The sequence below is a fragment of the Microbacterium sp. NPDC056736 genome (assembly GCF_042790415.1).
Classification (GTDB): domain Bacteria; phylum Actinomycetota; class Actinomycetes; order Actinomycetales; family Microbacteriaceae; genus Microbacterium.
Map to the genome: position 1 here is coordinate 77413 of NZ_JBHTZE010000006.1, position 110701 is coordinate 188113.

The following is a 110701-nucleotide window of genomic DNA, read 5'->3' on the forward strand; positions in this document are numbered from 1 at the left end:
TCACCCCCCCGCCGCTGGGGGGGGGGCCCGGCCTTTGCTGTGTTGGGGGGTTTGTGTTTTTTCTTGGGGGGGGGGGGGGGGGCGCCGCCGCCCCCCCCCCCCACCGCACGGGCGTCAGCCGTCGATCTTGGCCTGGATGTCCTCGGCCATCTTCGTCCAGGTGGCAGCAGGGTCGGCACCGCCGATGATCGCCGCCTCCGCGACGCCCCAGAACTCCCACACCGATCCCATCTCGGGGATGCTCGGCATCGGGAACCCGGTCGCGCCGACATCGCCGAATCCCTTGATGATCGGGTCCTCAGCCGCCTTCTCGTACGCGGAAGTCAGCGCCGGAGGCCGGTTGCCCGCCTCGTAGAGGGCGTACTGGACCTCTTCGGTGCCGATGTAGTTCACGAGGAACTGGTTGGCCAGGAGCGCGTTCTCCGACTTGGCGTTCACGTAGAAGCCCTGCACGCCGACGAAGGGCGATGCGGTCTCGCCGCCCGCGGTCGGAATGGGGTCGATGGCGATGTTGATGCCCTTGGCCTCGGCGTCCGTCGTGTTCCACGGGCCGGTGAGGATGAAGGGCGACTCGCCCGCGTTGAACGCTTCCTTCGCGAGATCCTGCGTGAGGTTCAGGTTGATCGCGCCCGCCGCGCCCTGCTGACCGAGCCACGCCGCGAACGCCTGGCCGGCCTCGTCACCGACGGTGAGCTGAGAACCGTCGTACGAGCCATCGGCGTTCTGCGCGAACACGGAGTTGCCGAACGAGGTCTGGAAGCCGTACAGGTGGTACGGATCCGCGTTGGCCGGGTCGAGTCCGACGACGAACGGGTACTTGGTGCCCGCGGCGGTGCCGGCGGCGATCATGTCGTCGAAGGTGGCAGGCGCCTCGGACACGAGATCCACGTTGCGCATGAGCGCAACGTTCTCGGTCGCGTACGGCAGACCGTAGACCTTGCCGTCGTACGTGAAGGCGGAGATGGCCACCTCCTGGAATGCGGACGCGGAGTCGCCGAGCTCGATCGGCGCGACGAGGCCGTCCTGCACGAACGAGCCGAGCCAGTCGTGGGCGCCGATGGTGACGTCCGGACCCTTGCCGGTCGGCACCTGCGCGGTGAAGTCGTCGCGGATCTTCTCGTTCTGCTTCACGACGAGGTCGACCGTGACGCCGTTCTCCTCCTCGAAGTCCGAGATGGTGCCCTCGAGCGCGTCTGCGCGGTTCTGGTCGACCCAGACGGTCAGCGTGGCATCGCTTTCGCTTTCGCCCCCGCCCCCATCGGTGCTGTCCGCGCCGCCGCCGGCGCAGCCGGCGAGCAGCAGCGCGCTCCCTGCAATGAACGCGCCGGTGGCAAGCGCGCGCTTCATGTTCACCCTCATCGGTGTGTGCCTCTCTGGAGTGCTGGTGAGTTGAACCGGCCCTCGGCCGGTGCGGTGGCACCGATGAAGGCCGTTCTTCGGCTTGCACGAATCTGCAAGCGCTTACATTCTGCATCATGCGGTGAATCAGGACAAGGTGGGCGAAGCCAATCGATATCTCCTCGTGATCTTGCGAGAACTGGAACCGCTTCCAGCCGACGACTCGCTCAGCAACGCGCGCATGCCCGGAAAGCGGCATCCCACTCTCCGCCAGCCGTCCGCCCGCCGATAGACTTCCGGCCATGGCAGATTCCTCGTTCGACATCGTCAGCAAGGTCGACCACCAGGAGGCCGACAACGCGCTCAACCAGGCCCGCAAGGAGGTCGAGCAGCGCTACGACTTCAAGGGCACGGGCGCCTCGATCGAGTGGAGCGGCGAGGCGGTGCTCATCAAGGCCAACTCCGAGGAGCGGGCGAAGGCGGTCCTCGACGTGTTCCAGTCCAAGCTCATCAAGCGGGGCATCTCTCTGAAGAGCCTGGAGTCCGGCGACCCGGTCGCCAGCGGCAAGGAGTACCGGATCACGTCGACGATCAAGGACGGCATCTCGTCCGAGAACGCGAAGAAGATCTCGAAGATCATCCGCGACGAGGGCCCGAAGTCGGTGAAGTCGCAGATCCAGGGCGACGAGCTGCGCGTGCAGTCCAAGTCCCGCGACGACCTGCAGGAGGTGCAGCGCCTGCTGAAGGCCGCCGACCTCGACGTCGACCTCCAGTTCGTCAACTACCGGTAGTGCCCTAACCCGGCCGCGACCTCGTGTCAACACGTCAGGCGGCCACGAGCCTCCTGAAAGAATGGGGGCACCCGCGGCGAGACCGAGTGCTCGCCCGGACTGGGGCGGATACACAGTGATCGAGATCGCGGAGATGACGCGTGCGCTGCGGCGCGCGCTGAGCCGCGGCGAACTGGCGGCGTGGTTCCAGCCTCAGATCGACCTGAGAACGAACCGGCTGGTCGCCGCCGAGGCGCTCTGCCGTTGGCACCACCCGACGTGGGGCACGGTGGGCCCCAATGAGTTCATCCCGGTCGCCGAAGAGGACGGCACCATCCACGACATCGGCCGGTACATGACCACGCAGGCCATGGGAGCGATGACCGAGTGGGGCATCGATCTCTCGGTCAACGTCTCCCCAGCCCAGTTGGAAGGCGCCGGTTTCACCACCTGGATGGAACGGATGATCCACCGCATCCGGCGCCCTGCGCGGCACCTGACGCTCGAGATCACCGAGGGTCGTCGCATCGGCGACGCCCCCGCCCTCGTGGCACGGCTGGACCGGTTGCGCGGGCTCGGCATAGGCATCGCGATCGATGACTTCGGTGCCGGGCAGGCGTCGCTCACCCAGGCCAAGCGGCTGCACGCCACGGAGCTGAAGATCGACCGGGCTCTCATCATCGACGACTCCCCGGAGGCCTCCGAAGTGGTCTCGGATGCCGTGACACGTGCTCATGAGGCCGGCATCCGCGTCGTCGCCGAAGGCGTCGAGACCGCCGAGCAGCTCGCCAAGGTGACCCGGCTGGGGTGCGACCGCGCGCAGGGTTACCTGCTGAGCCGCCCTATCCGCCGCACTGAGATGGCCCGCTTGGTGGCCAGCGCCTAGAGACAGGCATCCCGAGCCGCGGAGAGCCCTGCCGACGAGGCCGCGGGTCGGTCAGTGCGCGACATGCTGCGCGAGGCGGTCCAGGAGCGCCTCGAGCGAGACCTCGAACTCCTCGTCGCTGCGATCCTCGCTGAGCAGGGCGCGCAGGCGGAAAACTTCCGGCGCATCCTCGAGGGTGCGGGTGCCGTCCTGCTCGGGGATGGAAGCGCCCTCTTCGTCCAGAGGTTCGCCGACGGGGCCGGTCGCTGCTCCTCGGACAGCCGCCTCCAGCAGCAGCTGCCCGAGGAGGAAGCTGCTGAAGGACCGGTAGGCGTCGACGGCCTGCTGGTCGGTGAAGCCGTGCCCGATCAGCGCCGCAAGGAACGCATTGACCACCTCGATGCTCCGCAACGGCGGCCGCAGCCACGGCGCTGCAGGATGCCGCGACGCGATCAACGGGAAGACCTTCGGGTGCTTGATCGCGATCTGCCGCACCTGGTGGGCGGTGGTCTGCAGATAGCCCTGCCAATGCTCAGCGAGCTGGGCGTCCAGACTCGACAGCAGGTCACCCATGAGCAGGGCGACGACCCCCTCGAGGAGATCCTCCTTGCCGTGCACGTGACGGTACAGCGACATCGCCTCGACACCGAGCTCCTGCGCCAGCGACCGCATCGACAGGCTCTGCGCGCCGGAGACATCGATCTGCCGCAACGCCGTCTCGATGATCAGCTCGCGACTGAGCTTCGGCGCCGCGGTCTTCGCCGGCTGCGTGCTCCTGCTCTTGGCCACTGACCTATCCTTCCCTACCTGCGGTCGCCGGTTGAGGGGTTTACGTGAGATGCTTCTCGCTACGCTTACACCGTAAGCACAGACTCGCCCCGTCTGTGACCCGCCTGCCCCGAGAGGCCCCCCAGCATGCCCGCTGTCCCCGCCCGCGCTGCGTGCGCCGTTCACGCCTCCGAGAGTGGGCGGTTCCTGTCATGACCTCCACCGTAGACAACGACTGGTTCCACCGGGCCCCCTGCGGACTTCTTGCCACGACGTTCGAAGGCTCCATCGTCGAGGCGAACGACATCCTGCTCACCTGGACGGGCCGCACCCGCCAGGAGCTCTCCGGCGCAGGACTGACTGCGCTCCTCGATCCGGCCAGCACGCTCACCTACGAGACCAGCTACCGTCAGGTCCTCCTTCGCAACGGCTCGGTGCAACAGGTGACGCTCACACTCCGCACGCCTGCGGATGCCGCCGTGCCGGTGCTCGTCAACGCGGTTCGTGATGACGAAGCCGGACTCATTCGGTTCGCGCTCTTCGACGCCACCGAACGCGTCCGCTACGAGCAGGACCTCCTCGCCGCCAGGAGAACCGCGGAGCAGTCCGAACAACGCGTCCGGATCCTGCAGGAGGTGTCCACGATGTTCGACGTGAGCGCCACCGACCGAGACGTCGCCCAGTCCTTCGCGGCCGTCGCGCGGGACGCGTTCACAGCGACGGAGACCGCGGTCCTGCTCGCCCAGGACGACGGGCACCTCGTCCTCAGCGGCGGCACGAACCCGCTCGAGGGCAAAGTCGCGCCCGTGCACGCGCTGAGGGAGACCACCGAGGTGACGGTGGTGCACAACGACGACGCCGGGTATCCGGAACTCAGTGCTGCGATGCGGAGCAACGGTCTCGCCGCACTCAGCGTGATGCCGCTCGTCGCCGACGGGCAGCGCCTGGGGATCCTGGTCTGCTTCTACAACCGGCGCACCGACTTCGATGCGCACTTCTTCGAGCTCCAGCAGGCGCTGGGGCGACAGGCCTCGCAGACGCTGCTCCGGGTTCGTCTGCAGCGCACCCTCGCGCGGCTGGCCCTGCACGACCAGCTCACCGGTGCGGCCAACCGGCAGCTTCTCCAACTCACCCTCGACGAGGCGATCGGGGCGGCCGACGTCTCCGGCGAGCCCCTCGCCGTGCTCTTCCTGGACGTCGACGACTTCAAGGGCATCAACGACGCCTTCGGCCACGCCGCGGGCGACATGGTGCTCGTCGAACTCGCCACGCGCCTGCGAGGCGGCGTCCGCGCCGGAGACATGGTCGGGCGCATCGGGGGCGACGAGTTCGTCGCCATCTGCGCCGGCGCGGACGCCGACGCCGCCGAAGCCATCGCGCAGCGCATCCTCACCGTCTGCCGACTGCCCATCCCCGTGCCGGACGGGATCATCTCGGCGTCGGTCAGCGTCGGCGTATCCCTCTACCGTCCGGGAATCGACCCGCCCACCGCCGCCCAGCAGCTGCTCGTGCGCGCCGACGCCGCGATGTACGACTCCAAGCGGGCGGGCAAGGACCGCGTCACGATGAACGCGGGCTGACTCACTCGCAGATACTCGTGTGGCGGTGGACACCATGTCGGCGCCACGCACGACTCCGGCCCGGGCTGCGAAGATCCCCGGGCCGGAGCGGCCGTGCGTACGAACGGCGTGAGCGGTTACAGGCCCAGGCCGGTCAGAAGACGGTTCAGCAGCGCACCGATGCCCTGCAGCGGGCCGTCGCGGTCCAGGAGCCCGGCGACCGCGCACAGCAGGTTGCCGAGCAGGTTGCCGGCGCCCGGAACGGCGGTGATGTCGAGCTGCACCTCGTTCAGGTCGACGACGAGGCCGAGGAGGTCGAGGTGCAGCGGTCCGAGATCCAGGTCGAGGATCGTGCACGCGTCGTTCGCCTGCAGGTTGTCGATCGTCGTGGTGAACGGGGTGGCGGCGATCGGAACACCGTCAAGGGTTCCCGAGATCGTTCCGGTCAGCTGTAGCACGCCATCCACGGTGCGGACGGTCAGGTCACTGATCTCACCGACGAAGCCGTCACCTGTCACCGGCAACGACGTCGGAACAGCGGGAGCCTGGTGAACGACCGCGGCGGACGCGGTCGTCGGGGGTGCGGCGCTGGCCGCCATGGCAGGCAGCACTCCCAGTGTGGTTGAAAGGGCGAGGGCGACTCCGGCGCTGGCGATCTTCGTCTTGCGCAACATGGCTTGCACTTCCTTTCGTTGGGCTCGTGGCCGGGGCGCCGCGAGCTCAGGAATGTTCAAGCTAGGTCGCATCGTCTCGCCGAGCTTCTCGGTTCCCTTCGTCGCGTCCCGCGGGTATCATCCGGGTCCTTCAGCGCGCCGCGACCCGACCCCGGCGACCCGATTTCCGGGGAATTCGTCGCGTCGGCACAGGCAGGCGGCCGACTGAACCGGGTGCCCTTGACGATTGTGTTCGCCGCCCGCGAAACCGGCGTAATAGAAAGGCGCTTCGCCGTCGCTTCGCCGGAAAGGCTCCCCTCGGACGCCGGGTCACGCGTGCGCGGCGGTGGGCGCGAGGGCGTCCGCGATCTCGGCCGCCCACGTGTCGATGACGTCCCACTCGCGGAAGTCTCCCTGCGGCAGGATGTCGCGGATCGCCGGCATCCAGGCGATGATGCGATCGGCGCCGCGGACCTTGTCGTGATCGTAGGCGCCGCGGAAGACCTGGGTCCCCCGCGGGTGCAGACGGTCTTCATAGTCGGCGAACTGCTTGGGCTCGGCACCCTTCAGCACGTCTTCGCCGTCCTTGTCGACCTCCTCGGTGCCGAGCGGCCCGCTGCTGAAGAGCCACACCGGGTGCGCGGCGAGCTCAGCCGCGTTGCGTTTCACGAACCGCCGCGCGTCCTTCCTCCAGTTGAACTCGTACGTCGCCGACCCGACCACGTACGCGTCGTAGCCGGTGGCATCGTGCACGTCTCGGCATCGGCTGACGTCGACAGCGAGACCCCGCTTGCGCAAGCAGTCACCGATCCGCTGCGCGATGCCCTCGGTTGCGCCGTACTTGCTCGAGTACGCCACCAGTACCCTCATTGCGCTCATCTCCTTCATCCCGGCGCTGCGATGCACCGTTCGACGTGCTCCCGGCCCTGATCAGATCAGCCGGTCAGAGCGACGTGCTCTGCGGTGCCCTGGGTGGCTGGGCAGGCGCCGGCTGGCCGGGCGAGCGCAGTCCGCGCTGCCCCACGCCGAGGAGCACGGCTCCGGCGACGATGCCGGTCAGTCCTGCCACCAAGAGGATGCCGCCGAGCACGAGCAGCGCCGTGGCCGCCGGGGCGATGAGGTCGCTGCGTGCGCCGACGCTCATCTCCACGTCGATCCCGCGGGCGCCGTCGGGGTTCATGACGACGATCCCCCACTCGCCCGGCGTGAGCGTCCAGCGCACCTCCTGCGGCCCCGAGCCGCTCGCCGACGACACCCAGATGTCGAGGTCGCCCGGTTCCTCCGACGGCGCCGAGCCGTCGTGCTCGCGGTAGCGCACGTCCGAGCGGAAGTCGAGCCGGCGCACCTCGCTGTGCGCGACGTCCGCGAGGTATCGATCGATGTCGTCCTGGGCGGCGATCCCGACGAAGACCGGCCCGTCCGCCGATTCGACGGTCATCCGCAGCACGGCGACATCGAACGGGAGGTCCGGCACGTCGCTGTCGACCGTGACCGCGTCTCGTGCGGGCGAGGTGAGCGCGTAGGAATCCGTCGACATCTCGATCGGGCCGGCGGAGATGAATCCGTCACGGCCCTGCAGCCCCTGGACCCCGGCGGCCGTCACTCCGACGAGAAGGACGGCACCGCCGCCTGCCGCGACGAGGAGGCCGATGATGAGCAGCACGATCCCGACGATCGTGGCGGTCGCACCGGGCCGCCGCGGCGGGGTGGCGACGCTGGGTATGGTCGATCCGGTCATGTTCCCAGAGTGCGCGGCGGCGGTGGGATGCCACGGGGCGAAGGTCCCATGGCGGCGCGGCGGATCCCGGCGCGACCGCCCTACACTCGGGGCCATGCGCTTTCTCCGGGCACTGCTGTCAGCCGTCGTCGCGACGCTGCCGGTGCTGGCCATCCTGCTGATCCCCGATCTCGTCCGGGGCGACGCGGGGGGCGTCCCGCTCGTCGGCATCGGCAGCACGCTCCTCAACGCGGCGTTCATCGCCGCGATCATCCTGGTCCCGAAGGTCAATGGATGGCTCGACCCGGAGGCGCCCGACTGGACCACGGCGACCGCCATGGCGGCCGTCGGTGCCGTGTGGCGCAACCGCATCTGGCTCGCGCTGCTGGCCGTGCTGGCGCTGCTCGCGGTCTACGCCGCCGGGCAGACCGTCGCGTACTTCGTCGGCCAGGCGAACCCCGCCGTCACGGACGGCGCGCTGGACTACAGCACGTTCCTCGCGCAGGAGATGACCGTCTACCTGCTCGGGTTCGTGCTGTCGCTGACGACCTACCTGCTCATCATGCGGGCGCTGACTCGCCGGGCCGACTGAGACGCCGACGCAGCGGGACACGTAAAAGGCCCCGGGTGCTGGGGACACCCGGGGCCTGTCGTCGTCTGCTCTCGCTCACCAACCCCCCGGTTAGCGGCGCCCGACGACGGGATGGGAAGGATTCTTGGGGAGGGCCTTCCCTGAGATGCTGGGGACATCTCTCTTATATGTTAACCCGTCCGGCAAGTGGTCCGATGTCCCCTCTTCGGGGGACATCAGCCGTCGGCCGCGACATACCCCCGCAGCCACCGGTCGAGCGCCTGGTAAGCCGCGGCCCGGGGACCGGGTCTGGAGAGGAACACGTCGTGGATGGCTCCCTCGATCCGCGCGATCGTCACGATACCCCCGATGCGGGTCGCGGCGCGAGCGATGTCGTCGACGACCAGCACCGAATCCGTCGACGTCATCGACTCCCGCCACGACAGCGGCACGGTGGAGTGCGTCGAGAGCAGCACCATCGCCGGGCATCCCACGTCCACTCCCGCCGCGATGCGACGATGCCCGTCCATGACGGCCGAGAGCCAGCCCGGTGCGGTCGGGAACCCCCGGTCCGGCCGCCACCGCGCCCGCACCTCGTCAGCCGGCAGCGAGCCGATCTCCTGCTGCGCGCGGGTGTAGAACCCCAGGTCGACGGCGGGCTGCGCGCCGCGCGGGTCGAGGCGGGCGCGGATGTCGACCAGCGGCGCCAGCGCCTGGCGACCGAGCGCGCCCAGCTGCAGCTCGAGCCACGGGCTGTTGAGCACGACGGCGTCGGCCCGTCCCGGGTGCCGCGCCGCCCACAGAGTCAGCGTGAGGCCGCCCGTCGAGTGGCCGAGCAGCACGAGGCGGCGCCGAGGCGCGGCATCCGCTCCCGTGCCGTGCCCCATCGCCTCCAGCGCCGCGGCGATGTCGAGGTCGTAGTCCTCGAGGGAGTCGATGTAGCCCGGCGCCTCCCCGTCTCGCAGGCTGCGTCCGTAGCGCCGCAGGTCGAGCGCGTAGAAGCGCCCTCCCCGCGTGGTCCAGAAGTGCGCGAGCTCCCGCTGGAAGAAGTAGTCCGACCACCCGTGCACGTAGAGCACGTCGACGCCGCGCAGCGGCGCGAACAGCGTGGTGAGACTGTTCGGAAGGCAGCGCACGAGCGTCGCGAGCAGCTCGCCGTCGACGCCAGAGGCATCCAGCGGCAGCGTCAGCTGCTCGAACGGCTTCCCGAGGACGTCGGGGCTCCACGCGGCGGACGGCCCGGCCATGGCCTCAGCCTAGGGGGCGGCGGTCACTCCCCGCGGGAGATCGTCACCATCTCGTCGCGCGGCACGACCTTGACGCGGGCACGCTCGTGCGGCGCGCCGAGCGCCATCTCGTGCTCGTCCAGGCGGTGCCAGCCCTCGAGGTCGGTCCACTTCACGCCGCGTGAGGCCAGCAGCTCGGGGATCGCCTCCTCGGACGGGTCGGCCGGCTGCCACCAGGTGCCCTGATCGTTGATCAGATGGCGGATGGTCTCCATGGCGTCGGACTTCGTGTGACCGATGAGACCCACCGGCCCGCGCTTGATCCAGCCGGTGGCGTACACGCCGTTCACGCGCTGGTTCGAGTCCTTGCTGAGCACCTGGCCCTCGCGGTTGGGGATCACGCCGTGCTTCTTGTCGAACGGCACGCCCGGCAGGGGCGAGCCGAAGTACCCGACAGCGCGATAGATGGCCTGGATCGGCACCTCGCGCAGCTCGCCCGTGCCGACGACGCCGCCCTCACCGTCGGGCCGCGTGCGCTCGTAGACGAGGGCGGCGACGCGGCCCTCGGCATCCGTCTTCACCTCGATCGGCTTGGCGTAGAAGTGCAGATGCAGGCGACGGGATGCCGTGCCGCCGGCGTTGTTCACCGAATCGCGCTTGCGCCACGACTGCAGCACGCGGTCGATGACCATGACCTGCTTGTTGCTGGCGATGGCTGCGCGCGACGCCTCGTCGTAGTCGAAGTCCTCGTCGTAGACCACCATGTCGACGTCGCGCAGTTCGCCGAGCTCTCGCAGCTCCAGCGGGGTGAACTTCACGTTCGCCGGGCCGCGCCGGCCGAAGACGTGGACGTCGGTGACCGGCGAGGCCTTGAGGCCTTCGTACACGTTGTCGGGGATCTCGGTCGGCAGGAGGTCGTCCGCGTGCTTGGCGAGCATGCGCGAGATGTCGAGCGCCACGTTGCCGTTGCCGATGACGGCGACGGATGCCGCATCCAGCGGCCACTCCCGCGGCACGTCGGGGTGCCCGTCGAACCAGCTCACGAAGTCCGCGGCGCCGTACGAGCCGAGGGCGTCCATGCCGGGGATGTCGAGGTCGGTGTCGCGGATCGCGCCGGTGGCGAAGATGACCGCGTTGTAATGGCGCTTGAGGTCTTCGAGGGTGATGTCCTCGCCGAAGCGGACGTTGCCGAAGATGCGGATGTCGCCGCTGTCGAGCACCTCGCGCAGGGCCGTGATGATGCCCTTGATGCGCGGGTGGTCGGGCGCGACACCGTAGCGGACCAGGCCGTAGGGCGCCGGGAGCTGCTCGAACAGGTCGATCGACACGTCGAACTTGCGCTCGGCCTTCAGCAGGATGTCAGCGGCGTAGATGCCCGCCGGGCCTGCGCCGACGATCGCCAGCCGGAGCTTGGTCATGGTGGTCCTTTCGGGGAGGAGCGGCTTCGCGTGCGGCCTTCGCCTGAGCGTGTCGAAGGGCTCGGGGCCCGACCCCTCGACGTGCTCAGGGACCGGGGATGCTAACTGGAGCGATCCGCGACGGCCTGGGCGAATCGGGTCAGGGCTTCGCGCACCGCGCCGTCGGGCAGCGGCGCGAGGGCGTCGATGGCCTGCTGCGACCACGCGTGCGCGAGGTCCAGTGTCGCGTCGGTCGCCTCGTGCTCGCGCAGCTGCGCGAGCGGCTCGTCCAGGAGCGACGGGTCGGCGCCGTCGGCGATGCGGGCGACGCCCCCGTCGATGCGCTCGCGCAGTGCGACCGAGCCGGCATCCGTCCGCTGTCCGAGCACCAGATAGGGCATGGTCGGCACGCCGGCACGCAGGTCGGTGCCGGGGACCTTGCCGGTCTCATCGGGGTCGGCGGAGAGGTCGATGACGTCGTCCAGCAGCTGGAAGGCGACGCCGGCCTTCTCGCCGAACGTCATCATCGGCTGCTCGAACTCCTCGGGGCCGTTGGAGAAGATGATGCCCGACTGGGCTGCGGCGGCGATGAGCGAGCCGGTCTTGTCGGACAGCACCTGAAGATAGAACTCGACGCGATCGTCGGTCTCGGCCGGCCCGACGGTCTCGTGCATCTGCCCGAGGACGAGCCGCTCGAACGTGTCGGCCTGCAGCCGGATGGCGCGGTCGCCGTGACGAGCCATGATCTGGCTCGCGCGGGAGAAGAGCAGGTCGCCGGTGAGGATGGCCACGCTGTTGCCCCACACCGCGTGCGCGCTCGGCACGCCACGGCGCTTGTCCGCGGCATCCATCACGTCGTCGTGGTACAGCGAGCCCAGGTGGGTCATCTCCAACGCGGTGGCCGACTCGATCACTTCGTCGGTGGCCCCGTCGCCGAGCTGGGCGGTCAGCAGGGCGAGCATCGGGCGCACCCGCTTGCCGCCGGCGTCGTAGAGGTAGCGGCTCGTCGCATCGGCGAGCGCGTCGGTGACGCGGAGCTCCCGCTCGAGGGCGCTGTCGACGCGCTTCAGGCCCGCCTCCACCGTCTTGAGCAGGGTGCGCGAGCGCGCGCCCGCGAAGACGCGGTCGGTCAGGCCCAGCTTGCCCGCGATGCGCGAGCCCGGCGCGGTCGGTGTCACACGCCCAGCCTACCGGGGGTGCGTTCGGGCTCGGCTCGCGCGGGCCTCCGCCCGCTCACCGGCTCCGCGGCTTGGTGGCGCGATGCAGCGCCACGATGCCCATCGACAGGTTGCGGTACGCGACGCCGGTCCAGCCGGCCTCGCGGATCCACGCCGAGAGGGTCCTCTGATCGGGCCAGTCGCGGATCGACTCGTTGAGGTAGTCGTACGCGTCGGCGTTCGAGCTGACGGTCTTGGCGACCACCGGCAGCACCCGGTCGTTGTAGAAGCGGTAGAGGCCGTTGAACGCCTTCGACGGCGGGTGCGAGAACTCGCAGATCACGAGGCGCCCCCCGGGCCTGGTCACCCGCAGCAGCTCGCGCAGCGCCTTCTTCGGCTCGTTCACGTTGCGCAGCCCGAACGACATCGTCACGGCGTCGAACTCGTCGTCGCCGAAGGGCAGGTCGGTCGCGTCCGCCTGGACGAACGAGAGGTTCCGGATGCCACCGTGCCGACGCCGGCCCTCGGCGATCATGCCCGGGGAGAAGTCCGCCGCGACGACGTCGGCGCCGCGGCCGGCCAGCGCGACGCTGGATGCCCCGGTGCCGGCGGCAAGATCGAGGATCCGCTCCCCCTGCCGCGGTGCGACCGCCCGCGTGGTCGCGGCGCGCCACAGACGGTCGTTGCCCATGCTGAGCACGGTGTTGGTGCGGTCGTACCCCGCGGCGACCTGGTCGAACATGCCGCTCACGCGCGACGGGTCCTTGTGGAGGTCGGCGCGGTTCGGCTCGTGATCGGACGGGTCGGATGCCACGGGTCCGAGTCTATGCCGCGTGCTCGGGTGGCAGCGGGACGGCGCCTCGACGGCCGGCGCGGGCGCCGACGCGCCGTCGCCGTCAGGATGCGCGGCCGAAGGCGGCGAGGCGTCCGAGCCAGTGCGCCGCGGTCGCATCGTCGAACGGCGCCTCGTCCGCGCGGACGCGCCGCTCGAGGTCGAGTGCCACCGCCTCCAGCCGCTCGACGACGTCAGCGGGGTAGCCGTACGTGGTGCGGTGCTCGTCCCATTCGTCACGGTCCTCGATGTAGACGTCGCCGGGCTGCCGCAGCACCCCCTCGCGGTCGATGTACGGCGCGTCGGGCATGCGACGCACGACGTCGAGGTCCATGTCGATGCCCGTCGGCTCACCGGCGCTCCACCGCACGTCCCACGCGAGGTCGATGTACACGCGCGTGCGGTGCGGTGCCGCGTTGTGCGTGAAGGCGTACTCGCCGCTGGGCGGGACGAGCGTCACGTTGTCGTTCTCGGCGACCATGTCGCGCCCCGGACGCGAGCTGCGGTCGCCCGCGTGCTGCCCGAACCACTCCCCCCAGCGGTCGCTGCCGAGGTACACGCACTCGTGCAGCCAGTGGGGCGAGCCGTCCCACTTGCGCCAGCGGAACCACAACCGCGTCCCGGGATCCGGGCGCTCTGCGGGGCCTGCGGCGGGGGGCCGTGCGGCGGGGGGCGGTGCGGCGTCCTCGGTCACCTCGCGAGTCTAGGCTGGAGGGGTGACATCTTCGCACCGCCCGCTGGCGCTGGTGGTCGAGACGCGCGAGATCGACCCGGTCGACGACCTCCTCGCCTACACGTCGCCCTCTGCGCCCCTCGCCTGGCTTCGTCGGGGCGACGGCATCGTCGGGATCGGCGACCTGGGCGGCTACGAGAGCGGGCCGGCCGACGCGCGGGACGCGTCGCGATCCGAGAGCCCCGCCGACACCTGGCGGGCCATCGCGGCCGCCGCGCACGTGGACGACCCGCTGCGCCTGCCCGGCACGGGGCTCGTCGCCTTCGGAACCCTCGTCTTCGACGAGCGCTCGAGCGGAACCAGCCGGCTGATCGTCCCGGAGGCGATCGTCGGCCGTCATCGCGGCCGGTCCTGGATCACCCGGATCCGCCGCGACGACGCGTCGCCGCACGACCCCCTGCCCGTGGAGCCCACCGCCTACGGCCCGTACTGGTCGGCGACCCTCGGCCCCGGCACGCTCGATCCCGAGGGCTACCAGGCCACCGTGCGCCGGGCGGTCGAGGCGATCCGCACGGGCGGCCTCGAGAAGGTGGTGCTCGCCCGCGACCTCGTCGGCACCATTCCCGGCGGCACCGATCTGCGGCGCCTCGTCCGCGCCCTCGCCGACGACTATCCCGACACGTGGACGTTCGCCGTCGACGGCCTGATCGGCGCGAGCCCCGAGACGCTCGTGACCGCGTCACGCGGAGTGGTCACGGCCCGGGTGCTCGCCGGGACGATTCCGCGCGGCACGGACGCGCACCGCGACACCGAGGCATCCGCTTCGCTCTCGCACAGCGCGAAGGACCTCGAAGAGCATCGCTACGCGGTGCAGAGCGTGCTGGACACGCTCGGCCCCCACGTCCGCGACCTGCGCGCGGATCCCGAGCCGTTCACGCTGAAGCTGCCCAACCTGTGGCACCTGGCCACGGACGTCGCGGGCGACCTCGCCGACCACGCCTCGTCGCTCGACCTCGTGGCGGCGCTCCACCCCACCGCCGCGGTGGCGGGGACGCCGACGGATGCCGCGGTGGAGCTCATCCGCCGGCTCGAGCCGTTCGACCGCAGGCGCTATGCCGGCCCCGTCGGGTGGATCGACGGGGAGGGCAACGGCGAGTGGGCGATCGCGCTGCGCTGCGCGCAGATCGGCCCGCGCTCGGACGCCCCCGCGCAGGGCGGCACGATCCCCGTCGTCGCCCACGCCGGCGCCGGGATCGTCGCCCAGAGCGACCCGGACGCCGAGCTGCTCGAGACGCGGGTCAAGTTCCGTCCGATCGTCGACGCGCTGGCATGACGGGGCCGCCCCTCCCGAAGGGGCCGGAGCGAGAAGCCGCGCTTCACCGCGCGATGAGCCGTCGCAGCGGATCGAGCCCCATCGGACCCAGCGCCAGCGCGTCGCGATGGAAGTCCCGGAGCGAGAAGGCGGCGCCGAGCTGCTCCTGTCGAGCCGCGCGAGCCTCAGCCCACAGTCGCGCCCCCACCTTGAACGCGAGGGCCTGACCCGGCCAGCCGAGGTAGCGGTCCACCTCGAATCCGGCCAGCGCCGGTTCCACGAGCGCGAGGTCGATCAGCATGCGTCGCGCCAGCGCGGGCGTCCACTCCCGATCGGCCACCAGCGCATTCGGAGGAACCGGGCGCCCGGTATGGAGCCCGATGTCGGCGACGATCCGGACCGCTCTCCAGATCTGCCCGAGGAGAAGGCCCAGTCGCTCGGCGTCATCCCGGATGAGCCCCAGCTCGTCGGCCAGCTGCTCGGCGTAGTGGGCCCAGCCCTCGGCGTAGCCGTGCACGTGGCAGAGATGGCGCTGCCACGGATGCAGGTCCGGATACGACGCCGTCAGCACGAACTGCAGATGGTGCCCCGGGACGCCCTCGTGGTGGACGCTCGTGACCTCCTGCCAGCTCGACACGACGGGCACGCCGCTCGGGATCGTCCACACCACGCGCCCGGGAGTCGAGCCGTCCGGGGCGCCCGGGGTGTAGTACACGACGCCGGAGGCGGCCTCCGAGACCAGGCACTCCACCTCCCGCACCGCGGCCGGCAGATCGAACGCCGGTGCGATCGCATCGATGGTCTCGTCGACGCGGGCGGCGAGCCAGGCCCGGATCGCCGCCGTGCCCTCCAGCCGGCGGCGAGGGTCGCCGTCGAGCAGGGCGGCCGCGGCCCGCACCGGATCGTCGCCGGTGCCCCCGAGCCGGAGGGCCAGCGAACGGGCCTCGGCGACGAGGCGCTCCAGCTCCGACCAGCCGTAGGCATAGGTCTCGGCGACGTCGATGCGCGCCCCGAGCATCCCGGCGGCGAGATCGGGATAGAGCCGCTCGCCGACGCCGTCCTCCACCGGCGCCGCGGGGCGCAGCTCGTCCCGGAGCAGGGTCACGAGCTCGCCGAGCGCGGCCCCGGTCTCGTCGGCAGCGCTGCGCACGCGCGCGGCGGCTGCGGCATCCGTGCCCTCGGCAATCGGAACGGCGCCGAACCAGTCTCGGTCGATCCATATCTGCACCTGGTCCGCGAGGGTGTCGAGCTGGCGGACCGGCGCGACCCCCGGGCCGGCGAAGCGCGCTGCCTCGTCGCGTGACCACCGCAGCGCGGCGATGTACCGGCGCACGGCGAGCGGGGCAGCCTCGAGCCGGCGCAGCAGGGCCTCGCCCGCGGCATCCGGTGTCACCGTCAGGCCTTCCACTGCGTAGCGCACGAGGTGCACCGGGGTGGCCAGGCCCGCGACGAGCCGCGGGGTGAAGCCCGAGTCGAAGAGCAGTCGCTCGCGTTCGAGCCGCTCGCGCAGCGCCGCGCGCAGCACCTCGTCGCCGGCGGGCGCCGCGTCGAGGGCCGCCAGCGTCTCGCGCTGGAGCTCGTGCCTGCGCTGCAGCCACTCGGGACCGAGGTCGGGCAGCGCCGGACCCTCGAGCCCGACCGCGAGGGCGGCGTCGGGCTCGTGGCCGGCGAGCTCCCGGACGTAGGCGTCGGCGATGGCGCGCACGGGGTCGGTGTCTGTCACCGCACCAGGCTATGCGCCGTCCGCCGCGACTCCGCGCCGCGCGCCCGCGCCGCCCTGGGGCGCGATGCCGTCGTGCCGCTCAGCTCGCGGCGAGCCGCTTCTTCTCCTCCTCGACGTCGAACGTGGCCGTCGGCCACTGCGGGTCGATGTCCTCGAGGGCCTCCAGCAGCAGGTGCTGCACGGCCAGCCGCGCGTACCACTTGCGGTCCGCCGGCACCACGTACCAGGGCGCGTGGTCGGTCGACGTCCGCTCGAAGACCGTCTGGTAGGCGGCCATGTACTTGGGCCACAGCGCCCGCTCGTCGACGTCGCCCGGGTTGTACTTCCAGTGCTTGTCGGGCCGCTCGAGGCGCTCCATGAGCCGGTCCCGCTGCTCGTCGTGCGAGATGTGCAGCATCACCTTGACGATGCGGGTGCCGCTGTCGGCGATCCGCTTCTCGAACTCGTTGATCGCGCCGTACCGGCGCTCGATCTCGTCCAGCGGCGCCAGCGATCGCACGCGGCCGATCAGGACGTCCTCGTAGTGCGAGCGGTCGAACACCCCGATCATTCCCGATTCCGGCAGCCGCTTCTCGATCCGCCAGAGGAAGTCGTGCTCGAGCTCTTCGGGCGTGGGCTTCTTGAACGCGGCGAGGTCGACGCCCTGGGGGTCGACGGAGCCGACCACGTGGCGGATGACGCCGCCCTTCCCGGCGGAGTCCATCGCCTGCAGCACCAGCAGGACGGCCGCGTCCGTCGCGTCGACGCGGCTGCGGGCGTACAGGCGCTCCTGGTACTCGTCGAGCTCGGCCGCTCCGGCGGCGAGATCCTCGGCGGCTTGATCCTTGTCTTCGCCGTACCCGGGCGTGGCGCGGGTGTCGACGTCGGCGAGGACGAAGCCCTCCCCCACCTTGAGGAGATCGGCGACGTCGCCGCTCCAGTGCTTCTGACTCGACGCGATCATGGAGCCATCATGGCGTGCCGGAGCCTGCGACGGCCAGGATCGGCCGACGGGCGACGCCGAGGCTCAGCGGTCGAGGGGGACCTCGATGAGCTGGCGCCCGCCGACGGGCGAGGTGAGCGCCTGATCGAGTGCGGAGCGGGTCGTGACCCGCCGGTAGTCCCAGCCGTACGCCGCGGCGAGCTCCTCGAGGCGCACCGCGTGCGGCGTGAAGAGGACGCGATCCATCACCTCGCGGCCGGCGACCGACGCGACCTCCAGTCCGTCGAAGATCGTGCCGCCGCCGTCGTTGCCCACGATGACCTGGATCCGCGGCTCCTGCTCCTGCGGCGGCAGCAGCAGCGCCCCGACGTCGTGCAGGAGGGCGAGGTCGCCGAGCAGCACCCGGGTGACGCCGGGTCCGCCGCCGGCCTGGCTCGCCACCGCGATCCCCGTCGCCGTCGCGACCGTCCCGTCGATCCCGGCGAGCCCGCGGTTCGCATGCACCGGGACCTTCTTGCCCGGCAGCACCTGATCGGCCACTCGCACGAGACGCGACGAGCCGAAGACCAGGCGGTCGTGGGGCCAGGTGGCGCGCCACACCGCGTCGACGAGCCCGGCACGGTCGATCGGAGCCCGGATGACCGACAGCTCGGCGGCGATGGCCCCGAGGCGCTCGCCGGGCACCGCCGACGACAGGCCGTCGGCATCGGGCGCGGGCGGAGTGAGATCGACGGATGCCTCGCGCGAGGCGTGCATCCACGCGCCGAGCCACGCGCGATCGGAGTCGCCGGTCGCCACGGCGATGCGATCCGCGGCGAGGGTCGAGCCGTTGAGGTTGAGCGGCTCGCCGGGCCCGCGGACCGCGACGACCTCGATGTCGGGGTCGGAGAGCAGCGCGGCCGCCTCGCGGCTGAGTGTGGGGTGGCCGAGGACGACCGCCCGCTCCACGCGCCCGCCGAGCTCGGGGTCGCGCAGCAGCGCCCGGTAGCCATGCACGAGGTGCCGTCCGTAGCGCGCGCCGCTCACGATCTCGGCGATGAGCGGCCAGCCCCCGACGTGGGCGAGCTCTTCGGCGTCGGGGCCGGCGTCTGCGCCCGCGATCACCACCGTGCGGGGTCCGCGCTCCAGCACGTGGGGCGCGTCCTCGGGCTCGGTGGGGACGTCGGACTCGCCGATCCCGCCGCCGCCCTGGTAGAGCGCGCCGGATGCCTCGTCCTCCGGGTCGGCCGCCACCGGCGGGCCGTCCGGGTGCCCCACGACCGTCGCCTGGAGCTCTGCCGCCGGGACGCCCAGCCAGGCCGGGAGGACGCCCGCGAGCGGCTCGCGGTAGGGAAGGTTCAGGTGGACCGGACCGGGCGACCGGGTCCCGGCGCCGAGTGCGGCCGCGACGGCCTCCTCGGCGACGGCGCGCAGCATCGCGCTCTGCTCGGTGTCGCCGTCGGGATCGGTCGCCTCGGGAACGGGGACGTCGGCTTCGAACCGGACCGTCGGAGCGAACATCCCCGGCTGACGGGTGGTCTGGTTCGCGCCGACACCGCGCAGCTCCGGCGGGCGGTCGGCGGTGAGGAGCAGCAGCGGCACCCCGGCGTGGTGGGCCTCGAGCGCCGCCGGCAGCAGGTTCGACACGGCCGTGCCCGACGTGCACACGACGGCCGCCGGCATCCGGGTCTCCCGTGCGATGCCGAGGGCGGTGAATCCTGCGACGCGCTCGTCGATCCGCACGTGAAGCGCGATCGAGCCGCGTCGCTCCAGCTCGGCGGCGACGAGGGCGAGTGCCTGCGAGCGCGACCCGGGGCTGAGCACGACGTGACGGACGCCGAGCTCCACGAGCCGGCACAGCAGCGCGGCGGCGGCGTCCGTCGCGGGCGCACCGCCGGAGGGTGCGCCGGCGGCGCTGTGGACTGTGCTCACGTCAGCCGATGATCCCGCGCTGACCGCGGGCGTCGTCGTCGCCGTCCGCGGGGCGGATCGGCGGCTTCGCGGGCGGGATGCCGGGGGCGGCCGTGCCTCCCGCCGCCGCGGTGCCCGGCGCGGGCGCCTCGTCGGATGCCGAGGGGGCGGCCGGCGGGTTGAAACGCGGGTCGTCGTCCTCGGCGTCGAGCTGGGCGAGCTCCTCCTCGAGACGGCGGATGCGCTCGTCCTGGTCGCTGATGGTGCCGATGCGGCCGAGGAACTCGGGGTCGTCGTCGGGTGCCCGGCGGGCGGCGGCGGACGAGCCGCGCGCGCGGCCGACGATGAGCCAGAGGATGCCGCCGAGGACCGGCAGCAGCACGACGATGAGGAGCCAGACGGGCTTGCTGACGCCGCGGTGCCGGGTCGGGGGCTGCACTGCGCAATCGACGATGGTGAAGACCCAGAACGCGGTCGCCACCAGGGCCAGAATCAGCAGCACCCGAGGCATATCCCCATCCTAGGCGGGCATGGCCCGGCGCGGGCGGTTCGCGATCCGTCCGTGACTTAACCGTCGCCCGAGCCCCGGTCGCGGCGAAACGTAGGATGGACGGGTGAAAGCGCGCTCGGCCATCGTCTACTCGGCGCTGCGGCTGCTGGCGTTCCTCGTGCCGTTCGGCATCCTCATGCTGTTCCCGGTCATGCAGACGTACTACTGGCTCGCAGCGATCTTCGCCGCCCTCATCGGGCTGAGCCTGTCGCTGCTGTTCCTGCGCAAGCCGCTCGAGGACGCGACGTCGGGGCTCGCCGCACGCCGCACCGAGGCGCGCACCGCTGTGAGCGACGAGGACGCCGAGGATGCCGCGGCCGATGCCGCAGCGTCGCCCTCCGCGCCCGCGGCTCCCGCCCCGCACGAGGCGGAGCGGCCGGACTCCCGGTCCTGACTCGCTTCCCGCCGGGCGACGGAGGGGTCAGCCGATGAAGGCCCACATCAGGAACGCGCCGTAGGCCACCGAGGTGAGCGACGTCAGTCCCAGCGCGACGACGAGCTCCCGCGGGACCCGGTAGGTCCACACGATGAGGATCGCGGGCAGCGCCGCGAGCAGCGCGAGCAGCGTCAGCCACGCGATCGGGTAGCCGATCCACGCGAGGAATGCCGCGATCGCGAAGGGCACGAGGACGAACATCGAGAAGAGCCACCGCGTCGCGGTGCGCCCGATGAGCACCGTGAGGGTGCGCTTGCCGGCGGCGCGGTCCTGGTCGATGTCGCGCAGGTTGTTCGCCAGCAGCACGGCGCAGGCGATGAGGCCCGCGCCGACCGCTCCGAACCACGCCTCCTGGGGCAGCGCGAGCGCCTGCACCCAGGTGGTGCCGAGCGTGGCGACCAGGCCGAAGAACACGAACACGAAGACCTCGCCGAGGCCGTAGTACCCGTAGGGCCGCTTGCCGCCGGTGTAGAGCCACGCGGCGACGATGCACACCGCGCCGACGGCGATGAGCCACCACTGCTGCGTGCGGATCGTGATGGCGAGACCGGCGATCGCGGCGATCGCGAAGAACGCCAGCGCCACCAGCAGCACGGTGCGCGGCTTCGCCTTGCGGCTCGCCGTGAGGCGCACGGGTCCGACGCGGTGATCGTCGGTGCCGCGGATGCCGTCGCTGTAGTCGTTGGCGTAGTTGACGCCGATCTGCAGCGACACCGACACGATGAGGCAGAACAGGGCGATGACCCAGTGGAAGACATCCGTGACGAGGATCGCCGCGCCCGTGCCGATGAGGATCGGCGTCACGGCGAGCGGCAGGGTGCGCAGGCGCGCCGCGCCGATCCAGTCGGCCGCGGTCGCCGGCTCCACGCGGTCGGGGGCGCGCGACACGTGCGCCTTCTGCGGGTTGCCGCGCGGGTGCTGCTTCTTCCGACCGGCGGTGCTGCGCTTCTTGCTGGGGGTTCCTGCCACGAATGCACATCATAGGCGCCCCCGGCCCGGGCCCCTGTGCGCCACCCCCTCGCATGGGCGCGGCGCAGCACGCAGGATGGGGCCATGCTGAGCATCGGATCGACCGTCCTGACCGTGGAGGACATCGGACGCGCGGGCGACTTCTGGCGGGCCGCGCTCGGATACGTGAACCGCCGGGAGCCGAGCGACGACTGGGTGGTGCTCGACCCGCCCGGCAAGGAGCACTGGGCGGCACCGGGGGCGAGTCTCGCGCTGTCGGTGACGGGCTACCCACAGCACTATCCCCCGCGCATCCACCTCGACCTGTACGCCGAGGATCAGGCGGCGGAGGTCGAGCGGCTGGTCGGCCTCGGGGCGCGCGAGGTCGACTGGGACGACTACCCGGAGGACGCGGACTGGATCGTCCTCGAAGACACCGAGGGCAACCGGTTCTGCGTCGTGCAGACCGGCCCCTACCCGCCGTCGGCCGGGCCCGGCGCCACCCGGTCGTGACGGGCGGCCGGTCGGCCGTCAGTGCAGCGCGAGGACGGCGCGCCGGATGGCCTCGCGGTCGGGCTTGCCCGACGGCAGCAGGGCCAGCTCGTCGACCAGCACGAGGCGCGACGGCCGAGCGTGCGGGCCGATCTCGGCCTGCACCGCGGCGCGGGCCTCCTCGAGCTGAACGGCTTCGCTGCGACGGAGCGCCTCGCCGCGCGAGGCCACGACGACGGATGCCTCGCCCCAGCGGTCGTCCGGAACCCCGACCACGACCGCACCGGCAAGGCCCGGGATTCCGCGGACGATCCGCTCCACGCGGTCGAGCGACACGTTGACGCCGCCGGACACGATGACGTTGTCGATGCGGCCGCGCACGCGCAGCACGCCGTCCTCGAGCAGCCCGGCGTCGCCGGTGCGGTACCACCGGGTGCCGTCGCGTTCGCGGAGGAAGGCCGCGGCCGTCAGCTCCTGCGCACCGAGGTAGCCGTCGGCGAGCGTGGGGCCTGACACCTGGACCTCGCCGCGCTCGATCCGCAGGCCGACGCCGCGCAGCGGCACGCCGTCGTAGACGCAGCCGCCGCTGGTCTCGGTGGACCCGTAGGTGCGCACGATGCGTGCCCCGATCGCGTCGGCGCGTTCGAGGGTCGCGGCCGGCAGCGCCTGGCCTCCGATGAGGATGGTCTCGAACGAGCGCAGCGCGGCGAGCACCGCGGGGTCGTGCTCGGCGGCGTCGAGCAGCTTGGACAACTGCGCCGGCACGAGGGACGTGTAAGTGGGGACTCGTTCGCCCCGATCGGTCGACACCATCATGAGCGCCGTTGCCGCGAACGCCTGCGGTGTGAACGCGCCCGACAGGATCGCCGGCTCTCGATCGGCGACCAGCGACCGCACCAGCACCTGCAGCCCCGCGACGTATCCCGCAGGCAGCGCCAGCAGCCACGCGCCGTCGCCGATGCGGTCGGCCGTCGCGAGCGCGCTCGCCGTGAGGGCATCGCGGCTGAGCACCACGCTCTTGGGCACGCCGGTGGAGCCGGACGTGGTCACCACAACGGCGGTCCCCGGTCTGACCTCGCCCGGAAGACCGCTCACGAGTCCCAGCCCCAGCGCGGGACCCGCGCCGTGGAGGGCACCGCGCAGGCCCCGCAGGATCTCGCGCGGATCGTCACCGAGGACGGGTACCAGCTTCATGGCGTGCAGCAACTCCTCACGCGCGAGCCCGACGGGGCCGACGCCGCGCGGGTCCGGCCCCGCTCGGGGCGATGCTGAGGAGTTCCGGTCATCGCCGCGCTCAGAAGTGCCAGGGGTAAGGCGACCAGTCCGGGTCGCGCTTCTGCAGGAACGCGTCGCGCCCCTCCACCGCCTCGTCGGTGCCGTACGCCAGGCGGGTCGCCTCGCCGGCGAACACCTGCTGGCCCACCATGCCGTCGTCGACGGCGTTGAACGCGAACTTGAGCATGCGGATGGCCGTCGGCGACTTCGTGAGGATCGTCCGCGCCATCGCGACGGCCTCGCGCTCGAGATCGTCGTGCGACACGACGCGGTTGACGGCGCCCATCTCGTACGCGCGCTGCGCCGAGTACTCCTCGGCGAGGAAGAACACCTCCCGGGCGAACTTCTGCCCGATCTGCCGCGCGAAGTACGCCGAGCCGTAGCCGGCGTCGAACGACCCGACGTCGGCGTCGGTCTGCTTGAACCGGCCGTGCTCGGCCGACGCGATCGACAGGTCGCACACGACGTGCAGGGAATGACCGCCGCCCGCAGCCCACCCGGGGATCACGGCGACGACCACCTTCGGCATGAAGCGGATGAGCCGCTGCACCTCGAGGATGTGCAGGCGTCCGGCCCGTGCGGAGTCGATGCTCGCCGAGCCGCCCCCGGTCCCCGAGCCTGTCGAGGGTCCGGCCGCTTCGCCGGCCTCGGCGGGCGTCTCGTACTTGTAGCCGTCGCGGCCGCGGATGCGCTGGTCGCCGCCCGAGCAGAACGCCCAGCCGCCGTCCTTGGGACTGGGGCCGTTGCCCGTGAGCAGCACGACGCCGATGCGCGGGTCGTGGCGGGCGAGGTCCAGCGCGCGGTACAGCTCGTCGACGGTGTGCGGGCGGAACGCGTTGCGCACCTCGGGCCGGTCGAACGCGATCCGGGCGATCCGGCCGTCCTTCGAGACGTGGGAGGTGATGTCGGTGTAGCCGCCCTCGGGGGCGCCGGGCGCCGGCATCCACTCGTCTTCGTCGAACAGTTGCGAAACGCTCACCCGGCCAGCCTACGGCGGGCCGCAACCGGGCGTCATCTGCCGTCGGGCATCCGCGCCGCGGCCTAGCCTGGATCGGTGACCTCGACTCTTCGTGCTGCGGCAGCTGCCGCAGCATCCGCCGCCCTCCTGTTCGCCCTCGCCGCCTGCGCATCGCCCGCCCCCGAGCAGGCCCCGACGCCCACGGAGACCAAGACGGTGGCCGTGCTCGACGAGGCCTGCGCCGAGGACGCGGGCGTGACGGTCGTCGTCGACGCCTCGTCGCTGGAGGACGGCGACAGCAAGACCTGGTGCGTCGGCACCGACGAGACGCTCGCCGCGGCCGATGCGCTCACGCTCGTGGGGGTCGAGACCGAGGGCACCGAGGAGTACGGCGACCAGGTCGTGTGCCGTGTCAACGGCGTTCCCGCCGAGAGCACCGCGCTCACCGCGGAGGACGGCTCCGAGTACTTCGAGACCTGCGCGTCGATGCCCGCGGCGTTCGCGTACTGGGCGCTGTGGGTCAAGCCCTCGGGCGACGAGTGGGGCTACGCGCAGGAGGGCCTCTCGACGCTGCAGCTCGAGCCCGGCGAATCGGTCGCACTCCTCTTCACGGTGAACGGCGAGCCGGCCGCTCCGGCGACGTGACATGACCTTCCGGCCCGGTCCCCTGCGGGCGGCGGCGGCCCTCGCCGCCGTGTTCGTGGCGGCCCGGGTGGTGTACCGCGTGCTGTTCCACGGCGCCGACGGCGACGGCGTCGTGCTGCTGGCCCTGCCCGAGATCCGGCTGCCCGCGCCGTTCGCGCACGTCGTGCTGCTCGGCCCGGTGACGGCGGACGGGCTGTGGGATGCCGCCGCCGGCGCGCTTCCGATCGCGCTGGCGATCCTCGCCTTCGGCGTCCTGAACGCCGTCGTCGACCTCACCCGCGTGTTCGCGCGCCTCTCGCGTCGCGGCCCGCTGCGGGGCATCGCCCGCGCCCTCGCGATCGCGGGGGCCACGCTGCCGTCGCTCGCGGACGGCGCCCGAGCGGTGGGGTTCGCCCAGCGTCTCCGCGGCGAGCGCGGGGGTGCACGGATGCTGCTTCCCCTCCTCGAGCGCACGCTCGAGCGGGCCGGAAGCGTCGCGGCCGCGCTCGAACTGCGCGGCTTCGCGGGGCGCGGACTCGACGGCGACTGCCTCGCCCCCGTCGAGGCGCACGACGTCGAGATCGGATTCGGCGAGCCGGCCACGGCCCCTGGCTACGCGGCCGGCGCGTCGCGCGCAGGCTCGGGCCGCGTGGGCGCAGCCTGGGGCCGCGGCATCCGTCTTCCGACCGAACTCGTCCTCGAAGCCGGCACCCTCACGCTCCTGGCGGGACCGACAGGCTCGGGCAAGACCACGCTGCTGCGAGCGATCGCCGGCCTGCACTCGCACACCGACGGCGGCTGGATCTCCGGGTCGCTGGGCGTCGTCGGGCACGAACGTGTCCCGGTGCCGCCGCGCGACCTCGCGCAGCGCGTGGGCGTGGTTCTGCAGCATCCGCGCGAGGCGTTCGCGACCGAGCTCGTTCGCGACGAGATCGGCCTCTCGCTCGAGCTGCGCGGCGTGGCGCCCGTGATCGCCGCCGCGCGCGTGGCCGAGGTCGCCGAACGGGTCGGGGTCGCGAGCCTGCTCGACCGCCCCACCCGCGGACTCTCGGCGGGTGAGGCGACGCTCGTCGCGATCGCGGCCGCGATCGTGGAGCACCCGATCCTGCTCCTCGTCGACGAACCCCTCGCCGATCTCGACGCCGACGCCCGCCGGCGGATCGCCCGGCTGCTCGACGCGCTCGCGCACGACGCCGGCATGAGCGTGGTCGTCGCCGAGCACCGCGTCGAGTCCCTGTCGGGGATCGCCGATCTGGTACTGCGCGTGCGGAAGGGCGAGGTCGAGCCGGTCGGGCGAGGCGAGGTAGAGCGGGGCGACGGGGCTGTCGAGCGAGTCGACGGCGCCGAGGGCGAACGGGGCGGGATCGAGCGGCTCGACGGGCATGTCGACCGGGTCGACCACGACGTCCATCCGGTGGGGCCGGCATCGGCCGGGTCGGCCTCTGCGCCGCCGACGTCGGGTTCGGGGCGCTCCATAGGCGTTCGGGGCGCACCGGATGCGCCCCGAACGTACGGAGTGCGCCCCGAACCCGAGGAAGCGCCGGCGACCCTGGGTTGCGCCGGGCAGGAGCCGGTGTTGCGCGCGCGAGGCATCACCGTGCGCCACCGCGACGCGATCGCCGTGACGGGGGCGGATCTCGACCTCTACCCCGGCGAGATCGTCGCGCTCGTCGGACCCAACGGCGCCGGCAAGTCGAGCCTGCTCGCCGCGCTCGCACTCCCCGAGCGCGGGGACCATGTCTCGACGCGCGGCCGCGTGGCGCTCGTTCCGGATGCCTCCGACGACCTCTTCGTCAGCGATTCCGTCCTCGCCGAATGCGTGCGCGCCGACCGCCGCGCCGTGAAGAGGGCGCCCCACGCTTCGCGGGATCCGCGCCGGCACACGCGCCGCCTGTCCGCCGGCCGGAACGAGGAGAGCCGCCGGAACGAGGACGCCATCGGTCCCATCGATCCTCTGTCCGGCAGATCTCCTGTTCTCGTCGGCCACGGCGGCTCGTCGACTGCCGACAGGTTCGCCGGCTTCCTCGGCCTCGAGCCCCGCGACGCCGAGTTCGCGGCGCGACTCGCTCGGCATCCGCGCGACCTCTCCGCCGGAGAGCGGCGCTGCCTGGCGCTGGCCATCCAGCTCGCCGCCCGGCCCCTCGTGCTCATGGTCGACGAGCCGACCCGGGGACTCGACCCCGCCGCGCGCGAGATGGTGTGGGCCGCCCTCGCATCGGTCGCCGCCGCGGGCGCCGCCGTGCTCGTCGCATCGCACGAGCCGGGCTTCACCGCGCGCGCCGACCGCACCCTCGCGATGCGCGCGGGCGTCCTCGCCGGCGAGCACATCGACGCGGCGACCGCACCGACGTCGGAGCCTGCCTCGCACGCCATGGACGCGTCACCGGACGCCGCCTTCGAGAAGGCGTCCGGGCTCGCAACAGAGGCCGACGCGATGCCGGATCAGGAAGCCGCGACGACACCGGACGCCTACCGCGCCACTCCCGCGCGGACCGGCGACACGAGCGCGCCCCCTACGACCCCGGCCACCGCCGGAACGCCGCCGACGGCACCGCGCGGGGCTGCGGCATCCGTCCCCCTTCGGCCCCTCCCCCGGCAGCACAGCGGGCTCCGTCGGCTGCCGCTGATCGCGCTCGCGGCGGCGAACCTCGTCGCCCTCGGCGCGTTCTGCTGGCCGCTCGTCGCCACCGCGGTGCCCGAGCAGGCGCACGCCGCCGTGCCGGTCGCGGCGCTCGCGCTCGTGCCGCTGGCCGCGCTGGTCGTCGTGGCGACGCTCGACGGCACGGTGCGATCGGCGCATCTGCTCGCTCTCCTCGGCACGCTCGCCGCGATCGGCGCGGCCGTGCGCATCGCGGGCACCGGCGTCGGCGGAGTTGAGGCGGTGTTCATCCTGCTGATCCTCGCGGGCCGCGCCTACGGCGCACGGTTCGGGATGCTCCTCGGCATGGCGACGATCGCCCTGTCGACGCTGATCACGGGGACCTTCGGCCCGTGGACGCCCTTCCAGCTGTTCGCGTGCGCGTGGGTCGGTGCGGTCGCGGGGCTCCTCCCCCGACGGTCGACCTCGACACGGCGCGGGCCCCGGCGCTCGATCCAGCATCCGGGCTCCGCGGAGATCGCGATGCTCTGCGTCTACGGCGTGGTGGCCTCCTACGTGTTCGGCCTGCTGATGAACCTGTGGTTCTGGCCCTTCGCCGTCGGGTACGGCACCGGCATCTCCTACGACGGCGAGGCGCCACTGGACGTGAACCTCGCCAGCTTCCTCGTGTACTCGCTCGTCACCTCGACCCTCAGCTGGGACACGCTCCGCGCGATCACGACGGCCGTCGGGCTGGTCGTCGTGGGGCGACCGATCCTCGCCGCCTTGCGCCGCACCAAGCCGCTCGCGTCGCGGACACCCGCCACTCGCGTACCGCGAGAGCGCGCCCCTGCCCTATCGTGAAGCGGCGTGGGTGCACATCACGCCACCCCCGGGCATCACGGTCCAGCTCACGACGGAATGACGCGACGGATGCTGCGGGCCGCGGCATCCGCTCTCCTTCGCGTCTCGGGTCAGACCGAGAAGTACTTCGCCTCGGGGTGGTGGAAGACGAAGGCGTCGGTGGACTGCTCGGGGTGCAGCTGCAGCTCCTCGCTGAGCTCGACGCCCATGCGCTCGGGGCGCAGGAGCTCGACGACCTTGCGGCGGTCCTCCATGTCGGGGCACGCGGGGTAGCCGAGGGAGAAGCGCGCACCGCGGTACTCGAGCTTGAACAGCCCGGCCGTCTCGGCCGGATCCTCGTGCGAGAAGCCGAGCTCGGAGCGGATGCGGGCGTGCCAGAACTCGGCGAGCGCTTCGGTCAGCTGCATCACGAGGCCGTTGAGCTCGTAGTAGTCGCGATACTTGTCCTCGGCGAAGAGCTTGGCGGTCACGGAGTCGATGTTGGCGCCGGCCGTCACCAGCTGTACCGGCATCACGTCGAACGCGCCCGATTCGCGCGATCGCACGAAGTCGGCCAGGCACAGGTGGCGGTCGCGGCGCTGGCGGGGGAAGTGGAAGCGCAGCCGGTCGGAGCCGAGCTCGCCGCCCGAACCTCCGTCGGGCGCGAGCAGGCCGGGCACGCCGAGCACGCCGGACGGGTCGTCGCCGTGATGCAGCACCACGACGTCGTTGCCGTCCGACACGACGGGGAAGTATCCGTAGGCGACCGACGCGTCGAGCATGCCCTCTGCGAGGATGCGGTCGAGCCAGTACCGCAGGCGCGGGCGGCCCTCGGTGTCGACGAGCTGCTCGTACGAGGCGCCGTCCTCGCCGCGGCCGGGCTTGAGGCCCCACTGGCCCATGAACGTCGCGCGCTCGTCGAGGAACGCGGCGTAGTCCTGCAGGGCGATGCCGCGGACGATGCGCGTGCCCCAGAACGGCGGCGCGGGGACGGGATTGTCGGATGCCACGTCCGAGCGCGTCGGCATGGCCTCGGGCTCCGTGAGGGTGAGCTTGGACCCGGCGGCGTGTCGTCGCTTCTTCAGCGCCGGCAGCCCGACCGTGGCCGGGTCGGCGCCGCGCGCGATCCTCACGAGCGGCTCCATGAGGGCGAGTCCCTCGAACGCGTCGCGGGCGTAGCGCACCTCGCCGTCGAACAGCGACGCGAGGTCGTCCTCGACGTAGGCGCGCGTCAATGCGGCGCCGCCGAGGATCACCGGCCACTTCTTCGCGAGGCCGCGGGACTGCAGCTCCTCGAGGTTCTCCTTCATCACGACGGTGGACTTCACGAGCAGGCCCGACATGCCGATGACGTCGGCGTCGTGCTCCTCGGCGGCGGCGATGATGTCGGCGATCGGCTGCTTGATGCCGAGGTTGATCACGTCGTACCCGTTGTTGGTGAGGATGATGTCGACGAGGTTCTTGCCGATGTCGTGCACGTCGCCGCGGACCGTCGCCAGGACGATGCGGCCCTTGCCCGAGGCATCCGTCTTCTCCATGTGCGGCTCGAGCAGCGCCACGGCCGTCTTCATGACCTCGGCCGACTGCAGCACGAAGGGCAGCTGCATCTCGCCGGCGCCGAATCGCTCGCCGACGACCTTCATGCCCTCGAGCAGGTGGTCGTTGATGATCTGCAGCGGAGCCAGCCCGCCCTCGCGGGCGAGGTCGAGGTCGGCCTCGAGCCCCTTGCCCTCGCCGTCGATGATGCGACGCTCGAGCCGCTCGCCGACGGGCAGCGCCGCGAGTTCGGCGGCCCGCTGGTTGCGCAGGGCCGCCGTGTCGACGCCGGCGAAGAGGTCGAGCATGCGCGCGAGCGGGTCGTACGTGACGTTGCCGTCGGCGTCGTGCTCGCGTCGGTCCCAGACCAGGTCGAGGGCGACCTTGCGCTGCTCCTCCGAGATCGACGCCAGCGGCACGATCTTCGCCGCGTCGATGATGCCCGACGTGAGGCCGGCCTCCACCGCCTCGTGCAGGAACGCGGAGTTGAGCACGCTGCGCGCGGCCGGGTTGAGGCCGAACGACACGTTCGAGACGCCGAGGGTCGTGTTGATGCCCGGGTACTTCGCGGAGATCTGCCGGATCGCCTCGATGGTCTCGATCGCGTCGCGGCGCGTCTCCTCCTGGCCGGTGGCGATCGGGAACGTCAGGCAGTCGACGATGATGTCGCTCACCCGCATGCCCCACTCGCCGACCAGCTCGTCGACGAGGCGCGACGCGATCGCCACCTTGCCCTCGGTCGTGCGGGCCTGGCCGTGCTCGTCGATCGTGAGGGCGACGACGGCGGCGCCGTGCTCCTTCACGAGCGGCATGATGCGGCCGAAGCGTGACGTGGGGCCGTCGCCGTCCTCGTAGTTCACCGAGTTCACGACGGGGCGGCCGCCGATGAGCTCGAGTCCCGCGGCGATGACGGCGGGCTCGGTGGAGTCGACGACGAGCGGCAGGGTCGAGGCGCTCGCCAGGCGCGACACGACCTCGCGCATGTCGGCGGCTCCGTCGCGTCCGACGTAGTCGGTGCAGACGTCGAGCAGGTGCGCGCCGACGCGGATCTGCTCGCGGGCGATCTCGACGCAGTCGTCCCACCGCTCCTCGAGCATCGCCTCGCGGAACGCCTTGGAGCCGTTCGCGTTGGTGCGCTCGCCGATGGCGAGGTACGAGGCATCCTGCTGGAACGACACATGCTGGTACAGCGACGCGACACCCGGCTCGATCGCGGGATGCCGCTCCCCCGCGCCGCGCAGCGGGCGCAGGCGCTCGACGACCGCGGCGAGATGCTCGGGCGTCGTGCCGCAGCATCCGCCGACGAGGCCCAGCCCGAACTCGCGCACGAACTGCTCGTGCGCCGTCGCGAGCTCGGCCGGCGTGAGCGGGTAGTGCGCGCCGTTCGCGCCGAGCACGGGAAGCCCCGCGTTCGGCATGCACGCGACCGGCACCGTCGCGTGCTTCGACAGGTGCCGCAGATGCTCGCTCATCTCGGTCGGGCCGGTGGCGCAGTTGAGGCCGATGGCGTCGACGCCCAGCGGCTCGATGGCCGTCAGCGCCGCCCCGATCTCGGACCCCATGAGCATGGTGCCGGTGGTCTCGACGGTCACCTCGACGAAGATCGGCAGTCGGATGCCGCGGCTCACGATCGCCTGACGGCAGCCGTTGATGGCGGCCTTGGTCTGCAGCAGGTCCTGGCTCGTCTCGACGAGGAAGGCGTCTGCGCCGCCGTCGATGAGTCCCTCCGCCTGCAGCGCGAACGTCTGCTTGAGGTTGTCGTAGGAGGTGTGGCCGAGGCTCGGGAGCTTGGTGCCGGGTCCCATCGACCCGAGCACCCACCGCACCCGCCCGTCGGCGGCCTCCGCCGCCTCGACCCGCTCGCGCGCGATGCGCGCCCCCCGCTCGGCGAGCTCGGCGATGCGGTCGTCGATGCCGTAGTCGCCGAGGTTCGACCAGTTCGCGCCGAACGTGTTCGTCTCGACGGCGTCGACCCCCACCTCGAGGTACGCGTCGTGGATGGCCGCGACGACGTCGGGCCGGGTGACGTTGAGGATCTCGTTGCAGCCCTCGAGCCCTGCGAAGTCGCCCTCGATCGACAGGTCGTACCGCTGCAGCATCGTGCCCATCGCCCCGTCGGCGATGACGACCCGCTCCCGCACGCCGTCCAGCAGCTGCTGCGACCGCTCGGGCCTGGGCACGCCCTCGATGTCGAGGGCGAAGCGCGGGGCAGACGGTGCGGCGGTCACCCCCGCGATCTTAGCCGCGGCGCCTCGTGCGACTGCGGTTCATGACGGATGCCGCGACGCGGCGAGCGCGGTCGGTGCGCGGCATCCGTCCCCGCCGATATCGCGCGTTCTCGTCGAGAGACCACGTCGTCGTCGCCCGGAACGTGGTCGCTCGGCGAGATCACGGTTTCTCGGCGGGAAGGAGGTCAGCCGTTCTTGGCGTCGCGCCAGCGCAGCCAGCGCTTCACCAGGTCGTAGTCCCAGTCCGGGCCGTGGAACGCGAGCGTGAAGAGGCGCACCCCGGCGGCGTGGAGCTCGTCGGCGAATCCCTCGCCGCGCTGGTGCAGCTCGTTCGAGATCACGAGATCCGACGTGTCGCGCTGCTCGCGCTCGGCCCACCGCTCGATGACCTCGAGCTTGCGCGGCAGCTCGTCGGGGCGCACGAAGCTGTGCCAGATGTCGGCGTGACGGGCGACCAGGCGCAGCGTCTTCTGCTCGCCCTTGCCGCCGATCATGACCGGGATCTCTCGCGTGGGCGCCGGGTTCAGCTTCTGCCAGCGCGCCTCGATACGCTCCAGGCCCGCCGCGAGGTCGTCCAGACGCGAGCCGGCGGTGCCGAACTCGTAGCCGTACTCCTCGTGGTCGCGGGCGAACCAGCCCGATCCCGTCGCGAAGATGAAGCGGCCCACGCCGTCCTTGGCCGAGATGTGGTCGACCGTGCGGGCCATGTCGGCCTGTAGGTCGGGGTTGCGGTAGCTGTTGCAGTTCACCAGGGCGCCGAACTCGACGCGCTCCGTCTGCTCGGCCCACGCGGCGAGCATGGTCCAGGACTCGAAGTGCAGGCCGTCGGGGTCCCCCGACAGCGGGAAGAAGTGGTCCCAGTTGAACAGGATGTCCACCCCCATCTCCTCCAGACGCAGGACGGCGTCGCGGAACGCGGAGTACGGGGCGTGCTGGGGCTGCAGCTGCACGCCGAGGCGCACAGGAGTATCGAGGAGGGGCATGGGAAAAAGACTAGGGCCGCCGCGAGGGGGCGGTCCCCGTTCCGGCGGCTCCTCAGCGCCGTGCCCGCGCCGCCTTGAGGAAGGAGTCGATGCTGTCCCACGCGGCGATCGCGACGACGCCGAACGCGAACCCGGTCGTGACGACGGTCGTGACGGTGCCGGAGGAATCGGAAGGGATCACCGCGTCGAGAAACTCCGGGTTGACCAGCTGCTGCTGCGACAGCAGCCACAGCGCGCCGCCTGCCACGGTGAGGTTGAGGAACAGGTTCACCGTCGCCGACCCGATGTCCCACCGGCCCTTGGCGTACACCGAGATCGCCAGGAGCGCCTCGAGCACCATGACCGCGAAGAGGCCGCCGATCCACCAGGGCCACAGGCTCGGGGCGAGGAACGACATCCACCCGGTCTCGGGCGTGTACACGAACCCGACGAAGTGGTCCCACAGGATCGCGCCGGCAGCGATCGCGAGGAACACCAGCGATGCCACCAGGTCGCTGAGACCGGTGCCCCGCTCCCGGGGCTCGGGCAGGTCGTCGGGCGTCCAGCGGCTCACGAGCCCGACGTCGGCGCTGTGGGTGGACCGCTCGACGATGAAGAAGACCAGCGTCGTCCAGAAGCCGATGTGGACCATCACGCTGAGCACGACGCTGACCACCGAGCCGATGATCTCGCCGAACTCCGCCCCCGACAGCGTCTGGCCCAGCGCCACGCCGAAGGCAGCGCACACCGGAACGATCGCCCACAGCAGCTTCGTGAGGCGCCACCACGTGAGGTAGTACCGCGGACCCACCAGCCACAGCGGCCGGTCGGTGTACTGCGCGGCGAGCTTGTCGGGGTCGCCGAGCTCGACGAGCACCGCGCGCTCGGCGTCCGGGCGGGGCTCCCCCTGCTCCACGCGCGCCTCGACCTGGTCGTCGATCGATGCCCGCAGCTCGGCGGCGAGGTCGGCGCGCTGGCCCTCGGGCACCGTGCGCATGGCGGCGTCGACGTAGCGGTCGGTGAGGGTGACGGGGGTGGTGTGCATGTCAGTGCTCCTCGGGGAGTGCGTCGATCGCGGCGGCGATCGCGTGGAAGTCGTCGATGAGGGCCGCCGCCAGCCGGGAGCCGGTGGCGCTGGTGCGGTAGAACTTGCGGGGCCGGGCCTCGTCGGTGTTCCACTCGCTCGTGAGGTACCCCTGCTTCTCGAGCCGCCGAAGCAGCGGGTACAGCGTGTTGGTGTCGGTGGCGAACCCGCGCTCGCCGAGCTGCTCGAGGAGCCCGTAGCCGTAGCCCGGCTGCTCGAGGAGCCGAAGGCACGCGAGCACGACTGTGCCGCGCCGCAGCTCCTGCAGATGGGTCTCGAGGACCTCGGATTCGCTCATACCCGACACGATACTGTGTGTCACACAGTATCGTCAACCGCACATTGTTCTGACGGGACTGCCCCGCGCGCGGACGAGGAGAACGGGCAGGATGGGGGCGTGAGCACTCCCGCACCCCTCCCCCCGCTCTCCGAGATCATCGCCGGCGCCCGCGTCGTGGCCCTGCCGCTCGTGACGCGGTTCCGCGGCGTCGACGTGCGGGAGGCCCTCGTCTTCGAGGGGCCCGAGGGCTGGAGCGAGTTCTCACCCTTCCTCGAGTACGGCGACGACGAGGCCGCGACGTGGCTCGCCGCCGCGATCGAGGATGCCTGGATGCCACGACCGCAAGCCCGCCGGGATTCCGTCGGCGTGAATGCGACGGTGCCGGCGGTGGACGCGGCATCCGTCCCCGCCGTTCTCGCACGGTTCGACGGCTGCCGGACCGCGAAGGTCAAGGTCGCCGAGCCCGGCCAGCGCCTGGCCGACGACGTCGCCCGCGTGCGCGCCGTGCGCGAGGAGATGGGGCCGGAGGGCCGCGTGCGGATCGACGCCAACGGCGCCTGGAACGTCGACGAGGCCGAGCGTGCCCTCCATGCGCTCGCCGAGTTCGACCTCGAGTACGCCGAGCAGCCCTGCGCGACCGTCGACGAGCTCGCGGAGCTGCGCCGGCGCGTGAAGTACATGGGCATCCCGATCGCCGCCGACGAGAGCGTGCGCAAGGCGGCCGACCCGCTCGCGGTCGCCCGCGCGGGCGCCGCGGACCTCCTCGTGATCAAGGCGCAGCCGCTCGGCGGCGTGCGGCGCGCGCTCGAGATCGTCGCCGAGGCGGGGCTGCCGGCGGTCGTGTCGAGCGCCCTCGACACGTCGGTGGGCCTGTCGATGGGCGTCGCCCTCGCGGCGGCGCTCCCCGACCTCGAGTACGACTGCGGGCTCGGCACGGCGTCGCTCTTGGCGGCCGACATCGCCGACCCGCCGCTCACCCCGCGCGACGGGGTTCTGCACGTCGGCCGCGTGAGGCCCGACCCGTCGCTGCTGGCCGCGCACGCGGCATCCGCCGACCGCACGCAGTGGTGGCTCGACCGCCTCGCGCGGTGCCACGCGATCCTCGCCGCAGCGGCCTGACCGCGGTCAGGCCGGATCGACCAGCGCGGTCGCGAGCCCCGCGGTGCGGTCGTTCACGAGCCGGTGCGTCTCGGCGGCGTCGAGGCCGGTCATGACGGCGTACGCCGACGCGTCCTCCCAGGTCTGCATGATGAGGCCCGCGAACTCGGCGGCCGGGAGCCGCAGCCGGAACCCGTACGACTGGGCGAGGCTCTCGATGAACGAGCCGACGCGCTCTGCCATGCCCTGCTGCCAGGCCACGTAGGTCTCGGCCAGCCGCGGGTCGCGCATGGCGCGGGTGCGGATCTCGCTGGTCAGCAGGATGCCCTGCTTGCGGTCGAACGCCACGTCCAGCAGCTGGCGCACCAGCGCGCCGGCCTCGAGGTTCTCCCCGCGGGACTGCAGCTCGGTGACGCGCTCGGCCACGGCATCGATCTTCTCGCCGGCGACGCGCTCGGTGAGGGCGAGCATCAGCTCGTCCTTCGTCTCGAAGTTCGAGTAGAAGGCGCCGCGGGTGAAGCCGGCGCGCTCGCAGATGGCTTCGACGGATGCCGCGTCCAGGCCGAGCTCGGCGAACACCTCGGCGGCGGCATCCAGCAGCTTCTGCCGCGTCGCCTCACGCCTCTTCGAGGTGCCGGACGCCTCGACCACGGGGGTGTCGCTCATCGGTCCTCTCCTCTTTCACCAGTCTCACACGGACTGTTCAGCTTCGGGCGCGCAACCCGCCTTACGATACACTCATGTATCCGATACAGCGCTGTATCGACAGATCCCGATCTTCCCACCCGTGAACCGGAGGCGCTGTGTCGACTCTTCTCTATGCGCTCGGACGCTGGGCATACCGCCACCCGTGGCGCGTGCTCGTCTCGTGGGTGCTGCTGCTGGCACTGGCCGGCGGCGGCGCACTGGTGTTCATGAAGGGGACCGACAACTCCTTCTCGATCCCCGGCACCGAGGCGCAGGAGGGCATCCAGCTGCTCGATCGCAGCTTCCCGCAGGCCAGCGGCACCAGCGCGCAGCTGGTGATCGTCGCCGCAGACGGTGACCGGGTCGATCAGGAGCCGTACGCCGCGGCGATCGACGACACCGTCGCGCACCTGGAGGACCTCGACGGCGTGATCGCCGTCACCGACCCGTTCGACGAGATGGTCACCGGGATGGTGTCGGACGACGAGTCGGCCGCGATCATCCGCCTGCAGTTCGACGGCCAGGCCACCGACGTCTCGGACGAGACGAAGGCCGGCCTGGAGGACGTCGCCGACGATCTGCGCTCGGCGCTGCCGGAGGGCTCGCAGGTCGCGATGGGCGGCGACCTGTTCTCGACCTCGGTCCCCGCGCTCTCGCTCATCGAGGCCGTCGGCGTGCTCATCGCGCTGTTCGTGCTGATCGTGACGTTCCGCTCGTTCGCGGTGGCGTGGTTCCCGCTGGTGTCGGCGCTGATCGGCGTCGGCCTCGCGATCGCGCTCATCTACGTGTCGACGGCGTTCGCGTCGATCTCGTCGACCACCCCGATGCTCGCCATCATGCTGGGTCTGGCGGTCGGCATCGACTACGCGCTGTTCATCGTGGCCAGGCACCAGGACCAGGTGCGCGCCGGCATCGAGCCGGAGGAGTCGGCGGCCCGCGCGACCGGTACGGCGGGCTCGGCGGTCGTCTTCGCCGGCGTGACCGTGCTGATCGCTCTCATCGGCCTCGGCTTCGCCGGCATCCCGTTCCTCACGACCATGGGCGTCGCGGCCGCCGTCGCCGTCGCCATCGCGGTGGTCGTCGCGATCACGCTGACCCCCGCACTGCTCGGCTTCGCCAAGAGCCGAGTGGCCGGCTGGGGGCACGGCCGGAAGCGCCGGGGGATGCCGCTCCCCGGCCGCTCACGGCCGGTCGGCGCCGCCGCCACCCCTGCCGCCGACGAAGCGGCGCAGGCTCCGGGGCGCCAGGCAGACGGCGCCTCGCCCGCGTCCCCCGCGGTGGCCGTGAAGAAGCCCAATCGCTGGGTGATGCTGGTGACCACGCACCCGCTGATCACGACGATCGCCGTCGTGGTGACCCTCGGGATCATGGCGATCCCCGCCGCGAGCCTCGGCCTCGCGCTGCCCAATGCCGGCGTGCAGCCGGAGTCGAGCCAGGCGCGGCAGGCGTACGACCTCACGGCCGAGCACTTCGGCCCCGGTGCGAACGGTCCCCTCATCATGACGGGCACGATCGTGACCTCGACCGACCCGCTCGGACTCATGGAGGACCTGGCCGCCGAGATCGAGCAGGTCCCCGGCGTCGAGGAGGTCGCGCTGGCGACGCCGAACGAGACGGCCGACACCGGGCTCATCCAGATCGTGCCCGAGACGGCGCCCGACGACCCCGCGACCGCCGACCTCGTCCGCGCGCTGCGCGACCTCGCTCCAGAGCTCGAGGACGAATACGGCGTCGACCTCCTCGTGACCGGCTTCACCGCCGTGGGCATCGACATCTCCGATCGCCTGGGCGCCGCCCTGCTGCCGTTCGGCGTCTTCGTCGTCGGCCTGTCGCTGGTGCTGCTGATGATCGTGTTCCGGTCGATCTGGGTGCCGATCAAGGCGGCGCTGGGCTACCTGCTGTCGGTCGCCGCGTCGTTCGGGGTCGTCGCCGCCGTGTTCGAGTGGGGCTGGGGCGCCGACCTCCTGCACGTCACCCGCACGGGCCCGGTCATCAGCTTCATGCCGATCATCCTGATGGGCGTGCTGTTCGGCCTGGCGATGGACTACCAGGTGTTCCTGGTCAGCCGCATGCGCGAGGACTACGTGCACGCACGCCGCGGCGCCGGCGGTCACGCCTCGCACAGCCGTCGCGACATCGCCATCGGGGCCGTGCGGTCCGGCTTCACGGCCTCGGCCCGCGTCGTCACCGCCGCGGCGATCATCATGTTCGCCGTGTTCGCGGCCTTCGTGCCCGAGGGCGACTCGTCGATCAAGCCGATCGCGTTGGGGCTGGCGGTCGGCATCGCCGTCGACGCCTTCCTCGTGCGCATGACGCTCGTGCCGGCGGTGATGACGCTGCTGGGCGACAACGCGTGGTGGATGCCACGGTGGCTCGAGCGGATCCTCCCCCACTTCGACATCGAGGGCGAGGCCGTCGAGCGGGAGCTCGCGCTCGCGTCGTGGCCGGAGCCCCACACGACGGCGGTCGTCGTCGGCGAGTCCGTCGGCGTCCGTGCCGACGCGGGTGGAACGGCCGGCGAGGTGGTCCTGTTCGAGGATGCCGCGTTCCGCGTGGAGCCCGGCGGTACCCTGATCGCCACCGGCGACCCGCGCGCCGCGCGCGCGTTCGCCCTCACGATCGCCGGCCGCTTGGCCCCCACCGACGGGCGCCTCCGTGTCGCGGGACACCTGCTGCCCGAGCGCGCGGCATGGGTGCGCGCGCACGTGGGCCTCGCCCTCCTCGGCGACGGCGACGAGCGCGTGCCCGCGCTGCGACGCGCTCTCGCCGGCAGGGCGAGCCTCGTCGTCATCGACGGGGTCGACACCCTGGACGCCGCCGAGCGCGACCAGGCCGCGGCGCTCCTGCGCGACGCGACGCAGTCGCTTCTCGATGACGCCCGCCTCACCCTCGTCCTGACCGCGCGCACCGAGAGCGCCGCACTCGCGCTCCTCGCGGACGCGCACCGGCCCGACGTCGCAGCGATCGCGCTGCGGGCGGGCAGCACACAGACCACTCGCTCCGCAGAGGTGAACGCATGACGCTTCCCATCGAACGCTCCCGCACGCGCCGGCCCGTCACCTGGCTGACGCTCATCGGCGTGCTGCTGCTCCCCGTCGTCATCGGCGGCATCCTCGTCGCAGCCCTCTACAACCCGGTCGAGCGCCTCGACGCCCTCACCGCGGCCGTCGTGAACGAGGACGAGCCGGTCACGATCGACGGACAGATGGTGCCGCTCGGCCGCCAGCTGACTGCCGGGCTCGTCGAGGGCTCGGACGAGCTCGACAGCAACCTCACCTGGAGGATCTCCAACGCCGAGGATGCCGAGGAAGGGCTCGCCGACGGCACCTACGCCGCCGTCATCACCATCCCCGAGAACTTCTCCGCCGCGGCGACGTCGACGCAGCCCGGCGAGACGCCCGAGCGGGCCACGATCGAGGTGACGACGCCGCCGGACAGCCTGATCGTGGACGACGCCATCACGGCGCAGGTCGCCACCGCCGCCGCGGGCACGATGGGCGCGCAGCTGTCGACCGTGTACCTCGAGAACGTGTTCCTCGGATTCACCACGCTCGGCGAGCAGCTCGGCAGCGCGGCGGACGGCGCGACACAGCTCGCCGACGGCGCCACGCAGGCCGCGGACGGCGCCGCCGAGCTGCCGGGCGGGATCACGGCGCTCGCCGACGGCACCGCACAGCTCTCGGACGGTGCGACGCAGCTCGCCGGCGGCGCCGGTCAGCTCGCGGGGGGCGCGAGCTCGCTGCAGTCCGGCCTCTCGACCATCGCGGGCAAGACGCGCGATGCCGCGGGCGGCGCGCAGCAGCTCGCCGACGGCGTGACCGGCGGCGCGACCGAGCTCGAGCAGACCGGGCTCGTCCCCGACGAGCTGTACGCGGGAGCCGACATGACCGCGACGCTCGCCGGCGACACGGAGGCGGCCGCCGCGAAGACGCTCGAACTCGCGAACAGGTGCTTCGCCGTCAGCAGCGACCCGCAGCTCTGCGTGGACCTCGTCACCCAGGCGACGATCACGCAGAAGACCGCCGAAGGTGCCGAGCAGGCGGCCCAGGGGACGGCGGGCGGGCTGCGCGCCTTCGACACCGGCGCCACCACCGAGTTCGCCGCCCAGTTCCGCGAGATCGCCGCGAACGTGTCCACACTGAGCGGCGGCCTCTCGCAGCTCGCGGGCGGCATCGACCAGTCCGCCGCCGGCGCGGGTGAGCTCGCGAGCGGCGCCGTCGGCATCCAGACCGGCGCGAACGGACTCGCCGCCGGCGCGTCGCAGCTCGCCTCCGGCGCCGACCAGGCAGCCGACGGCGCCACCAGCCTCGCCGACGGCGTGGCTCAGCTCGCGGACGGCACCGGAGAGCTCGCGAGCGGGCTGGCGACGGCATCCGATTCCATCCCCACCTACAGCGATGCCGAGGCGACGGATCTCGCCTCTGTCGTGGCTGACCCGGTCGAGGCGGAAGGTGTGGGCACCTCGCTGTTCGGCGCGTCGGCCGTTCCGCTGCTGGCGACGCTGGCGCTGTGGTTCGGCGGCCTGGGCACGTTCATCGCACTGCAGGCGGTGTCACGCCGCGCACTGACCTCGCGGGCGCCGTCGGCGCTGCTGGCGCTGCGCTCGTTCGCACCGGCCGCCGGCATCGGCGCGCTGCAGGGATTCCTCGTCGGCGGCGTGGTCCAGCTCGCGGCGTCGTACTCGTGGGCGGAGTGGACGGTCTTCACGCTGGTCTGCGTCGTCGCGGGCATCGCGTTCGCCGCGGTGAACCAGGGCTTGGTTGCGGTGTTCGGCGGTGCCGGCCGGTGGGTCTCGGCGCTCGTGGGCACGTTGGCGATCGCGACCGGAGTGGTCTCCACGGTGCCCGGCGTCCTCGCCGGCGTCGCCGCGCTGATGCCCACGACGCCCGCGTACCAGGGCATGGTCGCGGCGCTCACGTCGGCGTCGGGGCTGGGCGCGGCGATCGTCGGGCTGGTCGTGTGGACGCTGCTCGGGCTGGGGGCGACGATCCTCGTCGTCGCTCGCCGCCGCAGCACCTCGGCGCAGGATCTGCTCAAGGCCGTGCCCGCCGCGGCCTGACCCGCGCGCACGAAGGCCCGCGACCCCAAGGTCGCGTGCCTTCGTCATGTCAGGGGTGCGTCAGCGCCGATTCGCCGGGCGGGTCCTCGGGCCCGCGCTCCTGCCACTGTCGCCGACCTGCTGCGCGGAGCCAGCCGGGTTGACATCAAGACGCCGGGAGGCGAGGGGCACGATCAGGGAGTCAGCTCAGGCCGGAATAGGCGTGGAGGCCCTTGAAGAACATGTTCACGATGGTGAAGTTGAAGATCACGGCCGTGAAGCCGATGATCGACAGCCACGCGGAGCGCGCCCCGCGCCAGCCGCGCGTCGCTCGGGCGTGGATGTAGCCGGCGTACAGCACCCAGATGACGAAGGTCCACACTTCCTTGGTGTCGAAGCCCCAGTAGCGGCCCCACGCGTCGTTGGCCCAGATGGAGCCGGCGATCAGGGTGAACGTCCAGAAGATGAAGCCGAGGATCGCGAACCGGTACGCCAGCGACTCCAGGGCGTCGGCGCTCGGAAGCGTGCGGAGGAACCCGGGGCCGGTCTTGACCGTCCCGCTCTCGCCGGCGCCGTCGCGCGCCGCACGGCCGGCGGCAGCCACCTTGCGCTCGCGGCGACCCTGCATGAGCTGCAGCACCGAGAGCCCGAAGGCGAGGGCGAACAGCGCTGTGGCCAGCGACGCGACGAAGACGTGGATGACGAGCCACACCGACTTCAGCGGATCCATGAGCGGGACGATGTCGGTGTAGAACCAGATCGCCGTGCCGCCCAGCAGAACGACCGTGAGGCCCGTGATGAACGTCCCGAGGAACCGCAGGTCGTAGCGGAACAGCACCCCGAGGTACACCGCGACGATGAGGAGCGTGCCGGTGAGGGCGAACTCGTACATGTTCGACCACGGCACGCGGCCCGCCGCGATCCCGCGGGTGACGTCTCCGCCGAGGTGGAACAGGAAGCCGAGCACGGTCAGGGAGGTGCCGATGCGCGCCCACACGAGGCGCTGGCGGCGGCCGACGGGGGCGTTGAGCGCCGCCTCCGACGCGACCTCCTGATCGCGGAGCCGCTGGACGGGACCCGAGCGGTCCGCACCGGCGCCGCCGGCGGCGACGAGCTGACGCTCGCGCACGCTGCGGGCTGCGGCATCCCTCGAGTCGACGGCGACCGCACCGCGGCGGGCGAGGTCGACGGCGTACGCGATGAAGGCCAGTGCGTAGACCGCGATGGCCGTCCAGACCAGGAGCACCGAGACCGAGTCGAGCGAGAACGAGGAGGCTTCGGGCATGGGCTCAGTCTACTTCGGGGGTTGATTCAGGCCTCGGGCTCCGGTCGGGCGCGGACGAGGCGGCGGGGGCGGCCAGCGACGCGAGATGCTGCTGGGCGAGCTGGGCGACCGCTGCGTCGAGGGTCGGATCCTCGCCGCGGGCGAGGCCGGCGTACTCCAGCCGGACCGTGTGGCCCTCGGTCGTGGCCTTGACCCACATGCGACGGCGGGGGACGAAGAGGGCGGCGAGCAGTCCAGCGGTCGCGAGCGTCGCGAACACGAGCACCCACGTCGCCGACGCGTCCCGGTGGATCGACAGCGACACGTAGCGCTTGACGGACTCCTTGAAGTCGGCGGCGCCCTCCCCGGACTCGTCGTCGAACGAGATCGAGCCCAGCCCGTCGGGCAGGTCCACCGTCTCGCCGGGCATGAGCGCCAGCGCCTGCGTACCCGAGTCGCCGCCGGCGAGCTGCGTCATCTCGCTCGGATCCAGCGTGTACACCGACCGGGGGACGCCGTCGTTGATGCCGAGATCGCCCGAGTACACCCAGAACGTGAGCATCGGGTACTCGAGGTCGCCGTACACCGACGTGAACGCGCCGTTGGTGAGCTCCTGCGCGGTCGGATAGAAGAACCCGACCAGGCCGACCTGCTCGCGCAGTCCGTCGGGCACCTTCACGACGCCCTGCGAGGTCATGTTGTTGTCCTGCGGCAGGAAGGGCACCGGCTCGGAGAACACGACCTCGCCGTCGGTGTCGCGGATCGTGATCGTCGGGGCGTAGCCGTTGCCCATGAGGTAGATGCGGTCGCCGGCGATCTCGAGCGGATGGTTCACCCGCACCTCGCCCCGCGCGGCGTCGGCGTCGGGGAACTGCGTCGTCAGGTGCGCGACGAAGTCCCCGGCCTGCCCCGCGCCCTGCTGCCCCGGAGCCACGTACGACAGCGAGAACTCGTCGAGCGTCAGCGCATACGGCTCGAGCGCGTCCTCGTCGACGAAGCGCCCGGGGTTGAAGGACGTGTAGTCGAGCATCGTGTTGACCCACGTGCGGCCTTCGATGATGACCGTCTGCCCGGTGTAGGTGAAGCCGCCGCCGATGCCGACCGCGAGCAGGACGCCGACCAGCGCGCCGTGGAAGACGAGGTTGCCCGTCTCGCGCAGGTAGCCGCGCTCGGCCGACACCGACGTCGTCCCGGCCGCGTCGTACCGCTGGACCCGGTAGCCGGCCTTGCGCAGCTGCTGCCGCGCGGCGTCGATCGCGGTCGACGCGCCGGCGTCGGCCTCCTCGGCGCCCGCGAACTCCAGGACCTCGGAGCGGTGCGCGTCCAGCCGCGACAGTCGCGCGGGGGTGCGAGGCGGCTGGGCCCGCATGGCCTTGTAGTGGTGCTTCGTGCGCGGGATGACGCACCCGACGAGCGAGATGAACAGCAGGATGTAGATCGCCGAGAACCAGGGCGACGTGTAGACGTCGAAGAGGCTCAGGTTGTCGAGCACGGGCGCGAGGTCGGGGTTGTCGACGAAGTACTGGCGGACGCCGTTCGGGTCGGCGCTGCGCTGCGGCACCAGCGACCCCGGCACGGCCGCGATCGCGAGGAGCAGCAGCAGCACCAGTGCCGTGCGCATCGACGTGAGCTGCCGCCATCCCCAGCGGAGCCAGCCGACCACGCCCAGTGCGGGCTGCTCGACGTCCGAGGCCGCCGCCGGCGCGTCGCCGTCGGCGTGGTCCGAGGGACGCAGGGTCCCTTCGACGGGCTCGGCAGGCGATGACGGGCCCGCCGGCGACTCAGAGCGGGGCCGGGACACTCGCGAACACCCCCTGCAGCTGAGCCATGATCGCCGTCCAGACACCCGTCACCATCAGCAGGCCGAGCACGACCAGCAGTGCGCCGCCGACGAGGTTGACCACGCGGATGTGACGCCGCACGAACGACACCGATCTGGTCGCCCACCCGAAGCCGAGAGTGAGGAGCAGGAACGGGATGCCGAGGCCCAGCGAGTACGCGACGCCGAGGAGCGCGGCGCGCGCGGCGGAACCCGAGTCGAACGCCATCGTGAGGATGACGGCGAGCGTCGGGCCGATGCACGGCGCCCAGCCGATCCCGAGCGCGACACCCAGCAGCGGGGCCCCGATGAGCCCGAGGTTGCCGCGCACCTGCGGGCGCGCGATCCGCTGCGCGACCCCGAGCCAGCCGATGAAGACCAGGCCCATGGCGATGATGCCGACGCCCAGGATGCGCGTGATGACCTCGGCGTACTCGACCAGGAAGCGGCCGAGCGTCCCGCCGAGCATCGCGATGCTGACGAACACCACGGTGAAGCCCGCGATGAACAGGACGACGCCGAGCACGAGCCGGCCGCGGCCGGGTCCTTCCACGGCGTCCGGCGCCGGCGCGCCGGCCGCCGCAGCGCCGGTCCCGGTTCCCGTCGCCGAGGCCGTCGAGGCTCCCACCGTCACCGCGGCGGGACGCGGGCTCACCGCGCCGCCGATGAAGCCGAGGTAGCCCGGCACGAGCGGCAGCACGCACGGCGAGAGGAACGAGATCGCCCCGGCGAGGATGGCGATCGGGATGGCGACGAGGAGCGACCCGTCGGCCACCAGCGCGCCGATGCTCACGTCTCCTCCAGCGTCTCGCGCACCAGGGTCTCGAGGATCGACGCGTCGTCGATCTGTCCGACCAGGCGTGCCGCGACGCGGCCGTCCTTGTCGAGCACGAGCGTGACCGGGACGGCGTTCAGCGGCGTCTCGCCCGCGAACGCGAGCTTGATCGAGCCGTCCTCGGTGGCCAGCGCGCTCGGGTATTCGACGCCGTACGTCGAGGCGAACGCCCGCGACGCCTCCGCGCCGTCGTACAGGTTCACCCCGAGGAACGACACGTCCTGGCCCTCGAACGCGGCATCGGCGGCGGCGAGCTCGGGGGCCTCGACGCGGCACGGCGCGCAGCCGGCGTACCAGAAGTTCACGACGAGCACCTGGCCGGCGTAGTCGGCGCTGGATGCGGTGCCGCCGGTGTCGAGGACGGCCTCGAAGTCGACCGGGTCGGTGCGCTCCGCGGCCGGGATCTCGACCACGCGGAAGCCGTCGGCGGCGACGAAGCCCTTGTTGTCACCCGAGCGGTACTGCTCGGCCAGCGGGTCCTCCGAACACGCCGCCAGCCCGGCGATCAGCCCGATGGCCAGGAGCGCGGATGCCGCAGCCCGCGCCCTCGCTCCGCGACGCGTCGTCCGCGGCCGGTGCCCGGTGGTCATACCGCCCCCACATCCACGGCGCCGGCCGTCGACGCCGGCTCCGCGTAGGCGGTCTCGGTCCACTTCCCGTCGACCATCTCGAAGCTCGTCACGCTCGACAGCGCACAGCGTCGCGCGCGAGGGTCGTGGCGCAGCGGGAGGCCCGCCACGGCGAGGTGGGTGATCCAGATGGGCAGCTGGTGCGAGACGACCACGACATCGCCCCCGTCGGCCGAGTCCCATGCGTGGGTCATCGCCGAGTTCATGCGGCCGACGACGTCGGCGTACGGCTCTCCCCAGCTGGGCAGCGCGGGCTTGCTCAGGTGCCGCCAGTTCCACGGATTGAGGAGGGCCATCATCATGCGCTTGCCCTCGAAGACGTTGGTGGGCTCGATCACACGCTCGTCGAGCACCGGCTCGAGCCCGAACAGTTCGGTGAACGCCTCGGCCGACTCCTGCGTGCGCTGCAGCGGCGAGGAGACGAGTGCCGAGACGGGGCGTTCGAGCGACTGCAGGTACTCGGCCGCCTGGCGGGCCATCCGACGCCCGTCCGCGCTCAGCCCGAATCCCGGAAGTCGACCGTAGAGCACGCGTCGGGGGTTGTGGACCTCCCCGTGACGCACGAGATGGAGGCGGTCGGCGGGCACCGCACCAGTCTACGTGCGCCGGTTCTGTGGGGCGGCTGAGCGTCAGTCCAGGTCCGGCTCGGCGCTTCCCGCGCGCTCGCCGAGGAGCGCACGGATGCGCACGACGAGGAACCAGCCGACGGCGAGCACCGTGACGCCGATGACGACGTATTGGAGGAGGTCGGCGTACCGCTCGACGATGTGCCACGACTCTCCGAGGAAGTAGCCCGACAGCACGAAGATCGAGTTCCACAGCAGGCTGCCGGCCGCGGTCAGCAGCGTGAAGCGCCACACCGGCATCCTCGTGATCCCCGCCGGGATCGAGATGAGGCTGCGGAAGATCGGGATCATCCGCCCGAAGAACACCGCCTTGCCGCCGTGCCGGCCGAACCAGGCCACGGTGCGGTCGATGTCCTCGGGATGCAGCAGCGGCACCTTCGCGGCGATCGCTCGCAGGCGCCCCAGCCCCAGCCACACCCCCAGTCCGTACAGGAGGAGCGCGCCGATCACGGAGCCCGCCGTGGTCCACACGAGCGCCTCCACGAGCGAGAAGGAGCCTCGGCTGGCGGCGAGCCCGGCCATCGGCAGGATGACCTCGCTCGGAAGCGGCGGGAAGAGGTTCTCCAGCGCGATGGCGACGCCGGCTCCGATCGGTCCGATGATCTCCATGAGCGACACGGCCCAGTCGGAGAGCGCGGTGAGCCACGAACCGTCGGTCGTCGCTGCGGTCGTCGTCGCGGTCGTCATTCGTCGGATCCCGTCCGTCGGTGGCATCTGGTGGCGGCGGCCGCGGCCCGTCCGGGCGCGACTCCTCCACGTTACGGAAGGAACATGGGCGAAACCCGGGGGCTGGCCCCCCGATCGCCGTGGGGGATGCCTGAGCCGCCGTCAGACGCCGGCTTCGGGCACTCCCGCGGCGGTCACGGTGAAGGCCAGCACGAGGGAGAGCACGATGAGCGCCGCACCGGCCAGCGGCACCCAGAATGCGAGGCGGCGCTTGACCATGAGCACGATGGACACGATCGCGGTCGCCGCGAAGGCCACCCACGGCAGGATCATGCCCATGAGCCAGCCCAGCGTGATCAGATCGGTGCTGCAGTCGCGGACGCCGCACGGGTCCGACGCCATCACGAGGAACATCCCCATGAAGGACGCGAGGCCGGCCAGCACGGCGTCGCCGACCAGGAGGATGACGGTGATGACCACGTCGAGGGTCCTCACGGGCGGTTTCGCCGGTAAGGGGGCGGCGTAGGGCCCGCCGGGATACGCGCCTGTCATGCCGGACCTCCAGCCGTCTCGCGAACGCCTCGCATGGATCGGAGGATAGCTCCTGCGCGGGCGGGCGGGCGACCCAGGCGGTCGGCAGCGCATCGCACCCCGGCGACCCGGCGTCAGCGGGGCGGAGCGCCGCCCCAGGACGCGACCAGGTCCGCGGTGGCGTCGTCTCCGGCCGTCCGCGCGCTCTCGACGCACGCTGCCGCCGCCTGAGCGAACACCTCGTCGAATCGCGCCGGGGCGCCCGATCGTGCGGACGCGACCGCCGCCTCCACCATCGCCAGGCTCCAGATGTTCGATCGGATCTCGCCCGAAGGAGCCGGCCCGCCCTCGAGCGCGTCGAGGAATTCGGCGAGGGCGGCGTCCAAGCCCTCGGGCTCGTCCGCCGGCTGCCGCATCCGCACCGGTCCATCGCCGTCCTGCGCGCGCACCGACGTCTCGCCGTCCCAGTCCACCGAGCCTCCGGCCGCGCTCGCCCGCCAGGCGCCGTTCCACGACGTCGTGAGCCCGTCCGCGCACCAGCTGCCGGAGTAGCCGAACCTCGCACCGTCCTCGAAACGGAAGACCGCGTGGGCCGCCGCCCCGCCGCGGTACCAGCTCCAGGGCGGCGAGAACTCGTCGCAGAAGACGGACTCCGGTTCGCTGCCGAGCACGAAGCGCGCCTGATCGAACGTGTGGATGGCCATGTCGACGAGCAGCGGCGATTCCATCTCGTCGCGGAAGCCGCCGAAACGCGGGTTCTGGAAGAACGCCGCGTCCAGCTGGGCGGCGCCGCCGTATGCCGCCACGGCGTCTCTGAACGCCCGCAGCCCCGGCGAGTGCCGCCGGGACTGGCTCGTCGCCAGCAGCGTGCCGCACTGCTCGCTGATGGCGGCGAGCGCCAGCGCGTCGGCCACCCGCGGCGTCACCGGCTTCTCGCTGAGCACCGGGACCCCGGCACGCAGGGCGGCCTCGCTGACCGCGCGGTGGGCGTCGGGGACGGTGACGTTGAGAAGCAGGTCCGGCCGGTCCCCCGTCGCCAACGCCTGCTCGACGGTCGCGACGCACGGGACGTCCCAGCCGCGCTCCCGTGCGGCCTGCTGCGCCGACGCGACCGACAGGTCCACCACCGCACCGACCCGCAGATCCGGCCGTCGGGCGACCGTGTCCATCCACGCGCGGCCCATCGCACCCGCGCCGACCAGGACGACCTGCCTCATCGAAGCTCCTCCCCGTCCCACGAGCGGGGCGTCGCGAACTCTCCGGTGCGGTGCATGGTCAGGCGCGGAACCTCGCGCGGCCTGTCCTGGAACGCCCAGCCGGCCGCGTTGCCGAGCACGCGCTGGATCTCGGGCTGGTGGTAGACGGGGTAGTCCTGGTCACCGGGCGAGAAGTAGAAGATGCGTCCGCGGCCGCGCGAGAACGTCATCCCCGAGCGGAACACCTCTCCCCCGGAGAAGCTCGAGACGAACACCAGCTCGTCGGGCGCCGGCACATCGAAGAACTCGCCGTACATCTCCTGCGCCGGAATGACGATCGGATGCGGCACGCCGGCCGCGATCGGATGCGTCGGCGCGACCGTCCAGACCAGCTCGCGGTCCTCGCCTTGGCGCCAGCGGAGGCTGCAGGTGGTGCCCATGAGGCGGATGAAGATCTTCGAGAAGTGCCCCGAGTGCAGCACCACGAGCCCCATGCCGCCCAGCACGGCGCGATGCACCCGTTCCACGACCGCGTCGTCCACGGCGTCGTGCCGCGCATGCCCCCACCAGAAGAGCACATCGGTGTCGGCCAACCGCTCCTCGGTGAGCCCGTGCTCGGGCTGGTCGAGCGTCGCCGTGTCCACAACGGCGTCGGCGCCGAGGACGGCCCGCAGGCCCGCGGCGATCGTCGCGTGCATGCTGTCGGGGTACAGGCGCTGCGTCGCCTCGTCGTGCTTCTCGTGGTGGTTCTCGCCCCACACCAGGACCTTCATCGGACGCGACTGCGTCATTCCGTCTCCTCCGGCTCGATACCGTCCACATGCCACACCGTCGGCGGAGCGCGGCCGGGGACGACACGCCGATTGACGCCTCAACGCTCGCTTCGCTCGCATTGACCCGGAGCACCGAGATCTCGATACGCTCGTTCCTCGCTACTCGATCTTGACCCGCAGCGCCTCAACGCTCGCTTCGCTCGCATTGACCCGCTGCGGGTCAACGTAGACTTGTCGACCGTGACTGAACGCGTCCTCGTCAACCAGCTGCAGGGTCTCTCCGACGGCCCCGTCTCCGTCTCCGGGTGGGTCGAGACCGTCCGCGACCAGAAGAAGGTGCAGTTCGTCATCCTTCGCGATGAGACGGGCGCGGTGCAGCTGGTGAATCCGGCGACGCGCCCGGCGGAGGACGGCTCGGAGCAGGATGCCGCGGCCCTCGCCCTCACCGAGACGATCTCGAACCTCGCGACGGGCACGTTCCTGACCGTCCGCGGCGAGCTGAAGCACGACGAGCGCGTCAAGCTCGGCGGCGTCGAGGTCAAGATCGGGAGCCTCGACATCGCGGCGGCCGCGCTGCCCGAGACCCCCATCGCCGCCGACAGCGGCATGGACAAGCGCATGGACTGGCGATTCCTCGACCTCCGTCAGCGCCGCAACAACCTGATCTTCCGCGTGCAGACGACCCTCGAGCACGCCTTCCGCACCTACTGGGTCGAGCGCGACTACATCGAGGTGCACTCGCCGAAGCTCATGGCCTCGGCATCCGAGTCCAATGCGGAGCTCTTCTCGCTGGAGTACTTCGGCGAGCAGACGGCGTACCTCGCGCAGTCCCCGCAGTTCTTCAAGCAGATGGCCCAGGTCGCCGGATTCGGCAAGATCTTCGAGATCGCGCCCGCCTTCCGCGCGGACCCCTCGTTCACCTCGCGCCACGCCACCGAGTTCACCTCGATCGACGCCGAGATCAGCTGGATCGACTCCCACGAGGACGTCGCCCGCATGCAGGAGGAGCTGCTGCAGGCAGGCTTCCAGGCCGTCAAGGACAAGCACGGCGCCGAGATCGAGGAGCTCTTCGGCGTCGAGGTGCAGGTGCCCGCGATCCCGTTCCCGCGCATCCCGCTCGCCGAAGCCCGCGAGATCGTCAAGAGCCGTGGCTACGAGATCCCGCGCACCGACGGCGACCTCGACCCCGAAGGCGAGCGGCAGATCTCCGCGCACGTCGAAGAGACGTACGGCCACCAGTTCGTCTTCATCACCGACTACCACCCCGAGATCCGCGCGTTCTACCACATGCGCGACGAGGAGACCGGGCTGACGAAGTCGTACGACCTCCTGTTCAAGGGCGTCGAGATCACGACCGGCGCGCAGCGCGAGCACCGCGTCGACGTGCTCATCGAGCAGGCGCAGGAGAAGGGCCTCGAGCCCGAGCACCTGGACTTCTACTTCGACTTCTTCCGTTACGGCGCCCCGCCCCACGGCGGGTTCGGCATGGGTCTCGCCCGCGTGATGATGCTGCTGCTGGGCGAGTCGTCCATTCGCGAGGTCACCTACCTCTTCCGGGGCCCTACCCGCCTCGCTCCCTGAGGCGGATGCCGCGGCTCAGCCGGCGAGCGCCGCGCGCAGGCGGTCGGGCGACACGCGCCAGTGGCCGTGCAGCTCGCCGTCGATGAGCACGACCGGGATCTTCTCCCACCACTGCGCGTGAAGCGCCGGGTCGTCGGCGATCGACAGCTCCTGGATGTCGACGGCGTCCTCGGGCAGCTCGGCGACGACGGTCTCGACCACCTCGCGGGCCACGTCGCACAGATGGCAGTCGGGCTTGCCGATGAGGGTGACGGTGGTCATGCCGGCCGCTCAGCGCTCGACGGGAAAGCCCGAGGCGACCCAGTCGTTGGTTCCGCCGTCGACGTTCGTGGCGTCGTAGCCGCGAGCCTCGAGAGCCTCCACGACCCGGCCGGAGCGGCCGCCCACCGCGCAGATGACGTCGAACGCGCCGTCGGGGAGCTCGTCGAGCCGGCCGCCGATGGCCGACATCGGGATGTTGATCGCGCCGGGCACGTGGCCGGCGGCGAACTCGTCGACCTCGCGGACGTCGATCAGCGGAACGCCGGTGCGCTCGCGCAGCTGCTGGACGGTGATGGACTTCATGATGCCTCTCGGGACGCGGATTCCGGATACACGAAGCGCCCCCTTCCGACGGTTGCTGGGCTTGTCGAAGCGCAGCGCCGTGGGGGCGCTTGGTGCGGATGCCGCTTACTTCTTGTTGCGGCGCTGGTGGCGAGTCTTGCGAAGCAGCTTGCGGTGCTTCTTCTTCGCCATGCGCTTGCGGCGCTTCTTGATGACAGAACCCACGGAGAACCTCACTATGTCGGGGTCTGGGCGCGGCGTGTGCGCACCCGGGAACGGGCAGATACGGAAAATGCCTCGGAACAGTCTAGCCGACGTCGGCGATCGGCCGTTGCAGGGCCTCGGTCACCGCCGTCTCGGGCACGCGATAGCTGCGACCGAACCGGACGGCCGGCAGTTCGCCCGAGTGGACGAGGCGGTAGACCGTCATCTTGGACACCCGCATCAACTCGGCGACCTCGGCCACCGTGAGGAAGCGCACATCAGGCAGTTCCGCCATGTCGATCCCCTTCCCCAGAAGTACTGCGATCACTTTAGACCGCCGCGGACCGGCGTGTAAACCGGGGCTGCTGTGAACTGCTGTGACGGATGGGGCTGGTGAGCGCCGTCATGCATCGGAGCGCTGGCGGGCGCGACGATCCCGCGCCTCGCGCGCGACCTGCCGCTCCATCTTCCGGGCATCGCGCAGCGCCTTCTCGGCCGCCCGCACCGCCCGCTGCGCCTCCCGGTACCGCTTGTCGTCGACGAGATCCGCATCGTCGGGAGCGAACCAGGACTCGCGGGGCGGGCGCTGCCCCTCCCCGATCGCCTGGATGTAGCCGCCTACGCCGTCGAGCCCGCGCGCGAGCGCGAACGAGAACGGATCGGACTCGTCCAGGAACGCCCCGGCCTCGATCGCCGCGCGCAACTCGGGGTACGCGTCGGCCGTGATCAGGGCTCGGAACAGCGCGTCCTCCTTGCGGGCGATCTCGTCGTCGCGAAGTCCCTGCTCGCGCTCCACCCGCGCGTAGGCGGCCAGCACCGTCCCCGCCCAATGCGCGGTGCCCGTGACGAGCAGCATCACGGCGAGGCGCTCTTCGTACGACAGCGGGGTATCGGCGAGCGCGCTGAGGCCGGCATCCATCCACGCGGCGCTGTTCGGCGTCGCCGGCACGCCCGAGATCGGGATCTCGAGCACCCAGGGGTGGGCGAGATAGTGCTGCAGCTGCTCGCGGTACAGCGCCTCGAGCCGTTCCCGCCAGCCCCCCGCGGTCCGCGTCGCCTCCGAGGGTGCACCGGTGGCCTCCTCCTGCATGAGCAGCATGAGGTCGTCCTTGGCGCTGACGTAGCGGTACAGCGACATGGGCGTGAATCCGAGGCGGGACGCGACCGCAGCCATCGACACGGCGCCGAGACCGTCGGCGTCGGCGATCTCCACCGCCGCCTCGACGATGCGCTCCACGCTCATCTCGCGCTTCGGCCCCCGCTGCGGACTCGCGGCGATGCCCCACGCCAGGGCGATGCCGCGCGGGAGCTCGGGCTCGACTGCGTCCGTCATGCGGTCAGTCTAAGACTGTTTATGTTGCACACCTCATGATCGTGTGATACACAGTTAGTCGCATAAACAGTTTACGACGTACTCGAAGGGAACCTCATGCACTCCCCTGCCGCTCCGCCGGTCATCGTCGCCGACGGGCTCCGCAAGACGTTCGGCCGCGAGCGCGTCCTCGACGGCGTCAGCTTCGCCGTGGGCCGGGGCGAGGTCTTCGCCCTCCTGGGTCCGAACGGCGCCGGCAAGACCACCACCATCAATGTGCTGACGACGCTCGTCCGCCCCGATGCCGGCACGGCCGGCGTCGCCGGCTTCGACGTGACCCGCGAGCCCGAGCAGGTGAAGCGGCGCATCAGCCTGACCGGCCAATCCGCCGCGGTCGACGACGCCCTCACCGGCACCGAGAACCTGGTCATGCTCGGCCGCCTGTCGGGCCTGAACCGCCGCGCTGCCCGTGCCCGCGCCGCCGAGCTCCTGGAGCGATTCGGATTGACGGATGCCGCGACCCGCCGCGTCGGCGCCTACTCCGGTGGCATGCGACGGCGGCTGGACCTGGCGCTCAGCTTCGTCGTCGCGCCCGAGGTGCTCTTCCTCGACGAGCCCACGACGGGACTGGACACCCGCAGCCGTCGCGAGCTGTGGGACGTCATCCGCTCCCTCGCCGAGGCGGGCACCACGGTCTTCCTCACCACCCAGTACCTCGAGGAGGCCGATCAGCTGGCCGACCGCGTCGCCGTGCTCGACGGCGGTCGGGTCGTCGCCGGTGGCACCGCCGCAGCGCTCAAGTCCCGCATCGGCGGCGACACCGTCGAGGTGCACGACCCGCAGGGCGCCCTCGTGCGCGAAGTCCCCACGGACGGCTCCGTCTCGGGCCTGCGCCGGGCCCTGGACGTGCTCGACGAATCCGGCGCCGAGGGCATCGTGACCCTCCGGCGGCCGAGCCTCGACGACGTCTTCCTCGCCCTCACCTCGCCCGACGGGCGCGGCGCACCGGGCGTCCGGCACTCCGACACCGCCAAGGAGCTCGCATGACCGCCCTCGCCCCCGTCCCCGCCCTCCGCCCGCGCATCTCCGGCCTGACCGCCGAGAGCGTCTTCGTGGGCCGGAGCCTGCTGCACTCGCTGCGGGACGGCGAGTCGCTCGTCATGGCGATCATGCTGCCGGTGCTGCTCATGGTGCTCTTCACCTACGTCTTCGGCGGCGCGATCGATCCGACGGGCGGCTACGTGGACTACGTGGTGCCGGGCATCATCCTGCTGTGCGCCGGCTTCGGCGCGGCGTCGACGGCGGTGTATGTCGCCAACGACATGAAGGCCGGGATCATCGACCGGTTCCGCACCATGCCCCTCCGGGCGAGCGCCGTGCTCACCGGCCACGTGGTCGCCAGCCTGCTGCGCAACCTGCTGGCCACCGGCGTCGTCATCGGCGTCGCGCTCCTCGTCGGCTTCCGTCCCACGGCCGGCGCGTGGGGCTGGGCGGGTGCGATCGCCCTCATCGCGCTGTACATCCTCGCGATCACCTACCTGTTCGCCGCGATCGGCCTGGCGGCAGGCAGCCCAGAGGCCGCGAACGGCTACGGGTTCATCATCCTGTTCGTGCCGTACCTCTCGAGCGCCTTCGTGCCGGTCACGACCATGCCGGAGTGGCTCCAGTGGGTTGCCGAGAACCAGCCCGTGACGCCCATCATCGAAGCGCTGCGCAGTCTGCTGCTGGGCACGCCGATGGACGACAACGCCTGGTGGGCCGTGGGCTGGTGCCTGGCGATCCTCATCGTCTCGTTCGCCTGGGGAGCCTGGCTGTTCCGGCGCAAGGCGGGACGGCGCTGACCGGCGCTGCGCCGGGCGGCGGCCTCAGGGTTCGTCGCAGGTCACCGACCGGGCAGGCGCTTGAGCGCGTTCTCCAGGGCGTGCTTGGCCGACGCCGCTGCGCGGCCGACGACCTCCGCCGCGTGAGCGGCGCTGTCCGGCAGCGCAGCGGCGGCGCCGTCGTCGGGCACGGCGGCGCCGTTGTCGTCGAGGAAGGGGACGAGCCAGTCATCGACCTCGTCGAGCGGGGCGGCGGACAGACTGTAGTAGCGGTGCTGGCCCTCTTCGCGCACCGACACCAGGTGCGCGTCGCGCAGCACCTTGAGGTGCTTCGAGACGGTCGGCTGGCTGGCTCCGAGCTTTGTGACGATGTGCGAGACGCTGGTGCCCCGGTCTCCGGCGGATGAGCGGTCGAGGAGGAGTCGCAGGATGTCGCGACGCGTTCTGTCCGCGATCACGTCGAAGATGTCCGCCATAGGCTCAGAGTAGTCGGGACCCCAGCGGAGTACCATGATGGCGCCCCGCGCCCGTCGACATGGGGTCGCACTGCACGAGGAGACCACATGACGGATGGCAGGCGAGGCGCCGCCGTCACCCCTGCGGCCCGGCTTCGCAGCGCCGGCCGCGGTGTCAAGGAGTACTTCCGCGAACTGACCCAGCGCTCCCCGGCACGGTTCGCCATCATCATCTTCCTGTCGCTGATCCTCGTCTTCACGGGCCTCTTCTCGTTGCCGATCGCCTCCGCGACCGGCGAGGTGACGCCCTTCGCCGACGCGTTCTTCACGGCCGTCTCGACGATCTGCGTCACAGGCCTGGCCACCGTCGACATGGCGACGCACTGGTCGCCGTTCGGCCACGTGCTGGTGTTCGTGGGCGTGCAGATCGGCGCGCTGGGCGTGCTGACGATGGCATCGATCCTGGGCCTGGTGATCTCGCGCCGTCTCGGGCTGCGCGCGAAGCTGATGGCCGCGAGCGACTCGAACCCGCTGCGCACCCACGGCGGTCCGGTCAACGAGGGCCAGACGGTGCAGCTCGGGCAGATCGGCAGCCTGCTGGCCACCGTGGCGCTGTCCACCCTCGTCATCGAGGCGATCATCGCCGTCCTCCTCTTCCCCGGCCTCATCCTCGCGGGCGTGCCGTGGAACGCGGCACTGTGGGAGGCGCCGTTCTACGCGGCGATGGCGTTCACCAACACGGGCTTCACGCCCAACGCCGAGGGCCTGGAGCCGTTCCGTCACGACTACTTCTTCCTGACGGCGCTGATGGCGGGCGTCTTCCTCGGCTCGATCGGCTTCCCGGTCATCTACACGCTCCGCCGCGAGCTCTGGCACGTGCGCCGCTGGTCGCTGCACGCCAAGCTGACGCTCATCACGACGGTGCTGCTGTTCTTCCTGGGCGGAGCCGTCTTCCTCGTGCTCGAGTACGACAACCTGCTGACCCTGGGCACCGAGGACGCCTGGGACACCACGTTCCAGGCGTTCTTCCTCTCCGCCATGACCAGATCCGGCGGGTTCGCGATCCTCGACATCGGCGAGCTCAACCAGTCCAGCCTGCTGGTCGGCTGCATGCTCATGTTCGTCGGCGGCGGCTCGGCGTCCACGGCAGGCGGGATCAAGGTCACCACGCTCGCGGTGATCGCGCTCGCCGTCGTCTCGGAGGCCAAGGGACGCGCCTCCAACCAGGTGTTCGGCCGGCGCATACCCAGCGACGTGCTCCGGGTGGCGCTGTCGGTCGTGGCGTGGGGATCGACGATCGTCGCGCTCTCGACCATCATCATCACGCAGATCACGAAGGCCGATCTCGGAGACGTGCTCTTCGACGTCATCTCCGGCTTCGCCACCGTCGGGCTGTCGACGGGGCTCACCGCGGAGTTGCCGGATCCGGCCGTGTATGTGCTGGCGATCACGATCGTCATGGGACGCGTTGGTACAGTGACTCTCGCAGCGGCGGTGGCCGCGGCATCCCGTTCGCAGTTGTACTCGCTGCCTGTCGAAAGGCCGATCGTTGGTTGAGCGGATCAGGGGCGACGCGCCCGTCCTCGTGATCGGACTCGGTCGCTTCGGCGCCGCCTGCGCCGGAGAGCTCGACCGCCTCGATCGGGAGGTGCTCGCGATCGACGAGAGCCTGGACCTCGTGCAGAAGTGGTCCGAGCGTGTGACGCACACCGTGCAGGCCGACGCCCGCAACATCGATGCGCTCAAGCAGATCGGCGCCCAGGAGTTCCAGGTCGCCGTCGTCGCCGTGGGCTCATTGATCGAGGCCTCGGTGCTCATCACGGCCAATCTCGTCGACCTGAAGGTGCCGCAGATCTGGGCGAAGGCGGTGTCGCAGTCGCACGGCAAGATCCTCGCCCGCGTCGGCGCGAACCACGTCATCTACCCCGAGCGCGAGGCCGGCGAGCGCGTCGCGCACCTCGTGAGCGGCCGCATGCTCGACTTCATCCGCTTCGACGACGACTTCGCGCTGGCCAAGCTCTACCCGCCGAAGTTCATCCGCGGCGTCGGACTGAACGAGTCGGGCGTGCGCACGAAGTACAACGTGACGGTCGTCGGCGTGAAGAGCCCGGGCAAGCCGTTCCGCTACGCGGAGGCCAACACCGTGGTCACCAACCACGACCTGATCATCGTGTCGGGCACGAACTCCGACATCGAGAGGTTCGCCGCGCTCGAGCGCTGATCCACGGCGGTCCCGCACTCAACCGCGCGACCTCTCCGCATCGCGCTCACGCGCCGGCGGCGAGCTCCTTCGCGCGGGCGAGTGCGGCATCGGTCGCGTCCGCGAACACCTCGTCCAGGCGCGCCTCCTGCAGGACGGCGATCGCGCGCTCGGTCGTGCCCTTGGGGCTCGTCACGCGCCGGCGCAGCTCGGCCGGATCGTCGGCGGATGCCTCGAGCAGGGCAGCCGCACCGATGAAGGTCTGCTCCGCCATCACCCGGGCTTCGGCCTTGGCGAAGCCCTTGCCGATCGCGGCCTTGGTGAACTCCTCCACCAGCAGGAAGAAGTACGCCGGGCCCGACCCCGAGATCGTCGACAGGGCGTCGATCCGGGACTCCGGGACCTCGACGACGGTTCCGACGGTCTCGAACAGCCGGCGTGCGACGTCGAGGGCGGCGGCGTCCGCGCGGGGCCCAGCCGCGAGCCCCGTCACCGCGCGGCCGACCACCGCCGGGGTGTTCGGCATCGATCGCAGCACCGCGATCCCGGTGCCGAGGATCTGCTCGAACGTCTCGATGGTGACCCCGGCGGCGAGGCTCACCACGATCGTCCCCGGGCGCACGGCCGGCGCGATCTCACGCAGCAGGTCGGGCACCATGGCCGGCTTCACGCCCACGAGGATGACGTCGGCGGCGGCCGCGGCATCCGCGTTCCCCGTCGCGTCATCCTCCAGCGCGACGCTCGTCACCGCCTCGAGCCCGTCCAGCTCGGCGGCCTTCGCGCGCGAGCGGTTCGTCGCGGTGACGCCCGCCCCGGCGAGCCCCGAGCGCGAGAGACCGCGGGCGATGGCACCGCCCATCGAGCCGGCGCCGAGGATCGCGATGGGAGGGAGTGCCGGAGTGTCGGATGCCATGGCGTCATCCTACGAGCGCAGGCCCGTGGGCGGGCGGGCACGAAGATCACTGTTGACTTATATAAGTTCGCGCGCAATGATGGAGCCGTGCACGCGCTCGACGTCCTCGGCGATCCGGTCCGCCGGCGCATCCTCGAACTCCTCGCGGAGGGCGAACTCAGCGCCGGCCGGATCGGCGAAGAGGTCCAGCGCGAGTTCGGCATCTCGCAGCCGGCCGTCTCGCAGCACCTCCGCGTGCTGCGAGAGGCGGGATTTACGACCGTCCGCCCCGACGGCACGCGGCGCCTCTATGCGATCGACCCCGCGCCGCTGGAGGACGCGGCGGCGTGGTTCGACCCGTTCCGTCGCTTCTGGCAGCCGCACCTGGACGCGCTGGCGACGGAACTGGCGCGTGGTCGCAGAGAGCGGCGCCGCGCCGCCGCAGGGACGGACGCCGCGGAGCCGGATGCCGAACCCGGGCAGTCCGAGAAGGCAGACGAGTCAGGAACAGACGAGAAGGAGGACTGACATGGTCGACGTACAGGCGCAGGTCGCCGCAGTGACGCGAGAGGTCGCGAGCGAGGAGATCGACGGGTTCCCGTCGCGGGTGCAGACGCTCGCGCAGACGTACCCCTCCCCCATCGATGACGTGTGGGACGCGGTCACGACGGCACCCCGCATCGCCCGGTGGTTCCTCCCGGTCTCGGGCGACCTCGCGCTCGGGGGCCGGTACCAGCTCGAGGGGAACGCCGGCGGCGTCGTGCAGGAGTGCGCTCCGCCCTCGGGCGGCCGGGCACACTTCAAGGCGACGTGGGAGTTCGGCGGTGGCGTGACGTGGCTGACGGTGCGGCTGACGGCGGAAGGGGCGGATGCCACCCGCCTCGAGCTCGAGCATGTCGCCCGCACCGAGGACGTCCCCGAGGGGTTCTGGGAGATGTACGGCCCCGGCGCGACCGGCGTCGGCTGGGACGGCGGGATGCTGGGCCTGGCCCTGCACCTGGCCGGAGCCGGCGACGGCCCGACCCCGGAGCACGCGGAGGCCTGGGCGGTCACGGACGAGGGGCAGGCGTTCTACCGTGCGGCGGCGGACGGCTGGGCCACGGCGCACGCCGCCGACGGCGCGGACCCCGAGACGGCCCGTCGCGCCGCCGACAGCACGTTCGCGTTCTACACCGGGCAGAGTGCCGGCGGCGACGGAATGGCGTGAGCCCGGCACGCGCTCGTGCGCCGGCGGGCGCGTGTCGTGGCATCCGCACGCGGAAGTCGATTGCGCGCGGCGCGGGCCGGTCTATTCTCATGAGTGCGGGGACGCAGAGGCCCCCGCAGAACGTGGGAGGCACCCGACATGACCCTCTTCGACGGCATCACCGCACGCCGCGTCGAGACGCCCGATCTGACCGTCAACGTGCTCGAACGCGCCGGCGACGATCCTGCGACGCCTCCCGAGCGGACGGTGGTCTTCGTCCACGGAAACGTGTCGTCCTCGCTGTTCTGGCAGCAGACCATGCTGGATCTGCCGACCGATCTCCGCGCCGTCGCGATCGACCTCCGCGGCTACGGCAGCACCGAGCACGCTCCGATCGACGCGACCCGCGGCGTCCGCGATTTCAGCGACGACGTCCGTGCGACGCTCGAGGAGCTGGAGATCCCGACCGCGCACTTCGTGGGCTGGTCGATGGGGGCCGGGGTCATCATGCAGTACGCCCTCGACCACCCGGTGCTGAGCCTCACCCTGGAAGCGCCGATCTCGCCCTACGGGTTCGGCGGCACGCGCCGGGACGGCAGCCGTCTGACCGACGACGACGCCGGCTGCGGCGGCGGCACCGTCAACCCCGACTTCGTGCAGCGGTTGATCGATCACGACACCGGCGACGAGGCGCCGACGTCGCCGCGCAGCGTGTTCCGGTCGGGATACGTCGCGCCGGGCTTTGCGACCGAGCATGAGGACGTGTGGGTGGAGTCGATGCTCACCACGTCCACCGCCACCGGCAACTACCCGGGCGATTCGGTCTCCAGCGAGAGCTGGCCCGGATTCGCCGCGGGCGGGATCGGCGTGCTCAACACGATGACGCCGGGCCACTTCGATGTGTCGGGGATCGTCGACCTCGACCCGAAGCCGCCCGTGCTGTGGATCCACGGCCGTCTCGACCCGATCGTGTCGGACTCGTCGTTCTACGACTACAACAACCTGGGCAAGCTGGGGATCGTCCCCGGCTGGCCGGGCGACGAGATCGCACCGCCGCAGCCGATGGTGTCGCAGACCCGCGACGTGCTGGCGCGGTACGCCGACGGCGGCGGGGAGGTCACCGAGCTCGACCTCGAGGACGTCGGCCACACGCCGCACCTCGAGCGTCCGGCGGAGTTCCGGCACGCGCTGCTCGAGGTGATCGGATACGTCGGGCACCCGAGCGACCCGGCCCCGCCGACCGAGGCCATCATCCTGCGCTCGTCCGACTGACGCGAGGGGCGCCGGCCACGCAGCCCCTCGGCTCGCCTGACACGGAGCGCGGCGCGACGCAAGGGGTTCGGGGCGCGGCGCACGGCGTCCGTAGACTCGTCGCATGAGTGCTTCCGGCGGCGGCAAGGCCATCATGGCCGCATTCCTGGCCAACATGGGCATCGCCGTGGCGAAGTTCATCGCGTGGTTCCTCTCGGGATCCGCGTCGATGCTCGCCGAGGCCATCCACTCCGTCGCCGACTCGGGCAACCAGCTGCTGCTCCTGCTCGGCGGCCGGCAGGCCAAGCGCCGCGCGGATCGGGAGCATCCGTTCGGCTACGGACGCGAGCGCTACGTCTACGCGTTCGTCGTCTCGATCATCCTGTTCTCGGTCGGCGGCCTCTTCGCCATCTACGAGGGCGTCGACAAGCTGAGGCATCCGCACGCCCTCGACGAGCGCTGGTGGTGGCTGCCCATCGTCGTGCTCGTCGTCGCCATCGGCCTCGAATCGTTCTCGCTGCGCACGGCCATCGTCGAGAGCAACCACGTCCGCGCCGAGGGGCAGTCGTGGGTCTCGTTCGTCCGCCACGCGAAGGCGCCCGAGCTCCCCGTCGTGCTGCTCGAAGACATCGGGGCGCTCACCGGCCTGGTGTTCGCCCTCTTCGGCGTGGGGCTCACCGTCATCACCGGCAACACCGTGTTCGACGCCATCGGCACGCTCATGATCGGCACGCTGCTGATCCTCATCGCGATCGTTCTCGGCATCGAGACGAAGAGCCTCCTGGTCGGCGAAGGGGCGACGGATGCCGACCACCGGCGCATCGTCGACGCCATCGAGGCCGGACCCGAGGTGCAGCGGATCATCCACATCAAGACCCTGTACCTCGGCCCCGACGAGCTGCTGGTGGCGGCGAAGCTCGGCTTCCCCTCAGACGCGCCACTGGCGCAGGTCGCGTCGCACATCGACCGGGTCGAGCAGCGGGTCCGGGCGGCCGTGCCCACGGCGCGCGTGATCTACTTCGAGCCCGACATCTACCGCCCCGATGACAGTGCGGCCCCGCCGACGTCCCAGTTCGTGATCAAGTCCGCCGACTGATCCGCCGCCCCCTCCGGCCGGCATCCCGGCCGCAGCGCGGCTCGACGCCGCCCGGGGCCGCCCGTCCTTCATCCCCATGCGAGGAGCACCCATGCCGATCGAGTACTGCGTCTTCACCGAACCCCAGCAGGGAGCGAGCTACGACGACCAGCTCGCGTTCGCGCAGGCGGCCGAGAGGCTCGGTTTCGACGGGTTCTTCCGCTCCGACCACTACCTCCATATGGGAGACGGCGACGGACTGCCCGGTCCCACCGACGCGTGGACCACGCTGGCCGGCCTCGCCCGCGAGACCTCGCGCATCCGGCTCGGCACGCTCGTCTCGTCGGTGACCTACCGCGTGCCCGGCCTGCTCGCGATCCAGGTGGCGCAGGTCGACGCGATGTCGGGCGGACGCGCCGAGCTCGGCCTCGGCACCGGCTGGTTCGCCCGCGAGCACGAGGCGTACGGCATCCCGTTCCCCGCCAAGCGGTTCGACATCCTCGAGGAGCAGCTCGAGCTCGTCACCGGCCTCTGGTCCACCCCTGTCGGCGAGACCTACAGCTTCGACGGAGCGCACTACCGGCTGACGGATGCCCCCGCGCTGCCGAAGCCGGTCCAGCAGCGGGTGCCGGTGATCGTGGGCGGCGGCGGCCCGCGGCGCACCCCCGAGCTCGCAGCCCGCTTCGCAACCGAGTTCAACATCGGCTTCCGCTCGGAGGCGGAGTCGGCGGAGAAGTTCGCCGGCGTGCGCGCGGCGTGCGAGCGGATCGGACGCGACCCCGCGTCGCTGAAGCTCTCGGTCGCGCTGCCCACGCTCGCCGGGGCATCCACCGCCGACCTCGACCGGCGCGCCGCCCGTATCGAGCGGACCGTCGACGAGCTGCGCGGCGACGTGAACATCGTCGGCGACCGCGACGAGATCGTCGCGAAGGTCGAGCGGCTCGTGGCGCTGGGGGCCCAGCGCGTGTACTTCCAGCTCATGGACCTGCAGGACATCTCGCACGTCGAGTATCTCGGCGAGGTGCTGCCGCACCTTCCGCGCTGACGCTAGCGGCGCGCGTCGAAGAAGGCGCGCAGGAGAGCGGATGCCTCGTCCTCGCGCACACCCGCCACGACCTCGGCGCGGTAGGGCAGGCGCCGGTCGCGGACCACGTCGTACATCGATCCGGCCGCCCCGGCCTTCTCGTCCCACGCGCCGAACACCAGTCGCGAGATGCGGGACTGCAGCACTGCGCCGGCGCACATGACGCAGGGCTCGAGCGTCACGACGAGCGTGCAGCCCTCGAGGTTCCAGGATCCGCGCGCGGCGGCGGCTGCACGCAGCGCGACGACCTCCGCGTGCGCGGTGGGGTCGTGGTCGAGCTCGCGCAGGTTGCGGCCCTCGGCGATGACCGCGCCGGAGGCATCCGTCACCACCGCCCCCACCGGCACGTCGCCCGATTCCCCCGCCTGGGCGGCCAGCGCGAGGGCGCGCTGCATCGCCGCGAGATCGGCGGTGTCGGGGTGCACACGACGAGCGTAGCCGCGCGGGCCCACATCGGCCCGGCGCCCACGGCGGGACGCACTACCCTTGGGCGTATGCGCCTGCACGTCGCCGACCACCCCCTCATCACCCACAAGCTCACGGTGCTGCGCGACCAGCGCACGTCGTCGCCGGTGTTCCGTCAGCTCACCGAGGAACTTGTGACGCTGCTCGCCTACGAAGCGACCCGCAACGTGCGGGTCGAGCAGATCGAGATCCAGACGCCGGTCACCACGACCACCGGCGTCAAGATCGGCGACCCGCGTCCGCTCGTCGTACCGATCCTGCGTGCGGGGCTCGGGATGCTCGAGGGCATGGTCAAGCTCATCCCGACCGCCGAGGTCGGCTTCCTCGGCATGGTGCGCAACGAGGAGACCCTCGAGCCGTCCACGTACGCCGAGCGCCTGCCCGACGACCTCAGCGACCGCCAGTGCTTCGTGCTCGACCCCATGCTCGCGACCGGGGGCTCCCTGGGCGCGGCGATCGAGTTCCTGTTCCGCCGCGGCGCACAGGACGTCACGGCGATCTGCCTCCTCGGCGCCCCCGAGGGCGTCGCGGCGATCGAGAAGCAGGTCGACGGACGCGACGTCACCCTGGTGCTCGGCGCCCTCGATGAGCGGCTCAACGAGAAGGGCTACATCGTGCCCGGCCTCGGCGACGCCGGCGACCGCCTCTACGGCACCGTCTGACCCTCCGGCGCACGCAGCTCGACTCTCGGGAGGGCGGTCGCGCCCGTCACCGCACCGCCGTCGACGACCGCGACCGGCGTGAACGGGCGCCCGTTGAACCGCGTCGCGGTGACGGTGGTGTACGCGCCCATCGTCGGGCTGACGAGGAGGTCGCCCGGCTGCAGGTCGGGCAGCAGCACCTCGCGCGCGATGACATCCGACGAGTCGCACGTGGGGCCGGCGAGGGTGGCCCACCGGTGATCCTGCGGCCTCCGGCGGCGGCCGTCGTGGCCGGCGCCGCCGAGATCGCGCTCCGCGAAGACGAGCGGGTGCACGTCCTCGGTGAGCACGTTCGAGTACGACCCGTAGAGCCCGTCGTCGAGGTAGTACCACCGCCCGTCGGCGCGCTCGGCGACGCCCACGACGCTCGTGATGAGGCTCATCGCCTCGGCCACCATGACGCGACCCGGTTCGGCGATGATGTCGAGCCGCCGCGCGTGCGGGGCGAGGACCGGCCTCAGCGCGGCGGCGACCTCGTCGATCCCGGACGCCTCGCTGTCGTACGACGCCGGCAGCCCGCCCCCGATGTCGAGCGTGTCGAACTGCACGTTCAGTCGTCGCTCGAGGATCCCCATGAGCTCGAGGGTGTCGGCGGCCGCCGCGGCGAAGCGCGGCGGGTCGTCGAGCTGGCTGCCGACGTGATAGCTGAAGCCCGCGACCCGCACCCCCGACGCCAGCGCGCTCTCGACGAGCCGCGCGGCCTCGAACGGCCCGACGCCGAACTTGCTGGACAGGTCGCTCTTGGCGTGAGGGCTGCGGTAGGCCAGGCGCACCAGCAGCCGGGTGTCGGCCGGGGTGCCGTGGAACTTGGCGATCTCGGCCTCGTTGTCGACCACGAACGTGCGGACGCCGGCTGCGAGCGCCTCGGCGATCTCGGCCGGCTTCTTGATCGGGTGCGTGTGGATGATCCGCGTCGCCTCTACGCCGCGTCGGGTGAGCAGCCGCAGCTCCTCCCCGGTCGCGACATCGAACCCGCACCCGGCGCCGTCGAGGACGTCGAGCACCGCCTCGTGCGCGAGGGCCTTCACCGCGTAGTGGAAGCCGACGAACGGCAGCGCGGCGCGCAGACGCCCGTACTGCGCCTCGACGCGCGCCGGGTCCAGCAGCAGCACGGGAGTGCCGTGCACGGCGATGGCGGCGCGTGCAGCGACGGTGGACAGGAGAGCGGATGCCTCGGCCCGGCGACGGTCCTCGTAGGGGCGGGTGGTGCGCGGCTCGCGCCGCAGCGCGCCGAGGTTCATGACGCCACCGCCCTCGCGTGCCGGCCGTCGCGCAGACCGGACCTGGCGGTCACGGTGAAGGCGCCGGCGGCGATGGAGTAGAAGACGACGTCGGCGGCGATCTTGCCGGCGAGCATTCCCCACAGCGGGTCGGGGATCAGCCACACGCCGAGCAGGAGCGCGGCGGGACGGATCACGAAGGTGTCGAGCAGTTCCGCCGCACCGAACTCGGCGAGCAGCAGCATCGCGGTGCGCGCCACGGCACGCCGCCGCGTCGCCGACACCCGCGCCTGCTCGCTGTAGATGGTGACGGCGAGCACCAGGTAGAACCCGAGGATCTCGCCGCCGAGCGCGGCCAGCGCGATGAGGGGCGCGGCGTCCGTCCACATGGCGGCGAGGAGTCCGCCGAACACCATCGCGGCGGTGCCCGCCAGTTCGGCAGGGAGGTAGCGGACGATCCAGAAGACCAGCCCGCGGCGCCGGGCTGCGGCATCCGTCCGGCTGTCCTCCGTCGCCGACCCGGTCCCGGCGAGCCGGTGCTCGATGGTGCTCATGTCGTCCTCCTCGGTGTGGAGGAGGAGGGGGCGCCGGGGGTGATACCGCACGAATACGGCGCGGCATCCGCCCCTCGCCGAACGGATGCCGCGCCTCTGCGTCTATGCGACGCATGCCCCACCCAATCACGTGGGAGAAAGACCCCCAACGGGGTTGACATCGGCGAGCCGTTTGCTTACGGGAGGCGTGGCCGCGCCGGCCCGGTGCGTCAGTCTCCGAGCGGCTCCTGCGGGTTGCGGCGGCCCGTCTCGCGCTCCCAGAACTCCAGCTGCTGGGTCAGCGCCTTGGCGAGCTCGAACACCTGGTCGGGCGGGATGCGGATCCGGCTCACCACGCGGGCGGGCACGACGGTGTGGCGCTGCCCGGTCTCGGCGTCCACCTGCTCCCTCGGCGGCTGGGCGAGCGTGAGGAAATCCATCACGAACACGGTGGGCGTATGCCACACGTTCGCGAAGTCGGCGTAGGCGCCGCCGATCAGTTCCGGCGGGAGATCGATCTCGAACTGCTGGGATGCGTCGTCGGCCATGCGGGCTCCTCTTCGGGCGTCGGGTCTCGCGGCGTGGGACCGGGGCAGGACGCGCCGGTGCTGTCTGTGCGACGTGTGCGCGAGTCTACGCGGCGCTCAGCCCCTGCCGACCAGTCGCGCGAAGCCGCTGAGACGGGCCACCGCCTCCGGCGTGTACGGGAGGTCGTCCAGCAGCCCGGGGGAGTACACGACGTAGGCGGTGTGCATGGCGCGCGAGATCGCGACGTTCAGCCGGTTGCGCAGGAGCAGGAACTCCAGGCCCCGCGGAGCGTCCCGCCCGCTCGATGCGGCCAATGACACGATCGCGACCGCTGCCTCCTTGCCCTGGAACTTGTCGACCGTGCCGACGGGGACGTCGGGGAAGCCGGCGGCGGCGAGCGCGGCCTCGACCGCGACCTGCTGCGCGTTGTACGGCGTGACCACGATGATGTCGCCCTGCTCGAGCGGGCGCGGCGGCAGGGCCACCGACGTCCCGTCGGCGTCCGCGGTCGCGGCGTCCGTCCAGTCGCGGCCCACCAGGTCCGATACGAGGCGAGCCACCTCGGCGGCCTCCTCGAGGGACTGCGTGGCGTTTCCTCGATGGCGCAGCGGAACAGGAACGAGGCCCGGACGGATGCCGTCGATGCGGCGCAGCGCGGTCGACGGGTGCGCCTCGAGCTCGCCCCGGTACGACAGCGTCGAGACGGGCGCGGCCACCTCGGGCCGCATGCGCCGGGTCTGAGCGAGGAAGTAGCCGTACTCGGGCGGCACGACGTCGGCGCCGTCCATGACCCAGCCCAGGGCCGACGTGTCGACGGGCGCGGGGTGCGTGCCCTGGCTCACCTGCGGCAGCTGCTGGGGGTCGCCCAGCAGCAGCAGGCGGGGGGCCGCCAGCGACACCGCGATGGTGGACGCGAGCGAGAACTGCCCCGCTTCGTCGACGACGAGCAGGTCGAGGCTCCCGCGCGGCACGCGCCCCTCGTGGCTGAAGTCCCACGCCGTGCCGCCGATCACGTATCCGGATGCCTCGTGCTCGGCCGTGAAGGCCGCGACGCCGTTCTTCGGGAGCACCGTGAACGAGTGGGCCGACGACGCGTCCTTCGGCGCCTTGCCGACCTGGACGGCCGGGACGCCCGCGGCGATCACGCGGTCGAGGAGCTGCTCGATCGTCGCATGGCCCTGGGCGACGACGCCCACCCGGTAGCCGTGCTCGCGGACGAGGCGCGCGATCACGTGGGACCCCACGTAGGTCTTGCCGGTGCCGGGGGGTCCCTGCACCGCGAGGTAGCTGCGGTCGAGGTCGCGGACCGCCCGTGTGATCGCGTCGACGATGTCACCGCCCGCCGCGGGCAGCAGGCCCGACAGGGTGCGCGGCGGACGACGGCAGAGGATGTCGGTGGCGGGGCCCGGGGGAAGTTCCGGTGCGGCGGCGATGACGGCATCCGCCCACGCGTCGATCGCCGCCTGCTGGTTTCCTGCCGCCGGCGGCGCCTGAGGGGTCAGCGCCAGGGGCAGGTCGGTCCAGGTCACGCCGTCGACGGCCGTCTCTTCGACGACCGCGCCGTCGTCGAGCACCTCGAGGACGGTCACCGAGCGGTACGAATGGATCCACCGGGGCGACGGCTCGAACGGGTAGGGCGCCGGCAGCTCGTACAGCGCGAAGGGGTTCGTGCCCTCGCTCAGCCGCGTTCCCGGCGCGAGATCGCCGCGCAGTTCGACGATGCGGCGCTCCCCGCCGCGGCCGCTCTCGGCGAAGTGCCAGTCCTCGCGCACGCGGCTGCGCGCGGGATCGATCGTGACGACGTCGCGCGTCTCGTCCCAGAGCGACACCGGCTCGCGCAGCCGGAGGAAGTGCGTCGCCCAGAACGACTTCGCCTCGCGGGGGTAGTAGTCGATCGCGGCGGCCCCGAGGCGCAGCGATCGCGCGGGGACCGAGTCCTCCGGGTGGCGGTGCGCGAGGACCTCGAGCGTGGTCGCCCGGAGCGACGGCTCGTACGCGCGCTCATCGGGCTCGGGATTGGGCGAGGGCACCAGGGCGGCCTCGCGGGCGCGGTCGACCAGCCAATCGCGCAGACGGCGCGTCGACACGCAGTCGTAGCGGTTGTAGTCCGCGAGATCGTCGAGCACGAGCCGGGCCCCGGCGTCGTCGCCGTCGTCCTGCAGCGCCCGCGCCTGGACGTACCGCACGATCGAGTCGTCGCCCTTCTGGACGTCGCTCGTGCGCACCTCGTCGCCCATGTAGAGCGGTTCGAGCTTCTTGATCGAATACGAGCGCGATCCGACCCGCAGCGCCCGGCGCACGATCGGGTAGAGGTCGACGAACACGCCGTCGCGCAGGAGCCGGTCGACGTCGGCCTCACGCACGCCGTGCCGCGCGGCCATCGCCAGCAGGTGCGTGGGCTCGTAGGGGGCGTAGTGGTAGATGTGCATGCCGGGGTGCTGCTGCCGGCGCAGGTTGACGATGTCGAGGAACGTCTCGAGAGCGCGCTTCTCGTCGGCGAACGAGTGCGCCCACAGCGCCGTGTACTGCTCGCGGCTGTCGACCCATCCGAACAGGTAGTCGATCCCCCACTGCGTGGGCTCCCCCGGCAGCGACGGCTCGGTGTGCAGCGGATCGCCCTCGAAGTCGAAGAAGAGGTCGCCGTGGTCGGGACGCGGCAGCGCCCCGAGCGCCTTGGGCGCCACGACCTCGAACACGGGGACGGGCGGCGGCTCGGGCACCGCAGCCGGCACCTCGAGGACCGCGGCCAGCGTCACCGTCCCCTGCGCCGCGACGCCGCCGTCGGACGCGACGATGCTCTCGGCCGCCGGCGCCTGCGGTCGGGCCGGCTTCGGCGCTGTGAGCGGCGGCGTGCCGGCCGGGCTCTCGAGCTGCAGCCGCGCCTGCGTGCGCAGGGAGGCGAAGACGTCCGGATTCATCCCGACGGGGCCCACTGCGGCGTGGGCGAGCTGCTCGATGGTCGAGATCCCCGCGGCGCGAAGGCGCTCGCGCTGCACCGGGCGCATCCCCGCCACGAGGAGCAGATCGCGGGATGCCACCACCTCGGCGTCGCACGTCGCGCAGCGCCCGCAGGCGACGACGGCGAGGTCGCCCCGCGGGTCTCCCCACGGGACCGGCTCGCCCGCCGCCCCGAGGTCGAGCCGGCGGTCGGCGATGAGCGCCGCAAGACGCTCGCGCCGCAGCGAGAAGACCGGGAGCAGGTCGTCGACCTCGTGCTCGCTGACGCTGCCGTCGCCGAGCAGCAGCTGCACCCGGTCGGAGCGCGGAACGGCGAGCCGGTCGAGCTGGTCGACGTATGCCGCCAACTGCATGAGGGCGGTCACCCGCGCGTGGCGCGCGAGCTTCGTGTCCTGCACGAGCCACGGCCTCGTCGCCCCCGCGCCCGACGACGGGTCGCGCACGAGGAAATCGGCGAAGCCGACGAACGAGTCGGTGGCGAAGGCGGCCTGGTAGACCACCTCGGCGTCGGAGTCCAGTGCCGCGTTGGTCAGGGCGACGGCCTCCGCGAGGGCAGCGGCGTCGGACGAGCGCGTCTCGGGGATCTGGACGACCCGATCGCCGTAGCGCCCGACGTAGTCGGCGAGCACGCGCTGCTCGTGCACCGTGCCGAGGCGCCCGGCCCGCTCGAGCGTCAGATCTTCGGGCTCTTCCACGGCGGCGATGCGCCCGAGCCGCGCGTCGATCGCCCGCAGCCACGCGAACTCGCACTCCGCGGCGGCCTTGAGATCGCTCGCGCTCCAGACGATCCGGCCTTCGTCCTCGATGTATCGCATGCCCCGCCCTTCCCCATCGACCCTAGCCGCGGCATCCGACACCCCCGGCACGACCCCCGGACGGCCCGCGGGGGCACCTGACAGACTGGTGCGCATGAGCCTGCCCTTCGAGAGCGCATACCGGCACGGATTCGCCCGCGTCGCGGCCTGCACCATCCCGATCTCGATCGCCGATCCGCAGTCCAACGCCGAGGCGGTGCTGGCATCGGCCCGGGAGTGCGACGCTGAGGCGGTCGCCGTCGCGGTCTTCCCCGAGCTCTGCCTGACCGGCTACAGCATCGAGGACCTCGTCATGCAGGACGCCGTGCTCGACGCCGTCGTGGCGGCGATCGAACGGCTGGTCGAGGCATCCGTCGATCTGCTCCCGATGCTCGTGGTCGGCGCGCCGCTGCGCCATCGCAGCCGGCTGTACAACTGCGCCGTCGTGATCCACCGCGGCGAGCTGCTGGGCGTCGCGCCCAAGTCGTACCTGCCGACCTACCGCGAGTTCTACGAGCGGCGCTGGTACGCCGCCGGCGACGACCAGGGCGGGCAGGACATCCGGGTGGGTGCTCTCGAGGCGCCGTTCGGCCCGGACCTGCTGTTCGAGGCGCTGGACGTGCCGGGGCTCGTGGTGCACGCGGAGGTGTGCGAGGACGTCTGGGTCCCGATCCCGCCGTCCTCGGCCGCGGCGCTCGCGGGCGCGACCGTGCTGCTCAACCTCAGCGGCAGCCCCATCACCATCGCGCGCGCCGAGGACCGCAAGGACCTCTGCAAGTCGCAGTCGCTGCGGTGCCTCGCCGCATACGCGTACGCCGCCGCGGGCGACGGCGAGTCCACGAACGACGTCTCGTGGGACGGCCAGACGATGATCTACGAGGGCGGCAACCTCCTCGCCGAGACGGAGCGCTTCCTCGACGGTCCCCGCAAGTCCGTCGCCGACGTCGACCTCGACCGGCTGCGGCAGGACCGGCTGCGACAGGGCACCTTCGACGACAACCGCAGGACGACGGGGGCGGATGCCGCGTTCCGCACCGTGCACTTCGAGCTCGACCCGCCGCAGGCCGACGTCGGCCTGCGGCGCGTGCTCGACCGCTTCCCGTTCGTGCCCGACGACCCGGAGCGCCTCGCGCTGGACTGCTACGAGGCCTTCAACATCCAGGTGTCCGGACTGGTGCAGCGCATGCGGGCGATCGGCGGCCCCAAGCCGGTGATCGGGGTCTCGGGGGGCCTGGACTCGACGCACGCGCTGCTCGTGGTGGCCCGCGCCATGGATGTGATGGGCCGCCCGCGCAGCGAGATCCTGGCGTACACGATGCCCGGCTTCGCCACCAGCGAGCACACAAAGTCCAACGCCATCGCGCTGGCCGAGGCGGTGGGCGCCTCGATCGAGACGATCGACATCCGCCCGCTCGCGATCGAGATGCTCGAGCGACTGGATCACCCGTTCGCCGACGGCGAGCCGGTGCACGACATCACCTTCGAGAACGTGCAGGCGGGCCTTCGCACCGACTACCTGTTCCGGCTGGCGAACCACCACGGCGGCATGGTCATCGGCACGTCCGACCTGTCGGAGCTCGCCCTCGGCTGGGCGACCTACGGCGTCGGCGACCACATGAGCCATTACGCCGTGAACGCCGGCGTGCCCAAGACCCTCATCCAGCACGTGATCCGCTGGGTGATCTCGCACCGCGGCGACGAGGGCGGCTCGGCCGATCTGAGCGATCGCGCGCGCGAGGTGCTGCAGTCGGTCCTCGACACCGAGATCTCGCCCGAGCTCGTCCCGGCCGGACAGGACGGCAGGATGCAGTCCACCGAGGATCGCATCGGTCCGTACGCACTCCACGACTTCGCGCTGTACCACGTGCTGCGCTTCGGGTTCCGGCCGTCGAAGATCGCGTTCCTCGCGGCCGCCGCGTGGGGCGACAAGGACGCCGGCGCCTGGCCGCCCGGCTTCCCCGACGAGGACCGCTACGCCTACGACCTGCCCACGGTCGCGAAGTGGCTGCAGGTGTTCCTGAAGCGCTACTTCGCCTTCGCGCAGTTCAAGCGCTCGGCGATCCCGAACGGACCGAAGGTGTCGCCGGCCGGCTCGCTGTCTCCTCGCGGGGACTGGCGGGCCCCGTCCGACGGCAACGCCCGCGCCTGGCTCGCGGAGCTGAAGGCGGCGCTTCCCGAGCTCGTCGAGGAGTGACGACGGATGCCGCGGGTCAGCTCGCCGGAGCGTGGGTGTACGCGAGCGTGATGATCCAGCTGTCGCGCGAGAGGTCGGCCAGCTGGTAGAAGACCTTGCGATCTGGGATCCAGCCCTTCGAGAGCGGGCTGTCCAGGCGCACGTGGTCCGCGGCGACGCGCGCGCCGCGCCCGTCCGCGTCGCGCACCGCCTGGACCCGCGTCCAGTGGGCGAGGAGCTTGCGCAGGTCGTCCTCTTCGAACAGGTGCGAGTGCCGCTTCATCAGGTGCAGCTCCGCGTCGTCCGGGTGTGCGTCGCGCAGGTCGAGCCCCAGGGCGGTGTCGGCGTCGCTGACGGCCACGACCGTGGCGGCGCGGAAGCTGACGTTCCGGATCTTCAGGGGCACCTCGGCGCCGTCCACCTCCGCGATGAGCTGGGTGTGGAACCCGAACGTTCGGGGAGCCTCCCGCTCGACGCGCACGCTCTCCGGCTCGACACCGAGACGCGTCGCGACGAGCTCCTTCGCGAGGAGGCGTTTGCGGTCATGCTCGGGCAGCTTGGGATCCCAGCCGAGCCGGGCCGTGATCCCCGTCGGAGTCTCCAGAAGCACCGATTCCATGATCCACACCCCATCCCCGCGGGCCGTCCGCACCTCCATCCTGGCGAAGCACCGAGCGGGGTGGTAGACCGCCACGCGGGCGTCGCGCAGGGGGCGCCGTCCGCGTGAGGGCGTCCGCGCGTCAACCCCCTGCCGCGCACCCGGTCCGTGTCGCAGGATGGCACCATGAGCGGGCGGGCGGCTGAGACCGAGGCGTGACGGCGGGCACAGCTCACCTATGGACGGTTTCGCGGCGGTCGACTTCGAGTTCGCGCGGCAGGTGCTCCAGCGGGGGATCGCCGCGCTCTTCGTCGTCGCCTTCGTCTCGTCGCTGAACCAGTTCCGGCCGCTGCTCGGCGAGCGCGGGCTGCTCCCGGCGCCCGAGCTGCTGGACTGGGCCAGTTCGTCGGCCCGGGCAGGGCGCCTGCTCCGCCCGACGCTGTTCCGGTACGTGCGGTACACCGATCGCCGGCTCGTGGCGCTCTGCGCGGCCGGCATCGTCGTCGCGGCCGCGCTGGCGGCCGGCATCCCGCAGCTGGGCCCGCCGTGGGTGCCGATGGCGTGCTTCCTCGCGCTGTGGCTGGGATACATGTCGATCACGAGCATCGGCCAGACCTTCTACGGCTTCGGCTGGGAGATGCTGCTGCTCGAAGCGGGGTTCCTCGCGGCGTTCCTCGGCTCGGACGACCAGCCCCCGCCGACGGCGGTGATCGTCCTGTTCTGGTGGCTGGTGTTCCGTCTCGAGTTCGGCGCCGGCATGATCAAGATCCGCGGCGGCCGCGAGTGGCGCGACCTCACGGCGCTGATGTACCACCACGAGACGCAGCCGATGCCGGGCCCGCTGAGCCGTCAGGCGCACCTGCTCCCCCGCTGGTTCCATCGCGGCGAGGTGGTGGGGAACCACTTCGCACAGCTCGTCGTGCCGTGGTTCCTGTTCGCTCCGCTTCTCGGCACCGTCGTGCCCGGCCCGGTGCCGGCCGTCATCGGCGCGGTCGCGGCCGCCGTCGTGATCGCGACGCAGGCGTGGCTGGTCGTCACGGGCAACTTCGCCTGGCTCAACTGGATGACGATCGTGATCGCGTTCTCGGCGATCGGGCTGCCGGGGATCGGGAGCGACGCCCGCCCCGCGGCATCCGACCCGCCCTGGATCCTCGACGGGATGCCGCCGTACTGGGTCGTCGTCACCGGCGCGGTCGGCGCGCTCTACGCGGTGCTCAGCTGGTGGCCGCTTCGGAACCTCTTCGCGCGACGGCAGCTGATGAACGCGTCGTTCAACCGCTGGCAGCTCGCCAACGCGTACGGCGCCTTCGGGACGGTGACGAAGGAGCGCATCGAGATCGTCGTGGAGGGCACGATGGACGACGACCCGGATGTCGCGACGTGGCACGAGTACGGCTTCAAGGGCAAGCCCGGAAACGTCCGCCGGATCCCCCGCCAGTACGCGCCGTACCACCTGCGCCTGGACTGGCTGATGTGGTTCCTTCCGCTCGGACGGTCGCTGGATGACTGGTTCACGGCGTTCCTGGTGCGATTGCTGGAAGCGGATGCCCCGACCCTGCGCCTTCTCGCGGACGACCCGTTCGCGGGCGAGCGGCCGCGGTGGGTGCGGGCGGTCTCCTACCGCTATCGCTTCACCGGCCGGGAGGAGTTCCGGCGGACACGAGCACGGTGGACGCGCGACCGCCGGCGGCCCGTCCTCGGGCCGGTCTCGCTGCGGGGGTGACGCGGCGGGCGTGCGGTGGTCAGGGCACGGGGTCGCCGCCGCCGCCGCTGCGGTCGGCGGCCCGGCTGCGCCGCGCCGTCAGATCGACGATCGCGACGAGGAACGCGATCCCGAGGAAGACGCCCACCGACAGCATCCCGAATGCGTAGGCGTCGTGGTATACCACGAGCTCGTCGGCGGTGCCCGACTCGCGGTAGATCGCGGAGTAGAACAGCGACAGCCCCACCGCGGTGCCCACCGCGGCGCCGATGCGCTGCCCCAGCTGGCCGACCGAGCCTGCGAGCCCGCCCCGTTTGACCGGGATGTCCGCGAGGGTGAGCGCCTGGTTCGGCGCGATGACCAGACCCCCGCCAGCCCCGCCGACGGTCATCATGGCCGCCGCGAGGTAGGGCGTCCACGCCGGATCGCTGTACAAGGCGATGAGCACGAGGCCCCCGGCGCACAGCAGGACGCCGACCAGCCCCCACACCACGACGACGCGACCGTGGGCGCTGACGAGGTTGCCGCCGATCCACGAGGTGGCGGCGCTGGCCAGCGCGAAGCCGATCGACACCATCCCGGCGAACACCGGCTCGAGGCCGAGGCCGATCTGGAGGTAGAGCGTGGTGAGCAGGAACAGCGCGGGCAGCGCGGTGAAGTAGGCGGTCTGCAGAAGCGTGCCGTTGCGGTACGACGCGATGCGGAAGAGTCCGAGCGGGATGAGGGGATTCCGACCGCGGGCGGCGTAGCGGCGCTCCCACGCGATGAACGCCGAGGCGAACAGCGCGAAGCCGACGAGCAGCCACCACCGCGCCGGGTCGTCGGTCGGCGCCCCCGTGGTGAACAGGAAGGGCCACATCAGCGACACGATGCTCGCGCCGAACAGCAGCACGCCGATGGGGTCGAGCTGTACGGGGCGCTGCGACGGGGTGCGCGTCTCGGGGAGCAGCCACAGGGCGAGACCGATCGCGGCCAGGCACAGCGGCACGTTCATCCAGAAGATCAGCCGCCAGCCGTCGGTCGGGCCGCCCAGCGCGATGAGCAGACCGCCCAGCGTCGGGCCGAACGCCGTCGCCAGCCCGATCGTGGCCCCGAAGAGGCCGAACGCGCGGGCGCGCTCCTTGCCCTGGAAGAGCTCCTGCGCCATGCCGAGCACCTGCGGCATCTGGATGCCGGCGGCCACGCCCTGCAGCAGCCGCGCGACGAGCAGCACCTCGGCCGTCGGCGCGAGCGCGCACAGCACGCTCGACGCCGTGTATAGCGAGAGGCCGACGACGAAGAGGGTGCGCCGCGAGCGCTGGTCGCCGAGGCGCCCCATCGGGACGAGCACCAGTCCGAACGTCAGCACGAAGCCCGACACGATGAGCTGCAGCTCGGTCGATCCGGCGTCGAGCACCTCCCCGATGGAGGGCAGCGCGACGTTGACCTTCGTCATGTCGAGGATCGTGATCGCCGCGACCGACACGCAGACCCAGAACGCCCGCCACCGTGCCCCGGCGGAGAGCGGGATCACCGCGGTGTGGGCCGGCGCGGGCCGGGCCGGCGCGGGACGGCCGGCACCGGGCGAGTCCGTGCTCGCCGTCTCCGAGACTGTGCTCGAGGACTTCGGCGGTCGCGACTCTTGCCCAGGCATCGTGCCCAGGCTAACCCCCTCCCGCCCGGGCTCGGGTCGATCGGGTCGAGTCCCGGGGGCTTGCAGGACGGGAAGCGGGAGATGATGGAGGGGTGAGACTCCTCGTCGCCGCCCTCTCCTCCGAACTCGTCGCCTTCCCCGACGACCTCCCCGGATTCCACCGGCTCGTCACCGGTCCCGGCAAGCTCCAGGCGACCTACGCCCTGACGCGCGCGCTCGATGCGACGGCCTATGACGAGGTCGTGGTGGTCGGCACCGCGGGCGCCATCGACGCGCGGCTCGAGGCATCCGTCTACGAGATTGCCGCGGCGCTGCAGCACGACGTCACCGACATCGACGGGATCGTCGGCCAGCACGTGTCGCTGCCTTCGCTGGTGGAGCTGGGCGCCGAGGGCGTCACCATCGCGACCGGCGATCACTTCGTGGACGACGCGGAGGCCGTCGAGGTGATCCGCCCGCTGGGCGCGGGCCTGGTGGACATGGAGACGTACGCGTACATCTGGGTGGCGCAGCGGTTCGAGGTGCCGATCCGCGTGCTGAAGGCGGTGTCCGACCGCGCCCAGGACGGCGCCATCACCGACTGGCACGCCGCGGTCGCCGCGTGCAGCCACCAGCTCCGTGAGCGCATCCGCGCCGACTACGGCGTCTGAGCCGCCCTGCACGCGGCATCAGACGCCGAGTCGGAGCCGTCGATCAACGACGGACTCAGGGGACCATCCACTGCGTCTTCGGCCAGGTGATCGCAGCGAGATTCGCCTGGCCCGACAGGGACGGGTGGAAGTAGTCGCGCGTGGAGAGGTCGGACCGGGCGAACGCGTAGTCCGCCACGGCGAATCCGTCGAACCGGCACTTCGCCGTCGCCGCGCACGCGTCCGAGAGCGCCTGGTTGTATTCGTTCACCCGCTGCTGCACCGCCGCCCGGCGCTGCACGTCGGCGGCCGCGGTGCTGGACGGGTTGGCCAGCATCGATCGGCACGTCTGCAGCAGGCCCCACGCGAGCCGCGCCGAGAGGCTCGATCTGTTGAGCTCGTACAGCCGCTGCAGGCTGGGAATGCTCGCGACGAAGATCTCCGGCGACCCGGGGCTCGCCGCCAAGGTGGTCAGCGCCGCGGTGACGTTCGCCGCGAAGGCGGCCGTGGGCGTCATCGCGTCGACCGTCCGGGTGCACGCGTCGTTCGCGCCGACCTCGATGGTCACGTACTGCACCGTCTGGGTGGCGGCCGCCTGGGCCTGGGCCGGGAGCGACGCGGAGGCGGCCCCGGAGGTCGAGAGGTTGTACGCGGCGAGCCCGGTCGCGCCGAGCGCGCGAAGCCGGAGGAAGTGGGAGTTCACCGTTGTGCTGGAGCCGGTCGACCAGCTGTTCGCGGGGCACGACGTGAGGCTCGAGCACGTCATCGCGGCCTGCGAGATCGAGTCGCCCAGCGCCGCCATGCGGACGACCTGGGCGGTGGCGGGCGCGGCGCCGGCGGCGGGGGCCGAGGCGAGCGTGCCGGCGAGCAGGAGCGCGGATGCCGCGAACGCGGCGACGGCGCGGCGCGCCCGGGTGCTGGAACGCATGATTCCTCCGTACGTCGACGTGACGGATGGGTGCGGCACGGCGCCGCGGCGGGATGCCGGCGGGTCGAACCGGATCGCGGATTCCCCCAGGAATCCGACGGCGTCGGGTCACTGCCGCGAACGATACTCCTCGGCCCGGGTCTGCGACAGGGCGAAGCGGACGCCCCTGCCCGAGCCGTCAGACGGACGCGACCGCGTCCTGCGTGATGACGCTCGGCCCTTCCGGCGTCGCCTCGACCGCGAGCTGTGCGGGCAACTGCTCCTTCATCGCGGCGACGTGGCTGATGACGCCGACCGTGCGACCGCCCTGGCGCAGCTCATCGAGGGTGCGCATGGCGAGATCCAGGGTCTCCTCGTCGAGCGACCCGAACCCCTCGTCGACGAAGAGCGTGTCGAGACGGATGCCGCCGGCACGCGCCGTCACCACCTCGGCGAGCCCCAGCGCGAGAGCGAGGGAGGCCAGGAACGTCTCGCCGCCGGAGAGGGACTGGGCGGGACGCGCCTGCCCCGTGTAGGCGTCCATGACCTCCAGGCCGAGGCCCGACGCCGCACCTCTGGCCGCGCGGGCGTCGGTGTGCTGCAGGCGGTAGCGCCCGGAGGACATGTCGGCGAGGCGCACGTTGGCGGCGGTGACGATCTCTTCCAGCTCGGCGGCGAGGACGAACGTCTCGAGGTCCATCTTCATCGTGTTGGGTGCCCGACCGGCGACCGTGTCGGCCAGCCGCGTGACGGCCTCCGCATCGGCGGCCTTCGCGGCGATCCCCGCGTACGAGTCGTCGATCTGCAGCGCGAGGTCCCGCAGCGCCTCGACGAGCGCATGAGCATCGCGTTCGGCACGCAGCGCCGCCGTGCGCGCCGCGTCCGCGGCGTCCAGCGCGGCCTTCGAGCCGACGGTGTCGGCAGGCCCCTCGGGGGCGCCCGCGAGCTCCAGCTCGAGGTCGAGCAGCCGGGCGCGGGTCGCCGCGAGCTGCGCGTCGTGCGTCGCGATGCGCTCCGCCAGCGCTTCGGCCTCACGCGGCTCCAGCAGTGCCCGCCTCGCCTCCTCGGCGTCGGCGAACGCGGAGGCGCCGATCCTGTCGTCGGCATCGGCGAGGCTCTCCGCCGCCGACGCGGCCGCGCGGGCGGCCTCGGCACGCGCGTCGTGCGCGCGCCGGGCGGCATCCCGGACTCTCTTCGCCGCGGCGACGCGGTCGGCCACGCTGACGTGGTCGCCGCGGGCGTCGTCGACGGCCCGCCGGGTGGCCTCGACCGTCGCGGCGAGCGCGGCCGCGCGCGTCCGCGCGGCCGCGAGCAGGTCGGCCAGCGCGGCACGGGATGCCTCGGCCTCGGCGTCCAGTGCCGCCAGCTGGGCGTGCTGCGTCATCACCTCGTCGCGGCGCTGCACCGCGCGCTCGGCCCCGGCCAGCTCATCGGCCGCCCCGCGGAGCGCATCGCGCAGCGTCTGGGCGCCCTCGCCGCCGGCGCGGGCCGCGGCGTCGCCGTGGCGCTCGCGCGCGGTGCGCGCGGCCTCCGACGCGGTCCGCTCGCGCGCGAGCGCCGCATCGCGCTCACGCTCGGCCTCGGCGACCATCTCGTCGGTGACGGGCTCGTCGGCGGGACCGGCCGGTGCCGGGTGGGAGGTCGCCCCGCACACGGCGCACGGCTCCCCGTCGACGAGGACCGCCGCGAGCTCGCCGGCGTAGCCGTCCAGGCGGCTCTGCAGCAGCGCGGCGACGCGCGCGGCAGCCGCCGCGGCCGCGGCGGCCTGGTCGCGGTGCGCCGCCTCGCTGTCGCGCCGGACGACGGCGAGGCGCTCGGCCTCCTCCGCGGCGGCCAGGCGCTGCACCAGCTCGTCGTGGCGGGTGCGGGCGGGATCACGGCGAGCGGCGCGCTCGCGCAGCGGCTCGAGCTCGCTCTCGAGCCGCGCGAGTTCCGCCGGCACCTGGGCCCGCTGCGCGTCGAGCGCGGCGACGTCGCCCTCGAGCCGCGACGTCTCGGCCTCGGCGGCCGCCAGCTGCGCCTGCTCGTCGGCGAGCGCGGTCTCGTGCGCCAGCGCCGCCGTCCATACGGCGAGCTCGCCGGTGACGCGCTCGACGACGGCCTCGAGGTCGGCCGCGGCGTCCTCGCCGACGCGCTCGGCGATGCGCAGCCACGCCGTGTCGGCCTCGGCCGCCGCCGCCGCGGTCGCCGCGGCGGTGCGCTCGGCCCGCTCTGCGGCCTCGAGCGGCGCGCGGAGCGACTCGGCCGACCGGGCACGATCGAGCCGGTCGCGGTCGGACGCGATCCGGCTGCCGTCGGCCTCCAGCGTCGCCAGCCGCTCGCGTGCACGCGCCAGCTCGGCCTGCGCCTTCGACAGCGCGACGAGCTCCGCGTGCGCGGCCTCGGCCGCCGAGCGGGCGGCGTCGGCGGCCGTCCGCTCGTGGGTGAGGGTGTCGAGGCGGTACGCCGCACGCTGCCGGCCGAGCTCGACGGCGTCGCGGCGGGCGCCGAGGTCCGGCGTCGCGGCGACGTCAGGGCCGGCGTCGGCGCCCTCGGTGTGCTCGGGGTCGTCGGCCTGCGCCGCGATGAGCCGCTCGGCCTGGGCGAGCAGGGTCCGCGCCCGCTCGGCGAGCGCATCGACCTCGCGCTGCGCGGCCTTGCTGCGTTCCCCGAGCTCGCGCGCGTACTCCTCGTAGCGGCGCGAGCCGAAGAGCGCGCGCAGCAGCGACTGCCGCTCCGCCCCGGGGGCGAGGAGGAAGCGCGAGAACCGATTCTGGGCGAGCAGGATGACCTGCTGGAACTGCTGAGCGCTGAGCCCGAGCACCTCGTCCAGCAGCAGGCCGACGTCGCGCGGCCTGGCCGCCCGGCCGATCCAGGTGCCGTCCACGAGCTCCTCGAGCTCGGCCCGGGTCGGCTCCGCCGTGAGGCCGCCGCCCCGGCGCGACGGCCGCTGGTACTCGGGGGCGCGGGTGACGCGCCACCGCCGCTCTCCGACGGTGAACTCGAGCCGCACCTCGGTGGGGTCGTCGGGCTCGCAGTGGTCGCTGCGCAGCCGCTTGTCGCCGGACTCGTAGCGCGGCACGCTGCCGTACAGGGCGAAGCAGACGCCGTCGAGGATGCTCGACTTGCCGGCCCCCGTGCGCCCCGCGATGAGGAAGATGCCGTCACGATCGAACGCGTCGAAGTCGACGCTCTGACGCTCGCGGAACGGCCCGAACCCGGTGAGCTCGAGGCGATGCAGCCTCATGCGCCGGCCTCCACCCGCGTGCGCTCCTCGAGGAGGTCCCTCACGAGGTCGGCCTCGCGCGCGGACGCCCCCTCGCCCTCGCGCACGTGCGCGAGGAACGCGTCGACGAGTTCGGCGTCGTTGCGTGCGGCGCGCACCCGCTGCGCATACGTGCGGACCTCGCCGGACCGGGGCGCCGCGGGGGCGTGCCGGACCTCGGCGCAGAAGGGGAAGCGCGCGAGCAGGCGGCGCATGGGGTCGCGCTGCGGGAGGGCGTCGGTGTACTCGGCACGGACCCAGTGGCCGGCGTGCGCTGCGAACCGCTCGTCGGCGAGGAGCTCGTCGAGTGTGGCGCTGACGGTCGCGAGGGCCCGCGGCACCGGGAGGGGGAGCCACTGGACGTCGGCGAGTCCGTCGGCGTCGAGCTCGACGAGCCAGCACCCGCGGGGCTTGTCGCCCTCGTCGAAGCTGTAGTGCAGCGGCGCGCCGGCGTAGCGCACGCCGCGCGCGAGCTGCTGGCGACCGTGGATGTGACCGAGCGCCATGTAGTCGACACCGTCGAAGGCCGACAGCGGGACCACGTCGAGACCGCCCTGCTGGATGTCGCGCTCCAGGTGGGGCGTCGGCGCGACCCCCGCCGCGAAGCAGTGTGCGACGGCGACCGACCGGCCGCCCCGGCCGCGGGCATCGGCGCGCACCAGGTCCATCGCGCGGGTGACCACGTCGGCCTGGGTGCGCACCCCCGGCCATACGGTGCGCAGGAGCACGGGCTCGAGGTAGGGGATGCCGTAGATGTGGACGGGGCCGTGCTCGTCGCTCACCGTCACCGGCGTGCCGACGGCGGCCGGATCGGTGACGACGTGGATGCCGTCGCGCAGCAGCGCCGACTGGAACCCCAGCCGAGCGGCGGAGTCGTGGTTGCCGCTGGTGACGACGACCGTCGCTCCCGCGTCCGCGATCGCGCGCAGCGTGTCGGTCAGAAGGGTGTAGGCCGGGGCGGCGGGTGCGGCCGAGTCGAACACGTCCCCCGCGACGATCACGGCGTCGACGGCATGCTCGCGCACCTGCCCGACCAGCGCTTCGAGCACGCCGCGCAGCGCGTCGAGCGTCGAGTGGCCGTGGAACGACCGCCCGATGTGCCAGTCCGAGGTGTGCAGGATGCGCATGCCCACACGGTACGTTCGCCTGCCGACATCGCCGGTGAGGCAGGCCGGGCATCCGGGGATCGCGCGGGCCTGCACGGTCCGCGCCGGGCGCCGGGCGTACCCTCGACGCATGTCCTTGCCCGGGGTCTGCGTCGTCTATCTGCTGCGGCGCGGGCCTGGGGGCACGGAGGTGCTGCTCGGCGACAAGCGGACCGGTCTCGGCCAGGGGAAGGTCGTCGGGATCGGCGGCAAGCTCGACCACGGAGAATCGGCCGAGGAGGCCGCGGTCCGCGAGGTCGAGGAGGAGATCGGCGTGCGGATCGAGGCATCCGCTCTGCATCTCGCGGGCACGATCGACTACCACTTCCCCACGCGGCCCGCCTGGTCGCAGCGGTCCACGGTCTTCGTGTGCCGCAGGTTCCAGGGCGTGCCCGTCGAGACGGCGGAGATCACGCCTCGCTGGTACGCGCTGGACGCGGTGCCGTACCCGCGGATGTGGGACGACGCCTCGCGATGGCTGCCCGGCGTGCTGCGCGGCGGCACCGTCGACGCCCGCTTCACGTTCGGGTCCGATCTGTCCACCGTCGTGCTCACCGCGGTGTGAACACGCGAGCGGCGCACTCCCGCTCCGGGGTCGCGACGTCTTATCGTTGAGCATGGCGCTGACCGCAGACACCGCTCCACGATCGACCGTCGTGGCACTCGTCGGCGCCGACAGCGACGAGCTGCTGACCGGCTTGGCCGATGTGCCGGCCCTGGTCGCGCTGTCGCTGCGCGAGGCCGAGCCGGCCGTCGCGGCGCACCTCGTCGCGTCGGTGTCGATGCCCTACGTCGTGCACGACGCAGATCCCCTCGAGCACGTGGCATCGGCGTGGGTCGAGCTCTACGAGGAGCGCTCGACGCTCGGGTCGCTCGAGACGGAGGTGGGGGCGCTGCTCGACCTCTTCGCCTCCGGCGAGGCGGTCATGCCGGACTACTACGTGGTCGCCGGCCCCGAGGCGATCGAGGGGACGTGGCGGCACTGGTGGCTGGGCGCGCTCGCGCATCGTGCCCCGTCGCGGGTGCTGCCGGTCGAGGCATCGGGGGCGGCCCTGCGGGCGCGGCTGCGCAGCCTGCCCGCGTCACGGCCGTGGCCCGATCCGTCGGCATGGCTCCCCCGCGTCCAGTTCGACATCCCCGATCGGGTGGGACTGCGGGACCAGAGCGGCGCCGCCTGATCGATGGCGACAGTGGAGGAGTTCGCCCACGCCGGCGCGTCGATCGTCGCCGAGCGGCGTGGCAGCGGCACGCCGCTGTACGTCCTGGTGCACGGGATCGGAATGGGGCGCAGCGTCTTCGACGATCTGGCACACCACCTCCGGGACGGCGAGGTGATCATGCTCGACCTGCCGGGGTACGGGGAGGCTCCCGAGCCCCGCCGCGTGCTCACCATCGAGCGCACCGCCGACCTGGTCGCGGCGTATCTGCGCGCGCGGGTGGGCCGGCCCGCGGTCGTCATCGGCCACTCGATGGGAGCCCAGATCGCGCTCGAGGTCGCAGTCCGGCACCCCCGCGTGGCCGAGCGCATCGTCCTGGTGGGACCGACCGTCGACCCCGCGGCCCGCAGCGCCCCGCGCCAGCTCTGGCGCCTGCTGCGCGACATCGCGATCGAGAGCCCGCGGGTGATCGCGCGTGGCGCGCGCGAGTACGTGCGCGCCGGACCGCACCTGCGCGCGAAGTTCCGCGCCATGCTCGTGCATCGCCCGGAGGACGTCCTCGCCCGCGCCGGCGTGCCGGCGCTGGTGCTGCGCGGCGAGCACGACCTCGTCGCTCCGCCGCAGTGGTGCCGGAGGATCGCCGACACCCTCCCCGACGGCCGGCTGCGCGAGGTGCCCGGGCACGGTCACGAGACGATGATCCGGGATGCCTCCTCCGCCGCCCGCCTCATCCGCGAGTTCGCCCGGGAGGGGTGATCCGCAGTGGCGGGACTGCCTGCTGGCGGTGGATTCCTGCCATGTGCGGCCGACCCGGCAATGTCCGACCCCCGGCGTAGGTTCACTCTGTCGGAACCAACGGAGGAAACCATGTTCGCTGTCTATGCCGCCGAGCACCAATACCGTCACGACACCTGGGCGCGGGAACGCGACCGCGCGCTGCTCGCCTCGATCCGTGAGCGGACCTCCGCGCGGGCGCCGCACCCCGCGACGCGGGCCGTCGTGCCCGCGCCGGCCCGCGCGCAGCGCGCGCCGTGGGCACGCCCGATCGGCCTGCACAACGGCGCCGAGTGCACCCCTGCGTGCGCACCCGCCTGATCATCCGCGGCCGGCCGCGCGTGTCAGCCGTGTGAGCGGCCGCGCTCAGCGCGGGCCTGGCGCGGCGGTGCCGGCGGCCTGGCTCGCAGCGCGGTCCCGCGCGACGGCGTCGCCGACGACCTGACCGCCGCTGCGGAGGATCGCGCGACGCCAGGGCAGGGTGCCCTCGATCTCGATCTGGATGGAGATCGACAGGATCGTCCGGATGAGGACGATGAGACCCAGGATCGCCGCCTCCTCGAGCGAGGGCTTGGACGTGATCGTCCGGATGAGATCCGCGGCGACCAGCACCTCGAGCCCGAGGAGGATGGCGCCGCCCAGGGTCGTCCGCAGCACGGTGAACGCGGTGCGCCCGCCCTCGTGCCGGCCGAGGGACCTCATGCTCAGCACGAGCGCGATGACGAAGCCGACGATCATCGCGCCGGCCCCGATCGCCTCGAAGCCGACGGCGACGACGGTGAACACGTCCTCCATGGGCACGCGCTCAGCCTAGGGCCGAGCGGTCCGTCGCCGCCGCCGGATCGCGGAACTCAGCGCGAGTCTTCGCGCCCCGATTGGGCGGGGGTGTCCGCATCGCCGGTGGACACCTGCCGCGCCAGCTCCTCGACGTCGTGCTCGGGCAGGTCGATGCCGGACTGCGTGAGCCGCTGCCGCAGCACCTCCGCGATGCGCTCGAGCGGCTCGGCACCGACGTCGGAGCGCGTCTGCGCGACGATCCCGGAGACCTTCTCGACGTCGGAGGCGTTGTTCTGCGCCATCGCGGGCAGCCGCTGCTCCTGCTCCGCACCGAGCGCTCCCGGCGTGCGCTGGGCCTCGCTGACCGTGAGCGTGTCACGGCCGCCGTCGTGGCCGCGATGATCCCCGCCGTCGATGACGCCGATGCCGACCGCCTCATGACTCGGCTCGCCGCTCAGCGCGCCATCCGACGGCACGGTCGCGGCTGCGCCCTGCGCCGGCTCGGCGGTGGCCGCTGCCTGCTCGGCCGACCCCGCGTCGGCTGCATCCGCACGGCCGGTGTCGCCGCTCTGATCCGGCGCACTCGTCGGGGGCGGGGGCGCCGCGGCGCCCGCGCCGCCCTGCTCGGGCGCCTCGGTCCAGGTGCCGGCGGGCTTGGAGTCGGGGGCGGGCTCGCCCAGGGCGGGCGGCGCCTCCGGCTGCTCGTCACGCGTCGGCTCGTGGGGCGCCGGGGTCCCTTCCGCCCCCGCGGCGTCGCCGCGATCGGGCTGGTTCACACCGGGCTGCTCGTACTCATTGCCTGTCGTGCTCATCTCAGGGCTCCTCTCCACGCTGTGCATCGGACGCGAGATCGGGGTCGGCGCCCTGGCGGGCCGCCTCGCCCTCGACGGGATCGTCCGGCGCGAGGGCGGCGTCCGTCAGCAGGTCGCCCTCAGAAACTGCGGCGCTGCGCTCCCGCGACTCGACGTCGTCCACCTGATCCCAGCCGCCTTGCGGGTCCGCGTCGATGACGCCTTCGGGAAGGTCCTGATCCGACCGATCGCGCTCCATGTCGCGCTCCTCTCGTCCTTCCCCAGCATCCCCCGCCCGCCGCGGGGCGTCATGGGGTTGACAAGATGGGCGGGCGTCGGGACGCGCGTCAGGAGCGGGACTGCAGCATCCCGCGGTGCGCCGGGTTCTCCTCGAACCAGTCGGCGACGTACCAGCAGACGGGCACGATCTTCCGGTCGCCCGTCTGCTCGAGCTCCTGCACGGCCCGGCCGACGAGCTCGCCGGCATAGCCGTGGCCCCGGAACGTCGGCACGGTGTAGGCGCGTGTCATGGCCACCGTGCGTCCGTCGTCGCGGTAGTCCAGCACGCTGACCAGATCCTCGCCCCGGTGCAGCGTGTAGCGCGAGGAGTCGGTCTCTTTGGTGAAGCGGAGCTCGGTCACCCGCACAGGCTACGCCCGCGGGCTCGGGCGGGGCGGCTGACCGGGCGATATCGCGGCATTCCTTGAGCAGGCGTCCTGCCGGCCTTCAGGGACGGCGCCGCCCGGGAGCCTGCCCGGCGCTCGCGTCAGACTGAGCAATCTGTCACATTCCTTCATGATCGAGCCTCGACATCCGTGCGATTTGACGTTTTCCGACAAACTCCGTCATAATCGGCCACATGACTGACAACGCGCTGTATCTGTCCGCCCGGGAGGCGAACAGGACTGCCGGCATGATGATGGCCGGCCGCATTGTCATGTGTTGTCGAATGTGCCACTAGCACGGTGACCCCCGTCGGACTCCTCCTCCGCTTCTGAAAACGGATCGCACGGAGTCCCCCGAAGCACCGGTTTCGTGCGTCGATCACGCGCACCCGGATCCGCTTCGCACATCGCCCAGCGTCGGGCAACAGGCCATCACCCGGCCGACGGCCCTCGCCTCCGACGACATGGGCCGCAGCACACACCAACCCGGCTCCGCCCCCGGGTTCCTCCCGCAAGGACCATCATCATGTCGAACACCGCTCTCCTCGACCGCCCCGCCACCGCTCCCGTCCGCCACCTCCGCGCCGTCGACCGCCCGGTCGGCGTCCAGCCGCCCGCGCCGGAGCCGGCCCAGCCGGCCGCGCGTGCCCTGCCCGCCGGCACCGCGCCCCGCGGCTTCGCCCTCTACGTCGGAATCGACGAAGCGAAGGCCGCTGCGTCGGGAGTGAGCCTCGGCGTGCTCGTCGACGCACTGCGACGCACCCTGGCCGACCTCGCGCCTTCCGCCGAGACGTACGCCACCGTGGCCCTCGCACCCGTCGGCTCCGGTGGCCGCGACGTGGACGTCGTGCGGCTGGCCCTGCACGAGCCGTCCGCCGTGGCGCGCACGAAGCAGGACGAGCCCGAGGACGAGGAGATCGCCGCCGGCGGCGTCGTCGTCGACATCTCGCGCAAGCGCGTGCTCATCGACGGCGAGTCGGCCGCGTTCACCTTCAAGGAGTTCGAGCTGCTGCAGTACCTCGTGCTCCGCGAGGGCCGCACCATCGAGCGCACCGAGCTCGTCACCTCGCTCTGGCAGGGGACCTCCGACGAGGACGCCCCGGGCGAGCGCACGATCGACGTGCACGTGCGCCGCCTCCGCGCGAAGCTCGGGCGCTACGAGGACATCGTGCGCACCGTCCGCGGGGTGGGCTACCGCTTCGACCGTCACGCCGACGTCGTCATCCGCTACGGTCACGGCACGCCTTCGCCCGACCGCTTCTGAATCGCGCTCCGACAGCGTGTCGGAGGCGGGGGCGTAGGGTGGGCGGCATGGCCACGTCGCTCTCGCGCACTCCCCGGACGAGGGATGCCGGGCGCTCCGCGACGCGCGCCGAGCCTCGCGATCCGCGCCCCGATCACGGGCGGCCGCTCGAGACGGAGTACCGCCCCCGTCAGCCTCTCGACCTGCGTCGCACAGTGCTCTTCCAGCGGCGCGGGGCTGCTGACCCGACGATGACGGTCTCCGGCGCCGTCATCTGGCGGGCGAGCCGGACTCCGGCCGGCGTCGCGACCCTCGCGATCCGCGAGACCCACCCCGGCGTCGTCCGAGGAGCGGCGTGGGGCCCCGGCCGGGAGTGGGCGCTTGCTCAGCTGCCGGCGCTGTGCGGCGCCGACGACGACCTCACCGGCTTCGACGCGGCGCGGCATCCGCTGATCGCCGGCGCCCACCACCGCAACCCGGGCCTGCGGCTCTCCCGCACGGGGCTCGTCTTCGACGCGCTGGCCGGCGCGATCTTCGAGCAGAAGGTGACCGGCATGCAGGCGTTCGGCGCGTGGCGCCGCATCGTGACGTGGTGCGGCGAGCGCGCGCCCGGGCCGACGCCTATGCCGATGTTCGCACCCCCCACCATCGACGGCTGGCAGCACGTCCCGTCCTGGGTCTGGCACCGCGCGGGGCTCGAGCCGCCGCAGTCGAAGACCGTGGTGCGCGCCGCCCGCCGCGGCGATGCGCTCGTGCGCGCCGTGCTGAGCGCAGAGGACGGCGAGGCCGTCGACCGTGTGCTCCTCAGCCAGGCCGGAATCGGCCCGTGGACCTCCGCCGAGACGCGCATCCGGGCGCTCGGCGACCCCGATGCCGTGAGCGTCGGCGACTTCCACGTCGCGCACGAGGTCGGCTACGCGCTGACCGGGCACCGCGTCGACGATGACGGGATGCTGCAGCTGCTGGCCGCCTGGCCTGGCCACCGCCAGCGCGTGATCCGCCTCATCGGCGCGAGCGGCGTGCGCGAACCGCGACGCGGTCCGCGGCTGCACCCGGAGGACCACCGCGACCGCTGACCGACGCAGGACGGCGTCGGCCCGGCACGCAGGCGCGTCGCCCGGAGACCCTCTTGCCGATGTCGGAGGCCCGGACGACACTGGGACGCGCCACGCGGCCGGGCGCGGCATCCACCATCCGTCTTCAGGAGTTCGACATGCCCAGCCTCAACCCGTATCTCTCGTTCAAGAACCAGGCCCGCGAGGCGATGACGTTCTATCAGAGCGTCTTCGGGGGCGAGCTCGACATCTCGACCTTCGGTCAGTTCGAGGGCATGGTGCAGGACCCGGCAGAGGCCGACCTGGTCATGCATTCCCAACTCACCACCCCGGACGGCTTCGTGCTCATGGCCGCCGACACCCCGACCGGCATGACGTGGCAGCAGCCGGCCGGCGTGTCGGTGTCGGTGAGCGGCGACGATGAGGCGCCGCTGCAGGGGTTCTGGCACAAGCTGGCCGACGGGGGCACCGTGACGATGCCGTTCGACACGCCGCCGTGGGGCGGGCGGTTCGGCATGCTCACCGACCGCTTCGGGATCGACTGGATGGTGGCGGTCAACGCTCCTCAGCAGTGAGCGCCCGCCGCCGTCGCGTCAGGCGTATTCGCTGTCGTCGACCGGTGACGGAGCCGGCCCGAGCGCGTCCAGCTCGGTCCACACCTCGTCGGGGATCGGCGTGGCGGCGAGCTCGTCGAGCTGCGCGAGCCGGCGAGCCGACGAGATGCCGACGATCGTCGAGTCGACCAGCGGCGAGCGCAGCGAGAAGTGCAGCGCGACCGCGGGAAGAGCCACGCCGTGCGCCGCGCACACCTGCTCGAGGCGGGCCACCCAGTCCTGCAGAGCAGGCGGTGCCGGGCGGTAGCCGTACATCGCCCCCTCCCGGGCGCCGGTCGCGAGGATCCCGGCGCCGAACGGCGCCGCGTTGAACACCGTCATGCCTCGCTCCCGCGCGTCGGCGAACACCGGTGCGGCCGACTGGTCCACGACCGTGAACCGGTTGTGGATCAGCACCGCGTCGAAGACCCCGGTGCCCACGTAGCGGGCCATCATGGGGGCGGGCCCCGCGGCGACGCCGATCGCGTCGACGCGACCGGACTCCCGCAGCTCGATGAGGCCCTCCACGGCCCCGCCGCGTGCCATCGCCTCGTCGAAGGTCACGGTGTACGGGTCGTGCAGGTGCAGGAGCGGCAGGCGGTCCACGCCCAGGCGCGCCGTCGTCTCGTCGAACGACTGCAGCACCCGCTCGCGATCGAAGGCTCCCGTCTCGGGATCGCAGTCGACCTTGGAGATGACCCGGGTGGCGGCATCCGGGCCGGTCCGCGCGATGGCGAGCCCGAGCACCGCCTCGCTCCGGCCTCCGGCGTAGTTGTTGGACGTGTCGACGAAGGCGTGCGTGCCTGCGAAGAGCTGCTCGGCGAACGCGACGGCGGCCTCCTCTTCGGGCGAGCCGGGCGCGGTGTCGCGTCCGAGGCCCGAGGTGCCGAGGGTGAGCGGGCTGACATTGAGGGTCATGGCATCCGTTCCGTGTGGGGGCGTTCTGTCCAACCTACCGAGGCGCGATCGGCGTGGGCCGCAGGCCCGGCCGCGCTCTAGGCTTTCGGCATGGCGACGACGCGCAAGGGCTGGACCCGCGGACACTCCGGATGGGCGCTCGGCACCGCCCTCATGTTCACCCTCGGGATCATGTTCGGGCTGATCTGGGGGAACGTGCTGCTGGGCGTCCTGCTCGCCGCGGCCGTGTCGATCGGGTGGCTGATGGCCTACGAGTCGTGGCGGGGTCGCAGCGTCGGTCTGGAGGATCGCGACGACGACGGGGCGCGCCTCTGACCCGGACGCAGCGTCGGCTCTACCCCTCGCTGCCCGCCCGTCGTATCGTGTGCGCCAGGAGGTGGTCCGCATGCAAGCGAGCGTCGGGGACCGCGTGGTCATCCATGGCCGCGTCGTCGGAGCGGTGGAGCGCGCCGGCGAGGTGATAGAGGTGCGAGGCAGCCAGGAGAACCCGCTGCTGGTGGTTCGCTACGACGACGGGCACGAGGCGATCCTGTCGCCCGGCAGCGACTGCGAAATCCGTCACGTGTCCTGATCGGGCGCGCGAGCACCGCCGGCCGCTGGGGCGCACCCTATCAACACCGAGCCTGAGCACAGTCAGGCTAGCCTCACCTGCATGGACAACCGAACTTCGTTCAGGCTCGAGCCCACCGGACTCGAGCTGCGCTTCCGCCGCGCCACGTTGGCTGCCCGCGAATGGCTCACCCCCTCGTACGTGCGCGTCCGGCTGCAGGGCCCGGAGCTGACGGGCTTCCGGTCGCTCGGCGCCGACGACCACCTCCGCCTCTTCTTCCCCGAGGGCGCCCCGGAGACCGTCGATGATCTTCGCGCCGCGCCGAACCGGGAGTACACGCCGCTCGCGTGGGGCGAGGACTGGCTCGAGATCGAGTTCGCCATCCACGGCGACCCCGCCGACGGGACCGCGGGGGTCGCCGCGGCGTGGGCGGCGACCGCCCCCGTGGGTGCCGTCGCCGGTGTCGGCGGCCCGCGAGGCTCGAAGGTGCTGACCGGCCGTCCCGACGCGTGGCTCCTCGCCGGCGACGAGACCGCCGTGCCCGCGATGCGCCGCTTCGCTCAGGCGATGGACGCCGACGCCGTCGGCAGCATCCACGTGGAGGTGACGGATGCCGCGCACGCGCTGCCCATCGATGCTCCGGCCGGCGTCCGCGTCGAGCAGGTGCACCGCGGCACCGGTCCCGCCGGCGTCGCTCTCGCCGCCCGGCTCGACGCGCTGACGGCCGAGGACCGGCCGACGGGGTCGGTGTTCGGCTTCGTCGCGGCGGAGCAGTCGATCGTCAAGCCCGGGCGCGCGCTGCTGCTGGACCGGTGGAGCCTCGCGCCGGAGCAGATGATCGTGAAGGGCTACTGGAAGCGCGCCGAGATGGAGTACCACGCCCCGCACTGACCCGGCGGGCTACCCCAGGAGCTCGGGCCGCTGGAACTCCTCGCCCCGCAGCTGCTCGGCGAGGAACGCGAACACCGTCTCGTACCAGATCACGGCGTGCTGCGGCTTCAGGACCCAGTGGTTCTCGTCGGGGAAGTACAGGAAGCGGTGCGGCATGCGGCCGTCCTCGTCCGCGTGGTGCTCGGCCAGGTCGGACCACAGGCGCAGGCTCTCGCCGAGCGGCACGCGGTAGTCCTTGTCTCCGTGGACGACCAGGAGGGGTGTGCGGATGTCGCGCACGAACCGGTGCGGCGAGTTCTGCACCATCGCCTCGCTCGTGAAGATCCGCTGCCAGTACTCGGAGTTGTCGGTCGTGCCGGCGAACTGGTCGAGCGCCCACAGGCTCGCGTGCGTGACGATCGCCCGGAAGCGGTCGGTGTGGCCGGCCACCCAGTTCGCCATGTAGCCCCCGAAGGAACCGCCCATCGCGGCGGTGCGGGTCTGGTCGATGTCGTCGCGGGACTCCACCGCCGCCGTGATCGACAGCAGGTCGGTGTAGGGCTTGCCGCCCCAGCTGTTCCAGCCGCGCGCGATGAAGTCCAGGCCGTAACCCGTCGACAGCGCCGGATCGGGCAGCAGCACGGCGTAGCCGCGGGCGACGGCGAGCAGCGGCGCCCAGCGCCAGCTCCACGCGTTCCAGCTGTTGAGCGGGCCGCCGTGGATCCACAGCAGCAGTGGCGCCGGGGCATCCGCGGACGCGCCGTCGGGCAGCAGCAGCCAGCCTCGCACGCGCGCGCCGTCCTCGGCCGTGGTCTCGACCTCGGTGATCGACCCGGGTGCGACGGGCGCCGCGGCCGGTGTCGCGAGGGGGGTCACGTCGCCGTCCCGCGCGATGCGCACGGGGTGGGGCGGCACCACCCACGACGAGCGAAGGGCGACGAGGTCGCCGGTGCGGCCGTCGACGGCGACGTTCGAGTACGCGAAGTCGTCGGCGGTGAGCTTCTGGGCCGAGCCGCCGTCGAGAGGGAGACGCCACACCGGTCCGCGGCCGTCGTCATCGGCGGTCGCGATGAGGGCGGCGTCGCCGGCGTCGAAGGCCAGCGACGAAGCCCAGCGATCCCAGTCGGCGACCACGCGACGAGCGCCGGTGCCGTCGATGCCTGCGGTCCAGACCTCGTAGTCGGTGGGGGCGTCGGGCGTCGACTTCACCGTGCGGAGGTACGCGATCCGGCTGCCGTCATGGCTCACCGCGGGCATCTCGTAGTCGACGCCGATCTCGTCGAACAGCGTGCGCCGCTCCCCCGTCGCCGTGTCGATCGCCACGATGACGCGGCGTCCCGCCCGCTGCTCGCGGTGCTCGAGCGAGACGATCAGCGTGGCGCCGTCCGGGGTGAGCGCGGCCTCCGCGTGGTCGGCGGAGCGGCCCGGCCGCGGCGTGAGATCGCGCGGGCGGGGCAGCGTGGCGGGGTAAGGCGTGCCGGCGGAGCTCGCCGGGGCAGCCCTGCCGTCGCCGGCCGCGGCATCCGCCTGCTCCTCCTCCTCGGCGGCGGACTCGGCCACCGCGGCGGCGATCGTGTCTTCGAGGGCGTCCGTGTCGACGGCGAGCAGGTGCGGTTCGGCGGGTCCGAGATCGTGGTCCCAGAAGCGCACCGGGTACGCGTCGTGCAGGATCGCCGAGACCTTCTTCTCCTTGCGCCGGGCGCGCAGCGCCGCCTCGCTCTCGAGCGTGTCCCCGCCCGGCAGGAGCGATGCCGAGAGGACGACCACGTCGGACGCCTCGGCCGTCGCCGCGATGCCGTCGACGCCGCCCGCGAGCCGCGTGACCGGCCGGGCTTCGCCGCCCGCGGCCGGAAGCAGCCACAGCTGACCCGACTCGTCGTCGGCGTCGCCTTCGGAGTCGGGCCGCGCCGACACGAAGAGGATGTCGCCGCTCGCGGTGAACGCGGCGCCCGCCTCGCCCTTGGCAGATCTGGTCAGCCTGCGGGGCGTCCCTCCGCCCGTCGCGGGCACCGCCCACAGGGCCCGCTCGTAGCCGGTGCCGTCCTTCTTCAGCGCGGCCACCGTGAGCACGGCGGTCGCGCCGTCGGGCGAGAGAGCGATGCCCTCGACCCTCGGCAGTGCGATGTAGTCGGTCAGCGAAGCGAACGCAGTGGAGCCGGTGGGGGTCGCCATGCCCTCCACGCTAACCGAGGGCCGGCCGCCGCCTCACGACCACTGCGTGAGCTTGTCGGGGTTGCGCATGATGTAGACGTCCGTGATGCGGCCGTCGCGCACCCGGAGCGTGAAGTGTGCGCTCGGCTCGTCGCGGAGCGTCGCCAGGAATCCGAGGCCGTCGGGCGTCTGGACCGCGTGGAGGACGGCGTCCGGCTCGAGACGCGGCAGCCCGAGGAGGAACCGCGCCACGCGATCGGCGCTTGCGACGGGCCGCAGCGCCGCCGAGGCGCGCCCGCCGCCGTCGGAGCGCAGCACCACGCCGGGATCGAGCACCGAGACGAGCGCGTCGAGGTCGCCGGTGGTGGTCGCGGCGGCGAAGGCCCGCGCGACGGCATCGTGCTCCGCGCGCGAGGCGTCTCCGGCGCGCCGCTCCTGCACCCTCCGCCGTGCGTGCAGGGCCAGCCGGCGGACCGCGGCGCTGCTCCTGCCGAGCGTCGCGGCGATCTCGTCGAACGGCACGCCGAAGACGTCGTGCAGCACGAACGCCACCCGCTCGGCGGGCGTGAGGGACTCGAGGACGACCAGCAGCGCCAGTGAGACCGAGTCGTCGAGCGCGACGCGGTCGGCCGGATCGACGGGGACGGATGCCGCGACCGGCGAGTCCTCCGGCACCGGCTCGGGAAGCCACTCCCCCACGTAGCGCTCACGCCGGGCGCGCGCCGACCCCAGCATGTCGAGGCAGACGCGGCCCGCGACGCGCGTCAGCCACGCTCCGGGGTTGCGGATCGCGGCGCGATCCTCCTCGGACAGCCGCAGCCAGCGCACGTACGTCTCCTGCACCGCGTCCTCGGCGTCGGCGACCGTGCCCAGCATCCGGTAGCACACGGCGAGCAGGTTCCCCCGCTCGCCGTCGACGTCGATGGGCGGCATCCGTCCTCCTCACGCGGGTCTGCGGCGCGACATGTCACATTCTGTCGTGCTGCGTCGTCGAAGAGGCGAGAGGTTCCCGTCGACCGCGCGGGACGAGAGGAGACATGTCATGAGGATCGCAGTCGCCGGAGGCACCGGGGCCGTGGGCGTCCACGTCGTCGACGCGCTGAGGAGCGACGGCCACGAGCCCGTCGTGCTCAGCCGCAGCAGGGGGACGGATCTCACCACCGGCTCGGGGCTCACCGCCGCGCTCGAGGGCGTCGAGGCGATCGTGGACGTCGCGAACGTGTCCGCGCTGTCGGCCGAGGCGGCGACCCGGTTCTTCCACGCCGCCACCGGCAGCCTTCTCGACGCGGCGCAGCGGCTGGGCATCGCACGGCTGGTCGTGCTGTCGATCGTCGGGATCGACCGCATGCCGCACGACTACTACGCCGGCAAGCTGGCGCAGGAGCGACTGGTCGAAGCGGGGGACGTGCCCTGGACGATCCTGCGGGCCACGCAGTTCCACGAGTTCGCCGCGCAGCTCTACGACCGCGCGACGCTGGGCCCGCTTCATGTGGCGCCGCGGGCGCGGGTGCAGCCGATCGCCGCCCGGGAGGTGGGAGCCCGCCTGGCGCAGCTCGCGACCGGCCCTGCGCGCGGCCGCGTGGCCGACCTCGCCGGGCCGCGGGAGGAGCGACTCGACGAGATGGTGAAGGCCTATGCCCGCCGGGCCGGACATCGAGGATGGGTCCCCTCGGTCTCCCTCCCCGGCGCGCAGATGAAGGCCATGCGGGCGGGCCTCGGCCTGCCGGGCCCAGGAGCGGACCGCGGCACCCTGAGCTTCGCCGACTGGCTGGAGGACTCGGCCGACCTCGCGCGCCGCTGACACGGCGTCACGACGTCGCTGCGGCTGCGGCGCGGCGGGCTCGGGGCGGCGGGCTCGGGGCCTCGCGGCATCGGCCGCCGTCGGTCACGATGGGGAGTCCAGACGACCCGCACCCGAGGGGGATCCGTGAGACTCGCGATTGCCGGCGGCACCGGCATGACCGGCGCGCACATCGCCGCGGTCGCGCGCGAGCGGGGTCACCGGGTCGTCGCGCTGTCACGCAGTGCCGGGATCGAGCTGCTGAGCGGCGCGGGGCTCGGTCCGGCCCTCGAAGGGGTGGACGCGGTGATCGACGTCACGAACGTGGTGACGGCGAGGCCGGACGTCTCGGTGATGTTCTTCGCGGGGGTGACGAAGACCCTGCTCTCGGCGGAGCGCGCGGCCGGCGTGCCGCATCACCTCGCGCTGACGATCGTGGGGGCCGAGGCGGCGCCGGACGGCTACTACGCCGGAAAGCTCGCGCAGGAACGGCTCGTCTCGCGCGGCGCGGTGCCGTGGACGATCCTGCGCACGACGCAGTTCCACGAGTACGCGGCGATGATGTTCCACCGCACGCACGCCGGCGCCCACGTCGCCCCGACCGGACGCGTGCAGCCGATCGCGGTGCGCGAGGTGGCGCGACACCTCGTCGACCTCGCCGAGCACGATCCCGCAGGTCGAGCCACCGACCTCGGCGGTCCTCGCGAGGAGAGCCTGGCCGACATGGTGCACCGGTACGCGCACGCGATCGGCTACCGCGGCCCGCTGCCCGAGCTGCACACCCCCGGCGCCCTGGGGCGCGCGCTCCGCTCCGGTGCGCTGCTCCCCGGCCCCGACGCGCTGCACGGCACGCAGACGTACACCGAGTGGCTGGACGCCCTTCCTGACGCCTGAGAGGGTGAGCCGGCTTACATCTCCTCGTGCGTGAGGGGGTCGCCGTCCCACAGCCGACCGCGCTCCAGACCGCTGATCGCGGCGAGCTGGTCGTCGGTGAGGGCGAAGTCGAAGATGTCGGCGTTCTCCCGCTGCCGGTCGGGGTCGACCGACTTCGGGATGGGCGTGCTGCCGATCTGCGTGTGCCACCGCAGGACGACCTGCGTGGGCGTCACGTCGTGCACGGTGGCCAGCTCCTGCACCAGCTGCTCGGTGAGCAGCTCACTGCGGCGCGCGAGCGGGCTCCAGCTCTCGGTGCGGATGCCGTGCGTGGCGTGGAAGGCGCGCAGCGCCTCCTGCGGGAAGTACGGATGCAGCTCCACCTGGTTCACGGCGGGGACGACCCCCGTCTCCTCGATGAGCTCGGTGAGCATCTCCTCCGTGAAGTTCGAGACGCCGATCGAGCGCACCAGCCCCTGCGTGCGGGCGTCGATCAGGCCGCGCCACGTGTCGACGTACCGGCCGACGCTCGGGTTCGGCCAGTGGATGAGATGCAGGTCGATGCGGTCCAGCCCCAGGGCGTCCAGCGACCCCTTGATGCTGTCGACGGCCTCCTGCCGCCCGTGGTGCCGGCCGGGGATCTTCGACGCGACGAGGATCTTGTCGCGCGCGACGCCGCTGCGGCGGACCGCCTCGCCGACCTCGCGCTCGTTCTCGTAGTTGACCGCGGTGTCCAGCAGCCGGTAGCCGGCTTCGATCGCGGCGACCATGGCCGCGATCCCCTCCTCGCCCCGCAGGTTGTAGGTGCCGAGGCCGAGTTCGGGGAACCAGGCTCCGTCGTTCAGGATCACGGTGGGGATCGCGCTCATGCTTCCATCCTGGCGTGGATCCCGCACGGCGGGGCGGCCGGGCCGGGTGTCGTCACGGGAGCTGATCCGTGCCGATCTCCCCCTCGCGCGCCGCGCGCTCGTCGGCTTCCGCGCTGTCGACCTGGTCGTCGTCGATGTCGGAGTCCAGCGGGCGATCGTCGTCGTCCGGGCGCAGCAGCGGGTCGAGGATGGTGTCGTCGTCGCGGTCGTCGTCCATGGGACCGTCGTAGGGCTGGCTGGTCATGGTGCCCTCCTTCCACTGCCCCGACCGTACGACCGGGTCGCCCTGGGGTTGGAGGGGCTTGCGCCGCGGCATCCGCTCGCGGTAGCGGGCCGGGCGGCGAACCTCGTGGTGCCGGCGGCTCGCGCATGGATATCTTCTTTAGTGATCACTGGACGATCACGGATGCCGCGCTGCGGCGATCGCCGACACGAAGGGACCCGCGACGATGGCGTGGAGGATGCCGCACGAGGGCGACCCGCACGAGCGCACCTGGATGGCCTTCCCGAACGAGGGCCCCACCCTGGGCGACGATCCCACCGAGCAGGAGCGCTTCTACGCGGCATGGAGCGACGTGGCCAACGCCGTCGCCGGCTTCGAGCCGGTCACGATGCTCGCGGATCCCTCCAAGGCCGAGCGCGCGCGGCGCATGCTGGACTCCGCGATCGAGATCGTCGAGACCCCGGTCGACGAGTTCTGGTTCCGCGACCACGGCCCCACCTTCGTCGTCGACGACGAGCGCCCGGGCGTGCTCGGAGCGGTGGACTGGGTGTTCAACGGGTGGGGAGCCCCGGCGTGGGCGTCGTGGGCGAGGGCCGCCGAGCACGCCCGCTTCACGGCCGGGCTGGTGGGGGCCGACCTCGTCAGTTCGCTGCTGGTGAACGAGGGCGGCGGCATCCACGTCGACGGCGAGGGCACCGTGCTCGTCACCGAGACCGTGCAGCTGGACCCTCGCCGCAACCCCTTCGCCGACAAGGCCCGCGTCGAGGCGGAGCTTCGCCGCACCATCGGCGCCACGACGGTGGTGTGGCTCCCCCGCGGCCTCACCCGCGACTATGACGCGTTCGGCACGAAGGGGCACGTCGACATCGTGGCCACGATCCCGACGCCCGGCCGCGTGCTCCTGCATGTGCAGCAGAACCCCGAGCACCCGGACTTCGGGGTGTCGCGCGAACTGCACGCGTTCCTGTCGGAGCAGACGGATGCCGCAGGCCGCACATTCGAGATCATCGATCTGCCCGCCCCCGCGACCCTCCGCGACGACGAGGGCTTCGTCGACTACAGCTACGTCAACCACCTCGTCGTCAACGGCGGTGTGATCGCCTGCGGCTTCGGCGAAGAGCGCGCCGACGCCCAGGCGCGCGAGATCCTCGGGGCGGCGTATCCCGGTCGGCGCGTCGTGACGGTCGACGCCCGCCAGATCTTCGCCGGCGGTGGCGGCATTCACTGCATCACCCAGCAGCAGCCGAAGGTCGTGGCCCCATGAGCCCCAGGTGTGACACGTGATGTACCCCGTGGTCGAGAAGACGATCGCCGAGCTCCGCGAGGCCCTCGAGTCCGGCGCCGTGACGAGCGTGGAGCTCGTCGACGCCTACCTCGCCCGCATCGACGCGTACGACGCCACGGGCACCGAGACCGCCCTCAACGCCGTGGTCGTGCGCAACCCCGACGCGCGGGCCGAGGCGGCGGCATCCGATCTCCGTCGCGCCGAAGGCCGCGCGCTGGGTCCGCTCGACGGCATCCCGTACACCGCCAAGGACTCGTTCATGGCGAAGGGTCTCACCGTGGCGGCGGGGTCGCCCGCGTTCCAGGATCTCGTCGCCCAGCGGGACGCCTTCTCGATCGAGCGCCTCCGCGGCGCCGGCTGCATCCTGCTCGGGCTCACCAACATGCCCCCGATGGCGAACGGAGGCATGCAGCGGGGCGTGTACGGGCGCGCCGAGAGCCCCTACAGCGCCGACTACCTCACCTCGGCGTTCGGCTCGGGGTCGTCCAACGGCTCGGGCACCGCGACGGCGGCCTCGTTCGCGGCCTTCGGCCTCGGCGAGGAGACCTGGTCGAGCGGCCGCGCGCCCGCCTCGTACAACGCGCTGTGCGCCTACACGCCCTCGCGCGGCATCATCTCGGTGCGCGGCAACTGGCCGCTCGTGCCCACCATGGACGTCGTCGTCCCGCACACCCGCACGATGCGCGACCTGCTCGAAGTCCTCGACGTCCTGGTCGCCGACGACCCAGAGACCCGGGGCGACTTCTGGCGGGCGCAGCCCTGGATCCAGATCCCGGATGCCTCGGCCGCACGCCCCGCGTCCTACCCCGCGTTGGCGGCGCCCGACGCAGATGCGGCGCGGGCCGCCCTGGCCGGGCGCCGGTTCGGCGTGCCGCGCATGTACATCGGCGCCGACCCCGAGGCGGGGACCGCCGGGGGCATCGGCGGCCCCACCGGAACCCCCATCGAGACGCGCCCGTCGGTGCTGTCGCTGTGGGAGCAGGCGCGCCGCGACCTCGAGGCCGCCGGCGCGGAGGTCGTGGAGGTCGACTTCCCCACGGTCACGAACTACGAGGGCGACCGCCCCGGCGCGCCGACCATCAGAACCCGCGGCCTCGTGCCCGAGGAGTTCCTCCGGCGCGAGATCGTCGACCTCTCGGCCTGGGCATGGGACGACTTCCTCCGAGCCAACGGCGATCCGGCGCTGGACCGGCTCGATGACGTCGACGGCGCCGCCATCTTCCCCCACCCCGAGGGTGCGCTTCCCGACCGCTACACCGGTTTCGACGACGACATCGCCACGTACCCGGCACAGGTGCGAGAGCATCCGTACGCGTCGTTCTCCGACATCCCCGAGATCGAGCGCGGCATCCGCGGTCTCGAGGAGACCCGCCGCCTCGACCTCGAGGAGTGGATGTCGCAGCATGGCCTGGACGCCGTGCTCTTCCCGGCCGTCGCCGACGTCGGCCGCGCGGACATGGACGTGAACGTGGCATCCGCCGATCTCGGCTGGCGCAACGGGGTGTGGGTCGCCAACGGGAACCTCGCGATCCGCCACCTCGGCATCCCGACGGTGACCGTGCCGATGGGCACGATGGCGGACATCGGCATGCCCATCGGGCTGACGATCGCCGGGCGCGCGTACGACGACGCCGCCTTGCTGGCGTGGGCGTCCGCGTTCGAGGTTCTGCGCGTGCGCCGGACAGTGCCGCCGCGCACGCCCGAGCTCTGAGCTGCCTCCGGGGAGGCGTCGCGCGGTCAGCGCAGGCCCGAGCGCAGATCCTCTCCGGCCTCGCCGATCGCGTCGAGCGTGCGGTCCGGTCCCCCGGCCCCGTCGTCCTCGCCGCGCGGGCCGGGGGCCGACGTACCGTCGTCGGTGGCCAGCGACGGCGGGGCCGCGGCGTACGCGGCGGACAGGTCGCGGTACGGCTTGGAGAAGAAGGCGAGCAGCACGACCAGGAGCAGCAGCAGGCTCGCGCCGACGAACGCGAGCGCGATGCCGCGGGCCTCGCCGTCGCCGAGGAGCCAGCCGAACCTCTCCTGCCCCTGCGGCGACTCCATGTACGGGATGAGCCAGAACTGCGCGACCGGCCCGATGATGAATGCCGACACGGGCGCCGCGGCGGACTCCACGCTCGCCGCGAACCCGAACACGCGCCCCTGCTTGTCATACGGCACGACGCGCTGCACGATGGTCTGCTCCGAGGCCTCGGCGATCGGCATCAGGCTCATGAAGATGAGGATCCCGAGGGCGTACAGCCACCACCACTCGCGGATCGCGAAGGTCATGCCGAGCAGCGCGATGCCGATGTTCACGAGCAGCAGCGTGCGGACCGGGTTCCTGCCCAGACCGAACTTGGCCACCAGCGCACCGCCGATGATGAAGCCGAAGCTCGTCACGCCCAGCACGATCCCCCACAGCTCGACGGAGAACAGCGTCAGACCGTACGGGTCCATCAGAGCCATGAAGACGCCGCCCACGAGATTGTTGAAGGTGGCGAACAGGATCAGGGCCAGCAGACCCGGGACGGCCATCACCGCCGGGATGACGCCGCGGAAGCCGAAGCTCTTCGGCGCCTCGCCCTCGACGTGCGCCACGCCTCGCTCGGGGATCGGCACGAAGAGCAGGTGAACGAGCGCCACGCCGGTCGCCGCGATCGCGATCGCGATGGTCCACCCCATGCCGAGGAGTCCGATCGACAGGCCGGAGAACACGCTGGTCACCATGAACGCGATGCCCTGCACGGCGCCCACCAGGCCGTTGGCCCGGTCCCGTCGCTCCGCCGGCACGAGCAGCGTCACGGTCGTGGACAGCGCGATGTTGCGGAGGTTCTCCACCACGCCACCGAGGAGGATCACGCCCGAGAACACCCAGAACCACGGCCCCTGCCAGTCCAGCAGCGTGCTCTCGGGGAACGCGAGGAACAGGGCGCCGGCGACCAGGTAGGCGGCCGTCGTGACGACGCTCGACAGGAGCATCACGGCCTTCTTCTTCATGCGGTCGACGATCACGCCGAAGACCACGCCGAACACGGCGACCAGGAGCATGTACGAGCCGCCGATGATCGCGGTCGCCAGCACCGACCGGGTCTCGAGGTACACCCAGAACGTCAGGGCGAACCAGAGATAGCTCGTCGTGACGTTGGCCACCGCGGTGTTGACGAGCACCTGGTAGAACGCGCGCAGCGTGCGCTCACCCGGCGTGTGCTGCGCCATCTCGTCGGAGCGCGCGGCACGCCCCGGGGTCGGCTGGCTCATGGGTCCTCCGGCGTGTTCGCGGTGGGGGCTGGGGGTGGGCGATACAGTGAATGTGGACACCGTTCACATGGAATGTTCACACCGTACACACCCGAGCGGGGCGGCGCAATGATCACACCGCGCACCTATCATCACGGCGACCTCCGACGTGCGCTCATCGCGGAGGGGCTGCAGCTCGCCCGCACCGGCGGCCCGGGCGCCGTGACGCTCCGGGAGGCGACGCGCGCGGCGGGCGTGTCGCCGAACGCCGCGTACCGGCATTTCCGCGACCGCGACGCCCTCGTGCGAGCCGTCGCCGCCGAAGCGCAGCTCGCCCTCGCCCGCGCCATCGCCGACCGCGTCGCGCTCGCGCCCGCCGACCTCGCGCCGGCCGACCGCGCGATCGAGCGCCTCCGCCGCGTCGGTCTCGCCTACATCGACTTCGCCCGCGCCGAGAACGGGTGGTTCGAGACCGCCTTCTTCACGCAGGACACGCACGCCAACGACGGCATCGTCACGCTGGACGACGAGATCGTGGCGCCGTTCCGGCTCTTGATGCAGACGCTCGACGAGATGGTCGACTCCGGCGCGCTGTCGGCCGATCGCCGCCCCTACGCCGAGTGGGCCTGCTGGTCGTCCGTGCACGGATTCGCCGAGATCGCCGTGCACGGTCCGGTCCGGTGGCAGCCGCCGGGCGTGATCGACGCCCTCGCCGCGAACGTCGTCGAGGCGGCGATCACCGGCGTCCGGGGCGCACCCGCGGGCACGGCACCGGCCCACCCCACCGCTTCACCCTCCTAGACTTTCGCGCATGGCGGCCACTCGCGAGGCGATCCCGACCGCGCGGCACTCGCTGGTGCGCCGAGGGCTGTGGTGGGCGGCGGACTACGCCTACGCGGCGCGACGGCAGCTCGCGGTGCTGTCGCTCCCGTGGGCCATCGGGCGTCCCCGCCCCGCTCCGGCCGCGTGGAGCCGGGACGACCCGGAGCTGCCGGAGGTGTATCTGCTGCCCGGCGTCTACGAGCACTGGACGTTCCTGCGCCCCCTCGGCGACGCCCTCGCCCGCGCGGGGCACCGGGTGCGGGTGGTGCACGGCCTCGGCGTCAACCGACGCGGCGTCCCCCACACGGCCGAGATCCTGGGCCGGATCCTGAGCGACACGCCGCCTCCTCCCGCGGGCCGGGTGCTCGTGGCGCACAGCAAGGGCGGGCTCATCGGCAAGCACCTGCTCGTCTCGTCGGGCGCGGCGGCGCGTGCGGCGGTCGAGGCCGCCACCGGCGGCGACCCCGCGGCGGCGGCCGCCGCGACCACCGAGGACGGCCGCCCCCTCGGCGTGCTGGGTCTCGTGGCCGTGGCGACCCCCTTCGGCGGGTCGCGGCTGGCGGGTCTCTTCGTGATCCCGAGCATCCGCGCCTTCCGCCCCGACGACGAGACCATCGTGACCCTCGGGCGCGACGCGTCGGTGAACGGCCGTATCGTCTCGGTCTTCGGGCCCTGGGATCCGCACATCCCCGAGGGCAGCGCGCTGGACGGCGCGACGAACATCGTCGTGCCGACGGCCGGCCACTTCCGCGTCCTCGGCGCCGCCGCGACGACGCGCGCGGTGCTCGACGGCATCGCGCTCCTCAGCCGCGGAGGTGTCTCCGAGGAGTAGATCCGGGGTGCGATCGCCGGTGTCCTCCGCCGTTCACGCGATCGATCGGTGCGGCCACCACGCGGGAAGCAGCGCGGTGTACACACGCAGGAAGTCCTCGACCCGCGGATCCGGATGCCGCAGCCAGCCGCCGATGACCCCGACCGTGCCGTCGGCGAGGAACCGGGCGGCCGCGTCCGACACCGTCGCGGCGGGCATGTCCTTCACCGGCAGGTCGAGCTCGATGCGACCGCGCGCGAGCAGCGTCTCGGTGGTGCCTCGGAAATGGCGGCTGAGCATGGCGTGCAGGGCTCCGCCGCCGCCGGCCAGCTCGCGGCGGTAGATGTCGGCGTGCCGCAGGATGTGGCGGAGCACACCCTCGGTCACCGTCGCGAGGGCGGTCGCGGCATCGGACCGGTCCTCCATCAGCTCACGCCGGAGAGCGTCGAGCTCGGCCATGAGCGCCTCCTCGACGAGCCTCTCCGGCGAGTCGGCGTGCTCGTAGAACGTCGAGCGGTGCACGCGCGCGGCTGCGGCGATGCGGGTGACCGTCAGCTGCGAGATGGGCTCTCCCGCGGCGAGGTCCAGCGCCGCGGCGAAGAGGCGATCGCGGCTGCGTCGCTTGCGGGGATCCATCAGGCCTCCGGGAATGTTTTCCGACAGGTGTAGGTTAGGGCATGTATAGCCGACACATGTCGGAAAGTGACAGGCGCCACGCGATGACGCCACCAACGGAGGTAATCATGGCTACGTACGATGTCGCGGAGCGGTCCGCCATCGTCACGGGCGCCGGGTCCGGCATCGGCCGGGCGGTCGCCCTCACCCTCGCGGCGAACGGAGCGGCCGTCCTCGTCGCCGACGTGCGACAGGAAGCCGCCGACGCCGTCGTCGCGGAGATCGCCCAGGCCGGCGGCACCGCCGCGGCGTTCGTGGGCGACGTCGCGGACCCGGCCGCCGGACAGGCAGCGGTGGACGCCGCCCAGGCGATGGCCCCGCTGCGGATCGCCGTGAACAACGCGGGAATCGGCGGCGCGGCAGCGCCGATGGGCGAGTACCCGATCGACTCGTGGCAGATGGTCATCGATATCAACCTGAATGCGGTGTTCTACGGCACGCGGGCGCAGGCCCCCGCCATCGCCGCGAACGGCGGCGGGTCGATCGTGAACATCTCATCGGTGCTCGGCTCGGTGGGCATCCCGATGTCGTCGGCGTACGTCACCGCCAAGCACGGCGTCGTCGGACTCACCAAGAACGCCGCGCTGGAGTACGGCGCCCAGGGCGTGCGCGTCAACGCCGTCGGGCCCGGCTTCATCCACACGCCGCTCGTCGACGCCAACCTCGACGCCGACGCGCAGGCGGCCCTCGCGGCCAAGCACGCGCTCGGTCGCCTCGGGGACCCGCAGGAGGTCGCGCACCTCGTCGCGTTCCTGTCGTCGGATGCCGCGACCTTCGTCAGCGGGAGCTACCACCTCGTCGACGGCGGGTACGCCGCGCAGTAGCGGGCATCCCCGCGGAGCGACCCGCGCGACCCGGACGCGCGGGCCGCTTCGCACACCCCGGCGGGCCGGGGGTCGATGCTCAGGAGCGCTCCGGAGCCTCAGTGCCGGCGCGTCAGCTCCCCGGCGCGTCGGCCGGCGCCTCGACCACCGTCGCCGATGCCCGCCACGCGGCCAGCACCTCGATGTGACGGAGCAGGAAGGCCCGCTCGTCCAGACGCTTGCGACGCAGCCACCCCGTCACCTCGTCGTTGCACTTGCTCGCGTTGCACGAGCGGCACGCCGGCACGACGTTCTCGAACGTGTACCGGCCGCCGCGCGAGATCGGCAGCACGCAGTCCTTCTGGAACGGGCCCACTGCCGTGCCGCAGTAGGCGCACGCGCCCCACGCCTCCAGGAGCGCCTGCCACTCCTGGACGCTCAGGTCGTTGTCGGCCGCGGCGACGCGACGGGCACGCCGGCGCGCCGCTCGAGCCCTCCGGGACTGACTCACCGCCACGCCGCAACGCTACCGAGCCCCGACGGACGATCGCGTCGGCACACCGTCGAGCAGCGGGATGCGCCACGTCCGGGTGGCCCGGAAGCGCACCGACGGACGGGAGGCCGGACTCACAACGCACACGATCCGGCCGTGAGCAACACGAAACCGTGCCGCCGACCGGCGCGAGTACGGTAGTGGCGTGACTGCTCCCGTCGATGCCACCGCCACGTCCGCCTGGGCCGAGCTCAGCTCCCTCCGCGACTCGTTCGCCCCCGACCTGCGCGAGTGGTTCGCGATCGATCCCCGCCGCGCGGAGCGTCTCAGCTTCGAGCTGGCCGACCTCCACGTCGACCTGTCGAAGAACCTCGTCACCGACGAGATCCTCGCCGCCCTCGTGCGCCTGGCGGAGCAGACGGGGGTGGCCGAGCGCTACGCCGCGATGATCGCCGGTGAGCACATCAACACCACCGAGGACCGCGCGGTGCTCCACACGGCGCTGCGGCGCCCCGCGGGCGCGCAGCCGGCCCTCGTCGTGGACGGGCAGGACATCGACGCCGACGTCCAGTCCGTGCTGACGGCGATGACCGCCTTCGCCGACCGGGTGCGCTCCGGCCAGTGGAACGGCGTGACCGGCAAGAAGGTCACGCACATCGTCAACATCGGCATCGGCGGATCGGACCTCGGTCCCGTCATGATCTCGGCCGCGCTCGAGCCGTACGCGACGGCCGGGATCCAGGCCCGCTTCGTGTCGAACATCGACCCCTTCGACCTCGCGAGCAAGACGAAGGACCTCGACCCCGAGACGACGCTCTTCATCGTCGCGTCGAAGACGTTCACCACGCTCGAGACGCTGACGAACGCGCGCCTCGCCCGGGACTGGCTGTGGGCCGGGCTCCAGGGTTCCGGGGCGATCGACGGCACCGAGGAGCAGAAGACGGATGCCGTCGCCCACCACTTCGTCGCGGTCTCGACCGCGCTCGACAAGGTCGCCGCCTTCGGCATCGACCCGGTGAACGCGTTCGGCTTCTGGGACTGGGTGGGCGGCCGCTACTCGGTGGACTCCGCCATCGGGCTGTCGCTCATGATCGAGCTCGGACCCGACGTGTTCCGCGAGCTCCTGGCCGGCTTCCACGCCGTCGACGAGCACGTCCGCACGACCCCCCTCGAGCGCAACGTGCCCGTGCTGATGGGCCTCCTCAACGTCTGGTACTCGAACTTCCTGGGCGCGCAGTCGCACGCGGTCCTTCCCTATGCCCAGCAGCTCAGCCGCTTCGCCGCCTACCTGCAGCAGCTCACGATGGAGTCCAACGGCAAGTCGGTCCGCTGGGACGGCTCCCCCGTCACCACCGACACCGGCGAGGTGTTCTGGGGCGAGCCGGGCACGAACGGGCAGCACGCGTTCTACCAGCTCATCCACCAGGGCACACGGCTGATCCCCGCCGACTTCATCGCCTTCGCGAACCCCGCGTACCCGCTCGAGGACGGCGGCCGGGACGTGCACGGGCTGTTCCTGTCGAACTTCCTGGCGCAGACGAAGGCGCTCGCGTTCGGCAAGACCGCAGCGGAGGTGGAGGCAGAGGGCACGACAGGCGCGCTCGTGGCGGCCCGCACCTTCGCCGGCAACAAGCCGACCACGTCGATCTTCGCGCCCGCGCTGACCCCCGCCGTGCTCGGTCAGCTCGTCGCGCTGTACGAGCACATCACCTTCACCCAGGGCGTCATCTGGGGCGTCAACTCGTTCGACCAGTGGGGCGTCGAGCTCGGCAAGCAGCTCGCTCTGCAGATCGCGCCCGCGATCGAGGGCGACGAGTCGGCGATCGCGGCTCAGGATGCCTCGACCCGCGCCCTGCTCGCGTACTACGCCGCCCACCGAACGGTCTAGCGAAAAGCGTCGGAGGGGCGGATGCCGGGAGGATCGGCATCCGCCCCTCTTGTCTGATCCCCTGGCGAGAGGTGGATTTCCGGCGTCCGGATCAGCACTTCTGCGGGAAAGCGCTCTGAGGTTCCGTTCAGCAAACGGCCGGGAGTCGTCCAGACGGGATGAGGCAGACTCGGGGACTTGTGTGTCCGACCCGAGGGCGCACGGGCGCCGGTACCCGCGGCGCGATACCCGAGAGATTCGTTACGTTCCCCATGCATACACACCAGTCGCCTGCTCCCTCCCGTCGCTCCCTCCGCCGCCGTCACCGACTCTTCGGCCCGGCCGTCGCCACCGGCACCGCCTTCGGCATCATCCTGACCGCGGGCCTCACGCTCGCCTCCCCCGCCCTCGCGGCCGCCGCCCCGCTGGCCGCCACCGCGATCGCCACCGCCGCCGCGCCGGATGCCGCCGCGGAGACCCTCCGCGACATCCGCGTCGAAGCCCAGGGCACGCTCCTGGCCGCTCGCGTCGCGCAGACCGAGGCCGATGCCCTCACGGCCGACATCGAGGCCTCGGGTCTCGACATCGGCGTCGAGGACACCACGATCGAGACGTCGGCGCTGCACGATGCCGCCGAGCGCCTCTCGAAGCTCGACGTCGTGCCCATGCTGCTCATCCCCGGTCTCGCCGCCGACGCCACGGCCGTCACCGCCGAGGTGCAGGAGCGCGTCGCCGACCTGCGCGGGCACCTCGACGCGGCCAAGGAGAAGAAGGCGGCCGAAGAGGCAGCCGCAGCCGCCGCCGCTGCTGCCGCCGCCGAGGCGCAGCGCCAGGCGGAGGCAGCCGCTGCCGCCGCGGCCGCGCTGGCCGCCGCCAACACCGTCGACGGCGCGAAGGCCACGGCCCGCCAGATGGCGGCGTCGCAGTACGGCTGGGGCGACGGCGAGTTCTCGTGCCTCGACTCGCTGTGGGACAAGGAGTCCGACTGGAACTATCAGGCCTACAACGGCTCGAGCGGCGCGACGGGCATCCCCCAGTCGCTCCCGGGCGACAAGATGGCCAGCTTCGGCTCCGACTGGCAGACCAACGCGACGACGCAGATCGCGTGGGGCCTGGATTACATCAAGCGCGCCTACGGCACACCGTGCGCCGCGTGGGGACACAGCCAGGCCACGGACTGGTACTGACCGGCGCGCGCTGATCGGCGCGCTCGGATGACGGATGCCGCACCCCGGCCGCAGTCGCGGGGTGCGGCATCCTCGTCTTGAGGCTCAGTCGCGACGGGCCGAGCCGGCTCCGTAGAGCTCTGCCACCTGCTGCGAGCTGAGCCAGCCGTCGAACGTGTCCGATCGCGGCCAGCCCTCCGGAGAGTCCTGCCAGGACTCCTGCCGTCCGAACGGGAGGAGATCGATGAGCGGGAAGGTATGGCTCAGCTGCTCGGTGCCGCGGCCGTCGGTGTGCCACGTGCGGTACACCGTGTCGCCGTCGCGGAGGAAGACGTTCACCGCGAACCCGCCGCCGGCCGGCGCATCCATGTCGGCGCCGAACGGGCTGTCCGCCGTCGAGAACCACTCCATCCGGTTCCCCGTCCTCTCCTTGTAGGCCAGCGCCTCGTCGATCGGCCCCGTCGTGACGATCACGAAGCGCGCATCGTACGGCTCGAGGAACTCCAGCCGGGTGAACTGCGAGGTGTACCCGGTGCAGCCGGGGCAGTGCCATTCCTTCCCCTCGAACCACATGTGGTGGTACGTGATCAGCTGCGTCCTGCCGTCGAAGACGTCGACGAGCCGCACCGGCCCGTCCTTCCCGACGAGCATGTAGTCCGGCAGCTCCACCATCGGCAGGCGCCGCCGCTGCGCGGCGATGGCGTCGAGCTCACGAGTGGCTGCCTTCTCGCGGACACGGAGCTCGGCGAGTTCTCGGCGCCACGACTCGGCGTCGACGACGGGCGGAAGAGCGTGGTCGGTCGTGCTCGGCATCGGGACCTCCCAGTGTGCGGATGCGTATGTTCACACTGTACACATCCCGACGCCGTGGTCAAGGGCCGCGTCGCTCGGCTCGGCGCGGATGCGCGGCCCGCACTCTCAGCGAATTCATCACAAGAAGATAACGGCGAAAGCTTCCCTCTGTTACCTCGTCGTTATAGAGTGCTTGCACGGTAGTTGTTTTGCTGTGGCAGCTGCCGGCATGTGATTGCAGGACACTCTTGGTGCAAGGGACAAGGGCCGGTCGGTAGCCTCTCCGACCGGCCCTCACCCTGTGCGGACACTTCCTCCCACCCCTGGCCGCGATCCATCACGAAAACATAACGACGAATGCTTGCCACCGTTACCTGGTCGTTATAGAGTGCTTGCACGGTAACTGTTTTGCTGTGGCAGCTGCCGACATGTGATTGCAGGACACTCTTGGTGCAAGGGACAAGGGCCGGTCGGTAGCCTCTCCGACCGGCCCTTACTCTTGCCGCGACCCGGATCAATGCGACGAAGGAGCGTTGATGCGGGTCACACTCCGCCGCCTCCGCCGCCGCCCCCGCCGCCGCCGGCGGACCCGCCGCCGGACGAACCGCCGGAGGACGACGAAGACGCGGCCGAGGCGGAGAGGGTCGAGATGCCCGCCGAGAACGCCGCGGCGTTGAAGCCCGAGGTGCCCGCGTACCAGGTCGGCGAGTTGCCCTCGCCGTAGAGGACCGCGAGCTCCTTCGACCACTCCTTCTCCTGCCCGAACACGACCGCGTACGGCAGGAGGGTCTCGTAGAGCTTGAGCTTCACACGCGGATCGGAGATGTCGACCGCAACCCGCTCCGCGCCCTGCGGCGACTGCAGCATGCGGATGCGGTCGGCCTCTGCCCACTCGATGAACTGCTTCAGCCCCCCGAGGTGGTCGCGCGCCTCGGCCCCGGCGGCGGTGAGCGGCCTGCGCGCGACCATCGCCCCGACGATGATCGCGACGAACGCGGCGGCGATGATCAGCATGATCGGCCACAACGGATTCACGAAGGCGGCGAGTGCGCCGAGGCCGAACAGGAGCACCAGCACCGCCGAGCCGATCGCGATGACGATCGGCCACACCCGGGCCTTGAGCGGCACCGCACGTCGCAGGCCGCGCGTCCCGAGCTCCGAGGCGGCCGCCTTGAGCACCTTCTGTGCGGTGGTGGAGAACCGGGTGTCGGTGCGGCCGAACTCGAACTCCTCCCCCGGCACGCCACTGGGGAAGAGGCCGGGCAGCAGCATCCGTCCATCCCCGTCCGCGAGCGCGGGGTTCACCAGCACGGCCTTCAG

The 110701-nt window shown here is 72.1% G+C and carries 107 protein-coding genes (1 of these 107 cut by a window edge); 45 read left to right on the forward strand and 62 right to left on the reverse strand.

The window, feature by feature from the left end; all coding sequences use genetic code 11:
* Positions 1–114: 114 nt before the first annotated feature.
* A complete protein-coding gene (locus ACFRAL_RS12900) occupies positions 115–1359 on the reverse strand; it encodes an extracellular solute-binding protein (protein ID WP_378883495.1) in 1245 nt (414 codons plus the stop codon).
* A gap of 281 nt (positions 1360–1640) precedes the next feature.
* Here ACFRAL_RS12900 and ACFRAL_RS12905 point away from each other — a divergent pair, with 281 nt between their 5' ends.
* Together ACFRAL_RS12905 and ACFRAL_RS12910 are read left to right on the forward strand one after the other, a co-directional pair.
* Positions 1641–2129: a YajQ family cyclic di-GMP-binding protein gene (locus tag ACFRAL_RS12905; RefSeq protein ID WP_109211358.1), complete on the forward strand. Its 489-nt coding sequence runs from the start codon at positions 1641–1643 to the stop codon at positions 2127–2129.
* 115 nt (positions 2130–2244) lie between these two features.
* The gene (locus ACFRAL_RS12910; RefSeq protein ID WP_378883498.1) at positions 2245–2994 is read left to right on the forward strand and encodes an EAL domain-containing protein; all 750 of its coding nucleotides are present in this window, start codon (positions 2245–2247) and stop codon (positions 2992–2994) included.
* Between the two features lie 51 nt (positions 2995–3045).
* Here ACFRAL_RS12910 and ACFRAL_RS12915 read toward each other — a convergent pair whose 3' ends face one another.
* Positions 3046–3762 (reverse strand): TetR/AcrR family transcriptional regulator C-terminal domain-containing protein, encoded by a 717-nt coding sequence (locus tag ACFRAL_RS12915; RefSeq protein ID WP_378883501.1) that lies wholly within the window; start codon positions 3760–3762, stop codon positions 3046–3048.
* A gap of 191 nt (positions 3763–3953) precedes the next feature.
* Here ACFRAL_RS12915 and ACFRAL_RS12920 point away from each other — a divergent pair, with 191 nt between their 5' ends.
* On the forward strand, positions 3954–5321 hold the full coding sequence (locus tag ACFRAL_RS12920) for a diguanylate cyclase (protein WP_378883504.1): 1368 nt from the start codon (positions 3954–3956) through the stop codon (positions 5319–5321).
* 116 nt (positions 5322–5437) lie between these two features.
* Here ACFRAL_RS12920 and ACFRAL_RS12925 read toward each other — a convergent pair whose 3' ends face one another.
* The 3 genes from ACFRAL_RS12925 to ACFRAL_RS12935 all read right to left on the reverse strand — a co-directional run bounded on the left by ACFRAL_RS12925 (position 5438) and on the right by ACFRAL_RS12935 (position 7691).
* On the reverse strand, positions 5438–6034 hold the full coding sequence (locus ACFRAL_RS12925; RefSeq protein WP_336394805.1) for an ABC transporter substrate-binding protein: 597 nt from the start codon (positions 6032–6034) through the stop codon (positions 5438–5440).
* A gap of 249 nt (positions 6035–6283) precedes the next feature.
* Positions 6284–6823, reverse strand: coding sequence for a flavodoxin domain-containing protein (locus ACFRAL_RS12930; protein ID WP_378883508.1), 540 nt, complete (start codon positions 6821–6823; stop codon positions 6284–6286).
* Positions 6824–6896: 73 nt separating this feature from the next.
* Positions 6897–7691 (reverse strand): hypothetical protein, encoded by a 795-nt coding sequence (locus ACFRAL_RS12935; RefSeq protein WP_378883511.1) that lies wholly within the window; start codon positions 7689–7691, stop codon positions 6897–6899.
* Positions 7692–7785: 94 nt separating this feature from the next.
* On the opposite strand from ACFRAL_RS12935, the gene ACFRAL_RS12940 reads away from it, so the two are divergent.
* Entirely contained in the window at positions 7786–8262 is a 477-nt protein-coding gene (locus ACFRAL_RS12940; RefSeq protein WP_378883513.1) for a hypothetical protein, read from the forward strand.
* 215 nt (positions 8263–8477) lie between these two features.
* On the opposite strand, the gene ACFRAL_RS12945 is transcribed toward ACFRAL_RS12940, so the two are convergent.
* From ACFRAL_RS12945 to ACFRAL_RS12965, 5 genes are all read right to left on the reverse strand, one after another.
* Positions 8478–9488 (reverse strand): alpha/beta hydrolase, encoded by a 1011-nt coding sequence (locus tag ACFRAL_RS12945; RefSeq protein WP_378883515.1) that lies wholly within the window; start codon positions 9486–9488, stop codon positions 8478–8480.
* A 23-nt stretch (positions 9489–9511) separates the two neighbouring features.
* Complete coding sequence (locus tag ACFRAL_RS12950; RefSeq protein WP_336394800.1) at positions 9512–10885, reverse strand: FAD-dependent oxidoreductase; 1374 nt, start codon at positions 10883–10885, stop codon at positions 9512–9514.
* Between the two features lie 101 nt (positions 10886–10986).
* Entirely contained in the window at positions 10987–12042 is a 1056-nt protein-coding gene (locus ACFRAL_RS12955; protein WP_336394799.1) for a polyprenyl synthetase family protein, read from the reverse strand.
* Between the two features lie 55 nt (positions 12043–12097).
* Positions 12098–12835 carry a demethylmenaquinone methyltransferase gene (locus ACFRAL_RS12960; RefSeq protein ID WP_336394798.1) on the reverse strand — a complete coding sequence of 246 codons (738 nt, stop codon included), beginning with the start codon at positions 12833–12835 and terminating at the stop codon, positions 12098–12100.
* 82 nt (positions 12836–12917) lie between these two features.
* Positions 12918–13547, reverse strand: coding sequence for a DUF402 domain-containing protein (locus ACFRAL_RS12965; protein ID WP_378883520.1), 630 nt, complete (start codon positions 13545–13547; stop codon positions 12918–12920).
* 22 nt (positions 13548–13569) lie between these two features.
* Here ACFRAL_RS12965 and ACFRAL_RS12970 point away from each other — a divergent pair, with 22 nt between their 5' ends.
* On the forward strand, positions 13570–14859 hold the full coding sequence (locus tag ACFRAL_RS12970; protein WP_336394796.1) for an isochorismate synthase: 1290 nt from the start codon (positions 13570–13572) through the stop codon (positions 14857–14859).
* A 43-nt stretch (positions 14860–14902) separates the two neighbouring features.
* On the opposite strand, the gene ACFRAL_RS12975 is transcribed toward ACFRAL_RS12970, so the two are convergent.
* The 4 genes from ACFRAL_RS12975 to ACFRAL_RS12990 all read right to left on the reverse strand — a co-directional run bounded on the left by ACFRAL_RS12975 (position 14903) and on the right by ACFRAL_RS12990 (position 19884).
* Entirely contained in the window at positions 14903–16561 is a 1659-nt protein-coding gene (locus tag ACFRAL_RS12975; RefSeq protein WP_378883523.1) for a DUF885 domain-containing protein, read from the reverse strand.
* 79 nt (positions 16562–16640) lie between these two features.
* Positions 16641–17504, reverse strand: coding sequence for a PPK2 family polyphosphate kinase (locus tag ACFRAL_RS12980; protein WP_378883524.1), 864 nt, complete (start codon positions 17502–17504; stop codon positions 16641–16643).
* A 63-nt stretch (positions 17505–17567) separates the two neighbouring features.
* Positions 17568–19394: a 2-succinyl-5-enolpyruvyl-6-hydroxy-3-cyclohexene-1-carboxylic-acid synthase gene (gene menD, locus ACFRAL_RS12985; protein ID WP_378883526.1), complete on the reverse strand. Its 1827-nt coding sequence runs from the start codon at positions 19392–19394 to the stop codon at positions 17568–17570.
* A gap of 1 nt (position 19395) precedes the next feature.
* Positions 19396–19884, reverse strand: a complete 489-nt coding sequence (locus tag ACFRAL_RS12990) for a PLDc N-terminal domain-containing protein (protein WP_336394792.1) — start codon at positions 19882–19884, stop codon at positions 19396–19398.
* A gap of 103 nt (positions 19885–19987) precedes the next feature.
* On the opposite strand from ACFRAL_RS12990, the gene ACFRAL_RS12995 reads away from it, so the two are divergent.
* Positions 19988–20317, forward strand: coding sequence for a DUF4229 domain-containing protein (locus ACFRAL_RS12995; protein WP_378883529.1), 330 nt, complete (start codon positions 19988–19990; stop codon positions 20315–20317).
* A gap of 27 nt (positions 20318–20344) precedes the next feature.
* On the opposite strand, the gene ACFRAL_RS13000 is transcribed toward ACFRAL_RS12995, so the two are convergent.
* Entirely contained in the window at positions 20345–21328 is a 984-nt protein-coding gene (locus ACFRAL_RS13000) for a 1,4-dihydroxy-2-naphthoate polyprenyltransferase (RefSeq protein ID WP_378883531.1), read from the reverse strand.
* An 84-nt stretch (positions 21329–21412) separates the two neighbouring features.
* Here ACFRAL_RS13000 and ACFRAL_RS13005 point away from each other — a divergent pair, with 84 nt between their 5' ends.
* Positions 21413–21820 carry a VOC family protein gene (locus ACFRAL_RS13005; protein ID WP_378883533.1) on the forward strand — a complete coding sequence of 136 codons (408 nt, stop codon included), beginning with the start codon at positions 21413–21415 and terminating at the stop codon, positions 21818–21820.
* Positions 21821–21838: 18 nt separating this feature from the next.
* On the opposite strand, the gene ACFRAL_RS13010 is transcribed toward ACFRAL_RS13005, so the two are convergent.
* Positions 21839–22993 carry an AMP-binding protein gene (locus ACFRAL_RS13010; protein WP_378883536.1) on the reverse strand — a complete coding sequence of 385 codons (1155 nt, stop codon included), beginning with the start codon at positions 22991–22993 and terminating at the stop codon, positions 21839–21841.
* Between the two features lie 100 nt (positions 22994–23093).
* Entirely contained in the window at positions 23094–24017 is a 924-nt protein-coding gene (locus tag ACFRAL_RS13015) for a 1,4-dihydroxy-2-naphthoyl-CoA synthase (protein ID WP_378883841.1), read from the reverse strand.
* A 111-nt stretch (positions 24018–24128) separates the two neighbouring features.
* Here ACFRAL_RS13015 and ACFRAL_RS13020 point away from each other — a divergent pair, with 111 nt between their 5' ends.
* Together ACFRAL_RS13020 and ACFRAL_RS13025 are read left to right on the forward strand one after the other, a co-directional pair.
* Complete coding sequence (locus tag ACFRAL_RS13020) at positions 24129–24677, forward strand: hypothetical protein (RefSeq protein WP_378883539.1); 549 nt, start codon at positions 24129–24131, stop codon at positions 24675–24677.
* Position 24678: 1 nt separating this feature from the next.
* Positions 24679–28098 (forward strand): ATP-binding cassette domain-containing protein, encoded by a 3420-nt coding sequence (locus tag ACFRAL_RS13025; protein ID WP_378883541.1) that lies wholly within the window; start codon positions 24679–24681, stop codon positions 28096–28098.
* Positions 28099–28208: 110 nt separating this feature from the next.
* Here the strand turns inward: ACFRAL_RS13025 and metH are convergent, their stop codons facing one another.
* The 4 genes from metH to ACFRAL_RS13045 all read right to left on the reverse strand — a co-directional run bounded on the left by metH (position 28209) and on the right by ACFRAL_RS13045 (position 34185).
* A complete protein-coding gene (gene metH / locus ACFRAL_RS13030; RefSeq protein ID WP_378883544.1) occupies positions 28209–31841 on the reverse strand; it encodes a methionine synthase in 3633 nt (1210 codons plus the stop codon).
* 185 nt (positions 31842–32026) lie between these two features.
* The gene (locus ACFRAL_RS13035) at positions 32027–32824 is read right to left on the reverse strand and encodes an LLM class F420-dependent oxidoreductase (RefSeq protein WP_378883547.1); all 798 of its coding nucleotides are present in this window, start codon (positions 32822–32824) and stop codon (positions 32027–32029) included.
* Between the two features lie 52 nt (positions 32825–32876).
* Entirely contained in the window at positions 32877–33848 is a 972-nt protein-coding gene (locus ACFRAL_RS13040; protein ID WP_378883550.1) for a permease prefix domain 1-containing protein, read from the reverse strand.
* A gap of 1 nt (position 33849) precedes the next feature.
* Positions 33850–34185, reverse strand: coding sequence for a PadR family transcriptional regulator (locus ACFRAL_RS13045; RefSeq protein WP_336394781.1), 336 nt, complete (start codon positions 34183–34185; stop codon positions 33850–33852).
* A gap of 99 nt (positions 34186–34284) precedes the next feature.
* Here ACFRAL_RS13045 and ACFRAL_RS13050 point away from each other — a divergent pair, with 99 nt between their 5' ends.
* Positions 34285–35286, forward strand: coding sequence for an o-succinylbenzoate synthase (locus ACFRAL_RS13050; protein ID WP_378883553.1), 1002 nt, complete (start codon positions 34285–34287; stop codon positions 35284–35286).
* Positions 35287–35292: 6 nt separating this feature from the next.
* Here ACFRAL_RS13050 and ACFRAL_RS13055 read toward each other — a convergent pair whose 3' ends face one another.
* Complete coding sequence (locus ACFRAL_RS13055; protein ID WP_378883556.1) at positions 35293–35931, reverse strand: TetR/AcrR family transcriptional regulator; 639 nt, start codon at positions 35929–35931, stop codon at positions 35293–35295.
* 137 nt (positions 35932–36068) lie between these two features.
* Between ACFRAL_RS13055 and ACFRAL_RS13060 the strand changes: the two genes are divergently transcribed.
* Both ACFRAL_RS13060 and ACFRAL_RS13065 read left to right on the forward strand, forming a co-directional pair.
* Positions 36069–38972, forward strand: coding sequence for an MMPL family transporter (locus ACFRAL_RS13060; protein ID WP_378883559.1), 2904 nt, complete (start codon positions 36069–36071; stop codon positions 38970–38972).
* Positions 38969–41011, forward strand: coding sequence for a YhgE/Pip family protein (locus ACFRAL_RS13065; RefSeq protein ID WP_378883563.1), 2043 nt, complete (start codon positions 38969–38971; stop codon positions 41009–41011). Before ACFRAL_RS13060 ends, ACFRAL_RS13065 begins: the two co-directional genes overlap by 4 nt.
* A gap of 181 nt (positions 41012–41192) precedes the next feature.
* On the opposite strand, the gene ccsB is transcribed toward ACFRAL_RS13065, so the two are convergent.
* From ccsB to ACFRAL_RS13110, 9 genes are all read right to left on the reverse strand, one after another.
* Entirely contained in the window at positions 41193–42275 is a 1083-nt protein-coding gene (gene ccsB, locus ACFRAL_RS13070) for a c-type cytochrome biogenesis protein CcsB (protein WP_336394776.1), read from the reverse strand.
* Between the two features lie 4 nt (positions 42276–42279).
* Positions 42280–44055 (reverse strand): cytochrome c biogenesis protein ResB, encoded by a 1776-nt coding sequence (locus ACFRAL_RS13075; protein ID WP_378883565.1) that lies wholly within the window; start codon positions 44053–44055, stop codon positions 42280–42282.
* Positions 44036–44866: a cytochrome c biogenesis CcdA family protein gene (locus ACFRAL_RS13080; protein ID WP_378883568.1), complete on the reverse strand. Its 831-nt coding sequence runs from the start codon at positions 44864–44866 to the stop codon at positions 44036–44038. The genes ACFRAL_RS13075 and ACFRAL_RS13080 overlap by 20 nt, the downstream gene beginning before the upstream one ends.
* A complete protein-coding gene (locus tag ACFRAL_RS13085; protein WP_336394773.1) occupies positions 44863–45498 on the reverse strand; it encodes a TlpA disulfide reductase family protein in 636 nt (211 codons plus the stop codon). Before ACFRAL_RS13085 ends, ACFRAL_RS13080 begins: the two co-directional genes overlap by 4 nt.
* Positions 45495–46124 carry a histidine phosphatase family protein gene (locus tag ACFRAL_RS13090; protein WP_336394772.1) on the reverse strand — a complete coding sequence of 210 codons (630 nt, stop codon included), beginning with the start codon at positions 46122–46124 and terminating at the stop codon, positions 45495–45497. The genes ACFRAL_RS13085 and ACFRAL_RS13090 overlap by 4 nt, the downstream gene beginning before the upstream one ends.
* A gap of 42 nt (positions 46125–46166) precedes the next feature.
* Positions 46167–46850 carry a DedA family protein gene (locus tag ACFRAL_RS13095; RefSeq protein WP_336394771.1) on the reverse strand — a complete coding sequence of 228 codons (684 nt, stop codon included), beginning with the start codon at positions 46848–46850 and terminating at the stop codon, positions 46167–46169.
* A gap of 141 nt (positions 46851–46991) precedes the next feature.
* Positions 46992–47474: a DUF6264 family protein gene (locus tag ACFRAL_RS13100; RefSeq protein WP_378883574.1), complete on the reverse strand. Its 483-nt coding sequence runs from the start codon at positions 47472–47474 to the stop codon at positions 46992–46994.
* Between the two features lie 20 nt (positions 47475–47494).
* The gene (locus ACFRAL_RS13105) at positions 47495–48577 is read right to left on the reverse strand and encodes a Gfo/Idh/MocA family protein (RefSeq protein ID WP_378883576.1); all 1083 of its coding nucleotides are present in this window, start codon (positions 48575–48577) and stop codon (positions 47495–47497) included.
* Positions 48574–49347, reverse strand: coding sequence for a ThuA domain-containing protein (locus tag ACFRAL_RS13110; RefSeq protein ID WP_336394768.1), 774 nt, complete (start codon positions 49345–49347; stop codon positions 48574–48576). The genes ACFRAL_RS13105 and ACFRAL_RS13110 overlap by 4 nt, the downstream gene beginning before the upstream one ends.
* A gap of 222 nt (positions 49348–49569) precedes the next feature.
* Here ACFRAL_RS13110 and aspS point away from each other — a divergent pair, with 222 nt between their 5' ends.
* On the forward strand, positions 49570–50910 hold the full coding sequence (aspS, locus tag ACFRAL_RS13115; RefSeq protein WP_378883580.1) for an aspartate--tRNA(Asn) ligase: 1341 nt from the start codon (positions 49570–49572) through the stop codon (positions 50908–50910).
* A 15-nt stretch (positions 50911–50925) separates the two neighbouring features.
* On the opposite strand, the gene ACFRAL_RS13120 is transcribed toward aspS, so the two are convergent.
* The 5 genes from ACFRAL_RS13120 to ACFRAL_RS13140 form a co-directional block, all read right to left on the reverse strand.
* Positions 50926–51171: a glutaredoxin family protein gene (locus tag ACFRAL_RS13120; RefSeq protein ID WP_378883582.1), complete on the reverse strand. Its 246-nt coding sequence runs from the start codon at positions 51169–51171 to the stop codon at positions 50926–50928.
* Positions 51172–51180: 9 nt separating this feature from the next.
* Positions 51181–51474, reverse strand: a complete 294-nt coding sequence (locus tag ACFRAL_RS13125) for a rhodanese-like domain-containing protein (protein WP_336394765.1) — start codon at positions 51472–51474, stop codon at positions 51181–51183.
* Between the two features lie 105 nt (positions 51475–51579).
* Positions 51580–51678, reverse strand: coding sequence for a 30S ribosomal protein bS22 (locus tag ACFRAL_RS13130; RefSeq protein ID WP_003792170.1), 99 nt, complete (start codon positions 51676–51678; stop codon positions 51580–51582).
* An 82-nt stretch (positions 51679–51760) separates the two neighbouring features.
* Positions 51761–51952 carry a helix-turn-helix domain-containing protein gene (locus ACFRAL_RS13135; protein WP_336394762.1) on the reverse strand — a complete coding sequence of 64 codons (192 nt, stop codon included), beginning with the start codon at positions 51950–51952 and terminating at the stop codon, positions 51761–51763.
* 108 nt (positions 51953–52060) lie between these two features.
* Entirely contained in the window at positions 52061–52990 is a 930-nt protein-coding gene (locus ACFRAL_RS13140; protein WP_336394761.1) for a TetR/AcrR family transcriptional regulator, read from the reverse strand.
* 96 nt (positions 52991–53086) lie between these two features.
* Here ACFRAL_RS13140 and ACFRAL_RS13145 point away from each other — a divergent pair, with 96 nt between their 5' ends.
* Positions 53087–54016, forward strand: coding sequence for an ATP-binding cassette domain-containing protein (locus ACFRAL_RS13145; protein WP_378883587.1), 930 nt, complete (start codon positions 53087–53089; stop codon positions 54014–54016).
* Complete coding sequence (locus ACFRAL_RS13150; protein ID WP_378883589.1) at positions 54013–54810, forward strand: ABC transporter permease; 798 nt, start codon at positions 54013–54015, stop codon at positions 54808–54810. Before ACFRAL_RS13145 ends, ACFRAL_RS13150 begins: the two co-directional genes overlap by 4 nt.
* 41 nt (positions 54811–54851) lie before the next feature.
* On the opposite strand, the gene ACFRAL_RS13155 is transcribed toward ACFRAL_RS13150, so the two are convergent.
* Complete coding sequence (locus tag ACFRAL_RS13155; RefSeq protein WP_378883591.1) at positions 54852–55265, reverse strand: ArsR/SmtB family transcription factor; 414 nt, start codon at positions 55263–55265, stop codon at positions 54852–54854.
* Positions 55266–55352: 87 nt separating this feature from the next.
* Between ACFRAL_RS13155 and ACFRAL_RS13160 the strand changes: the two genes are divergently transcribed.
* Both ACFRAL_RS13160 and ACFRAL_RS13165 read left to right on the forward strand, forming a co-directional pair.
* Entirely contained in the window at positions 55353–56801 is a 1449-nt protein-coding gene (locus tag ACFRAL_RS13160) for a TrkH family potassium uptake protein (RefSeq protein ID WP_378883594.1), read from the forward strand.
* The gene (locus ACFRAL_RS13165) at positions 56794–57465 is read left to right on the forward strand and encodes a TrkA family potassium uptake protein (protein WP_336394756.1); all 672 of its coding nucleotides are present in this window, start codon (positions 56794–56796) and stop codon (positions 57463–57465) included. Before ACFRAL_RS13160 ends, ACFRAL_RS13165 begins: the two co-directional genes overlap by 8 nt.
* A gap of 46 nt (positions 57466–57511) precedes the next feature.
* Here ACFRAL_RS13165 and proC read toward each other — a convergent pair whose 3' ends face one another.
* A complete protein-coding gene (gene proC, locus ACFRAL_RS13170; protein WP_378883598.1) occupies positions 57512–58357 on the reverse strand; it encodes a pyrroline-5-carboxylate reductase in 846 nt (281 codons plus the stop codon).
* Between the two features lie 87 nt (positions 58358–58444).
* On the opposite strand from proC, the gene ACFRAL_RS13175 reads away from it, so the two are divergent.
* The 5 genes from ACFRAL_RS13175 (at position 58445) to ACFRAL_RS13195 (ending at position 62893) form a co-directional block, all read left to right on the forward strand.
* A complete protein-coding gene (locus ACFRAL_RS13175; RefSeq protein WP_336394754.1) occupies positions 58445–58864 on the forward strand; it encodes a metalloregulator ArsR/SmtB family transcription factor in 420 nt (139 codons plus the stop codon).
* Position 58865: 1 nt separating this feature from the next.
* Positions 58866–59543, forward strand: coding sequence for an SRPBCC domain-containing protein (locus tag ACFRAL_RS13180; protein ID WP_378883602.1), 678 nt, complete (start codon positions 58866–58868; stop codon positions 59541–59543).
* A gap of 138 nt (positions 59544–59681) precedes the next feature.
* Positions 59682–60794: an alpha/beta hydrolase gene (locus tag ACFRAL_RS13185; protein ID WP_378883606.1), complete on the forward strand. Its 1113-nt coding sequence runs from the start codon at positions 59682–59684 to the stop codon at positions 60792–60794.
* Positions 60795–60897: 103 nt separating this feature from the next.
* Positions 60898–61869, forward strand: a complete 972-nt coding sequence (locus ACFRAL_RS13190; RefSeq protein ID WP_336394751.1) for a cation diffusion facilitator family transporter — start codon at positions 60898–60900, stop codon at positions 61867–61869.
* Between the two features lie 97 nt (positions 61870–61966).
* The gene (locus ACFRAL_RS13195; protein ID WP_378883844.1) at positions 61967–62893 is read left to right on the forward strand and encodes an LLM class F420-dependent oxidoreductase; all 927 of its coding nucleotides are present in this window, start codon (positions 61967–61969) and stop codon (positions 62891–62893) included.
* A gap of 2 nt (positions 62894–62895) precedes the next feature.
* Here ACFRAL_RS13195 and tadA read toward each other — a convergent pair whose 3' ends face one another.
* Positions 62896–63327 carry a tRNA adenosine(34) deaminase TadA gene (gene tadA / locus ACFRAL_RS13200; RefSeq protein WP_336395056.1) on the reverse strand — a complete coding sequence of 144 codons (432 nt, stop codon included), beginning with the start codon at positions 63325–63327 and terminating at the stop codon, positions 62896–62898.
* A 99-nt stretch (positions 63328–63426) separates the two neighbouring features.
* Between tadA and upp the strand changes: the two genes are divergently transcribed.
* The gene (gene upp / locus ACFRAL_RS13205) at positions 63427–64059 is read left to right on the forward strand and encodes a uracil phosphoribosyltransferase (RefSeq protein WP_336394750.1); all 633 of its coding nucleotides are present in this window, start codon (positions 63427–63429) and stop codon (positions 64057–64059) included.
* Here the strand turns inward: upp and ACFRAL_RS13210 are convergent.
* The 4 genes from ACFRAL_RS13210 to ACFRAL_RS13225 form a co-directional block, all read right to left on the reverse strand.
* Complete coding sequence (locus ACFRAL_RS13210) at positions 64044–65339, reverse strand: type III PLP-dependent enzyme (RefSeq protein WP_378883610.1); 1296 nt, start codon at positions 65337–65339, stop codon at positions 64044–64046. The genes upp and ACFRAL_RS13210 overlap by 16 nt on opposite strands.
* Positions 65336–65872 carry a hypothetical protein gene (locus ACFRAL_RS13215; RefSeq protein WP_336394748.1) on the reverse strand — a complete coding sequence of 179 codons (537 nt, stop codon included), beginning with the start codon at positions 65870–65872 and terminating at the stop codon, positions 65336–65338. The genes ACFRAL_RS13210 and ACFRAL_RS13215 overlap by 4 nt, the downstream gene beginning before the upstream one ends.
* Before the next feature lie 209 nt (positions 65873–66081).
* Complete coding sequence (locus tag ACFRAL_RS13220; RefSeq protein WP_336394747.1) at positions 66082–66399, reverse strand: DUF3467 domain-containing protein; 318 nt, start codon at positions 66397–66399, stop codon at positions 66082–66084.
* A 96-nt stretch (positions 66400–66495) separates the two neighbouring features.
* Complete coding sequence (locus ACFRAL_RS13225; protein WP_378883614.1) at positions 66496–70152, reverse strand: TM0106 family RecB-like putative nuclease; 3657 nt, start codon at positions 70150–70152, stop codon at positions 66496–66498.
* Positions 70153–70246: 94 nt separating this feature from the next.
* Here ACFRAL_RS13225 and ACFRAL_RS13230 point away from each other — a divergent pair, with 94 nt between their 5' ends.
* A complete protein-coding gene (locus ACFRAL_RS13230) occupies positions 70247–72325 on the forward strand; it encodes an NAD(+) synthase (protein WP_378883617.1) in 2079 nt (692 codons plus the stop codon).
* 16 nt (positions 72326–72341) lie between these two features.
* Here ACFRAL_RS13230 and ACFRAL_RS13235 read toward each other — a convergent pair whose 3' ends face one another.
* On the reverse strand, positions 72342–72923 hold the full coding sequence (locus ACFRAL_RS13235; RefSeq protein ID WP_336394744.1) for a hypothetical protein: 582 nt from the start codon (positions 72921–72923) through the stop codon (positions 72342–72344).
* Between the two features lie 217 nt (positions 72924–73140).
* Between ACFRAL_RS13235 and ACFRAL_RS13240 the strand changes: the two genes are divergently transcribed.
* Entirely contained in the window at positions 73141–74625 is a 1485-nt protein-coding gene (locus ACFRAL_RS13240) for a lipase maturation factor family protein (RefSeq protein ID WP_378883621.1), read from the forward strand.
* A gap of 19 nt (positions 74626–74644) precedes the next feature.
* Here ACFRAL_RS13240 and ACFRAL_RS13245 read toward each other — a convergent pair whose 3' ends face one another.
* Positions 74645–76237, reverse strand: coding sequence for an MFS transporter (locus ACFRAL_RS13245; protein WP_378883624.1), 1593 nt, complete (start codon positions 76235–76237; stop codon positions 74645–74647).
* A gap of 92 nt (positions 76238–76329) precedes the next feature.
* On the opposite strand from ACFRAL_RS13245, the gene ACFRAL_RS13250 reads away from it, so the two are divergent.
* Entirely contained in the window at positions 76330–76887 is a 558-nt protein-coding gene (locus ACFRAL_RS13250; protein WP_336394741.1) for a nucleoside phosphorylase, read from the forward strand.
* A gap of 55 nt (positions 76888–76942) precedes the next feature.
* On the opposite strand, the gene ACFRAL_RS13255 is transcribed toward ACFRAL_RS13250, so the two are convergent.
* The 3 genes from ACFRAL_RS13255 to ACFRAL_RS13265 all read right to left on the reverse strand — a co-directional run bounded on the left by ACFRAL_RS13255 (position 76943) and on the right by ACFRAL_RS13265 (position 82144).
* Complete coding sequence (locus tag ACFRAL_RS13255) at positions 76943–77794, reverse strand: GDSL-type esterase/lipase family protein (RefSeq protein ID WP_378883628.1); 852 nt, start codon at positions 77792–77794, stop codon at positions 76943–76945.
* Positions 77795–77972: 178 nt separating this feature from the next.
* On the reverse strand, positions 77973–80999 hold the full coding sequence (locus ACFRAL_RS13260; protein WP_378883631.1) for an AAA family ATPase: 3027 nt from the start codon (positions 80997–80999) through the stop codon (positions 77973–77975).
* Positions 80996–82144, reverse strand: a complete 1149-nt coding sequence (locus tag ACFRAL_RS13265) for an exonuclease SbcCD subunit D (RefSeq protein ID WP_378883635.1) — start codon at positions 82142–82144, stop codon at positions 80996–80998. The genes ACFRAL_RS13260 and ACFRAL_RS13265 overlap by 4 nt, the downstream gene beginning before the upstream one ends.
* A gap of 109 nt (positions 82145–82253) precedes the next feature.
* On the opposite strand from ACFRAL_RS13265, the gene ACFRAL_RS13270 reads away from it, so the two are divergent.
* From ACFRAL_RS13270 to ACFRAL_RS13285, 4 genes are all read left to right on the forward strand, one after another.
* Positions 82254–82727: an 8-oxo-dGTP diphosphatase gene (locus ACFRAL_RS13270; protein WP_378883638.1), complete on the forward strand. Its 474-nt coding sequence runs from the start codon at positions 82254–82256 to the stop codon at positions 82725–82727.
* Positions 82728–82779: 52 nt separating this feature from the next.
* Positions 82780–83340 carry a hypothetical protein gene (locus tag ACFRAL_RS13275; protein WP_336394736.1) on the forward strand — a complete coding sequence of 187 codons (561 nt, stop codon included), beginning with the start codon at positions 82780–82782 and terminating at the stop codon, positions 83338–83340.
* 3 nt (positions 83341–83343) lie between these two features.
* Entirely contained in the window at positions 83344–84075 is a 732-nt protein-coding gene (locus ACFRAL_RS13280; protein WP_378883640.1) for an alpha/beta fold hydrolase, read from the forward strand.
* A gap of 111 nt (positions 84076–84186) precedes the next feature.
* Complete coding sequence (locus ACFRAL_RS13285; protein ID WP_336394734.1) at positions 84187–84414, forward strand: hypothetical protein; 228 nt, start codon at positions 84187–84189, stop codon at positions 84412–84414.
* 45 nt (positions 84415–84459) lie between these two features.
* Here the strand turns inward: ACFRAL_RS13285 and ACFRAL_RS13290 are convergent, their stop codons facing one another.
* From ACFRAL_RS13290 to ACFRAL_RS13305, 4 genes are all read right to left on the reverse strand, one after another.
* Positions 84460–84888, reverse strand: coding sequence for a DUF1622 domain-containing protein (locus tag ACFRAL_RS13290; protein WP_378883847.1), 429 nt, complete (start codon positions 84886–84888; stop codon positions 84460–84462).
* 56 nt (positions 84889–84944) lie between these two features.
* Positions 84945–85682, reverse strand: a complete 738-nt coding sequence (locus ACFRAL_RS13295; protein ID WP_378883643.1) for a hypothetical protein — start codon at positions 85680–85682, stop codon at positions 84945–84947.
* Between the two features lies 1 nt (position 85683).
* Complete coding sequence (locus ACFRAL_RS13300) at positions 85684–85920, reverse strand: hypothetical protein (RefSeq protein ID WP_336394732.1); 237 nt, start codon at positions 85918–85920, stop codon at positions 85684–85686.
* An 88-nt stretch (positions 85921–86008) separates the two neighbouring features.
* The gene (locus tag ACFRAL_RS13305; RefSeq protein WP_336394731.1) at positions 86009–86302 is read right to left on the reverse strand and encodes a GNAT family N-acetyltransferase; all 294 of its coding nucleotides are present in this window, start codon (positions 86300–86302) and stop codon (positions 86009–86011) included.
* A 550-nt stretch (positions 86303–86852) separates the two neighbouring features.
* Between ACFRAL_RS13305 and ACFRAL_RS13310 the strand changes: the two genes are divergently transcribed.
* The 3 genes from ACFRAL_RS13310 (at position 86853) to ACFRAL_RS13320 (ending at position 89199) form a co-directional block, all read left to right on the forward strand.
* Positions 86853–87590 carry a winged helix-turn-helix domain-containing protein gene (locus ACFRAL_RS13310; protein WP_378883648.1) on the forward strand — a complete coding sequence of 246 codons (738 nt, stop codon included), beginning with the start codon at positions 86853–86855 and terminating at the stop codon, positions 87588–87590.
* A 47-nt stretch (positions 87591–87637) separates the two neighbouring features.
* A complete protein-coding gene (locus tag ACFRAL_RS13315) occupies positions 87638–88645 on the forward strand; it encodes a DNA-3-methyladenine glycosylase family protein (protein ID WP_378883650.1) in 1008 nt (335 codons plus the stop codon).
* Positions 88646–88782: 137 nt separating this feature from the next.
* Entirely contained in the window at positions 88783–89199 is a 417-nt protein-coding gene (locus ACFRAL_RS13320) for a VOC family protein (protein ID WP_378883850.1), read from the forward strand.
* 18 nt (positions 89200–89217) lie between these two features.
* Here the strand turns inward: ACFRAL_RS13320 and ACFRAL_RS13325 are convergent, their stop codons facing one another.
* A complete protein-coding gene (locus ACFRAL_RS13325) occupies positions 89218–90135 on the reverse strand; it encodes an aldo/keto reductase (protein WP_378883653.1) in 918 nt (305 codons plus the stop codon).
* 90 nt (positions 90136–90225) lie between these two features.
* Here ACFRAL_RS13325 and ACFRAL_RS13330 point away from each other — a divergent pair, with 90 nt between their 5' ends.
* The 3 genes from ACFRAL_RS13330 to ACFRAL_RS13340 all read left to right on the forward strand — a co-directional run bounded on the left by ACFRAL_RS13330 (position 90226) and on the right by ACFRAL_RS13340 (position 91576).
* Complete coding sequence (locus tag ACFRAL_RS13330; protein ID WP_336394727.1) at positions 90226–90450, forward strand: hypothetical protein; 225 nt, start codon at positions 90226–90228, stop codon at positions 90448–90450.
* A gap of 70 nt (positions 90451–90520) precedes the next feature.
* Positions 90521–90706, forward strand: coding sequence for a DUF1918 domain-containing protein (locus tag ACFRAL_RS13335; RefSeq protein ID WP_336394726.1), 186 nt, complete (start codon positions 90521–90523; stop codon positions 90704–90706).
* Between the two features lie 81 nt (positions 90707–90787).
* Positions 90788–91576 (forward strand): siderophore-interacting protein, encoded by a 789-nt coding sequence (locus tag ACFRAL_RS13340; protein WP_378883656.1) that lies wholly within the window; start codon positions 90788–90790, stop codon positions 91574–91576.
* Positions 91577–91585: 9 nt separating this feature from the next.
* Here ACFRAL_RS13340 and ACFRAL_RS13345 read toward each other — a convergent pair whose 3' ends face one another.
* Together ACFRAL_RS13345 and sigJ are read right to left on the reverse strand one after the other, a co-directional pair.
* The gene (locus tag ACFRAL_RS13345; RefSeq protein WP_378883658.1) at positions 91586–93727 is read right to left on the reverse strand and encodes an alpha/beta fold hydrolase; all 2142 of its coding nucleotides are present in this window, start codon (positions 93725–93727) and stop codon (positions 91586–91588) included.
* Between the two features lie 33 nt (positions 93728–93760).
* Positions 93761–94639 (reverse strand): RNA polymerase sigma factor SigJ, encoded by an 879-nt coding sequence (sigJ, locus tag ACFRAL_RS13350; RefSeq protein WP_378883660.1) that lies wholly within the window; start codon positions 94637–94639, stop codon positions 93761–93763.
* Positions 94640–94748: 109 nt separating this feature from the next.
* Here sigJ and ACFRAL_RS13355 point away from each other — a divergent pair, with 109 nt between their 5' ends.
* Positions 94749–95507: an SDR family oxidoreductase gene (locus ACFRAL_RS13355; protein ID WP_378883663.1), complete on the forward strand. Its 759-nt coding sequence runs from the start codon at positions 94749–94751 to the stop codon at positions 95505–95507.
* 126 nt (positions 95508–95633) lie between these two features.
* The gene (locus ACFRAL_RS13360) at positions 95634–96380 is read left to right on the forward strand and encodes an NAD(P)H-binding protein (RefSeq protein ID WP_336394721.1); all 747 of its coding nucleotides are present in this window, start codon (positions 95634–95636) and stop codon (positions 96378–96380) included.
* Between the two features lie 14 nt (positions 96381–96394).
* On the opposite strand, the gene ACFRAL_RS13365 is transcribed toward ACFRAL_RS13360, so the two are convergent.
* Together ACFRAL_RS13365 and ACFRAL_RS13370 are read right to left on the reverse strand one after the other, a co-directional pair.
* Positions 96395–97228, reverse strand: coding sequence for an aldo/keto reductase (locus ACFRAL_RS13365; protein ID WP_336394720.1), 834 nt, complete (start codon positions 97226–97228; stop codon positions 96395–96397).
* 52 nt (positions 97229–97280) lie between these two features.
* The gene (locus tag ACFRAL_RS13370) at positions 97281–97472 is read right to left on the reverse strand and encodes a hypothetical protein (RefSeq protein WP_336394719.1); all 192 of its coding nucleotides are present in this window, start codon (positions 97470–97472) and stop codon (positions 97281–97283) included.
* A 205-nt stretch (positions 97473–97677) separates the two neighbouring features.
* Here ACFRAL_RS13370 and ACFRAL_RS13375 point away from each other — a divergent pair, with 205 nt between their 5' ends.
* Positions 97678–98715, forward strand: coding sequence for an agmatine/peptidylarginine deiminase (locus ACFRAL_RS13375; protein WP_378883668.1), 1038 nt, complete (start codon positions 97678–97680; stop codon positions 98713–98715).
* Positions 98716–98734: 19 nt separating this feature from the next.
* Complete coding sequence (locus ACFRAL_RS13380) at positions 98735–100447, forward strand: amidase (RefSeq protein WP_378883853.1); 1713 nt, start codon at positions 98735–98737, stop codon at positions 100445–100447.
* Positions 100448–100473: 26 nt separating this feature from the next.
* Here ACFRAL_RS13380 and ACFRAL_RS13385 read toward each other — a convergent pair whose 3' ends face one another.
* The gene (locus tag ACFRAL_RS13385) at positions 100474–101973 is read right to left on the reverse strand and encodes an MFS transporter (RefSeq protein ID WP_378883671.1); all 1500 of its coding nucleotides are present in this window, start codon (positions 101971–101973) and stop codon (positions 100474–100476) included.
* A gap of 108 nt (positions 101974–102081) precedes the next feature.
* Between ACFRAL_RS13385 and ACFRAL_RS13390 the strand changes: the two genes are divergently transcribed.
* Together ACFRAL_RS13390 and ACFRAL_RS13395 are read left to right on the forward strand one after the other, a co-directional pair.
* Entirely contained in the window at positions 102082–102753 is a 672-nt protein-coding gene (locus tag ACFRAL_RS13390) for a TetR/AcrR family transcriptional regulator (protein WP_336394715.1), read from the forward strand.
* 10 nt (positions 102754–102763) lie between these two features.
* Complete coding sequence (locus tag ACFRAL_RS13395; protein WP_336394714.1) at positions 102764–103606, forward strand: hypothetical protein; 843 nt, start codon at positions 102764–102766, stop codon at positions 103604–103606.
* A gap of 33 nt (positions 103607–103639) precedes the next feature.
* Here the strand turns inward: ACFRAL_RS13395 and ACFRAL_RS13400 are convergent, their stop codons facing one another.
* Entirely contained in the window at positions 103640–104221 is a 582-nt protein-coding gene (locus tag ACFRAL_RS13400; RefSeq protein WP_378883675.1) for a TetR/AcrR family transcriptional regulator, read from the reverse strand.
* 107 nt (positions 104222–104328) lie between these two features.
* Here ACFRAL_RS13400 and ACFRAL_RS13405 point away from each other — a divergent pair, with 107 nt between their 5' ends.
* A complete protein-coding gene (locus ACFRAL_RS13405; protein ID WP_378883677.1) occupies positions 104329–105084 on the forward strand; it encodes an SDR family NAD(P)-dependent oxidoreductase in 756 nt (251 codons plus the stop codon).
* 112 nt (positions 105085–105196) lie between these two features.
* On the opposite strand, the gene ACFRAL_RS13410 is transcribed toward ACFRAL_RS13405, so the two are convergent.
* Entirely contained in the window at positions 105197–105580 is a 384-nt protein-coding gene (locus tag ACFRAL_RS13410) for an HNH endonuclease (RefSeq protein ID WP_378883680.1), read from the reverse strand.
* Between the two features lie 181 nt (positions 105581–105761).
* On the opposite strand from ACFRAL_RS13410, the gene pgi reads away from it, so the two are divergent.
* Together pgi and ACFRAL_RS13420 are read left to right on the forward strand one after the other, a co-directional pair.
* The gene (gene pgi, locus ACFRAL_RS13415; RefSeq protein WP_378883682.1) at positions 105762–107444 is read left to right on the forward strand and encodes a glucose-6-phosphate isomerase; all 1683 of its coding nucleotides are present in this window, start codon (positions 105762–105764) and stop codon (positions 107442–107444) included.
* Between the two features lie 251 nt (positions 107445–107695).
* Positions 107696–108610: a phospholipase gene (locus ACFRAL_RS13420; protein ID WP_378883685.1), complete on the forward strand. Its 915-nt coding sequence runs from the start codon at positions 107696–107698 to the stop codon at positions 108608–108610.
* An 84-nt stretch (positions 108611–108694) separates the two neighbouring features.
* Here ACFRAL_RS13420 and ACFRAL_RS13425 read toward each other — a convergent pair whose 3' ends face one another.
* Both ACFRAL_RS13425 and ACFRAL_RS13430 read right to left on the reverse strand, forming a co-directional pair.
* A complete protein-coding gene (locus ACFRAL_RS13425; RefSeq protein WP_336394708.1) occupies positions 108695–109402 on the reverse strand; it encodes a DUF899 family protein in 708 nt (235 codons plus the stop codon).
* A gap of 522 nt (positions 109403–109924) precedes the next feature.
* On the reverse strand, positions 109925–110701 hold the 3' end of the coding sequence (locus ACFRAL_RS13430; RefSeq protein ID WP_378883688.1) for a DUF2207 domain-containing protein. The gene runs 1023 nt beyond the window's last position; only the last 777 of its 1800 coding nucleotides appear in the window; its start codon lies beyond the right edge, outside the window — the gene reads right to left on this strand; the stop codon is at positions 109925–109927.

Coding starts and splice junctions, on each gene's coding strand:
- ACFRAL_RS13265 (WP_378883635.1), bottom strand. CDS start 82,144: ATGCGCATCCTGCACACCTCGGACTGGCACATCGGGCGGTCGTTCCAC.
- ACFRAL_RS13425 (WP_336394708.1), bottom strand. CDS start 109,402: ATGCCGAGCACGACCGACCACGCTCTTCCGCCCGTCGTCGACGCCGAG.
- ACFRAL_RS13110 (WP_336394768.1), bottom strand. CDS start 49,347: ATGACGCAGTCGCGTCCGATGAAGGTCCTGGTGTGGGGCGAGAACCAC.
- ACFRAL_RS13325 (WP_378883653.1), bottom strand. CDS start 90,135: ATGACCCTCAATGTCAGCCCGCTCACCCTCGGCACCTCGGGCCTCGGA.
- ACFRAL_RS13065 (WP_378883563.1), top strand. CDS start 38,969: ATGACGCTTCCCATCGAACGCTCCCGCACGCGCCGGCCCGTCACCTGG.
- ACFRAL_RS13370 (WP_336394719.1), bottom strand. CDS start 97,472: ATGACCAGCCAGCCCTACGACGGTCCCATGGACGACGACCGCGACGAC.
- ACFRAL_RS13085 (WP_336394773.1), bottom strand. CDS start 45,498: ATGACCACCGGGCACCGGCCGCGGACGACGCGTCGCGGAGCGAGGGCG.
- ACFRAL_RS13185 (WP_378883606.1), top strand. CDS start 59,682: ATGACCCTCTTCGACGGCATCACCGCACGCCGCGTCGAGACGCCCGAT.
- ACFRAL_RS13010 (WP_378883536.1), bottom strand. CDS start 22,993: ATGAAGCTGGTACCCGTCCTCGGTGACGATCCGCGCGAGATCCTGCGG.
- ACFRAL_RS13390 (WP_336394715.1), top strand. CDS start 102,082: ATGATCACACCGCGCACCTATCATCACGGCGACCTCCGACGTGCGCTC.
- upp (WP_336394750.1), top strand. CDS start 63,427: ATGCGCCTGCACGTCGCCGACCACCCCCTCATCACCCACAAGCTCACG.
- ACFRAL_RS13385 (WP_378883671.1), bottom strand. CDS start 101,973: ATGAGCCAGCCGACCCCGGGGCGTGCCGCGCGCTCCGACGAGATGGCG.
- ACFRAL_RS13095 (WP_336394771.1), bottom strand. CDS start 46,850: ATGACGACCGCGACGACGACCGCAGCGACGACCGACGGTTCGTGGCTC.
- ACFRAL_RS13255 (WP_378883628.1), bottom strand. CDS start 77,794: ATGCGTTCCAGCACCCGGGCGCGCCGCGCCGTCGCCGCGTTCGCGGCA.
- ACFRAL_RS13015 (WP_378883841.1), bottom strand. CDS start 24,017: ATGCCGGCGCCCGGCGCCCCCGAGGGCGGCTACACCGACATCACCTCC.
- ACFRAL_RS13225 (WP_378883614.1), bottom strand. CDS start 70,152: ATGCGATACATCGAGGACGAAGGCCGGATCGTCTGGAGCGCGAGCGAT.
- ACFRAL_RS13150 (WP_378883589.1), top strand. CDS start 54,013: ATGACCGCCCTCGCCCCCGTCCCCGCCCTCCGCCCGCGCATCTCCGGC.
- ACFRAL_RS13280 (WP_378883640.1), top strand. CDS start 83,344: ATGGCGACAGTGGAGGAGTTCGCCCACGCCGGCGCGTCGATCGTCGCC.
- ACFRAL_RS13045 (WP_336394781.1), bottom strand. CDS start 34,185: ATGAGCGAATCCGAGGTCCTCGAGACCCATCTGCAGGAGCTGCGGCGC.
- ACFRAL_RS13220 (WP_336394747.1), bottom strand. CDS start 66,399: ATGGCCGACGACGCATCCCAGCAGTTCGAGATCGATCTCCCGCCGGAA.
- ACFRAL_RS13345 (WP_378883658.1), bottom strand. CDS start 93,727: ATGGCGACCCCCACCGGCTCCACTGCGTTCGCTTCGCTGACCGACTAC.
- ACFRAL_RS13365 (WP_336394720.1), bottom strand. CDS start 97,228: ATGAGCGCGATCCCCACCGTGATCCTGAACGACGGAGCCTGGTTCCCC.
- ACFRAL_RS13160 (WP_378883594.1), top strand. CDS start 55,353: ATGACGGATGGCAGGCGAGGCGCCGCCGTCACCCCTGCGGCCCGGCTT.
- ACFRAL_RS13240 (WP_378883621.1), top strand. CDS start 73,141: ATGGACGGTTTCGCGGCGGTCGACTTCGAGTTCGCGCGGCAGGTGCTC.
- ACFRAL_RS13180 (WP_378883602.1), top strand. CDS start 58,866: ATGGTCGACGTACAGGCGCAGGTCGCCGCAGTGACGCGAGAGGTCGCG.
- ACFRAL_RS13285 (WP_336394734.1), top strand. CDS start 84,187: ATGTTCGCTGTCTATGCCGCCGAGCACCAATACCGTCACGACACCTGG.
- ACFRAL_RS13295 (WP_378883643.1), bottom strand. CDS start 85,682: ATGAGCACGACAGGCAATGAGTACGAGCAGCCCGGTGTGAACCAGCCC.
- ACFRAL_RS12990 (WP_336394792.1), bottom strand. CDS start 19,884: ATGCCTCGGGTGCTGCTGATTCTGGCCCTGGTGGCGACCGCGTTCTGG.
- ACFRAL_RS13330 (WP_336394727.1), top strand. CDS start 90,226: ATGGCGACGACGCGCAAGGGCTGGACCCGCGGACACTCCGGATGGGCG.
- ACFRAL_RS13270 (WP_378883638.1), top strand. CDS start 82,254: ATGTCCTTGCCCGGGGTCTGCGTCGTCTATCTGCTGCGGCGCGGGCCT.
- ACFRAL_RS13135 (WP_336394762.1), bottom strand. CDS start 51,952: ATGGCGGAACTGCCTGATGTGCGCTTCCTCACGGTGGCCGAGGTCGCC.
- ACFRAL_RS13375 (WP_378883668.1), top strand. CDS start 97,678: ATGGCGTGGAGGATGCCGCACGAGGGCGACCCGCACGAGCGCACCTGG.
- ACFRAL_RS12935 (WP_378883511.1), bottom strand. CDS start 7,691: ATGACCGGATCGACCATACCCAGCGTCGCCACCCCGCCGCGGCGGCCC.
- ACFRAL_RS13040 (WP_378883550.1), bottom strand. CDS start 33,848: ATGCACACCACCCCCGTCACCCTCACCGACCGCTACGTCGACGCCGCC.
- ACFRAL_RS13025 (WP_378883541.1), top strand. CDS start 24,679: ATGACCTTCCGGCCCGGTCCCCTGCGGGCGGCGGCGGCCCTCGCCGCC.
- ACFRAL_RS12900 (WP_378883495.1), bottom strand. CDS start 1,359: ATGAGGGTGAACATGAAGCGCGCGCTTGCCACCGGCGCGTTCATTGCA.
- ACFRAL_RS13420 (WP_378883685.1), top strand. CDS start 107,696: ATGCATACACACCAGTCGCCTGCTCCCTCCCGTCGCTCCCTCCGCCGC.
- ACFRAL_RS13275 (WP_336394736.1), top strand. CDS start 82,780: ATGGCGCTGACCGCAGACACCGCTCCACGATCGACCGTCGTGGCACTC.
- sigJ (WP_378883660.1), bottom strand. CDS start 94,639: ATGCCGCCCATCGACGTCGACGGCGAGCGGGGGAACCTGCTCGCCGTG.
- ACFRAL_RS13125 (WP_336394765.1), bottom strand. CDS start 51,474: ATGAAGTCCATCACCGTCCAGCAGCTGCGCGAGCGCACCGGCGTTCCG.
- ACFRAL_RS13260 (WP_378883631.1), bottom strand. CDS start 80,999: ATGAGGCTGCATCGCCTCGAGCTCACCGGGTTCGGGCCGTTCCGCGAG.
- ACFRAL_RS13190 (WP_336394751.1), top strand. CDS start 60,898: ATGAGTGCTTCCGGCGGCGGCAAGGCCATCATGGCCGCATTCCTGGCC.
- ACFRAL_RS13105 (WP_378883576.1), bottom strand. CDS start 48,577: ATGAGGCAGGTCGTCCTGGTCGGCGCGGGTGCGATGGGCCGCGCGTGG.
- ACFRAL_RS12920 (WP_378883504.1), top strand. CDS start 3,954: ATGACCTCCACCGTAGACAACGACTGGTTCCACCGGGCCCCCTGCGGA.
- tadA (WP_336395056.1), bottom strand. CDS start 63,327: ATGCAGCGCGCCCTCGCGCTGGCCGCCCAGGCGGGGGAATCGGGCGAC.
- ACFRAL_RS13155 (WP_378883591.1), bottom strand. CDS start 55,265: ATGGCGGACATCTTCGACGTGATCGCGGACAGAACGCGTCGCGACATC.
- ACFRAL_RS13300 (WP_336394732.1), bottom strand. CDS start 85,920: ATGGAGCGCGATCGGTCGGATCAGGACCTTCCCGAAGGCGTCATCGAC.
- ACFRAL_RS13210 (WP_378883610.1), bottom strand. CDS start 65,339: ATGAACCTCGGCGCGCTGCGGCGCGAGCCGCGCACCACCCGCCCCTAC.
- ACFRAL_RS12980 (WP_378883524.1), bottom strand. CDS start 17,504: ATGATCGCGTCGAGTCAGAAGCACTGGAGCGGCGACGTCGCCGATCTC.
- ACFRAL_RS13290 (WP_378883847.1), bottom strand. CDS start 84,888: ATGGAGGACGTGTTCACCGTCGTCGCCGTCGGCTTCGAGGCGATCGGG.
- ACFRAL_RS13380 (WP_378883853.1), top strand. CDS start 98,735: ATGTACCCCGTGGTCGAGAAGACGATCGCCGAGCTCCGCGAGGCCCTC.
- ACFRAL_RS13145 (WP_378883587.1), top strand. CDS start 53,087: ATGCACTCCCCTGCCGCTCCGCCGGTCATCGTCGCCGACGGGCTCCGC.
- ACFRAL_RS13230 (WP_378883617.1), top strand. CDS start 70,247: ATGAGCCTGCCCTTCGAGAGCGCATACCGGCACGGATTCGCCCGCGTC.
- ACFRAL_RS13315 (WP_378883650.1), top strand. CDS start 87,638: ATGGCCACGTCGCTCTCGCGCACTCCCCGGACGAGGGATGCCGGGCGC.
- ACFRAL_RS13340 (WP_378883656.1), top strand. CDS start 90,788: ATGGACAACCGAACTTCGTTCAGGCTCGAGCCCACCGGACTCGAGCTG.
- ACFRAL_RS13035 (WP_378883547.1), bottom strand. CDS start 32,824: ATGCCCCTCCTCGATACTCCTGTGCGCCTCGGCGTGCAGCTGCAGCCC.
- ACFRAL_RS13120 (WP_378883582.1), bottom strand. CDS start 51,171: ATGACCACCGTCACCCTCATCGGCAAGCCCGACTGCCATCTGTGCGAC.
- ccsB (WP_336394776.1), bottom strand. CDS start 42,275: ATGCCCGAAGCCTCCTCGTTCTCGCTCGACTCGGTCTCGGTGCTCCTG.
- ACFRAL_RS13310 (WP_378883648.1), top strand. CDS start 86,853: ATGTCGAACACCGCTCTCCTCGACCGCCCCGCCACCGCTCCCGTCCGC.
- ACFRAL_RS13355 (WP_378883663.1), top strand. CDS start 94,749: ATGAGGATCGCAGTCGCCGGAGGCACCGGGGCCGTGGGCGTCCACGTC.
- ACFRAL_RS12945 (WP_378883515.1), bottom strand. CDS start 9,488: ATGGCCGGGCCGTCCGCCGCGTGGAGCCCCGACGTCCTCGGGAAGCCG.
- ACFRAL_RS13005 (WP_378883533.1), top strand. CDS start 21,413: ATGCTGAGCATCGGATCGACCGTCCTGACCGTGGAGGACATCGGACGC.
- ACFRAL_RS12940 (WP_378883513.1), top strand. CDS start 7,786: ATGCGCTTTCTCCGGGCACTGCTGTCAGCCGTCGTCGCGACGCTGCCG.
- proC (WP_378883598.1), bottom strand. CDS start 58,357: ATGGCATCCGACACTCCGGCACTCCCTCCCATCGCGATCCTCGGCGCC.
- ACFRAL_RS13215 (WP_336394748.1), bottom strand. CDS start 65,872: ATGAGCACCATCGAGCACCGGCTCGCCGGGACCGGGTCGGCGACGGAG.
- ACFRAL_RS13405 (WP_378883677.1), top strand. CDS start 104,329: ATGGCTACGTACGATGTCGCGGAGCGGTCCGCCATCGTCACGGGCGCC.
- ACFRAL_RS13055 (WP_378883556.1), bottom strand. CDS start 35,931: ATGAGCGACACCCCCGTGGTCGAGGCGTCCGGCACCTCGAAGAGGCGT.
- ACFRAL_RS13320 (WP_378883850.1), top strand. CDS start 88,783: ATGCCCAGCCTCAACCCGTATCTCTCGTTCAAGAACCAGGCCCGCGAG.
- ACFRAL_RS13235 (WP_336394744.1), bottom strand. CDS start 72,923: ATGGAATCGGTGCTTCTGGAGACTCCGACGGGGATCACGGCCCGGCTC.
- ACFRAL_RS12950 (WP_336394800.1), bottom strand. CDS start 10,885: ATGACCAAGCTCCGGCTGGCGATCGTCGGCGCAGGCCCGGCGGGCATC.
- ACFRAL_RS13140 (WP_336394761.1), bottom strand. CDS start 52,990: ATGACGGACGCAGTCGAGCCCGAGCTCCCGCGCGGCATCGCCCTGGCG.
- ACFRAL_RS13395 (WP_336394714.1), top strand. CDS start 102,764: ATGGCGGCCACTCGCGAGGCGATCCCGACCGCGCGGCACTCGCTGGTG.
- ACFRAL_RS13245 (WP_378883624.1), bottom strand. CDS start 76,237: ATGCCTGGGCAAGAGTCGCGACCGCCGAAGTCCTCGAGCACAGTCTCG.
- ACFRAL_RS13335 (WP_336394726.1), top strand. CDS start 90,521: ATGCAAGCGAGCGTCGGGGACCGCGTGGTCATCCATGGCCGCGTCGTC.
- ACFRAL_RS13400 (WP_378883675.1), bottom strand. CDS start 104,221: ATGGATCCCCGCAAGCGACGCAGCCGCGATCGCCTCTTCGCCGCGGCG.
- ACFRAL_RS13100 (WP_378883574.1), bottom strand. CDS start 47,474: ATGCGCTGCCGACCGCCTGGGTCGCCCGCCCGCCCGCGCAGGAGCTAT.
- ACFRAL_RS12905 (WP_109211358.1), top strand. CDS start 1,641: ATGGCAGATTCCTCGTTCGACATCGTCAGCAAGGTCGACCACCAGGAG.
- ACFRAL_RS12930 (WP_378883508.1), bottom strand. CDS start 6,823: ATGAGGGTACTGGTGGCGTACTCGAGCAAGTACGGCGCAACCGAGGGC.